This window comes from Bacillus sp. VT 712 (assembly GCF_001614195.1).
GTDB classification, from domain to species: domain Bacteria; phylum Bacillota; class Bacilli; order Bacillales; family Bacillaceae_H; genus Priestia; species Priestia flexa.
Genome location: NZ_LWBK01000003.1, coordinates 1 through 115,343 on the forward strand (window position 1 = coordinate 1; position 115,343 = coordinate 115,343).

General features: G+C 38.1%; 116 protein-coding genes, 5 tRNA genes, 1 other RNA gene, 1 pseudogene and 2 other annotated features (1 of these 125 running past the window's edge). Of the genes and pseudogenes, 105 read left to right on the plus strand and 18 right to left on the minus strand.

The genetic code is table 11. The annotated features are described in order from the left end of the window. Positions 1 to 928 (minus strand): annotated as a pseudogene (locus tag A2U94_RS20515) (IS1182 family transposase); the annotation flags it as partial. Between the two features lie 225 nt (positions 929 to 1,153). Between A2U94_RS20515 and A2U94_RS01645 the strand changes: the two are divergent. The 5 genes from A2U94_RS01645 to dtd all read left to right on the plus strand — a co-directional run bounded on the left by A2U94_RS01645 (position 1,154) and on the right by dtd (position 8,138). Beyond that, complete coding sequence (locus A2U94_RS01645) at positions 1,154 to 2,047, plus strand: cation diffusion facilitator family transporter (RefSeq protein WP_025911738.1); 894 nt, start codon at positions 1,154 to 1,156, stop codon at positions 2,045 to 2,047. Between the two features lie 71 nt (positions 2,048 to 2,118). Then, a complete protein-coding gene (recJ, locus tag A2U94_RS01650; protein WP_025911737.1) occupies positions 2,119 to 4,461 on the plus strand; it encodes a single-stranded-DNA-specific exonuclease RecJ in 2,343 nt (780 codons plus the stop codon). A gap of 15 nt (positions 4,462 to 4,476) precedes the next feature. Beyond that, positions 4,477 to 4,989: an adenine phosphoribosyltransferase gene (locus A2U94_RS01655; RefSeq protein ID WP_025911735.1), complete on the plus strand. Its 513-nt coding sequence runs from the start codon at positions 4,477 to 4,479 to the stop codon at positions 4,987 to 4,989. 487 nt (positions 4,990 to 5,476) lie between these two features. Further along, entirely contained in the window at positions 5,477 to 7,675 is a 2,199-nt protein-coding gene (locus A2U94_RS01660; RefSeq protein ID WP_025911733.1) for a RelA/SpoT family protein, read from the plus strand. Positions 7,676 to 7,691: 16 nt separating this feature from the next. Further along, positions 7,692 to 8,138: a D-aminoacyl-tRNA deacylase gene (dtd, locus tag A2U94_RS01665; protein WP_025911732.1), complete on the plus strand. Its 447-nt coding sequence runs from the start codon at positions 7,692 to 7,694 to the stop codon at positions 8,136 to 8,138. A 47-nt stretch (positions 8,139 to 8,185) separates the two neighbouring features. Here the strand turns inward: dtd and A2U94_RS01670 are convergent, their stop codons facing one another. Further along, a complete protein-coding gene (locus tag A2U94_RS01670) occupies positions 8,186 to 9,139 on the minus strand; it encodes an N-acetylmuramoyl-L-alanine amidase family protein (RefSeq protein WP_082636388.1) in 954 nt (317 codons plus the stop codon). A gap of 81 nt (positions 9,140 to 9,220) precedes the next feature. Here A2U94_RS01670 and A2U94_RS01675 point away from each other — a divergent pair, with 81 nt between their 5' ends. From A2U94_RS01675 to A2U94_RS01695, 5 genes are all read left to right on the plus strand, one after another. Further along, entirely contained in the window at positions 9,221 to 9,397 is a 177-nt protein-coding gene (locus tag A2U94_RS01675) for a hypothetical protein (protein WP_035321387.1), read from the plus strand. A 130-nt stretch (positions 9,398 to 9,527) separates the two neighbouring features. After that, positions 9,528 to 9,760, plus strand: a binding site (T-box leader). A gap of 67 nt (positions 9,761 to 9,827) precedes the next feature. Then, positions 9,828 to 11,096, plus strand: a complete 1,269-nt coding sequence (gene hisS / locus A2U94_RS01680; protein WP_061784990.1) for a histidine--tRNA ligase — start codon at positions 9,828 to 9,830, stop codon at positions 11,094 to 11,096. 12 nt (positions 11,097 to 11,108) lie between these two features. Next, on the plus strand, positions 11,109 to 12,887 hold the full coding sequence (gene aspS, locus A2U94_RS01685) for an aspartate--tRNA ligase (protein WP_025911729.1): 1,779 nt from the start codon (positions 11,109 to 11,111) through the stop codon (positions 12,885 to 12,887). Positions 12,888 to 12,933: 46 nt separating this feature from the next. Then, positions 12,934 to 13,113: non-coding RNA, 6S RNA (ssrS, locus tag A2U94_RS01690), on the plus strand. Between the two features lie 205 nt (positions 13,114 to 13,318). Continuing rightward, on the plus strand, positions 13,319 to 14,086 hold the full coding sequence (locus A2U94_RS01695) for a tRNA threonylcarbamoyladenosine dehydratase (protein ID WP_025911728.1): 768 nt from the start codon (positions 13,319 to 13,321) through the stop codon (positions 14,084 to 14,086). Between the two features lie 81 nt (positions 14,087 to 14,167). Here the strand turns inward: A2U94_RS01695 and A2U94_RS01700 are convergent, their stop codons facing one another. Further along, a complete protein-coding gene (locus A2U94_RS01700; RefSeq protein ID WP_062686954.1) occupies positions 14,168 to 15,433 on the minus strand; it encodes a replication-associated recombination protein A in 1,266 nt (421 codons plus the stop codon). Between the two features lie 201 nt (positions 15,434 to 15,634). On the opposite strand from A2U94_RS01700, the gene cymR reads away from it, so the two are divergent. From cymR to A2U94_RS01795, 20 genes are all read left to right on the plus strand, one after another. Then, entirely contained in the window at positions 15,635 to 16,051 is a 417-nt protein-coding gene (gene cymR / locus A2U94_RS01705; protein ID WP_025911725.1) for a cysteine metabolism transcriptional regulator CymR, read from the plus strand. A 26-nt stretch (positions 16,052 to 16,077) separates the two neighbouring features. Continuing rightward, positions 16,078 to 17,220, plus strand: coding sequence for a cysteine desulfurase family protein (locus A2U94_RS01710; RefSeq protein WP_025911724.1), 1,143 nt, complete (start codon positions 16,078 to 16,080; stop codon positions 17,218 to 17,220). 28 nt (positions 17,221 to 17,248) lie between these two features. Beyond that, complete coding sequence (gene mnmA, locus A2U94_RS01715) at positions 17,249 to 18,361, plus strand: tRNA 2-thiouridine(34) synthase MnmA (protein WP_025911723.1); 1,113 nt, start codon at positions 17,249 to 17,251, stop codon at positions 18,359 to 18,361. Between the two features lie 111 nt (positions 18,362 to 18,472). Further along, positions 18,473 to 19,132: a tetratricopeptide repeat protein gene (locus tag A2U94_RS01720; RefSeq protein ID WP_025911721.1), complete on the plus strand. Its 660-nt coding sequence runs from the start codon at positions 18,473 to 18,475 to the stop codon at positions 19,130 to 19,132. 28 nt (positions 19,133 to 19,160) lie between these two features. Further along, entirely contained in the window at positions 19,161 to 21,524 is a 2,364-nt protein-coding gene (gene recD2, locus A2U94_RS01725; protein WP_062686953.1) for an SF1B family DNA helicase RecD2, read from the plus strand. A gap of 129 nt (positions 21,525 to 21,653) precedes the next feature. Further along, positions 21,654 to 21,845 carry a YrzR-like zinc ribbon domain gene (locus A2U94_RS01730; protein ID WP_025911719.1) on the plus strand — a complete coding sequence of 64 codons (192 nt, stop codon included), beginning with the start codon at positions 21,654 to 21,656 and terminating at the stop codon, positions 21,843 to 21,845. Between the two features lie 22 nt (positions 21,846 to 21,867). After that, positions 21,868 to 22,002, plus strand: a complete 135-nt coding sequence (locus tag A2U94_RS20520) for a YrzQ family protein (protein WP_076512682.1) — start codon at positions 21,868 to 21,870, stop codon at positions 22,000 to 22,002. 127 nt (positions 22,003 to 22,129) lie between these two features. Then, positions 22,130 to 23,194, plus strand: a complete 1,065-nt coding sequence (locus tag A2U94_RS01735; RefSeq protein WP_373688727.1) for an AI-2E family transporter — start codon at positions 22,130 to 22,132, stop codon at positions 23,192 to 23,194. 51 nt (positions 23,195 to 23,245) lie between these two features. Next, positions 23,246 to 23,459, plus strand: a binding site (T-box leader). Positions 23,460 to 23,592: 133 nt separating this feature from the next. After that, positions 23,593 to 26,226 carry an alanine--tRNA ligase gene (gene alaS / locus A2U94_RS01740; protein WP_025911715.1) on the plus strand — a complete coding sequence of 878 codons (2,634 nt, stop codon included), beginning with the start codon at positions 23,593 to 23,595 and terminating at the stop codon, positions 26,224 to 26,226. An 84-nt stretch (positions 26,227 to 26,310) separates the two neighbouring features. After that, entirely contained in the window at positions 26,311 to 26,580 is a 270-nt protein-coding gene (locus A2U94_RS01745; protein WP_025911714.1) for an IreB family regulatory phosphoprotein, read from the plus strand. Next, positions 26,581 to 26,997: a Holliday junction resolvase RuvX gene (ruvX, locus tag A2U94_RS01750; RefSeq protein ID WP_025911713.1), complete on the plus strand. Its 417-nt coding sequence runs from the start codon at positions 26,581 to 26,583 to the stop codon at positions 26,995 to 26,997. It abuts the gene before it with no gap. A gap of 115 nt (positions 26,998 to 27,112) precedes the next feature. Further along, the gene (locus tag A2U94_RS01755) at positions 27,113 to 27,406 is read left to right on the plus strand and encodes a DUF1292 domain-containing protein (protein WP_256993314.1); all 294 of its coding nucleotides are present in this window, start codon (positions 27,113 to 27,115) and stop codon (positions 27,404 to 27,406) included. A 168-nt stretch (positions 27,407 to 27,574) separates the two neighbouring features. Beyond that, positions 27,575 to 28,693, plus strand: a complete 1,119-nt coding sequence (gene mltG, locus A2U94_RS01760; RefSeq protein ID WP_062954397.1) for an endolytic transglycosylase MltG — start codon at positions 27,575 to 27,577, stop codon at positions 28,691 to 28,693. A gap of 335 nt (positions 28,694 to 29,028) precedes the next feature. Next, the gene (locus A2U94_RS01765; RefSeq protein WP_025911709.1) at positions 29,029 to 29,679 is read left to right on the plus strand and encodes an O-methyltransferase; all 651 of its coding nucleotides are present in this window, start codon (positions 29,029 to 29,031) and stop codon (positions 29,677 to 29,679) included. Positions 29,680 to 29,681: 2 nt separating this feature from the next. Continuing rightward, complete coding sequence (locus A2U94_RS01770) at positions 29,682 to 30,611, plus strand: peptidase U32 family protein (RefSeq protein ID WP_025911708.1); 930 nt, start codon at positions 29,682 to 29,684, stop codon at positions 30,609 to 30,611. A gap of 56 nt (positions 30,612 to 30,667) precedes the next feature. Next, positions 30,668 to 31,930 (plus strand): peptidase U32 family protein, encoded by a 1,263-nt coding sequence (locus A2U94_RS01775; protein ID WP_035321382.1) that lies wholly within the window; start codon positions 30,668 to 30,670, stop codon positions 31,928 to 31,930. Between the two features lie 7 nt (positions 31,931 to 31,937). Next, positions 31,938 to 32,573 carry a uridine kinase gene (udk, locus tag A2U94_RS01780; protein WP_025911705.1) on the plus strand — a complete coding sequence of 212 codons (636 nt, stop codon included), beginning with the start codon at positions 31,938 to 31,940 and terminating at the stop codon, positions 32,571 to 32,573. 213 nt (positions 32,574 to 32,786) lie between these two features. Further along, positions 32,787 to 33,263 (plus strand): transcription elongation factor GreA, encoded by a 477-nt coding sequence (gene greA, locus A2U94_RS01785; protein WP_062686950.1) that lies wholly within the window; start codon positions 32,787 to 32,789, stop codon positions 33,261 to 33,263. Between the two features lie 455 nt (positions 33,264 to 33,718). After that, the gene (locus tag A2U94_RS01790; RefSeq protein WP_061784999.1) at positions 33,719 to 35,476 is read left to right on the plus strand and encodes a peptidoglycan D,D-transpeptidase FtsI family protein; all 1,758 of its coding nucleotides are present in this window, start codon (positions 33,719 to 33,721) and stop codon (positions 35,474 to 35,476) included. A gap of 114 nt (positions 35,477 to 35,590) precedes the next feature. Further along, positions 35,591 to 36,220, plus strand: a complete 630-nt coding sequence (locus A2U94_RS01795) for a YrrS family protein (RefSeq protein WP_062687311.1) — start codon at positions 35,591 to 35,593, stop codon at positions 36,218 to 36,220. 20 nt (positions 36,221 to 36,240) lie between these two features. Here the strand turns inward: A2U94_RS01795 and A2U94_RS01800 are convergent, their stop codons facing one another. After that, complete coding sequence (locus A2U94_RS01800; RefSeq protein ID WP_025911695.1) at positions 36,241 to 36,456, minus strand: YrzA family protein; 216 nt, start codon at positions 36,454 to 36,456, stop codon at positions 36,241 to 36,243. A gap of 222 nt (positions 36,457 to 36,678) precedes the next feature. On the opposite strand from A2U94_RS01800, the gene A2U94_RS01805 reads away from it, so the two are divergent. The 5 genes from A2U94_RS01805 (at position 36,679) to A2U94_RS01825 (ending at position 40,892) form a co-directional block, all read left to right on the plus strand. Continuing rightward, positions 36,679 to 37,320, plus strand: a complete 642-nt coding sequence (locus tag A2U94_RS01805; RefSeq protein WP_062954398.1) for a class I SAM-dependent DNA methyltransferase — start codon at positions 36,679 to 36,681, stop codon at positions 37,318 to 37,320. A gap of 18 nt (positions 37,321 to 37,338) precedes the next feature. Then, positions 37,339 to 38,034, plus strand: coding sequence for a 5'-methylthioadenosine/S-adenosylhomocysteine nucleosidase (mtnN, locus tag A2U94_RS01810; protein WP_025911693.1), 696 nt, complete (start codon positions 37,339 to 37,341; stop codon positions 38,032 to 38,034). A 117-nt stretch (positions 38,035 to 38,151) separates the two neighbouring features. After that, positions 38,152 to 39,075 carry a PLP-dependent cysteine synthase family protein gene (locus tag A2U94_RS01815; protein WP_025911691.1) on the plus strand — a complete coding sequence of 308 codons (924 nt, stop codon included), beginning with the start codon at positions 38,152 to 38,154 and terminating at the stop codon, positions 39,073 to 39,075. Positions 39,076 to 39,078: 3 nt separating this feature from the next. Beyond that, a complete protein-coding gene (locus tag A2U94_RS01820; RefSeq protein WP_025911690.1) occupies positions 39,079 to 40,212 on the plus strand; it encodes a bifunctional cystathionine gamma-lyase/homocysteine desulfhydrase in 1,134 nt (377 codons plus the stop codon). Between the two features lie 437 nt (positions 40,213 to 40,649). Continuing rightward, positions 40,650 to 40,892 (plus strand): YrhC family protein, encoded by a 243-nt coding sequence (locus tag A2U94_RS01825; RefSeq protein WP_025911689.1) that lies wholly within the window; start codon positions 40,650 to 40,652, stop codon positions 40,890 to 40,892. 45 nt (positions 40,893 to 40,937) lie between these two features. Here the strand turns inward: A2U94_RS01825 and sigK are convergent, their stop codons facing one another. Beyond that, complete coding sequence (sigK, locus tag A2U94_RS01830) at positions 40,938 to 41,645, minus strand: RNA polymerase sporulation sigma factor SigK (protein ID WP_035321368.1); 708 nt, start codon at positions 41,643 to 41,645, stop codon at positions 40,938 to 40,940. Positions 41,646 to 41,859: 214 nt separating this feature from the next. On the opposite strand from sigK, the gene A2U94_RS21425 reads away from it, so the two are divergent. Next, positions 41,860 to 42,021, plus strand: a complete 162-nt coding sequence (locus A2U94_RS21425) for a hypothetical protein (RefSeq protein WP_175384220.1) — start codon at positions 41,860 to 41,862, stop codon at positions 42,019 to 42,021. Between the two features lie 30 nt (positions 42,022 to 42,051). Here A2U94_RS21425 and pssA read toward each other — a convergent pair whose 3' ends face one another. Then, positions 42,052 to 42,591, minus strand: coding sequence for a CDP-diacylglycerol--serine O-phosphatidyltransferase (gene pssA / locus A2U94_RS01835; protein ID WP_062954399.1), 540 nt, complete (start codon positions 42,589 to 42,591; stop codon positions 42,052 to 42,054). A 251-nt stretch (positions 42,592 to 42,842) separates the two neighbouring features. Further along, complete coding sequence (locus tag A2U94_RS01840; RefSeq protein WP_025911687.1) at positions 42,843 to 42,983, minus strand: sporulation histidine kinase inhibitor Sda; 141 nt, start codon at positions 42,981 to 42,983, stop codon at positions 42,843 to 42,845. A 491-nt stretch (positions 42,984 to 43,474) separates the two neighbouring features. On the opposite strand from A2U94_RS01840, the gene A2U94_RS01845 reads away from it, so the two are divergent. From A2U94_RS01845 to A2U94_RS01880, 8 genes are all read left to right on the plus strand, one after another. Continuing rightward, entirely contained in the window at positions 43,475 to 43,990 is a 516-nt protein-coding gene (locus tag A2U94_RS01845) for a YqeG family HAD IIIA-type phosphatase (RefSeq protein WP_025911685.1), read from the plus strand. A 2-nt stretch (positions 43,991 to 43,992) separates the two neighbouring features. After that, entirely contained in the window at positions 43,993 to 45,099 is a 1,107-nt protein-coding gene (gene yqeH, locus A2U94_RS01850; RefSeq protein WP_025911683.1) for a ribosome biogenesis GTPase YqeH, read from the plus strand. 23 nt (positions 45,100 to 45,122) lie between these two features. Beyond that, entirely contained in the window at positions 45,123 to 45,965 is an 843-nt protein-coding gene (gene aroE / locus A2U94_RS01855) for a shikimate dehydrogenase (RefSeq protein WP_025911681.1), read from the plus strand. A gap of 19 nt (positions 45,966 to 45,984) precedes the next feature. Further along, complete coding sequence (yhbY, locus tag A2U94_RS01860; protein WP_025911680.1) at positions 45,985 to 46,278, plus strand: ribosome assembly RNA-binding protein YhbY; 294 nt, start codon at positions 45,985 to 45,987, stop codon at positions 46,276 to 46,278. Between the two features lie 85 nt (positions 46,279 to 46,363). Continuing rightward, a complete protein-coding gene (locus A2U94_RS01865) occupies positions 46,364 to 46,936 on the plus strand; it encodes a nicotinate-nucleotide adenylyltransferase (protein ID WP_025911679.1) in 573 nt (190 codons plus the stop codon). Next, positions 46,923 to 47,495 (plus strand): bis(5'-nucleosyl)-tetraphosphatase (symmetrical) YqeK, encoded by a 573-nt coding sequence (gene yqeK / locus A2U94_RS01870; RefSeq protein ID WP_025911677.1) that lies wholly within the window; start codon positions 46,923 to 46,925, stop codon positions 47,493 to 47,495. The genes A2U94_RS01865 and yqeK overlap by 14 nt, the downstream gene beginning before the upstream one ends. Then, the gene (gene rsfS / locus A2U94_RS01875) at positions 47,488 to 47,844 is read left to right on the plus strand and encodes a ribosome silencing factor (protein WP_025911675.1); all 357 of its coding nucleotides are present in this window, start codon (positions 47,488 to 47,490) and stop codon (positions 47,842 to 47,844) included. Before yqeK ends, rsfS begins: the two co-directional genes overlap by 8 nt. Next, positions 47,841 to 48,581 carry a class I SAM-dependent DNA methyltransferase gene (locus A2U94_RS01880; protein ID WP_062687312.1) on the plus strand — a complete coding sequence of 247 codons (741 nt, stop codon included), beginning with the start codon at positions 47,841 to 47,843 and terminating at the stop codon, positions 48,579 to 48,581. The genes rsfS and A2U94_RS01880 overlap by 4 nt, the downstream gene beginning before the upstream one ends. 368 nt (positions 48,582 to 48,949) lie before the next feature. Here A2U94_RS01880 and comER read toward each other — a convergent pair whose 3' ends face one another. Beyond that, positions 48,950 to 49,774: a late competence protein ComER gene (gene comER, locus A2U94_RS01885; RefSeq protein WP_025911672.1), complete on the minus strand. Its 825-nt coding sequence runs from the start codon at positions 49,772 to 49,774 to the stop codon at positions 48,950 to 48,952. A 95-nt stretch (positions 49,775 to 49,869) separates the two neighbouring features. Here comER and A2U94_RS01890 point away from each other — a divergent pair, with 95 nt between their 5' ends. From A2U94_RS01890 to A2U94_RS01900, 3 genes are all read left to right on the plus strand, one after another. Continuing rightward, positions 49,870 to 50,496, plus strand: a complete 627-nt coding sequence (locus A2U94_RS01890) for a helix-hairpin-helix domain-containing protein (RefSeq protein ID WP_061784768.1) — start codon at positions 49,870 to 49,872, stop codon at positions 50,494 to 50,496. Between the two features lie 77 nt (positions 50,497 to 50,573). Continuing rightward, positions 50,574 to 51,140, plus strand: coding sequence for a ComE operon protein 2 (locus A2U94_RS01895; protein ID WP_025911670.1), 567 nt, complete (start codon positions 50,574 to 50,576; stop codon positions 51,138 to 51,140). 48 nt (positions 51,141 to 51,188) lie between these two features. After that, positions 51,189 to 53,489: a DNA internalization-related competence protein ComEC/Rec2 gene (locus tag A2U94_RS01900; protein WP_062954400.1), complete on the plus strand. Its 2,301-nt coding sequence runs from the start codon at positions 51,189 to 51,191 to the stop codon at positions 53,487 to 53,489. 112 nt (positions 53,490 to 53,601) lie between these two features. Here A2U94_RS01900 and A2U94_RS20380 read toward each other — a convergent pair whose 3' ends face one another. Next, positions 53,602 to 53,736, minus strand: coding sequence for a YqzM family protein (locus A2U94_RS20380; RefSeq protein ID WP_025911668.1), 135 nt, complete (start codon positions 53,734 to 53,736; stop codon positions 53,602 to 53,604). 273 nt (positions 53,737 to 54,009) lie between these two features. Between A2U94_RS20380 and holA the strand changes: the two genes are divergently transcribed. Then, positions 54,010 to 55,044: a DNA polymerase III subunit delta gene (gene holA / locus A2U94_RS01905; RefSeq protein WP_224839995.1), complete on the plus strand. Its 1,035-nt coding sequence runs from the start codon at positions 54,010 to 54,012 to the stop codon at positions 55,042 to 55,044. A 45-nt stretch (positions 55,045 to 55,089) separates the two neighbouring features. Here the strand turns inward: holA and rpsT are convergent, their stop codons facing one another. Next, a complete protein-coding gene (gene rpsT, locus A2U94_RS01910; protein ID WP_025911665.1) occupies positions 55,090 to 55,356 on the minus strand; it encodes a 30S ribosomal protein S20 in 267 nt (88 codons plus the stop codon). Positions 55,357 to 55,552: 196 nt separating this feature from the next. Between rpsT and gpr the strand changes: the two genes are divergently transcribed. The 34 genes from gpr (at position 55,553) to A2U94_RS02075 (ending at position 89,479) form a co-directional block, all read left to right on the plus strand. Continuing rightward, the gene (gene gpr, locus A2U94_RS01915; RefSeq protein WP_062954402.1) at positions 55,553 to 56,665 is read left to right on the plus strand and encodes a GPR endopeptidase; all 1,113 of its coding nucleotides are present in this window, start codon (positions 55,553 to 55,555) and stop codon (positions 56,663 to 56,665) included. Positions 56,666 to 56,746: 81 nt separating this feature from the next. Further along, positions 56,747 to 57,082, plus strand: a complete 336-nt coding sequence (locus A2U94_RS01920) for a DUF3679 domain-containing protein (RefSeq protein WP_025911662.1) — start codon at positions 56,747 to 56,749, stop codon at positions 57,080 to 57,082. A 166-nt stretch (positions 57,083 to 57,248) separates the two neighbouring features. Then, a complete protein-coding gene (lepA, locus tag A2U94_RS01925) occupies positions 57,249 to 59,075 on the plus strand; it encodes a translation elongation factor 4 (protein ID WP_025911660.1) in 1,827 nt (608 codons plus the stop codon). 155 nt (positions 59,076 to 59,230) lie between these two features. After that, positions 59,231 to 60,370, plus strand: a complete 1,140-nt coding sequence (gene hemW / locus A2U94_RS01930) for a radical SAM family heme chaperone HemW (RefSeq protein ID WP_062954403.1) — start codon at positions 59,231 to 59,233, stop codon at positions 60,368 to 60,370. 85 nt (positions 60,371 to 60,455) lie between these two features. Then, entirely contained in the window at positions 60,456 to 61,484 is a 1,029-nt protein-coding gene (hrcA, locus tag A2U94_RS01935; protein ID WP_025911656.1) for a heat-inducible transcriptional repressor HrcA, read from the plus strand. 99 nt (positions 61,485 to 61,583) lie between these two features. After that, entirely contained in the window at positions 61,584 to 62,168 is a 585-nt protein-coding gene (gene grpE / locus A2U94_RS01940; RefSeq protein ID WP_062954404.1) for a nucleotide exchange factor GrpE, read from the plus strand. Between the two features lie 32 nt (positions 62,169 to 62,200). Next, positions 62,201 to 64,012 carry a molecular chaperone DnaK gene (gene dnaK / locus A2U94_RS01945; protein ID WP_025911652.1) on the plus strand — a complete coding sequence of 604 codons (1,812 nt, stop codon included), beginning with the start codon at positions 62,201 to 62,203 and terminating at the stop codon, positions 64,010 to 64,012. A gap of 211 nt (positions 64,013 to 64,223) precedes the next feature. Next, the gene (gene dnaJ, locus A2U94_RS01950) at positions 64,224 to 65,351 is read left to right on the plus strand and encodes a molecular chaperone DnaJ (RefSeq protein WP_025911650.1); all 1,128 of its coding nucleotides are present in this window, start codon (positions 64,224 to 64,226) and stop codon (positions 65,349 to 65,351) included. A 94-nt stretch (positions 65,352 to 65,445) separates the two neighbouring features. Then, complete coding sequence (gene prmA, locus A2U94_RS01955; protein ID WP_061784773.1) at positions 65,446 to 66,387, plus strand: 50S ribosomal protein L11 methyltransferase; 942 nt, start codon at positions 65,446 to 65,448, stop codon at positions 66,385 to 66,387. Between the two features lie 19 nt (positions 66,388 to 66,406). Then, the gene (locus A2U94_RS01960) at positions 66,407 to 67,156 is read left to right on the plus strand and encodes a 16S rRNA (uracil(1498)-N(3))-methyltransferase (RefSeq protein WP_061784763.1); all 750 of its coding nucleotides are present in this window, start codon (positions 66,407 to 66,409) and stop codon (positions 67,154 to 67,156) included. Between the two features lie 5 nt (positions 67,157 to 67,161). Further along, entirely contained in the window at positions 67,162 to 68,523 is a 1,362-nt protein-coding gene (mtaB, locus tag A2U94_RS01965) for a tRNA (N(6)-L-threonylcarbamoyladenosine(37)-C(2))-methylthiotransferase MtaB (protein WP_025911646.1), read from the plus strand. A 236-nt stretch (positions 68,524 to 68,759) separates the two neighbouring features. Next, a complete protein-coding gene (rpsU, locus tag A2U94_RS01970; protein WP_003152957.1) occupies positions 68,760 to 68,933 on the plus strand; it encodes a 30S ribosomal protein S21 in 174 nt (57 codons plus the stop codon). Positions 68,934 to 68,951: 18 nt separating this feature from the next. Further along, positions 68,952 to 69,395 carry a GatB/YqeY domain-containing protein gene (locus A2U94_RS01975; protein ID WP_025911644.1) on the plus strand — a complete coding sequence of 148 codons (444 nt, stop codon included), beginning with the start codon at positions 68,952 to 68,954 and terminating at the stop codon, positions 69,393 to 69,395. A gap of 175 nt (positions 69,396 to 69,570) precedes the next feature. Then, positions 69,571 to 70,881, plus strand: coding sequence for an NfeD family protein (locus A2U94_RS01980; RefSeq protein WP_502686065.1), 1,311 nt, complete (start codon positions 69,571 to 69,573; stop codon positions 70,879 to 70,881). Continuing rightward, positions 70,881 to 71,864, plus strand: coding sequence for a flotillin-like protein FloA (floA, locus tag A2U94_RS01985; RefSeq protein ID WP_025911641.1), 984 nt, complete (start codon positions 70,881 to 70,883; stop codon positions 71,862 to 71,864). The genes A2U94_RS01980 and floA overlap by 1 nt, the downstream gene beginning before the upstream one ends. A 14-nt stretch (positions 71,865 to 71,878) precedes the next feature. Beyond that, a complete protein-coding gene (locus A2U94_RS01990; RefSeq protein ID WP_062954406.1) occupies positions 71,879 to 72,370 on the plus strand; it encodes a YqfB family membrane protein in 492 nt (163 codons plus the stop codon). A gap of 60 nt (positions 72,371 to 72,430) precedes the next feature. Then, complete coding sequence (yqfC, locus tag A2U94_RS01995; RefSeq protein ID WP_025911638.1) at positions 72,431 to 72,715, plus strand: sporulation protein YqfC; 285 nt, start codon at positions 72,431 to 72,433, stop codon at positions 72,713 to 72,715. A 16-nt stretch (positions 72,716 to 72,731) separates the two neighbouring features. Further along, a complete protein-coding gene (gene yqfD / locus A2U94_RS02000) occupies positions 72,732 to 73,919 on the plus strand; it encodes a sporulation protein YqfD (RefSeq protein ID WP_062954407.1) in 1,188 nt (395 codons plus the stop codon). 3 nt (positions 73,920 to 73,922) lie between these two features. Beyond that, positions 73,923 to 74,894, plus strand: coding sequence for a PhoH family protein (locus A2U94_RS02005; protein ID WP_025911635.1), 972 nt, complete (start codon positions 73,923 to 73,925; stop codon positions 74,892 to 74,894). Between the two features lie 66 nt (positions 74,895 to 74,960). Next, the gene (locus A2U94_RS02010; RefSeq protein WP_035321374.1) at positions 74,961 to 77,054 is read left to right on the plus strand and encodes an HD family phosphohydrolase; all 2,094 of its coding nucleotides are present in this window, start codon (positions 74,961 to 74,963) and stop codon (positions 77,052 to 77,054) included. Beyond that, on the plus strand, positions 77,051 to 77,521 hold the full coding sequence (ybeY, locus tag A2U94_RS02015; protein WP_025911633.1) for an rRNA maturation RNase YbeY: 471 nt from the start codon (positions 77,051 to 77,053) through the stop codon (positions 77,519 to 77,521). The genes A2U94_RS02010 and ybeY overlap by 4 nt, the downstream gene beginning before the upstream one ends. Then, positions 77,499 to 77,882, plus strand: a complete 384-nt coding sequence (locus tag A2U94_RS02020; protein ID WP_025911632.1) for a diacylglycerol kinase family protein — start codon at positions 77,499 to 77,501, stop codon at positions 77,880 to 77,882. The genes ybeY and A2U94_RS02020 overlap by 23 nt, the downstream gene beginning before the upstream one ends. 142 nt (positions 77,883 to 78,024) lie before the next feature. Next, positions 78,025 to 78,930 carry a GTPase Era gene (gene era / locus A2U94_RS02025; protein WP_025911630.1) on the plus strand — a complete coding sequence of 302 codons (906 nt, stop codon included), beginning with the start codon at positions 78,025 to 78,027 and terminating at the stop codon, positions 78,928 to 78,930. A 117-nt stretch (positions 78,931 to 79,047) separates the two neighbouring features. Beyond that, positions 79,048 to 79,191 (plus strand): YqzL family protein, encoded by a 144-nt coding sequence (locus A2U94_RS20385; RefSeq protein WP_064484023.1) that lies wholly within the window; start codon positions 79,048 to 79,050, stop codon positions 79,189 to 79,191. Positions 79,192 to 79,216: 25 nt separating this feature from the next. Beyond that, positions 79,217 to 79,984: a DNA repair protein RecO gene (gene recO / locus A2U94_RS02030; protein WP_025911629.1), complete on the plus strand. Its 768-nt coding sequence runs from the start codon at positions 79,217 to 79,219 to the stop codon at positions 79,982 to 79,984. A 253-nt stretch (positions 79,985 to 80,237) separates the two neighbouring features. Continuing rightward, positions 80,238 to 80,876, plus strand: a complete 639-nt coding sequence (gene ccpN / locus A2U94_RS02035; protein ID WP_090752854.1) for a transcriptional regulator CcpN — start codon at positions 80,238 to 80,240, stop codon at positions 80,874 to 80,876. Positions 80,877 to 80,912: 36 nt separating this feature from the next. Then, positions 80,913 to 81,719: a pyruvate, water dikinase regulatory protein gene (locus A2U94_RS02040; protein WP_025911626.1), complete on the plus strand. Its 807-nt coding sequence runs from the start codon at positions 80,913 to 80,915 to the stop codon at positions 81,717 to 81,719. Between the two features lie 282 nt (positions 81,720 to 82,001). Then, on the plus strand, positions 82,002 to 82,487 hold the full coding sequence (locus tag A2U94_RS02045) for a YaiI/YqxD family protein (RefSeq protein WP_025911624.1): 486 nt from the start codon (positions 82,002 to 82,004) through the stop codon (positions 82,485 to 82,487). A 41-nt stretch (positions 82,488 to 82,528) separates the two neighbouring features. Next, positions 82,529 to 84,331, plus strand: coding sequence for a DNA primase (gene dnaG / locus A2U94_RS02050; RefSeq protein ID WP_025911622.1), 1,803 nt, complete (start codon positions 82,529 to 82,531; stop codon positions 84,329 to 84,331). A gap of 63 nt (positions 84,332 to 84,394) precedes the next feature. Further along, positions 84,395 to 85,525, plus strand: a complete 1,131-nt coding sequence (gene rpoD / locus A2U94_RS02055) for an RNA polymerase sigma factor RpoD (protein WP_025911620.1) — start codon at positions 84,395 to 84,397, stop codon at positions 85,523 to 85,525. A gap of 309 nt (positions 85,526 to 85,834) precedes the next feature. Further along, positions 85,835 to 86,974, plus strand: coding sequence for an acyl-CoA dehydrogenase family protein (locus tag A2U94_RS02060; protein ID WP_025911619.1), 1,140 nt, complete (start codon positions 85,835 to 85,837; stop codon positions 86,972 to 86,974). Between the two features lie 170 nt (positions 86,975 to 87,144). After that, positions 87,145 to 87,504, plus strand: a complete 360-nt coding sequence (gene cccA / locus A2U94_RS02065; RefSeq protein ID WP_025911618.1) for a cytochrome c550 — start codon at positions 87,145 to 87,147, stop codon at positions 87,502 to 87,504. Between the two features lie 149 nt (positions 87,505 to 87,653). Continuing rightward, positions 87,654 to 88,361: a tRNA (adenine(22)-N(1))-methyltransferase gene (locus A2U94_RS02070; RefSeq protein ID WP_025911616.1), complete on the plus strand. Its 708-nt coding sequence runs from the start codon at positions 87,654 to 87,656 to the stop codon at positions 88,359 to 88,361. Then, complete coding sequence (locus A2U94_RS02075) at positions 88,358 to 89,479, plus strand: Nif3-like dinuclear metal center hexameric protein (RefSeq protein ID WP_025911615.1); 1,122 nt, start codon at positions 88,358 to 88,360, stop codon at positions 89,477 to 89,479. The genes A2U94_RS02070 and A2U94_RS02075 overlap by 4 nt, the downstream gene beginning before the upstream one ends. A 27-nt stretch (positions 89,480 to 89,506) precedes the next feature. Here A2U94_RS02075 and A2U94_RS02080 read toward each other — a convergent pair whose 3' ends face one another. Then, positions 89,507 to 90,457 (minus strand): 4-hydroxy-3-methylbut-2-enyl diphosphate reductase, encoded by a 951-nt coding sequence (locus A2U94_RS02080; RefSeq protein WP_025911614.1) that lies wholly within the window; start codon positions 90,455 to 90,457, stop codon positions 89,507 to 89,509. A gap of 184 nt (positions 90,458 to 90,641) precedes the next feature. Next, complete coding sequence (gene vrrA, locus A2U94_RS02085; protein ID WP_025911613.1) at positions 90,642 to 91,292, minus strand: VrrA/YqfQ family protein; 651 nt, start codon at positions 91,290 to 91,292, stop codon at positions 90,642 to 90,644. Positions 91,293 to 91,475: 183 nt separating this feature from the next. Here vrrA and A2U94_RS02090 point away from each other — a divergent pair, with 183 nt between their 5' ends. Both A2U94_RS02090 and A2U94_RS02095 read left to right on the plus strand, forming a co-directional pair. Continuing rightward, the gene (locus A2U94_RS02090; RefSeq protein WP_025911611.1) at positions 91,476 to 92,795 is read left to right on the plus strand and encodes a DEAD/DEAH box helicase; all 1,320 of its coding nucleotides are present in this window, start codon (positions 91,476 to 91,478) and stop codon (positions 92,793 to 92,795) included. Between the two features lie 18 nt (positions 92,796 to 92,813). Continuing rightward, the gene (locus A2U94_RS02095) at positions 92,814 to 93,704 is read left to right on the plus strand and encodes a deoxyribonuclease IV (protein ID WP_025911609.1); all 891 of its coding nucleotides are present in this window, start codon (positions 92,814 to 92,816) and stop codon (positions 93,702 to 93,704) included. Between the two features lie 336 nt (positions 93,705 to 94,040). On the opposite strand, the gene A2U94_RS02100 is transcribed toward A2U94_RS02095, so the two are convergent. Then, entirely contained in the window at positions 94,041 to 94,292 is a 252-nt protein-coding gene (locus tag A2U94_RS02100; protein WP_025911607.1) for a DUF2624 domain-containing protein, read from the minus strand. Between the two features lie 210 nt (positions 94,293 to 94,502). Between A2U94_RS02100 and A2U94_RS02105 the strand changes: the two genes are divergently transcribed. From A2U94_RS02105 to A2U94_RS02115, 3 genes are read left to right on the plus strand one after another with little or no spacing between them, the layout of a single operon-like run. After that, on the plus strand, positions 94,503 to 95,282 hold the full coding sequence (locus A2U94_RS02105) for a metal ABC transporter ATP-binding protein (RefSeq protein ID WP_025911605.1): 780 nt from the start codon (positions 94,503 to 94,505) through the stop codon (positions 95,280 to 95,282). Continuing rightward, the gene (locus tag A2U94_RS02110) at positions 95,279 to 96,121 is read left to right on the plus strand and encodes a metal ABC transporter permease (protein ID WP_025911604.1); all 843 of its coding nucleotides are present in this window, start codon (positions 95,279 to 95,281) and stop codon (positions 96,119 to 96,121) included. The genes A2U94_RS02105 and A2U94_RS02110 overlap by 4 nt, the downstream gene beginning before the upstream one ends. Further along, positions 96,118 to 96,543, plus strand: a complete 426-nt coding sequence (locus A2U94_RS02115; RefSeq protein WP_025911602.1) for a Fur family transcriptional regulator — start codon at positions 96,118 to 96,120, stop codon at positions 96,541 to 96,543. Before A2U94_RS02110 ends, A2U94_RS02115 begins: the two co-directional genes overlap by 4 nt. Before the next feature lie 343 nt (positions 96,544 to 96,886). Here A2U94_RS02115 and A2U94_RS02125 read toward each other — a convergent pair whose 3' ends face one another. Beyond that, on the minus strand, positions 96,887 to 97,459 hold the full coding sequence (locus tag A2U94_RS02125; protein ID WP_025911601.1) for a 5' nucleotidase, NT5C type: 573 nt from the start codon (positions 97,457 to 97,459) through the stop codon (positions 96,887 to 96,889). A gap of 143 nt (positions 97,460 to 97,602) precedes the next feature. Here A2U94_RS02125 and A2U94_RS02130 point away from each other — a divergent pair, with 143 nt between their 5' ends. Beyond that, positions 97,603 to 97,950, plus strand: a complete 348-nt coding sequence (locus A2U94_RS02130; RefSeq protein ID WP_025911599.1) for a DUF4190 domain-containing protein — start codon at positions 97,603 to 97,605, stop codon at positions 97,948 to 97,950. Between the two features lie 36 nt (positions 97,951 to 97,986). Here the strand turns inward: A2U94_RS02130 and ispG are convergent, their stop codons facing one another. Both ispG and yqfZ read right to left on the minus strand, forming a co-directional pair. Then, positions 97,987 to 99,090: a flavodoxin-dependent (E)-4-hydroxy-3-methylbut-2-enyl-diphosphate synthase gene (ispG, locus tag A2U94_RS02135; RefSeq protein WP_025911598.1), complete on the minus strand. Its 1,104-nt coding sequence runs from the start codon at positions 99,088 to 99,090 to the stop codon at positions 97,987 to 97,989. A gap of 141 nt (positions 99,091 to 99,231) precedes the next feature. Beyond that, the gene (yqfZ, locus tag A2U94_RS02140; protein WP_025911597.1) at positions 99,232 to 99,561 is read right to left on the minus strand and encodes a protein YqfZ; all 330 of its coding nucleotides are present in this window, start codon (positions 99,559 to 99,561) and stop codon (positions 99,232 to 99,234) included. Positions 99,562 to 99,646: 85 nt separating this feature from the next. On the opposite strand from yqfZ, the gene A2U94_RS02145 reads away from it, so the two are divergent. Together A2U94_RS02145 and A2U94_RS02150 are read left to right on the plus strand one after the other, a co-directional pair. Further along, positions 99,647 to 100,864 carry an MFS transporter gene (locus tag A2U94_RS02145; RefSeq protein WP_025911595.1) on the plus strand — a complete coding sequence of 406 codons (1,218 nt, stop codon included), beginning with the start codon at positions 99,647 to 99,649 and terminating at the stop codon, positions 100,862 to 100,864. 89 nt (positions 100,865 to 100,953) lie between these two features. Beyond that, a complete protein-coding gene (locus A2U94_RS02150) occupies positions 100,954 to 101,547 on the plus strand; it encodes a hypothetical protein (RefSeq protein ID WP_025911594.1) in 594 nt (197 codons plus the stop codon). A gap of 321 nt (positions 101,548 to 101,868) precedes the next feature. On the opposite strand, the gene A2U94_RS02155 is transcribed toward A2U94_RS02150, so the two are convergent. After that, positions 101,869 to 102,645, minus strand: a complete 777-nt coding sequence (locus A2U94_RS02155) for a DUF1189 domain-containing protein (RefSeq protein ID WP_025911592.1) — start codon at positions 102,643 to 102,645, stop codon at positions 101,869 to 101,871. Between the two features lie 235 nt (positions 102,646 to 102,880). Between A2U94_RS02155 and A2U94_RS02160 the strand changes: the two genes are divergently transcribed. The 15 genes from A2U94_RS02160 to phoU all read left to right on the plus strand — a co-directional run bounded on the left by A2U94_RS02160 (position 102,881) and on the right by phoU (position 114,890). Continuing rightward, positions 102,881 to 104,536 (plus strand): Na/Pi cotransporter family protein, encoded by a 1,656-nt coding sequence (locus A2U94_RS02160; RefSeq protein WP_025911591.1) that lies wholly within the window; start codon positions 102,881 to 102,883, stop codon positions 104,534 to 104,536. Positions 104,537 to 104,664: 128 nt separating this feature from the next. After that, complete coding sequence (locus A2U94_RS02165; protein WP_025911590.1) at positions 104,665 to 105,147, plus strand: DUF456 domain-containing protein; 483 nt, start codon at positions 104,665 to 104,667, stop codon at positions 105,145 to 105,147. Between the two features lie 65 nt (positions 105,148 to 105,212). Continuing rightward, a tRNA-Asn gene (locus A2U94_RS02170) sits at positions 105,213 to 105,287 on the plus strand. Between the two features lies 1 nt (position 105,288). Then, positions 105,289 to 105,362: transfer RNA gene (locus A2U94_RS02175), tRNA-Met, on the plus strand. 33 nt (positions 105,363 to 105,395) lie between these two features. Beyond that, a tRNA-Asn gene (locus A2U94_RS02180) sits at positions 105,396 to 105,470 on the plus strand. 1 nt (position 105,471) lies between these two features. Beyond that, a tRNA-Ile gene (locus A2U94_RS02185) sits at positions 105,472 to 105,548 on the plus strand. A gap of 10 nt (positions 105,549 to 105,558) precedes the next feature. Continuing rightward, a tRNA-Ser gene (locus A2U94_RS02190) sits at positions 105,559 to 105,651 on the plus strand. A 226-nt stretch (positions 105,652 to 105,877) separates the two neighbouring features. Next, the gene (gene sodA / locus A2U94_RS02195; protein ID WP_025911589.1) at positions 105,878 to 106,486 is read left to right on the plus strand and encodes a superoxide dismutase SodA; all 609 of its coding nucleotides are present in this window, start codon (positions 105,878 to 105,880) and stop codon (positions 106,484 to 106,486) included. A gap of 120 nt (positions 106,487 to 106,606) precedes the next feature. Next, positions 106,607 to 107,887, plus strand: coding sequence for an MFS transporter (locus A2U94_RS02200; RefSeq protein WP_025911588.1), 1,281 nt, complete (start codon positions 106,607 to 106,609; stop codon positions 107,885 to 107,887). Between the two features lie 156 nt (positions 107,888 to 108,043). Continuing rightward, complete coding sequence (locus A2U94_RS02205) at positions 108,044 to 110,224, plus strand: peptidoglycan D,D-transpeptidase FtsI family protein (protein ID WP_025911587.1); 2,181 nt, start codon at positions 108,044 to 108,046, stop codon at positions 110,222 to 110,224. A 261-nt stretch (positions 110,225 to 110,485) separates the two neighbouring features. Further along, on the plus strand, positions 110,486 to 111,436 hold the full coding sequence (locus tag A2U94_RS02210; RefSeq protein WP_025911586.1) for a PstS family phosphate ABC transporter substrate-binding protein: 951 nt from the start codon (positions 110,486 to 110,488) through the stop codon (positions 111,434 to 111,436). A 71-nt stretch (positions 111,437 to 111,507) separates the two neighbouring features. Then, positions 111,508 to 112,464, plus strand: coding sequence for a phosphate ABC transporter permease subunit PstC (pstC, locus tag A2U94_RS02215; RefSeq protein ID WP_051567222.1), 957 nt, complete (start codon positions 111,508 to 111,510; stop codon positions 112,462 to 112,464). A gap of 2 nt (positions 112,465 to 112,466) precedes the next feature. After that, entirely contained in the window at positions 112,467 to 113,342 is an 876-nt protein-coding gene (pstA, locus tag A2U94_RS02220) for a phosphate ABC transporter permease PstA (RefSeq protein WP_174521191.1), read from the plus strand. 66 nt (positions 113,343 to 113,408) lie between these two features. Further along, on the plus strand, positions 113,409 to 114,200 hold the full coding sequence (pstB, locus tag A2U94_RS02225; RefSeq protein WP_231882729.1) for a phosphate ABC transporter ATP-binding protein PstB: 792 nt from the start codon (positions 113,409 to 113,411) through the stop codon (positions 114,198 to 114,200). A 30-nt stretch (positions 114,201 to 114,230) separates the two neighbouring features. Then, positions 114,231 to 114,890: a phosphate signaling complex protein PhoU gene (gene phoU / locus A2U94_RS02230; protein WP_025911582.1), complete on the plus strand. Its 660-nt coding sequence runs from the start codon at positions 114,231 to 114,233 to the stop codon at positions 114,888 to 114,890. A 36-nt stretch (positions 114,891 to 114,926) separates the two neighbouring features. Here the strand turns inward: phoU and A2U94_RS02235 are convergent, their stop codons facing one another. Next, on the minus strand, positions 114,927 to 115,343 hold the 3' portion of the coding sequence (locus A2U94_RS02235; protein WP_025911580.1) for an endolytic transglycosylase MltG. It continues 12 nt past the right edge of the window; only the last 417 of its 429 coding nucleotides appear in the window; its start codon lies off the right edge, out of view — the gene reads right to left on this strand; the stop codon is at positions 114,927 to 114,929.

The window sequence follows — 115,343 nt, forward strand, 5'->3', positions numbered from 1 at the left end:
ACGTCTTTGTTTGACGATCCAAAACGCCGATAGCCCATCACCATAAAAATCCCTTTTTCAGAAAGGCGTTTACAAATATGGCTTGTAAAATACCCGGCATCTAATGCAACAGCTTCAACAGAAAAGCGAAACTTTTTTATTTGTATGTCAAGGCGGTCAAGATAAGGAACAGAGTCAGCCACATTGCCAGCTGTAATACAGGTGTCTGTAATAATATTATGTTTGACATCCACCGTTCGATGATCTAAATAATGAAAGCCATCTGGCTTTCCATCTCTCATCATAAAACCACTATCGGGATCCGTTGTACTGATGCGGGTTTGTTTTTGTAAGGCAACGCCTTCCTTTCGAGGACTTAGTTCTTTTTTCCGTTTTCAAGACGATCTTCGTTGACGGCTGCTTCTAACTCTTCCATATACGCTTGTCGGCGGGACTTCTTTGGTTGTTTTTCATATTTATGTTTATTCGCATTCGCTTTGATATGAGTCGAGTCTGTCATTAAAGCACGTCCACCAACCATGCGATGTTCTATCGCCTGGCGAACAATTTCATCAAAAATGTCTTCAAAAATCGTCGTATCTAAAAAGCGTGTTCGGCGATTAAAACTAATCGTCGAATGGTGAGGAACGGCATCCGTTAACGATAAGCCTAAGAACCATCGATACGCCACATTCGTTTGAATTTCTTTGGCAAGTTGACGTTCGGAACGAACGCCATAAAAGTAGCCAATAAACATCATTTTGAATAGCGTAATGGGATGAATGGAAGGACGTCCATTGTCTTCACAATAATAAGGAAGAAGCTTTTCTTCAATAAAGCTAAAATCAATTGTCGCTTCAATTGTACGCAAAAAGTGATTGGCAGGAACTAAATCTTCTACAGAAACCATCACTTGTTCATCTCGATGATTTTTAAGTGCACCCATCATGTTTCATCAACTCCAGTCTTTTTTTATCAGTGTTACCACTGATAAAAAAAGACAGACATAAAAAAGCTGTTGAGAACAAAGTTTCTCAACAGCCTGAAAAAGTGCACGGATTATTCCGTGCACTTTTTCTGTGTCTGCCCTTTCAATTCACATCATAAGCTTAGTAGTACAAGAGAATTTTGGGTACGCTAATGAATAATGCCTTTCTAGAAAGGGTGTGAAAAAATGGACAATGAACAGCGGTTTAAAGAAGCACAAACTGCTGCGATGGTAGGGATGGTTGGTAATATTGTCTTGGCTATCATGAAATCGATTGTAGGCGTCATGGCAAACAGTCGAGCACTCATAGCGGACGCCGCCAATTCTGTTTCAGATGTTGCAGGCTCACTTGTGGTTTTTATTGGTGTGAAAATTGCAAAGCAGCCACCTGATGAAGATCATCCTTATGGACATGGAAAAGCTGAATCAATCGCTGCTATTATCGTAGCCGTTCTTTTAGCCATTGTAGGAATTGAAATTTTAACTTCTTCTTTCCAAGCATTTTTTAATCGGATAGAGCCTCCTAAAATTTTTGCTGTCTATGCTCTAGTTGCGGCTATCATTATTAAAGAAGGATTGTACCGCTACACATACCGTATTGGAAAGAAAATAAAAAGTGACGCTGTTATGATTAATGCTCATGATCATCGAGTGGACGTGTTCTCTTCTTTTGCAGCGCTTGTAGGTATTGGAGCTTCTCTTATTGGCGATGAAATTGGGATAGAGTGGTTAGTGTATGCGGATCCTCTCGCAGGATTAATTGTTTCTGTACTTGTGTTAAAAACAGCTTGGACACTAGGAGCAGAGGCTTTTCACAATACGTTGGATCATGTTCTTCATGAGGAAGATATCGCACATTTAAAAGAGATCGTGTTAGGCGTTGAAGGTGTTGAACGAATTGACACGCTTCATGCAAGAGAGCATGGTTACTATGTTATTGTTGATTTGCGTATTTCAGTCGATCCGTTTATCACGGTGAAAAAGGGCCATCAAATTGGAAAAGTAGTAAAAGAGAAGTTACTGGAAGAACCGAATATTCAAGGTGTATTTGTTCATATTAACCCATATTCAGAAAGTTAAGATTAAGCTCACTCATTGCCCGTTTGGGTTGCCTTTAGTATAATTATGTGGGTTAAGGGGTGAGATGAGATATGCTACAGTCAAAGAAGCGTTGGAATGTAAAACATATAGATGATCCACTTGTTGATGAATTTGCAAAGAAACTCAATATTACACCTCTTGTTGCTTCACTGCTTATTAATCGAGGAATTCAAACAGTAGAAGAAGCCTCACAGTTTTTACATATTGAGGATGAATCTTTTCATGACCCATTTCTTTTAGAAGGTATGGAAGAAACGGTTGCGCGCATTCGTCAAGCGATTGAAAACAATGAACGTATTATGATATATGGGGATTATGATGCTGACGGTGTAAGCAGTACGTCCGTTATGCTTTCTGTTTTAGGTCAACTCGGAGCGCAAGTTGATTTTTATATACCCAATCGTTTTACAGAAGGCTACGGCCCAAACGAACAGGCATTTAGACAGATTGGTGATGAAGGATATGGATTAGTTATTACAGTAGATACTGGAATTTCCGCTGTTAAAGAGGCAAAGCTAGCAGCTGAGATAGGGTTTGATTTAATCATTACAGACCACCATGAACCAGGTCCAGAAATTCCGGAAGCCTATGCGATTATCCATCCTAAACTTCCAGGTGGAGGCTATCCATTCAAAGAGCTAGCTGGAGTTGGAGTAGCGTTTAAATTAGCTCACGCTTTGCTCGGTGAAGCTCCTGAACATTTATTGGAGCTAGCTGTCATTGGTACAATTGCTGATTTGGTGCCGCTAGTAGGAGAAAATCGACTAATAGCGAAAAAGGGCTTACGCTATTTAAAAAGTTCAACTCGACCTGGAGTTGAAGCGCTATTAAAAGTGTGCAGTGTGAAGAAAGAAGACATTACGGAAGACACAATTGGTTTTGCCCTTGCTCCAAGAATTAATGCTGTAGGTCGTCTTCAAGATGCGAACCCGGCAGTCGATTTACTTATGTCTGCTCATTATGAAGAAGCAATCGAGTTAGCAAAAGAAATTGATGCTTTAAATAAAGAGCGCCAACAGATTGTAAATGAAATTACGCAAGAAGCAATCGATACTGTAGAAAGCCTATATCCGCCTAGTGAAAATGCAGTCTTAATTATTGAAGGTGAAGGGTGGAACGCAGGAGTTGTTGGAATCGTAGCTTCTCGGTTGGTTGAAAAGTTCTATCGTCCAACTATTGTGTTAAGTCTGGATCACGAAACCGGCTTAGCAAAAGGATCGGCAAGAAGCATTGCTGGATTTGATTTATTTGCAAACTTATCAAAGAGTCGTGATATTTTACCGCATTTCGGGGGCCACCCGATGGCTGCAGGGATGACGCTTGAAGCGAAGAATGTTGAGCTACTGCGCCAGCGTTTAAATGAACAAGCGCGAGAAGTGCTAACTGAACAAGACTTCATTCCGATTACCTCGATTGATACGATATGCAAAGTTGAGGATATTACAATCGCTGGTATTGAAGAGCTCCAAACACTCGCTCCTTTTGGCATGCATAACCCCAAGCCGAAGGTGCTTGTTGAGCGTGTTACGCCAACATCAATGCGTAAAATCGGCAGTGATAAAAACCATTTAAAGCTTGTTGTAGAAGATAATGGGCTATCAATTGACGTCGTAGGGTTTGGTTTAGGACATGTATTAGATGAAGTCTCTCCGTTAGCCAAAGTATCGTTAGTCGGTGAGCTTTCAATTAACGAATGGAATAATATACGCAAGCCACAGCTCATGATTGAAGATGTAGCAGTGAGTGAATGGCAGCTTTTTGATTATCGTAATTCATTTGATATGAAGAGATTCTTTCAAGAAATTTTCACGAAAGAAATGGATATCGTGACGTTTAATCAACAAACCGTTCAAAAGCATGCAGCGATTTTGCCGATGGATCAAGTCGTTGAGATTTCGACAGATGAACAAGCTAGTCTATATAATTCAGCTGATAAACAAATGATTCTTTTAGATTTACCAGATTCAAAAGAGAGGTTAAATCTCTTATTTGCTGAAGGAAAGCCGGCTCGAATTTATGCGATGTTCGTAACGGAAAATGATAGTTATTTTGATACGATTCCGACTCGTGAACATTTTAAGTGGTTTTATGGACTGCTGGCTAAAAGAAGCCCGTTTGATTTAAAACACTATAAAGAAGAGATTGCCATTCATAAAGGCTGGACAAAAGATACAATTGATTTTATCTGCCAGGTGTTTTTCGAACTAGAATTTGTTACAATAAACAATGGTCTAATTTCGCTAGTGAAAAATAGTCCTAAACGTGATTTAATAGAGTCTGTGACTTATCGCAAGAAACAGCAACAAATTGAAATGGAAAAAAACTTTATTTATAGTTCATATGCACAGTTAAAAAGTGAGTTTGAGAAGCTTCTTGCAAGTGCGGATGAATGAGGAGGCAACATTAGAATGAATTTTAAAGATTATATTACAATTGTACCTGACTGGCCAAAACCAGGTATTAAGTTTAAAGATATCTCAACATTAATGGATAATGGTGAAGCGTATCGTGCAGCGACAGATGAAATCATGAAGTATGCAAAAGATAAAGAAATTGATATCATCGTTGGGCCTGAAGCACGTGGGTTTATCGTTGGTTGTCCAGTTGCGTATGCGCTAGGTGTAGGCTTTGCACCAGTTCGTAAAGAAGGTAAATTACCTCGTGAGGTAATTAAAGTTGATTATGGCTTAGAATATGGAAAAGACGTATTAACAATCCATAAAGATGCAATTAAGCCAGGGCAACGCGTATTAATTACAGACGACTTATTAGCAACAGGTGGAACAATTGAAGCAACAATTAAACTAGTTGAAGAACTAGGCGGAGTAGTTGCTGGCATTGCGTTCCTTATTGAGTTATCATACTTAGATGGACGCGAAAAGCTAGAAGGATACGACGTATTTACATTAATGACGTACTAATGAACGGATTTATAATCAAACAGAGAAGAGACTGAGACATAAGTAGTTCTGCCTCTACTGTACCTGAACGATTGAGAGTTTCTCACTTTTAATCGTTCAGGTTTTTTGTTGATTGTGAAAACAATGTTGGAAACAGGGTGGAATGGAGCGTTGGACACTCGACTCCTGCGGGAAAGAGAGGGAAACCTGAGATCCCGCAGCGCAGCGAGGAAGCTCAGGTTCCTCCCCGCGGAAAGCGAGTGGCCGTAGCGCAATGGAACGAACGTGTTCAGACAAACCAAAGAGATTGGAACAGCTATTGTTCGTCTCTTAGAAGCAATCATTTTGTTATGTCCCAAACTCTTTTTTGTTTAATACGAAGAAAGCAAAAGATTGAAATGTGACTTTATTTGATAAATTATTACCAAAGGCTTTACATCTCTATTAATTTTCATGATAATAGTTACAATATGAATTAATAAAAATGCTAGTTGATAAAGGTGATTTCATGGCAAATGAGCAAGTCCTAACAGCAGAACAGGTCATTGATAATTCGAGACGGTATTTGGATGAAGAGGATGTTGCGTTTGTTCAAGCAGCATATGATTTTGCAAAAGAAGCACATAAAGAGCAATATCGTAAATCAGGAGAACCGTATATCATTCATCCTATACAGGTTGCAGGGATTTTAGTTGATCTTGACATGGATCCAGCCACAATTGCAGCTGGATTCTTACACGATGTCGTTGAAGATACAGAGATAACGCTAAAAGATTTAGAGAAAGCTTTCAACTCAGAAGTTTCAATGTTAGTAGACGGTGTTACAAAACTTGGGAAAATTAAATATAAATCAAAAGAAGAGCAGCAGGCAGAAAACCATCGCAAAATGTTTGTTGCAATGGCACAAGATATTCGCGTTATTTTAATTAAGTTAGCCGACCGTTTGCATAATATGCGTACATTAAAGCATTTACCACAAGAGAAACAGCGCCGCATTTCAAACGAAACGCTGGAGATTTTTGCACCGCTTGCTCATCGCTTGGGGATTTCAAAGATTAAGTGGGAGCTTGAAGACACAGCTCTGCGCTATTTAAATCCGCAGCAGTATTATCGAATTGTAAACTTGATGAAGAAAAAGCGAGCAGAGCGCGAACAGTACTTAGAAGAAGTTATTGATGAAGTACGCGAGAACGTTGATGATGTGTCGATTAAAGTTGAGATTTCAGGTAGACCAAAGCATATCTATTCAATCTATCGCAAAATGGCCCTTCAAAATAAGCAGTTTAATGAAATCTATGATTTGCTTGCAGTGCGTATTATTGTAGACAGCATTAAAGATTGCTATGCGGTACTTGGTATTATCCACACCTGTTGGAAACCAATGCCTGGCCGCTTTAAAGATTATATTGCAATGCCAAAGCAAAATATGTATCAGTCTCTTCATACAACTGTTATTGGGCCAAAAGGCGATCCCTTGGAAGTTCAGATTCGTACTTTTGATATGCATCAAATTGCAGAGTATGGAATTGCTGCACATTGGGCTTATAAAGAAGGCAAGTCAACGGAACATGCATCTTTCGAAGAGAAGTTGACTTGGTTCCGCGAAATTTTAGAGTTCCAAAATGACGCTAATGATGCAGAAGAGTTCATGGAATCATTGAAAATTGACTTATTTTCGGACATGGTCTATATTTTTACGCCAAAAGGCGATGTGATTGAATTACCGTCTGGTTCAGTTCCGATTGACTTTGCATATCGCATTCACTCAGAAATTGGGAATAAAACAATCGGTGCGAAAGTCAATGGAAAGATGGTCACGCTGGATTATCGTCTAAAAACGGGAGATATCATTGAAATTTTAACATCTAAGCATTCCTATGGACCAAGTAAAGATTGGCTGAAGCTTGCTCAAACATCTCAGGCAAAAAACAAGATACGTCAGTTCTTTAAGAAGCAAAGCCGAGATGAAAATATTGAAAAAGGCAAAGAGCTTGTTGAAAAAGAAATTCGTCAAATGGAATTTGACGTAAAAGAAGTATTAACAACCGATAATATTAAACGAGTAGCCGAAAAGTTTAACTTCTCAAATGAAGATGATATGTATGCAGCAATTGGATATAACGGTTTAACTGCTGCTCAGGTTGCGAATCGTTTGACAGAGAAATGGCGAAAGCAGCGTGATCAAGAGCAGGAAGTGCAGGTAGATGATCTGGCTCGAGATACGGCAGCGAAGCGTGTACGTCAGCATAAGCGCAAAGACTCTGGTGTTATTGTACCAGGTGTTGAAAATATGCTTATTCGTTTATCGAAATGCTGTAATCCAGTTCCTGGTGATGAGATTGTAGGATTCATTACAAAGGGTCGGGGAGTATCTGTTCACCGCGCAGACTGTTTAAATGTCCATACGGAGGATTCGGAAAATCGTTTAATTCCAGTTGAGTGGGAAACGCATATTAAAGAAGGTAAAGAATTTAACGTCGAGATTGAGATATCTGGTTATGATCGTCGCGGCTTGTTAAACGAAGTGCTTCAAGCTGTCAATGAAACAAAAACCAATATTTCAGCCGTCTCTGGTCGATCGGATCGAAATAAAATGGCAACCATTAATATGTCAATCTCTATTCATAACATTAGTCATCTTCATAAAGTTGTTGAACGAATTAAGCAAATTCGTGATATCTATTCGGTTCGTCGTATTATGCATTAAGAAAGGTACGTGAAGAATGAAAGTTGTAGTGCAGCGTGCAAAAGAAGCAAATGTTACCGTTGAAGGTGAAGTCGTTGGTGAAATTAGCAAAGGCTTTATGCTCTTAGTAGGAGTTACGCATGAAGATGAAATGAAAGATGCGGATTACCTTGCAGATAAAATAGTCAACCTACGAGTGTTTGAAGATGAAACAGGAAAAATGAATCACTCATTGCTCGATATTGAAGGTGAAATTCTATCTGTTTCGCAGTTTACGTTGTATGGTGATTGTCGAAAAGGAAGACGCCCAAATTTTATGGGAGCGGCAAAGCCAGACAAAGCGCTTACGCTGTATAATTATTTTAACGAGCAGCTAGAAAAAAAGGGAGTTCGTGTTCAAACCGGCTCGTTTGGAGCAATGATGGACGTTAGCTTCACCAATGATGGGCCTGTTACGTTAATTATTGAAAGCAAAGATAAATAAATGATTAAAAAAGCGTCTGTTGCATCATGTGCAAACAGGCGCTTTTTCTATTGTTGCTTGAAGTATTGCTGAATTCCTACGGCTACTTGGTGAGCGACTCTTCGCTGATACCCAACGGAATTAATGTAGGTTTCCTCACGCTTATTACTTAAAAAACCTAGCTCTAATAAAATGCTTGGGCGCTTATTTTCACGCAGCACGTAGTAGTCTCCAAAACGCACTCCTTTGTCCTTTAAGTCACTGTGATGGACAAGTGAAGCGTGGATAGAGCCAGCTAGAATAGAGTCTTGGTTATCATGGTAAAAGTACGTGATGAGTCCTGTTAAGTCAGGGTTAGCAACGCTGTTATAATGAATGCTAATATATAAATCAGCGCTGTTTGAAGCTAGAATACGATTGGACAGCTCTACATATGAATCGTCTGTTCTTGTTAATTTTACGGTGGCACCATCGTTTTGAAGCTCTTCTTGTACGAAACGAGCAGTTCGGAGCGTTAAGTCCTTTTCATACGTACCTTGTGTACCTATGGCCCCTTTATCTTTCCCACCGTGTCCGGGATCTAAAATGATGGTTTTCCCTTTTAAATAATCTGTAGGTGCGTTTTCGATAACAGGTGTAGATTTTAGCTCAATTTGCTGCTGTGGAGAGAGGTTGTTAAAGTCTAATAACGCTGTATGTGGTTTAGAAATCCAGCCTTCAAGGTCTTGAAATTGTACAAAAAGCCAATTTCCCTGCTGATCTATAACGCTAACCCGATCATTTTGCTTAAGTGTTGCTGAAATGGAAAAAGCTAAACCTGGTCCTGTTCGAACATGTAAGGTATCGGCTGTAACGATTCTAGGTGAAAAACTCGGAGATTCTGGCTCATCGAAGGAAGAGAGACAAACGAGTATGATAACAGACAACAAGAAATAAAGTTTAGATGAACGAAAAAAAGCGATACGTATCCCTCCTTTATCACAGACTAAGTAATTCGAGGTTGTGAAAAAAAATCCTTTCATTTATGAAAGATGTCGACTTTTTTGGCAATGCTATAAAGAGCATATTTAGTGTGAAAGCACTTAGAAAGAAGGGATACGTACATGAAATTTAGTGATAAAGGAGAGCATTCCTTTCAACAAAATCAGTCGCTTTTCGGCATGCAGTTCCACGACTTCGTAGATAAAGAAAAGGATGCTTCGTCAATTGAATTAGCGTCTGAATTTGGTTTGTCGCTTCGAGATGTGCAAAAGCTTAGGAAACAGCTAAACCGCTCATAATTCATTTCGTTTCCAACTTACCAATAATTTATGGCCGTGAAGTTCTTGACAACTGTTCATTTCATTCGTAATATAGTAAACAATTGCTATATTTTAACGAACGGCTATTACATAGCTTAATTTTATATGAATAGAACCTATGATGAAGAAAAGTAATTGAGATGACACATGGAGAGAGAAAAAATGCCTTGGGCTGAAAGCATTTTACATGATGACTCAATGAATGAACACTTCGGAGGTTTCGCTCTGAAAGCACGGTTAGTAGGAGCTGAACGGTTTCGTACGTTAACGAATGAGTGGAAGTGTACAGCATGTATGCTTCAATTAGGGTGGTACCACGTGATTTAAACTCTCGTCCCTACTAGTTGCTAGTAGAGATGAGAGTTTTTTTGTTATAGAAAATGAAGTTATAGGAGGCATATGACGCTTTATGTCAGTTCAAATACCAAGAGGAACTCAAGATATCTTACCAGGAAAAGTAGAATACTGGCAGTTTGTGGAGCAAAAAGCTCGTGAAATCTGTCGTGCATTTAACTACAAAGAAATTCGTACACCAATGTTTGAGCATACGGAGTTATTTCAGCGTGGTGTGGGAGAAACAACTGATATTGTTCAAAAAGAAATGTATACCTTCAAAGACCGAGGGGATAGAAGCTTAACGCTTCGTCCGGAAGGAACTGCTGCTGTTGGACGTTCTTACGTAACGCATAAAATGTTTGGAAATCCAAATCAACCAACGAAGCTTTTCTATATTGGTCCCATGTTCCGATATGAAAGACCGCAAGCAGGGCGCTTCCGCCAATTCGTTCAGTTTGGTGTTGAAGCTCTTGGAGTAAACGATCCAGCTATTGATGCAGAAGTGTTAGCGTTATTAATGAATTTTTACCAATCGCTAGGTTTAAAAAAGCTAAAGCTAGTTGTAAACAGCCTGGGAGATACGGAAAGTCGTCAAGCGCATCGCCAAGCGCTAATTGATCATTTCTCTCCGCGTATCGGTGAGTTTTGTAGCGATTGTCAAAATCGTTTGCACAAAAACCCACTTCGCATTTTAGATTGTAAGAAAGATCGTGACCATGAGCTTATGAACACAGCGCCGTCTATCTTAGAGTATTTAAATGACTATTCAAAAGAGTACTTCGAAAGCGTACAGCAATACTTAACAGATTTAGATATTGAGTATGTCGTTGACCCAACGTTAGTTCGCGGATTAGATTACTACAATCACACAGCGTTTGAGTTAATGAGTGAAGCAGATGGATTTGGTGCTATCACTACGCTATGTGGCGGAGGACGTTATAACGGACTTATTCAAGAAATTGGTGGACCTGAAACGCCAGGAATTGGGTTTGCTTTAAGTATTGAGCGCTTATTGTCAGCATTAGAAGCTGAAAACATTGAGCTTCCAGTTGAAAAAGGCATTGATTGCTATGTTGTAACACTTGGTGATGCAGCAAAAGCAAAATCAGTCGCGCTTGTTAATAAACTACGAAAAGCAGGATTTGTAGCAGAAAAAGATTATCAAGATAAAAAAGTAAAAGGTCAATTCAAATCAGCAGATCGTTTGGAAGCAAAATACGTAGTGGTCCTTGGTGATGATGAATTAGCTAAAGGCGTAGCCAACGTCAAAGATATGGCACTAGGCGAGCAAGAAGAAGTGAAGTTAGAAGAGCTAGTAGCTTACTTAGAGAACAAAGCTTAAGGAGGAACAGTCATGACAAAACGTTCATATTACTGTGGTGACGTAACGGAAACGGCCATTGGTGAAAAAGTATTGTTAAAAGGTTGGGTGCAAAAACGCCGTGATTTAGGAGGGTTAATCTTTATCGATTTACGTGATCGAGGAGGCTTAGTACAAGTCGTATTTAACCCTGAGGTATCACAAGAAGCGCTTGAAATTGCAGAAAACGTTCGTAACGAGTATGTATTACAAGTTGAGGGGAAAGTAGTCGGCAGACAAGAAGGAACGATTAACCCGAACTTAAAAACAGGTAAAATCGAAATTCACGCTGAGCGTATTACGGTATTAAATGAAGCAAAGACGCCTCCGTTTGCTCTTAATGATCAAACGGATGTATCAGAAGATGTTCGTTTAAAATATCGTTATTTAGATCTTCGTCGTCCAGAAATGTTTTCAACGTTAAAGATGAGAAGTGACGTTACAAAAACAATTCGTAATTTCTTAGATGATAACGACTTCTTAGATGTAGAAACACCAATTCTAACAAAAAGTACGCCAGAAGGTGCTCGTGATTATCTTGTACCAAGCCGCGTGCACCCAGGTGAATTTTACGCGCTTCCGCAGTCGCCACAAATCTTTAAACAGCTGTTAATGGTAAGCGGCGTAGAGCGCTACTATCAGATTGCGCGATGCTTCCGTGATGAAGATTTACGTGCTGATCGTCAACCTGAATTTACGCAAGTCGATATTGAAACTTCTTTCTTAACGCAAGAAGAAATCATGACATTGACAGAAGAAATGATGTCAAAAGTGATGAAAAATGTAAAAGGATTAGATATTCAAACACCTTTTCCACGCATTTCTTATGATGAAGCAATGAGTCGCTTTGGTTCTGATAAGCCAGATACGCGCTTTGCTATGGAGCTTGTCGATTTATCTGAGCTTGTAAAAGATTGCGGGTTTAAAGTGTTCAGTGCCGCGGTAGAAAGCGGTGGGCAAGTTAAAGCAATTAACGTTAAAGGAGCTGCGGGGAATTATTCTCGTAAAGATATCGATGCGTTAACAGATTTTGTGAAGATTTACGGTGCGAAAGGTCTTGCATGGCTAAAAGTTGAAGCTGAAGGACTGAAAGGACCAATTAGTAAATTCTTTAACGAAGAAGAACAAGCGCAGTTTATGAGCACGCTACAGGTTGAAGAAGGCGATTTATTATTATTTGTTGCAGATAAAAAATCAGTAGTGGCAGATGCATTAGGTGCGCTCCGATTAAAGCTGGCTAAAGAGCTTGGCCTAATTGATGAGTCACTATTTAACTTCCTGTGGGTAACAGATTGGCCACTTCTTGAGCATGATGAAGAAGAAGGTCGTTACTATGCAGCTCACCATCCGTTTACAATGCCGGTTCGTGAAGACTTACCGCAGTTAGAAACGAATCCAGGTGCCGTTCGCGCTCAAGCGTATGATCTTGTTCTAAACGGCTATGAGCTTGGTGGTGGATCACTGCGTATTTATGAGCGTGACATTCAAGAACAAATGTTTAAAACGCTTGGCTTTACGCTTGAAGAAGCGCATGAACAATTTGGTTTCTTACTTGAAGCATTTGAATACGGTACACCTCCTCACGGTGGAATTGCATTAGGACTTGATCGTCTTGTTATGCTGCTTGCTGGACGTACGAACCTTCGTGATACGATTGCATTCCCGAAAACAGCAAGTGCAAGCTGTCTACTAACAAACGCACCGGGTGAAGTAAGCGAAGCTCAGCTTGAGGAACTAAATCTAGATATTCGAAAAGCAAAAACAGAAGCATAATATTGCAAAACAAAATCTTCTGTGATAAGATACTTTCAAGAACAATAGAGTCCTGATATGTTCGTCTTTACAACAGTTTTGACCGAACAATTTGTTGCTTGGGAACTCGGAGTTTTTATACAGCGTACATGCCTTCTCTAAGGACTTACAGTGTGTAAAACAGAGTACCCACCTGCCGAGAGCGGGTTCAAAACGAAAGCATTAAGACGGCATTATTGGGACTAGCCTACATAAAAACCTTCTCTGTCGTATAGAGAAGGTTTTTTTATGAGTTTTAATACGTAAACCGATAGACATGCTTGCTTTTGAAGAAAAGTGTGTTATAGTCTAATTCGTATAAAATCATTATGCAAGCATTTGCGATGATAGAAAAACTTGAAAAGTATACACTACTGAAAAGTGTTGAAATAGAAAGGCGGAGTGTTGAAACAATGTTGCATCAATTTTCACGTAATGAACTAGCGATTGGGAAAGATGGCTTAGCAACTTTAAAAGGGAGTACAGTAGCTATTTTAGGAATTGGAGGCGTTGGTTCGTTTTCGGCAGAGGCGCTTGCTCGTTCAGGTGTTGGACGATTAATTTTGGTTGATAAAGACGATGTGGATATCACAAACGTAAATCGTCAAATTCATGCTTTATTATCAACAGTAGGTAAACCTAAGGCAGATTTAATGCGCGATCGAATTCTTGATATTAATCCTGAGTGTGAAGTCATCTCGTTAAAAATGTTTTATACAGAAGAAACATATGAGCAGTTTTTTAGCTATGAACCTGATTTTGTGGTTGATGCTTCTGATACTATTTCGTATAAAATTCATTTAATGAAAGAGTGTTTAAAGCGAAATATCCCGATAATCTCAAGCATGGGCGCTGCTAATAAAATGGATCCAACGCGCTTTAAAATTGCTGATATTTCAAAAACTCATACGGACCCAATTGCGAAAGTCGTGCGTACGCGACTTCGTAAAGAAGGAGTTCGCAAAGGAATTAACGTTGTCTTTTCTGATGAAAGACCAATCGTCATTCGTGAAGAAATCCGTAAAGAAGTAGGAAACGATGCAGCGGAAATTCGCAAAGCCAAAATGCCACCATCATCAAATGCATTTGTTCCCTCTGTTGCAGGTTTAATCATGGCTGGACACGTCATTAATGAACTGCTAGCAGACGTAACAATTAAGCGTGTTGGCGACGATAAGTAATAAAAAGCCCCAGTAGGCAGTGCCTTAAAAAATAAAGTTTACCTTTATCTTTTTTAAGGAACTGCCTCTTTGGGGCTTTTTTCATGGAGATAAATTTTTATAAACCTGTGCCAATGCTTGTTCGAATTTTCCTGTTCTCTTTGGCTCATAATAGCGTTTATTCTTTATTTTATCAGGAAGGTATTGCTGTTTAACCCAGCCGTTTTCAAAGTCGTGAGGGTATTGATAATTCTGTGCTCTCCCTAGCTTAGCTGCTCCTTTATAATGACCGTCTTTTAAATGGTTTGGGACGTCCCCGGATAAGCCTTTTTTTATATCAGCAATAGCAGCGTCAAGCGCTTTGTAAGCTGAGTTGGACTTTGGAGATAAACAAAGTTCAATAACAGCGTTGGCTAATGGTATACGAGCTTCTGGAAAGCCTAGCCTCTCAGCTGATTCAATGGCAGACAGTGTTCTTGCACCGGCTTGAGGGCTTGCTAGTCCAACATCTTCGTACGCAATGACTAAAAGTCGTCTGTTAATACTCACTAAATCACCAGCTTCAATCAGTCTCCCTAAATAATGAAGCGCAGCGTTTACGTCGCTTCCACGAATGGATTTTTGAAATGCTGAAAGTACGTCGTAATGAGCATCTCCATCTTTATCGTGTGAAAAATATTTTTGTTGCAAGCACTGCTCGGCAATGTCAAGCGTGATATGGATGACGCCTTCCTCATTTTCGTCCGTAGATAAAATAGCAAGCTCAAGGGCATTTAGCGCGGAACGAACATCACCGTTACAGCTTGTTGTAAAATGAAGCATTGCATCACGATCAACCTGAACATTTTGATTTCCATATCCGCGTTCTTTATCATGCAGTGCTCGGTTCAGCGCTTGTTCAATATCATCTGGCTCTAACGATTTTAGTTCAAAGATTTGACACCGGCTTCGAATTGCGGGGTTAATAACGTGATAAGGGTTGCTTGTTGTAGCACCAATTAACGTAATGAGTCCGTTTTCTAGATAAGGAAGTAAAAAGTCTTGTTTTCCTTTATCTAGTCGATGTACTTCGTCTAGTAATAAAATTACTTTCCCGGACATTTTTGCTTCCTCGGCGACAATTTCCATATCTTTTTTATTATTCACAACCGCATTTAGCTGTCGAAAAGCTGTTTTGGTTGTTTTAGCAATAGCTGTAGCAATAGATGTTTTCCCTACACCGGGCGGACCGTATAGAATCATTGAGCTTAGGTGGTTGGCTTTGACCATTCGATAAATCATTTTGTCTTTTCCAACAAGATGCTGCTGTCCAATAATTTCATTGATATCTTTAGGACGCATGCGAAATGCAAGCGGGTTATTATTCATGCAGTGACCTCCTTTTAGAATTAAATATATAGTTTGATTTTACTGTATCATATCTAAAAAAGTGTTGAAATTTCTCTCATAGGGATAGTATGATATAATGTCAACAGTATAACGTTTTTTAATGGACTATTTAAATTTGAAATAATGAATAATGAACGACCTATTATAAACACCTTATGGATATGAGAAGGAGTGGAGAAAATGAAAATCTCGACAAAAGGACGCTACGGTTTAACAATTATGATTGCACTGGCAAAACGCTTTGGTGAAGGTCCCATTTCATTAAAAACAATCGCTCAAAACCATGACCTATCGGAACATTATCTTGAGCAATTAATTTCGCCTCTTCGTAATGCAGGTCTTGTAAAAAGCGTCAGAGGTGCGTACGGTGGCTATATTTTAGCACATGAACCTACCAATATTACAGCAGGAGACATTATTTCGGTACTGGAAGGACCAATTAGTCCAGTAGAAGGATTGGAAGACGAAGAGCCAGCTAAAAGAGAGCTGTGGATTCGCATTCGTGATGCAGTTAAAGAAGTGTTAGATAGCACAACGCTTGAAGATTTAGCGAATCATTCAGGTGATGAAGAAGAATCATATATGTTTTATATTTAATTGGTTGAGTTAGGAGGAGTTTTTAGTTGGAGCGTATTTATGTAGACCATGCAGCAACGTCTCCTGTACACCCAGCAGTTGTTGAAAAAATGACGACGTTTATGCATGAGCATTTTGGGAATCCGTCAAGCATTCATCACTACGGACGAGAAAGTCGCAGATATTTGGATGAAGCGCGTCAAACAATTGCCAGCAGTATTGGAGCACGTGAAAATGACATTATCTTCACGAGCGGTGGAACGGAAGCAGACAACATGGCGCTGATTGGTGTTGCGCTTGCGAATAAACATCGTGGCAATCATATTATTACGACATCTATTGAGCATCATGCTGTGTTGCATACTTGTCAGTTTCTAGAAGAACAAGGTTTTGAAGTGACGTATCTACCGGTTGATGAAACTGGACGTGTGTCGGTTGAAGATATTAAGAGGTCCTTAACGGATAGAACGATTTTAGTTTCAGTTATGTACGGCAACAATGAGGTTGGCACAATCCAGCCAATTTCAGAAATTGGTGCTTTGTTAAAAGAATATGGTGCTTATTTCCATACGGATGCAGTGCAAGTTTATGGATTAATTTCATTAAATGTGCAACAATTAGGTGTCGATCTTCTCTCCGTTTCTTCTCATAAAGTTAACGGACCAAAAGGGATTGGCTTTTTATATGCTGCTCCACACGTTACGCTTTCGCCACTTTTATTTGGAGGAGAGCAAGAGAGAAAGCGCAGAGCAGGTACAGAGAACATGGCAAGCATTGTCGGATTTGAACAAGCTGTTCGCATTGCGCAAGAATCATTAAAAGAACGTGCAGCTCAATATAAGCAGTTTAAAGAACGAATGATACAGGTATTGGAAGAAGAGCAAGTATCGTTTGATATAAACGGAAATGTCGAGTATTCTTTACCACATATACTAAATCTTTCTTTCAAAGGTGTAAACGTTGAATCTATGCTTGTGAATTTGGATTTAGCAGGTATTGCTGCATCAAGCGGATCAGCTTGTACAGCAGGAGCTGTAGATCCGTCTCACGTACTTGTTGCCATGTTTGGCAAGGACTCTAACCGTATTACTTCATCAATTCGCTTCAGTTTTGGGTTGGGTAATACAATGGATCAAATAGAAGAATTAGCTCGTAAAACAGCAACAATCGTAAAGCGATTGGCAAAATAAAAGAACACGTTTATTGGAGGTGACTAAGTTGACGAAAGCACCAAAAGATACGCGTGTTGTTGTTGGAATGAGTGGAGGAGTAGACTCTTCAGTCGCTGCTCTGTTATTAAAACAACAAGGTTATGATGTAGTTGGAATCTTCATGAAAAACTGGGATGATACGGATGAAAATGGCGTATGTACAGCAACAGAAGATTACAATGACGTCATTCGCGTATGTAATCAAATCGGTATACCTTACTATGCAGTCAACTTTGAAAAACAATATTGGGATAAAGTATTTACGTATTTCCTTGATGAGTACAAAGCAGGGCGTACGCCAAATCCTGATGTTATGTGTAATAAAGAAATTAAATTTAAAGCATTTTTAGAACATGCGATGACGCTTGGTGCAGACTATTTAGCAACAGGGCACTACGCGCAAGTGGTGTATCGTGATGGCGAGTACAAAATGCTTCGAGGAGTAGACAATAATAAAGACCAAACGTATTTCTTAAACCAGCTTGGTCAAGAACAGCTATCAAAAGTTATGTTCCCACTTGGAGGAATTGAAAAATCCAAAGTGCGTGAGATTGCGAAAGAAGCGGGACTTGCGACAGCTACTAAGAAAGATAGCACAGGCATTTGTTTTATTGGAGAACGTAATTTTAAACAGTTTTTAAGTCAGTACCTTCCAGCTCAGCCTGGTCTTATGCAAACGTTAGATGGTGAAGTAAAAGGAAACCATGACGGCCTGATGTATTATACAATCGGCCAACGTCACGGACTTGGAATTGGTGGAAGCGGAGAACCTTGGTTTGCTGTTGGTAAAGATCTAGAGAAAAACGTTCTTTATGTCGACCAAGGATTTCATAATGAGCTGTTATACTCAACTTCTATTACGGCAACTAACGTTAGCTGGGTAAGCGATCGTGAATGGAACGAACCGCTTTCTTGCACAGCTAAATTCCGTTACCGCCAAGAAGATAATGAAGTAACAGTTGAGAAGCTAGATGAAAATACGGTTAAAGTTCTTTTTAAGAACCCAGTTCGTGCCGTAACGCCAGGACAAGCTGTCGTATTCTATAACGGTGAAGAGTGTCTAGGTGGAGCTACAATTGATAATGTATATAAAGATGAAGAGCAGCTTTGGTACGTATAATACGAATTCAAGGGCTTTTTAACAAAACCTCGGCTCTGTAGAGCGGGGGTTTTGTTATGATATACTACTAGTAATCGGATAAACTAATAAAAAACAACGGTGGAGTGAAAAATGACAGATAAAAATCAATTAGGTATTCAATATATGCAAGATGGAAAATTTGAAGAAGCAGCAAAAACATTTTCAGAAGCAATCGAAGAAAATCCCAAAGACCCGGTTGTATACGTGAACTTTGGTAACCTTTTAGCCGCGGTTAGCGAAACAGATCGTGCACTAAAATTTTATGAACGTGCCATTGAAATTGATGAGGAAACAGCAACGGCTTACTACGGTGCTGGCAACGTATATTTTAACCTTGAACAGTTAGAACAAGCGAAGCATTATTTTGATTTAGCTATTAAAAAGGGCTTAAATTCGTCAGATGTGCATTTTATGCTCGGTTTAACACTATTTCATTTAGAACAAATAACGTATGCTCTACCATATTTAAAACGAGCAGTAGAGCTTAATGAACACGATACAGAAGCAAGATTTCAGCTTGGACTTTGTTTAGCTCAGCTGGAAATGGTAGATGAAGCGGTAGAGGAGTTACTGCGCGTTGTCCAAGAAGACGAGGAGCATGCTGATGCTTACTACAATTTAGGAGTAGCTTATGCGATGAAAGATGATAAGGATAAGGCTATCTCAATGTTTGATCAAGCGCTACAAATCCAGCCAGATCATCATATGGCAGCAAATGGTAAAAACGTTCTTTCAATGATGGAACACTAAGAAGTGAATGTAAAAATGGGGGAATAGTATGAGTGAGGCAGTTCTAAACCCTTTACAACCCGATGAAGAAAAAACGTACATAAAAGGCACGGCAATTGTCACGGTCTTTCATAATGAAGAAAATTTGTATAACGTAACAAGAATTAGAATAAAAGAAACAAATGTATCCATGGACGATAAAGAAGCGATTGTTACGGGATATTTCCCCCGTTTGAACGAAGATGAACTTTACACTTTTATTGGAAACTTTAAAGAGCATCCGAAATTTGGCCTTCAGTTTCAAGTAGAGCAATTTAAAAAAGAGCTTCCCCAGTCAAAACAAGGGGTCATTCAGTACTTATCAAGTGATCTCTTTAACGGTATTGGTAAAAAAACCGCAGAAAATATTGTAGAAGCACTTGGTGAACGTGCAATTTATCGAATGCTACAAGACCCTGCGGTATTGAAAAAGGTGTCTAGGCTATCTGCTGATAAAGCAGAAAAGCTAATCGTTCAGCTGCGAGAGCACCAGGGGTTAGAAGAAGTAATGGTTAAGCTGACAGATTTGGGATTTGGTCCGCAGCTTTCCATGAAAATTTTCCAAGCTTATAAACAAGAGGCGCTAGAAGTGATTCAAACAAACCCCTATCAGCTTGTTGAAGATGTTCAAGGAATCGGCTTTAACCGAGCGGATGAATTAGGAAGGAAGCTAGGGTTAGCAACCAACCATCCTAACCGGCTTCGAGCTGGAATTTTATACGTTATCGAGCATGAATGCAATCAAATGGGACACGTCTACGTGAAAGCAGAGCAATTGTATCAGAAAACGGGAGAGCTGTTACAAAAAAGTCGTCAAGAACCGTTATCAGAAATGGATATTATACGAGAGATTGATGCACTAAAAGAAGAGAAAAAAATTATTATTGATGACGATAAAATGTACTTCCCACCGCTTTTTTATGCTGAAAAAGGAGTCGTTAAAGCGATTGGTAAGCTAATGGCTCAAACAGAGTATGAAGAGCAATTTCCTGAATCAGAATTTCTTCTAGCTCTAGGGGAGTTAGAAGAGCGTCTAGGCGTGCAGTATGCACCTTCGCAAAGAGAAGGAATTCAAAAAGCGCTTTTATCCCCAATGCTTTTGCTTACAGGAGGACCAGGTACCGGTAAAACAACAGTTATAAAGGGAATTGTTGAACTTTATGCAGAGCTTCATGGCTGTTCGCTAAATCCAGGGGATTATAAAAAAGACGAAGGATTTCCAGTGCTGCTTGTCGCTCCTACAGGTCGAGCTGCTAAACGGATGAGCGAGGCTACTGGACTGCCAGCGGTGACAATCCACAGACTTTTAAAGTGGAATGGACAAGAAGGGTTTGACCACAATGAAGAAAATCCAATCAATGGTAAGTTACTGATTGTGGACGAGGTCTCTATGGTAGATTTATGGCTTGCTCACCAGCTCTTTAAATCACTTCCAGCTAGCATCCAAGTAGTGCTTGTAGGTGATGAAGATCAATTACCTTCAGTTGGTCCTGGTCAGGTGTTGAAAGATTTATTACATTCTGAAGCTGTTCCTACCGTACGATTAACAGATGTATATCGCCAAGAAGAAGGCTCATCTATCATTGATTTGGCTCATGAAATTAAAAAAGGACGTCTTCCATCCGATTTGACTAATCAGCAAGGCGATCGTTCCTTTATTCGTTGTTACGGAGCGCAAATTACAGATGTTGTCAAACAAGTGTGCGGCAATGCTGTAAAAAAAGGCTATACGGCTAAAGATATTCAAGTGCTGGCTCCAATGTATAAAGGTCCAGCGGGGATTGATAAAATGAATGAAGTACTGCAAGAATTATTTAATCCAGCCTCTCAACAGCGGAGAGAGTTAAAGCACGGAGATGTAACATATCGTGTAGGCGATAAGGTACTTCAGCTTGTAAATCAACCTGATAGTAATGTTTTTAATGGAGATATGGGTGAGATTGTGTCTGTTTTTTTCGCAAAGGAAAACACGGAAAAGCAGGATATGCTTGTTATTTCATTCGAAGGAAATGAAGTAACCTATACGAAACAAGACTTTAATCAGATTACGCATGCGTACTGCTGCTCTATTCATAAATCACAAGGAAGCGAGTTTCCGATTGTGGTGTTGCCTATTGTGAAAAGTTATTATCGCATGCTCCGACGGAACCTGCTTTATACTGCCGTTACGCGGAGCAAGCAGTTCTTAATCTTATGTGGTGAAGAAGAAGCGTTTCAAATTGGCGTAAATCGTAACGAAGACAGCATTCGACAGACCAATCTACAAGCCCTTCTCAAAGAGCAATTAGTTGATGAGTTAGAAGATCCTGAGGTGCCATTTATGAAAGATGCAAATATTGGCATGGAAAACCTTACACCGTATGATTTTATGTAAGATATCGCAACCTACAAAAGAATTAAGCATTGCTTAATTCCCTCCTACTAGCCTGGTGTTTAGGTATGGACATGGTAAAAAGTGGACATAATACGTTTTATAAACGAACGTATAAAAGAGGTGTTCACTTTGTTAAAGTGTCCAAACTGTAAAAGTATTGATGTTGGTAAAATTGGGGTTAATCAATATTATTGCTGGAATTGTTTTATTGAGATGACGATTTCAAAAGGACAAATTAATACCCACCAAGTGGAAGAGGATGGCACGTTAAGCTCATTGGATGATTTGTTTTCAGAGGATGAGCGTACAATGAATTTTTAACTCATTTAGGGGGGGCTTTGCGATGAATCGAATTATTCCGTCAGTAGTTGCTTTTGGTCTAGGGGCATATGCGTTCAAAATGGCAGGTGACCGAGAGATGTTCACAAAGCGCAATATGAAAAAAATGCGCAAGCGTGTTATGAAAGCAATGCACTAAAATCATTGTTGGTCTCTTTACAAAAAAGCTCTTGCTTAGCAAGGGCTTTTTCTCATGGGAAGTTATCTAAAAAAACATCATGAATAAACTCTTTTCTTTGTTGAAAAATAAAGATGAGGAGGAGTTTATTGTGAAAGAGGTACCGATTAAATGGTTTTATCGTTTGGGGATTTTTTTGCTAGCACTGCTTTGTATTTTACTTTTATTTAAAATAAAGTTTGTTTGGCTACCATTTCTTGAGATGTTTTTTAAAGCAATGCTGCCTTTTTTTATTGCTGCCTTTATTACATATTTACTTCATCCAATTGTAGAGAAAACGCATGAAAAAGGTGTTCCACGACCTCTTGCCATTTTACTAATTTATCTCATTTTCTTTGGTGGAATAGGTTATGGTATTTATAAAGGGTTTCCTCTTTTCGTTATTCAGCTAAAAGAATTAAATGAACAGCTGCCTGAGCTTACAGAGATGTATAAGGGATGGGTGCATGAAATTCATGATCGTACCTCAACGCTACCAAACGGAGTTCATGAAAAAATTGAGCAGAGTATCGTTGATTTAGAGCAAACTGTTAACACATGGTTATTGCGAGTGATGGAGGGGGTTAAGTCCATTGTCAATTCATTTTTAATTCTCATTATTATTCCGTTTATTGTGTTTTACTTGCTAAAAGACTTCGGACTCGTTCGAAAAGCTGTCGCATATATTGTGCCAAAGAAATGGCATGAAGAAGGGAAGCATTTTTTACATGATGTAAACTTGTCATTGGGAAGCTACCTTAGAGGACAATTTTTTGTTTGTCTCATCATAGGCGCTATTGCTACGACTGCATTTTGGTTTTTTAACGTACCGTATGCGCTTTTGCTTGGGATAATCATAGGCATTACGAATATTATTCCGTATTTCGGTCCCATTATTGGAGCAGTACCAGCGGCAATTCTCTCCATGACAGTTTCTGTGAAGCTCGTATTAATTGTTGTCGTCATTATCTTTGTACTTCAATTTCTAGAAGGGAATATTCTATCTCCTCTAATCGTAGGGAAAAGCTTGCATATCCACCCTCTTTTTATTATCTTAGCGCTTTTGCTTGGGGGAGAATTTGGAGGGGTGTTTGGGCTAATTATTGCTGTTCCTATTTTAGCTATTGTAAAAATTTCGATTTTACATGTGCGAGGGCATACCTTGAAACATTGACAAAGCAACCTGAATTTGTCATAATATCGCCATAGAAAACGTTACATAGTAAACAATACAATGAAGGAACCAAGTAAGCTGTACACTGGTATATAAGAGAAGCACTTCCAAGGCTGAAAGAGGTGCGATACAAAGAATAGCTGAATGCTAGTCCTGAGTGCAGGAAAACCCTGCCGTTTTAGCAGCGTTAATGCGATGAAGGTGATGAACATTCTAACATGTTCATAATCAGGGTGGTACCGCGAGCTAAACTCTCGTCCCTGCTTTTTGGGATGAGAGTTTTTTTGTGTGCAAATTTCTAAAACTCCCTATTGTATTGTGCGTAATGAAGCAAGCTGCTTTTAGGTCATTATGTTTTTGTCTATAAATAATGAAGAGTTCTAAAGGAGGAACCAATCATGAAAAAGTTAACATCTGCACAAGTGCGTCAAATGTACTTAGATTTCTTTAAAGAAAAAGGTCATGATGTAGAGCCGAGCGCTTCTCTTGTACCTCATGAAGATCCATCTCTTTTATGGATTAACAGTGGTGTTGCGACGCTAAAGAAATACTTTGACGGACGCGTTATTCCACAAAACCCACGTATTTGTAATGCTCAAAAATCAATTCGTACAAATGATATTGAAAACGTTGGTAAAACAGCGCGTCACCATACGTTCTTTGAAATGTTAGGTAACTTTTCAATCGGTGAATATTTTAAAGAAGAAGCAATCGACTGGGCTTGGGAGTTCTTAACGAGCGATAAATGGATTGGCTTTGATCCTGAAAAGTTATCTGTCACTATTCACCCAGAAGATGAAGAAGCATTCAAGCTTTGGAACGAAAAAATTGGAGTTCCAAAAGAGCGCATTATTCGTTTAGAAGGTAACTTCTGGGATATTGGTGAAGGGCCAAGTGGACCGAATACAGAGATTTTTTATGACCGTGGTGAAGCTTATGGAAACGACTTAACTGACCCTGAGCTATACCCTGGTGGAGAAAACGAGCGCTATTTAGAAATCTGGAATTTAGTATTTTCTCAATTTAACCATAACCCTGATCATACCTATACACCACTACCAAAGAAGAACATTGATACAGGAATGGGACTAGAGCGTATGGTGTCGGTTATTCAAGATGTACCGACAAACTTTGATACAGACTTATTCATGCCAATTATTGAAGCAACTGAAAACATCTCAGGTGCTAAATACCGCACAGAAGATGAAAAAGACGTTGCATTTAAAGTAATTGCTGACCATATTCGTACGGTGACATTTGCTGTTGGAGACGGAGCTCTTCCATCCAATGAAGGTCGTGGATATGTACTGCGCCGTTTATTACGTCGTGCTGTACGCTATGCAAAAAAACTAGGCATCAATCGTCCGTTTATGTACGAGCTAGTACCTGTTGTGGGTGAGATTATGGTTGATTTCTACCCAGAAGTGAAAGACAAAACAGACTTCATTCAGCGCGTTGTGAAAAACGAGGAAGAGCGTTTTCACGAAACGTTAAACGAGGGTCTTGCTATTTTAGCAACAATGATTAAAAAAGCAAAAGACCAAGGCAGTGATACAATTTCTGGTGAAGATGTATTCCGATTATATGATACATATGGCTTCCCAGTTGAGTTAACGGAAGAATATGCAGAAGATGAAAAGATGAAAATAGATCATGACGGATTTGAAAGCGAGATGGAAGGTCAACGTGAGCGTGCAAGAGCAGCTCGCCAAGATTCTAGCTCTATGCAAGTTCAAGGTGGGGTATTAGGCGAGTTAACAGTTGAAAGTGAGTTTGTCGGCTACGATAAAGACGAAGTGGAAACGTTCATTGAAGCTATTATCTTACATGGAGAACTTGTTGATAAAGTAACGGAAGGTCAAGAAGCACAGGTTATTTTAAAGCAAACGCCATTCTATGCTGAGAGCGGTGGACAAATTGCTGACCAAGGTGAAATCTCAAATGCCACATCTGTTGCAGCAGTTAAAGATGTGCAAAAGGCACCGAATGGCCAGCACGTGCACACTGTAGAAGTAAGAAGCGGAGAGCTTGTAAAGGGCGAAACTTACACAGCGACAATTAACGGGAAAAAGCGGGATGCAATCGTGAAAAACCATACGGCAACTCACCTGCTTCACCAAGCATTAAAAGATACGTTAGGAATGCATGTTAACCAAGCTGGTTCATTAGTAACTCCAGATCGCTTACGTTTTGATTTCTCTCATTTTGGACAAATAACAGCGGAAGAAATTGAAAAGATTGAAACGATTGTAAACGAAAAAATTTGGGAAAACATTTCCGTAAATATTGAAAATAAAGCAATTGATGAAGCAAAAGCAATGGGTGCAATGGCGCTGTTTGGTGAGAAGTATGGCGATATCGTTCGCGTTGTTCAGGTTGGAAGCTATAGCTTAGAGCTTTGTGGTGGTTGCCACGTTGCTAATACGTCTGAAATCGGCTTATTTAAGATTGTATCAGAATCAGGAATTGGAGCTGGAACACGCCGTATTGAAGCCGTAACTGGAAAAGCAGCTTATCAGTTGATGAATGACCAAGTAACACTGTTAAAAGAAGCAGCAGCAAAAGCAAAAGCGAACCCTCGAGATCTTGTTAGTCGTGTGGAAGGCTTACTAGAAGAAATTCGCCAACTTCATCGTGAAAATGAGTCATTAGCAACGAAGCTAGGGAATATTGAGGCAGGCAATCTAATCGACCGCGTGAAAGACGTAAACGGTGTGAGCGTCTTAGCAGAAAAAGTAAACGCAACGGATATGAACAACCTTCGTTCAATGGTAGATGACTTAAAGCAAAAGCTTGACTCAGCAGTTATTGTACTAGCTGCACCTCAAGGTGAAAAAGTAAATATCGTTGCAGGAGTGACAAAAGATTTAATTGCAAACGGTCATCATGCAGGTAAGATTGTAAAAGAAGTGGCAACAATTTGTGGCGGTGGCGGCGGTGGTCGTCCAGATATGGCTCAAGCAGGTGGAAAAGATCCGAACCAAATTGAAAATGCATTGAAGATTGTAGAAGAATGGGTTAAATCCGTTTAATTCTCCTCTTTCTTGGTGTACAATAGAAGTAAGACTTAACATGATTCATAATGTGCTCACAAATTAAACGAGTGAGGTGGGAAAATGAGTTCATTTGATAAAACAATGCAATTCAATTTTCAAGATGAGCCAGCTGAAACAAGCGTCCATGAGGTTTTATTTACGGTTTATGAGGCATTGAAAGAAAAAGGATATAACCCGATTAACCAAATCGTTGGATATTTGCTATCAGGAGATCCTGCTTACATTCCTCGTCATAATGATGCGCGAAACACAATTCGCCAATTAGAGAGAGACGAGCTCATTGAAGAACTTGTGAAATCTTATTTACAACAGCATCGAAAGGATTCATAAATGCGCGTATTAGGATTAGATGTTGGCACGAAGACAATTGGCGTAGCTGTAAGCGACGAAATGGGCTGGACAGCCCAAGGGATTGAGACGATTAAAATTGCCGATGAGCAAATGAAGGAGTCTTATCCTCGATTACAGCAATTAATTGATGAGTATTCAGTTGAAAAAGTCATTGTTGGCCTACCAAAAAATATGAATGGCACAATTGGTCCTCGCGGTGAAGCTTGTCTTCAATTTGCAGAGGAACTAAAGAAGGATCTAAACATCGAAACGATGATGTGGGATGAACGCTTATCGACAATGGCTGCAGAGCGTGTTTTACTTTCAGCTGATGTTAGTCGTAAAAAGCGTAAAAAAGTCATTGATAAGATGGCGGCTGTTATGATTCTTCAAGGATACTTAGACAGCAAACAATAAGGTTGATTGTAGCTTAGCTTCTGCACGGTTATCCTCGATAAAAAGAGTCTAATTTGATAAGAAGCTAGGGCTTTCAACTTGCCATAAAATCGCTAGTAAATAGCTGGAAAATGAGGTGTCGAACATGACAGAAGAAGGAAAAATTACAATCGTAGACGAAAGTGGTAACGAGCAATTATGTGAGATTTTATTCACATTTGATTCTGAAGAATATGGTAAATCTTATGTAATTTATTATCCAATTGGTGCAGATGAAAATGACGATGAAGAAATTGAAATTCATGCGTCTGCTTTCACACCAAGCGAAAATGGTGAAGATGGTGAACTTCAACCAATCGAGACAGAAGAAGAATGGGATATGGTTGAGGAAATGGTTAACACATTCCTTGACGAAGAAGAAGGCGAATAAAAAAGTTGGTGGCGAGAGCTACCAACTTTTTTTATGGTTTATTTTTCAAATAATTTACATCTTTACTGTCTATCCTAATGAGGACATGTCTTTTCACTTGCTTTTATAGGCGGTCTTGTATGATAATGACGAAAAATGAGATAAATTGTAGTATAATAGTGCGTGCGTATGAGAGGAGGATGCAACTTGTCGCACCAATCTTTTTTTACACCTAAAAAAAATAAACGAAAAAAAATTATCATTGTGACAATAATTCTTTTAGCTGTACTTATTGGTGGAGGCGTTTTTTATGCTCAATCATTTGTACAACCCGTTGATAAAAACAGTAGTAAAAAAGTAAATATAACGATTCCGCAAGGTTCTTCAGTCCGGTCGATTGGAACGTTGTTAAAAGAAGAAAAGCTAATTAAAAGTGAAAGTGCTTTTCGATACTATATTAAAATGTCTAGCGTATCAGGATTTCAGGCTGGAACATACACTTTTTCTCCTTCCATGAGCTTAAGTGAGATGGTCGATATGATGGAAACAGGAGATGTCTCGAAGAATCCGGATGTTCGCTTAGCAATTCCAGAAGGCCGTCAGCTTGATGAAATTGCTACAATTATTGCAAATCGAACAAACTACACGGAAGAAGAAGTAATGAATACTTTAGATGACCCTGCTTTTATTGAGAAGATGAAGAAGAAATACCCAGATCTTGTGACGGATGAAGTGTTTAATAAGGACATTAAGCATCCTTTAGAAGGGTATTTATATCCTGCTACTTACGATCACTATGATTCAAATGTTTCGCTTGAAGTCATTTTAGATAAAATGATTGGTAAAACGAACGGTGTTTTAGCTCAATATCAAAAGGAAATGAAGAGCAAAAAATATACGGCTCACAAGCTTTTAACGATGGCTTCTTTAATTGAAGAAGAAGCAACGGAACAGGTGGATCGTGAGAAAATCGCAAGCGTGTTTTATAATCGTCTTGAAGAGGATATGCCATTACAGACGGATCCAACGGTGTTATATGCTTTAGGTGAGCATCGTGAGCGAGTCTACTATAAAGATTTAGAAGTAGACTCGCCTTACAATACGTATCGAGAGAAAGGACTTACACCAGGACCGATTGCAAACTCAGGCTTAATGTCTATTAAAGCAGCTTTGGAACCCGCTGATACCAATTACCTCTATTTCTTAGCGAATAAAGATGGAGAAGTCATCTTTACCAAAACACTTGATGAGCATAACAAAGAAAAAGCGACTCATATCACAGGGCCTCGTGAAGAAGATAAGAAATAAAAGCAATAGTAACCGTTAATTAAGCGTTTAAAACCCCCTTTACTTTTAAAGATAAAGGGGGTTTTAGTTATAAAATTGTGTGGATAGCTTTAAAAAATTGATTCGACTTTTTGGCATCTGCTCTACTTTTATGTTAAAATATATCGGGTTTACGTTCAGAAAAAAACCAATTATAATGGACTAGTTGTATATTTTTATTGCGGTATATTTTGTGCGTTAGTACATGTTAGCTAAGGCTTTTTTTTGAGCTTTAGTCACGTTTATTTAGTGAGTCAAACTATATATAACCGCTTTTGACTAACGTCAAACATACTTCTTTGAACGGAGGAAGTGTTTTGCTTTTACAAAATGTTGAACAGTATGTAGAAAACCTTATTCCTAAGCGTACAGAGCTTGTTGAAGAGATGGAGAACTATGCAAAAGAACATGTAGTACCAATTATGGAACTCATCGGAATTGAAGCATTGCTTCAAATTCTTCGCCTTCATCAGCCAGCACATATATTAGAAATTGGGACAGCCATCGGCTATTCGGCTATTCGTATGGCTGAAGCATTACCAAATGCTAAAATCGTTACGGTGGAGCGTAATGAAGATCGGTATAAACAAGCTCAGTTATTCATTAATCGAGCTGAAAAGAAAGAGCAGATTAAAACCTTGTTTGGAGATGCTTTAGAACTTCAAGCAGACATTGAACAAAATGGCCCTTACGATGCCGTATTTATTGATGCTGCCAAAGGGCAATATCAGCGCTTCTTTGAGCATTATGCACCATTAGTAAATAAAAAAGGTATTATCATTTCAGATAATATTTTATTCAAAGGGCACGTAGGAACCGATTTATCGCAGATTGAAACGCGCCGTAAGCGAAGTTTAATTAAAAAAATTGATGCATACAACGTATGGCTAATGAAACATCCAGATTTCCAAACCACCATTTTACCAATTGGGGATGGAATTGCAATTAGTATAAAAAGAGGTGATTGACAATGAAAAAACCTGAACTATTAGTAACACCAACTGCTGTTTCAAATATTAAACCATTAATAGAAGCCGGTGCAAACGCATTTGTAATTGGTGAACAGCGATATGGGTTACGACTTGCAGGAGACTTTAAGCGTGAGGATATCGTAGAGGCAGTTAATATTGCACACGCTCATCATACAAAAGTTTATGTAGCTATGAACGCGCTATTTCATAATGATACAGTAGCAGAATTAGATGAATATATCTTGTTTTTACAAGAAGCAGGCGTAGATGCCATTGTCTTTGGAGACCCAGCAGTATTAATGGCTGCTCGCGCAGTTGCTCCGAAAATGAAGCTTCACTGGAATACAGAGACGACTGCAACCAACTGGTATACATGTAATTACTGGGGACGAAAAGGTGCTAAGCGTGCGGTGTTAGCTCGTGAACTTAGCATGGACAGTATCATTGATATTAAAGAGAATGCAGAAGTAGAAGTGGAAGTACAGGTTCATGGAATGACATGTATGTTTCAATCGAAGCGCTCTTTATTAGGTAACTATTTTGAATATCAAGGTAAAGTAATGGAAGTTGGAAATCGAAAGCTTGAACAAGACATGTTTTTATTTGATAAAGAACGCGATAACAAATATCCAATTTACGAAGATGAGAACGGTACACATATCATGAGTCCAAACGATATTTGTATTATCGACGAGCTTGCAGAAATGATTGATGCACAAGTTGACGTTTTTAAAATTGATGGTGTGCTAAAGAGCGCAGAATACATTATTGAAGTAACGAAGAAGTATCGCAAAGCCATTGATTTATGCGTAGAAAATCGTGAAGAGTATGAAGAGATAAAAGACGAGCTTTTAGAAGAAATTGAAGCAATGCAACCAGCAAATCGTCCTCTTGATACAGGATTCTTCTTTAAAGAAACTGTTTACTAAGTGTCATGAGAATGGAAAGAAAAATCGAAAAAGTAGACAATTAGGAGGTACTAACTATGGCTGTGCAAATTGATACGGTTGTTAATGGGAAACGTGTTATTACGAAAAAGCCCGAGTTGTTAGCTCCAGCAGGCAATCTTGAAAAGTTAAAAGTAGCAGTACATTATGGTGCTGATGCGGTCTTTATCGGTGGAAAAGAGTTCGGTCTTCGCTCAAATGCAGGTAACTTTTCATTAGAAGAAATGGCTGAGGGAGTAGAATTTGCAAAAAAATATGGAGCACGTATTTATGTAACAACAAATATCTTTGCTCATAATGAAAACATGGATGGCTTAGATGAATATTTAATGGGATTACAGACGGCTGGCGTAGCTGGAATCATTGTAGCAGATCCGTTAATTATTGAAACATGCCGCCGAGTTGCCCCAAAGCTAGAAGTACATTTAAGTACTCAGCAGTCGCTTTCAAACTGGCGTGCTGTTCAGTTCTGGAAAGAAGAAGGCTTAGAACGTGTGGTATTGGCGCGTGAAACGAGTGCTGAAGAAATCCGTGAAATGAAAGAAAAAGTAGATATTGAAATTGAAACATTTATTCACGGAGCTATGTGTATTGCTTACTCTGGTCGATGCACGTTGAGTAATCATATGACAGCTCGGGATTCAAACCGCGGTGGCTGCTGTCAGTCATGTCGCTGGGACTATGACTTATTTAAATTAGAAGGCGAATCAACAGAAGTTCCTTTATTCAATGAGTCAGATAGTCCGTTTGCAATGAGCCCAAAAGATTTAAACTTAATTCAATCAATTCCAAAAATGATTGAGCTAGGTATCGACAGCTTAAAAATTGAAGGCCGCATGAAATCAATCCACTATATCGCAACCGTTGTAAGCGTCTATCGCAAAGTCATTGATGCCTATTGTGCAGATCCAGAAAACTTTGTGATTCAAAAAGAGTGGTTAGATGAGCTTGATAAATGTGCTAATCGTGATACTGCTCCTGCTTTCTTTGAAGGTGTGCCAGGAGTAGATGAGCAAATGTTTGGCATTCATGGTAAGAAAACAACATTTGATTTTGCTGGATTAGTGTTAGACTATGATGAGGAAACAAGCATGGTAACACTTCAGCAGCGAAACCACTTTAAGCCTGGAGATGAAGTGGAGTTCTTTGGACCAGGAATCGAAAACTTTACACAAGTAGTCGGCACAATTTGGGATGAAAAAGGCAATGAGCTAGACGCTGCTCGTCATCCGCTACAAATTGTAACGTTTAAGGTAGACAAACCATTGTTTTCTTACAACATGATGCGAAAGGGGATTTAATAAGAAGATGGGGAAAAAGCCCGTTGTAATCGGTATTGCTGGTGGATCTGGCTCTGGAAAAACAACTGTTACAAAAGCAATTTATGAATATTTTAAAGGTCATTCAATTATGCTTCTAGAGCAAGATTATTATTATAAAGATCAAAGTAACCTGCCATTTGAACAACGCTTACAGACGAACTATGATCATCCTTTAGCGTTTGATAATGACCTTTTAATTGAGCACTTGCAGAAATTATTAAATTATGAGAGCATTGAAAAACCTGTATATGATTATACTATTCATACTCGCTCTCAAGAAGTTATTGTAGAAGACCCAAAGGATGTTATTATCTTAGAGGGTATCTTAGTGCTTGAGGACAAGCGTCTGCGTAACTTAATGGATATTAAACTATATGTTGATACCGATGCTGATTTGCGTATTATCCGCAGAATGTTGCGAGATATTAACGAGCGTGAGCGTACGCTAGAATCCGTAGTCGATCAATATATTTCAGTGGTACGTCCAATGCATAATCAGTTTATTGAACCAACTAAGCGATACGCTGATATTATTATCCCAGAAGGCGGTCAAAATCACGTAGCAATTGATTTGATGGTAACGAAAATCCAAACAATTCTTGAACAAAATGCGATTTTATAATAACATAGCATAGATACAGGGATTTTTTTGAAAATAAAATCGTCATATTCTATAAACAAGGTCTTCACATATAGTAGAGAAACGAGCAGCTTCTAATTTGAAGCTGTCATTTCTCTATTCACTGAGATTTTAGAATATGAAACCTTTTAGTACATACAGAAAACACTGTATAAGGCACTAATGTATTTCGATTTTATAAAGGAGTGAAGGGTTATGGCACAAGAAAAAGTGTTTCCAATGACGGAAGAAGGAAAGCTAAAATTAGAACAAGAATTAGAATATCTGAAGACGGTAAAGCGTAAAGAAGTAGTAGAGCGCATTAAGATTGCTCGTAGTTTTGGTGACTTATCAGAGAACTCTGAGTATGATTCAGCAAAGGATGAACAGGCTTTCGTTGAAGGGCGCATTACAACGCTAGAAAACATGATTCGCAATGCGAAAATTATTGAAGAAGATGTAGAGAACTCTTCAATTGTATCTCTAGGTAAATCTGTGACGTTTATTGAACTACCAGACGGAGACGAGGAAACGTATACAATTGTAGGTAGTGCAGAAGCAGATCCATTTGAAGGTAAAATTTCAAATGACTCTCCAATTGCTAAAAGCCTAATAGGCAAACAGGTTGGAGATGAAGTAACAGTTCAAACTCCAGGTGGAGAAATGGCTGTTAAAATCGTTACTGTAAAATAAATGTAAATGAATTAGCTCGTTAGAAAGAAGAGGCTGGGACATAAGTAATTCAGCCAATGATAAACCTGAACGATTGAGAGTTTCTCACTTTTAATCGTTCAGGTTTTTTGTTGATTGTGAAAACAATGTTGGAAACAGGGTGGAATGGAGCGTAGGACACTCGACTCCTGCGGGAAAGAGAGGGAAAACTGAGATCCCGCAGCGCAGCGAGGAAGCTCAGGTTCCTCCCCGCGGAAAGCGAGTGACCGTAGCGCAATGGAACGAACATGTTGAGACATATCAAAGAGATGGGAACAGCTAGTGTTCGTTTTTTAGAAGCCATCATTTTGTTATGTCCCAAACTCTTCTTTTTTCTATTTTTAGAAAAAAGAAGTTTAATTCTGAATTTTATCTGTTGTATTCGTTTGAAAAAAAGCTACGTCGGCGACAATGATACAGAGTGAGGTGTATCGACATTGAGAGTAGTTCGAAAACGAATGCAATCGATTTTGATTATTATTATGTTGTTAATTTTTTTACTTATTGGCAGACTCGTTCAAATACAGCTTATTAGTACAGAATCATTTTCAAATCATAATGTTAATTTAATTGAAGAAAGCGTTCATCAGCGCACACAAGAAATGGTGGTAGATGATGGAAGAGGTAAATTTATAGACCGCAACGGTCAATCACTTACATCCGTTACGAATAATCGCCTTGTGCTGTTTCCGTTTTTAAATGAAATGCAATGGCCCATGCAACAGGTGTCTACTATTACGGGGATTTCGACAGTAGAGATGGTTACAAAGCTAAAAGATACGAAGTCTCCGGTAGCTGTTGGAGATCATCTAACAATTGATCAGTTAAAGCAAGTGAATGAATTAAAGATACCTGGAGTTTTTGGTGTACCGTTAAAGGATGAGCGTCCTGTACCTATTGCAGAGCATGTAATTGGATTAGTAAGACAAAGTCAGGAGAAAATCGTAGCACAATATGAAGATAAATTGAAAAGTGGGGAATTAAAGGCAACTACGCCCATTGGCATTACGGGCATGCAAAAAACATTTGACGAATTTCTTCTACCACAGCAAGAGTCGAAGTTGTTATATCACGTCGATCGGTTTGGAGGTCCGATGTTTGGAATTGATGTTAAGTATACGGGAGATGCTAATCCTTTTTATCCTGTAAATGTGAAAACGACTCTGGATTTGACAATTCAAGAAAAGGTAGAAGAGCTATTAGAAAAATATAACTTAAAAGAAGGCGGCGTAGTACTATTAGATATCGAAAAGAGCAACATATTAGCCATGGCTAGTAGACCTAATATCAATCAAACTCATCCGTACGAAGAAAAGAACAAGGGGCTCTATAACCGTATGCTAATGCCACAAGTCCCTGGATCTGTGTTTAAAACCGTCACAGCAGCAGCTGCAGTAGAAGAAGGGATTCTTACTCCGAATATGACGTTTAATTGCAATCAAAGCATATATGACGAATCGTTAGAGAATGATCATCAAAAAGGAATGTTATCCTTTGAAGAGAGCTTTGCACAAAGCTGTAATAAGACGTTTGCACAGCTAGCTAAGCAAATGAGTGAGAAAAAACCTGATTCATTGGACCAATATGCCCGAAAATTAGGCGTAACGGACCCGGTAGGGTGGAGCGGAGATGTGTTTCACTTTGATCATTTTACACAGCTTCAAGAAGGAAAGGGAACAGTGTGGAAGAAGGATGCCAATAAACGCGTTCCCAACGCCATTTCTCAAACTGCTATCGGTCAGCTAGATGTGAAGCTTACTCCTCTAGCAGTTGCCAATATGATGGCTACGATTGCTAGAGGTGGAGAAAAGCGACAAGTAAAAGTAGTGGATGAAATTCAGTATAAAAACAATACTTCGCTTTACACGTTTAAAAACAAAAAGTTGTCTGGTGAAAGTATAAAAAAGCCAACGGTTAAAGAACTTCAAAAGTTACTAAGCCAAGTTGTCCAAAGTGAGGATGGCACGGGAAGACGTTTTCAAGATCTTCCTTATTCAGTAGCAGGAAAGTCTGGTACTGCTGAAATTGATGTAGAAAATGAAATCGTTAATAAGTGGTTCGCTGGATACTTTCCTGCTGATAAACCTAAGTATGCCCTAGTAGTTGTTGATTTGAATACAAAAAGTACAATATCGTCTACAAATCAGATTTTTTATGATATTGTTAAAGAGATGTATGATTTAAATCATCAATAACTAAAAAGTATGTAAAAAATATTACAAAAATGCTTCAAATGAAGGTATGTGCTTCATGAATTTCCAAACACATGGTAAAATAGAACATTATAAAAGTTGGAGGAAGTTGTAGCAATGAATAACAATCGTTCTTCAAGACATCAAAACAAAGAAAAAAAGGTTAACCGATTATATAATGTGTTAATTGCCGTAGTTGCGGTATTGATTGTCTTTATCGGTGGCTCACTTATTCTTGGAGAAGGATCAGACGAGACATCTCCAGAACAAAACACAGAGCAAACACCAAAGTCAGAAAACAATAATGATACGGAGAAAAATACTCCTGAAGAAAACACAGAGGAACCTGCAAGTGATGAAGAAGCAGATGAAAACGCAACAGATGATGAAGCAACAGAGCAAGAGGAGTCTTCTGATGTAGAAGTGGAAGAAAATCCTGAGCCAGGTGTTGAAAGCCGAACTGTAGACCCATCCTGGGAGCCTGTAGGTACAGAGCAAGGTGAAAAGCCAGCAGCTACGTATGAAAAAGGTTCAACTGATTGGAATGAAATGCTTGCAGCAGTTGGAGCTGGAGTAGGCGTTAATCCAAACGATATGACAGTATGGCGTTTAGGCAACAATGGTGCTCCTGAAAAAGCAGTGGCAACAGTTAGTCCTAAAGGTGAAGGCTCGGTAAAGTATCGAGTGGAAATTGAATGGGTAGAAAACGAAGGTTGGAAACCAACTGTTGTTGAAAAATTATCTTAATAAAAAAAGCGGCGCTTTCATTAGCGCTGCTTTTTTAGTTTGAAATGAACAACCGCAGAATAAAGCTTCTTACCTTGTTCATAGTCTACTGCCATTTGATGAGAAACGCTTTGAACTCCTAATAAGATGGCTTTATTTTGTTCAACTTTATCATTAATTTGTTTCTCTAAATCTTTTAAGTCATGTGATTCGAAAAACTCAATTTTGTCTTCAATCATATCAAACTGAAAATTCATCGTCTCGCTTCACCTTCTTCATCCCATATTTACCAAACTTTATTTTAGCAGGAATTCTTGCCGAAATAAATTTATTATGATAACTTAAGAACAATTAATACTTTAAATCATACTATATCTATAAGAATTATAAGAAAAGATAAAATTGTTAAATAACAACAATTTTTTATTGTGAAAAAATAACTTAGATAGTAACAAAATTAAACATGAGGGTGAGATAAGATGGGTAGAGAGTTTTTAAACATCTTTGAAAAGTGGGCAGAAAACTATGATTTGACTGTTGAAGGACATGATCAAGAATATGAAGAAGTTTTTCGAAACTATGAAGGTATTTTACAAGCAGTTGCAAATCGTTCATCGGGAAGCGTAATTGAGTTCGGTGTAGGAACCGGAAACTTAACGAAAAAGCTACTGGAAAAGAGTCTAGCAGTGACAGGAATTGAGCCTTCAAGTCCAATGCGAAAGCTTGCGGCAGGAAAGCTAGGTGAATCGGTTACTTTATCTGATGGCGACTTCTTAGCGTTTCCTGCCCCAAAAGAGAAGGTTGATACAATTGTTAGTACCTATGCTTTTCATCACTTAACAGATAAAGAAAAAGAGCTTGCGATTAGAAACTATAGCAACCTTCTACAAACAGATGGTAAAATAGTGTTTGCTGACACGATGTTTGAAACAAACGAGTCGTTTCAAGAAACAATTGAATATGCTAAGCAACATAAATTCTTTAACTTAGCGGAAGACTTAGAAAGAGAGTATTATACAACGATTCCAGTCTTAAAAAATCTTTTTGAACAAAATGGATTTGAAGCAACTTTTGAACGCTTCAATCATTTCGTTTGGATTGTGGAGGCAACGAAACAATAACAGAAAGAGGTTCGTATAATGAAAGTAGCAATCATTGGTGCTATGGAGGAAGAAGTAACGATTCTCCGAGACAAGGTAGAAAACAGAGAAGAAACAGTCATTGCAGGCTGCGAATATTCAACTGGTACAATCAATGAAATTGATGTAGTACTGTTAAAGTCAGGTATTGGAAAAGTAAATGCTGCATTATCAACAGCAATCTTACTGGAAAGATTTCAGCCTGACTATGTGATTAATACAGGGTCTGCTGGCGGCTTTCATCCAGATCTAAATGTTGGAGATGCAATTATTTCATCGGAAGTACGTCATCATGATGTTGATGTAACAGCATTTGGCTATGAGTACGGTCAAGTTCCAAATTTACCTGCTGCATATCAAGCTGATAAAAAACTTGTTGAGATTGCAGAACAAAGTGCACAAGAAGTAACGGATATGAAAGTAGCCAAAGGTTTAATTGCAACGGGTGACTCATTTATGAATGATCCAGTTCGCGTTGAGTTTGTAAGAAGCAAATTCCCAGAACTAATGGCAGCTGAAATGGAAGCTGCTGCAGTAGCTCAGGTTTGTCACCAGTTTAAAGTTCCTTTCGTTATCATTCGTGCATTATCTGATATTGCGGGTAAAGAATCAGATGTATCGTTTGATCAGTTCCTTGAAAAGGCAGCCGTAAACTCTACAAACTTAGTATTAAACTTTTTATCAAAATTAAAATAATAAATCTGTCCAATAGTACCAATACTATTTTATAGTATTGGTACTATTGGGATTTAATTCACACTAAACAGATGAGTTAACTATAGATGGAACTTTTACTAAAGAGGTGTTGGCATCATGGAAGTCGTAAAAAGTATCCATGAGTTAATTGGAAAAACTCCCATCGTTGAAATTACAAAATTCGCGCTTCCTAAAGATGTACGATTGTTTGCGAAGCTTGAATACTTTAACCCGGGAGGAAGTATTAAAGATCGTCTTGGAAAAGAGCTGATTGAAAGAGCCCTAGCTACAGGAAAAGTTACTGATGGTGGGACAATAGTTGAACCAACTGCAGGAAATACGGGAATCGGGCTTGCTTTAGCAGCTATTCCATACAATTTAAACGTTGTTGTATGTATTCCTGAAAAGTTTAGCATTGAAAAACAAGAGCTTATGAAAGCCCTTGGTGCAAAGGTTGTTCACACGCCTACGAGTGAGGGAATGAAAGGAGCTATTCAAAAAGCGAAGGAGCTTATCGAAACTATTCCAAACGCATATTGCCCGCAGCAGTTTGCAAACGCTGATAATCCGTTAACGTATTACAAAACGCTAGGTCCAGAGGTATATGAACAGCTGGATGGTCATATCGATATATTTGTGGCAGGAGCAGGCACAGGTGGTACATTCATGGGAACTGCTCAATATTTAAAAGAACAAAATCCATTAATAAAAACAGTGATTGTTGAGCCTGAAGGTTCAATTTTGAATGGCGGTCAAGCAGGTCCTCACAAAACAGAAGGCATTGGGATGGAATTTGTACCGGATTATATCAATACAAGCTACTTTGATGACATTCACACCATTGAAGATGATTTAGCATTTAAAGCTGTCCAAGAGTTAGCGGCAAAGGAAGGGCTTTTAGTAGGGAGTTCATCAGGAGCTGCTTTTATGGCTGCATTAAAAGAAGCACAAAAAGCTAAGCCTGGTACAAATATCCTTACTATTTTTCCAGACAGCAGTGAACGATATTTAAGTAAAAAAATTTATGATGGAGGTATTTAGATAATGAAGCGTAAAACACAGCTTATTCATGGTGGAATTGCGGGAGATCAACATACTGGAGCAGTCTCAGTTCCCATTTATCAAGTGAGCACGTACAAGCAAGAAGAAGTTGGGAAACACAAAGGTTATGAATACTCACGTACAGGGAATCCAACAAGGCATGCTCTAGAAGAACTAATTAAAGACCTCGAAGGAGGAGAAGCGGGATTTGCTTTTGGGTCGGGGATGGCTGCAGTTACAGCGGTTATGATGTTGTTTAACAGCGGTGACCATGTTATTTTAACGGATGATGTATATGGCGGTACGTATCGCGTGATTACGAAAGTGTTAAATCGCATTGGCATTGAAGCGACATTTGTTGATACAAGTGATGTTACAAACATCGAAAAAGAAATCAAAGAAAATACAAAAGCACTGTACATTGAAACACCAACAAACCCGCTATTGAAAATCACCGATATTTCGGAAGCTGCACAAGTAGCGAAAAAACATGATTTAGTAACGATTGTCGATAACACATTTAGCACGCCATACTGGCAAAATCCAATTGAGCAAGGAGCGGATATTGTTCTCCATAGCGCAACGAAATATTTAGGAGGCCACAGTGATGTTGTGGCAGGATTGGCAGTTGTAAATTCGAAAGAACTTGCAGAAGAGCTTCATTTTATTCAAAATTCAACTGGAGGTATCTTAGGCCCACAAGATTCATGGTTACTCATGAGAGGAATGAAAACGTTAGGGATTCGTATGGAGGAGCATGAAGCAAATACAAAGAAAATTGTCGACTATTTAAGCAATCATCCAGCGGTACAAAAAATTTACTATCCAGGCCTTGAAAATCATCCGAACCACGCAGTTGCCAAACAGCAAGGAAGAGGATTTGGTGGTATGGTATCGTTTGATGTAGGTAGTGAGGAGCAGGCTAATAAGCTATTAACCACGGTAAAATACTTCACATTAGCTGAAAGTTTAGGAGCGGTGGAAAGCTTAATTTCTTTACCTGCTAAAATGACGCATGCTTCTATTCCAGCTGATCGTCGCAGAGAATTAGGAATAACGGATGGACTAGTACGTATATCAGTAGGTCTTGAAGATGTAGAAGATTTAATTGAAGATTTGTCAAATGGTTTAAAATAAAAGAGACTGAGACATAAGTAGTTCAGCCTCTACTATACCTGAACAATTGAGAGTTCATAACTTTTAATCGTTCAGGTTTTTTGGTTGATTGTGAAAACAATGTTGGAAACAGGGTGGAATGGAGCGTAGGACACTCCACTCCTGCGGGAAAGAGAGGGGAGACTGAGATCCCAAAGTGCAGCGAGGAAGCCCAGGTTCCTCCCCGCGGAAAGCGAGTGGCCGTAGCGCAATGGAACGAACGTGTTAAGACAAACTAAAGAGATGGGAACAGCTAGTGTTCGTCTTTTAGAAGCAATCATTTTGTTATGTCCCAAACTCTTTTGTTTACATAAATTGTCATCCTTGTGCTGGTGTTCTTTATGTTACGATAAAGATAGCGTTTCTAGTCACCACACGTACTAAGAAAAGTGCAAAGGCTTAAGGGAAGGGTGAAGCTTATGAATCAAAAAGAATTAAAATTAATTAAACAAAAAATAGAAGATTATCGACGATTTATTTATGTATTGTTAGCTACAGGTACATTTTTATATATTGGTGTATTAATTGGGCAAGGTGAAAAAACGTTTGTTCAATTAATGTTCATGTCCGGAGTAGATGTTGTTTTATTATTAGTAGCATTTTACTTTGCTTATCGAGCTAAAAAGTTAAAGAAGAAAATAAAAGATGAGCTATCATCATAACGGTGTATAAAGAAAAGTGGAAGAGAATTAATTGTTCTTTCCATTTTACTTTTTTTCTTTTTCAGCGCGATAAAACTCGTGAAACATTTTCATTAATGCGCGTTTTTCGATGCGGGAAACGTAGCTTCTAGATATATTGAGTTCCTTAGCTATTTCACGCTGTGTTTTTTCTTTCTGTAAATCAAGCCCGAATCGTCCAACAATTACCTCTTTCTCACGCTCATCAAGAATATCAATGTACTCTTTGATTTTTTCTAATTCCATATTTAGCTGAATCATATCAATAACATCATCTGATTCAGATTTTAAAATGTCAATAAGGCTAATTTCATTTCCTTCTTTGTCTTGGCCGATTGGATCGTGCAACGACACGTCCTTCTTTGTTTTCTTTAAAGCGCGTAGGTGCATTAAAATCTCATTCTCAATACATCTTGCCGCGTACGTTGCGAGCTTTGTACCTTTTCCTTGAGAATAGCTTTCAATCGCTTTGATTAAACCAATTGTTCCAATTGAGATAAGATCTTCAGCGTCTTCCCCCGTGTTTTCAAATTTTTTCACGATGTGTGCTACGAGTCGAAGGTTATGTTCAATTAATAAGTTTCTCGCTTCTTGGTCTCCTTGAGCCATTAAAGTTAAATAGCGTTTTTCTTCTGCAGCTGATAGCGGCTGGGGAAAAGCGTTATTTTTAACATACGACACAAGAAATATTAACTCTTTAAAAAAGTATCCGAGCGCTGTAATAATAGCTGACATTTTCACACCTCCAGTTAGTGTAAGCGATAAAGCCGTGACATTAAATTATATGTTAGGCGGGCTTACTATGTGCCTGTACGGTTAAAAATAACGGCAAGACAAGCGAGTTTCATAGAATTCTTTTTGAGAAGTACAGACACAATGGACACCTGCCCATACATAAGCTATCTTTTTGAATAAATTATGAGTAATACGTATGTGAGGAGTGACAACTATGTCATATGGATATGGCGGATATGGATGTTATCCAAGCTATCCATGTTATCCATCTTGTGGCGGTGGAGGATATGGATGGGGAATAGGGTTACTGGTTGTTTTATTTGTACTACTACTTGTTTTCGGCGGTTTTTACTGGTTTGGATGCTATTGGGATTAACAAAAACCTCATGCGAGCATGAGGTTTTTGTTATACTTTCTTTAGTTTAAATGTGCTCACCATTAGGAAAGATAAAATAATGGTTAAAAACATAAAAACGTAGGATGGTAAGTACGGTACAGATAAGTAGCTTAAGGTTAATAAACATCCCGCAGCTGTAATGGGCAATCCTGTAAAGTAACCGTTGTTCTCTGTAATATTAAAGCGTGCTAGTCTTAGAGCACCGCATGCGATATATACAATGGCGAATACAGCCCCTGAAGCTCCGTAGCTAAATAGAATGCTTTGATATAGTAGTAGAGCAGGGGCAATACCAAATGATATAATATCGCACATGGAATCTAGCTGCTTGCCAAGTTCTGATTCAATATTTAACTTCCGGGCAACCATCCCATCAAAGCGATCAGCTAGCGCTGCAAGAAAAATAAGCAGTAGGCTGAGCTTTAACTCATCACGTAGAATGAATAAAATGGCAAAGCTACCAAGGCTTAAATTTAGTAATGTTAAAGCATTTGCTGATTGGGATTTTATCTTTTTAATTGTATGATCAAGATAATCTAATAACAACAAGTTCCTCACTCCTTTTAGAGGATGACCTCATACAGCATAATGATAGAAAAGGTCGTAATTTCATTTTAGACGTAAACGAGAGGCTAGTAAAGAACTATTCAACTTTGGTATCTTAAAATTACAGGAACGTATGTAAAGCTTGTTAACGCTATCTAAGCAAAAAATAGAACCTATTTAAGGAAGAGGGAAGCTTGTCAAGTAGGAACGGTACCAGACAAGCTTTACTGCTCTTAAATAGGCTCTTCTATTAGTTAAGATGGAATTTGAATTGTTATTTTTAATGACCGACGTTGGATTTCTTTTTCAATCAGCTGAATGAACTCCGGGCTTAATTGCAACTGTGTAGCTTTATAATATGATTCGATAAGCAGTTCATCTGATAATTTTCGCATGATAATGCCGCCACCTCCTATAAAAAAGATAGGTGCTTTAATTCTAAGAAGTATCTCGTGTCCCAATAGAATTCTTATTCATAATGTATCATGAATTGAAATATAGAACAATCGTTCTGTTATCCACAACTATAAGTGGATAAGCTGTGAGTATTTTGTTTATAATTACCAATAATGCATAATCTATTGAAAGGGATAATGTGAATAAAATTATCCACAGAATACCAGTTAGCATAATTTGTCGAAAAGTTTCTTGAGAAAATATCGAAGATTTTAAGGTTTTTTCATTTGTTTTTAATCATTTTATTCTTTTTTTGGTGAAATTAAGATATGATTATAGTTTGACTGCAGAAATTTCAACAAAAGCAACAGCTGATGAAAAAAGTAGTATTTAAATATAAATAACTGGTGGAAAAATGAATATCCCCCGTTATAATGATAGGCAGAAATCGTTCTTAGAACGTTATTAATATAGTTGAGGTGCATAATACGTGTTAAAACTTTTTTTACCAAACCAACATGTGAAAAGTGTATTGCAAATTAAGCCTGAGGAGTTAATCGAGCGAGGAGTAAAGGGGATTATCACAGATTTAGATAATACGCTAGTTGAGTGGGACAGACCTGACGCAACTCCTGAGCTTATCGAATGGTTTAAGTTAATGCAAGAACATGGTATTAAGATTACTATTGTATCGAATAATGTGGAAAAGAGAGTTAAGCTCTTTTCAAATCCTGTAGGGTTACCATTTGTTCATCAAGCAAGAAAGCCGATGAGAAAAGCATTTAGACGAGCACTGCGTGATATGGAGCTACAAAAGGATGAAGTAGTTGTCATCGGAGATCAGCTTTTAACAGACGTGCTAGGCGGAAACCGCTTAGGTGTATACACCATTTTAGTTGTGCCCGTTGCGCAAACGGATGGATTTATTACAAAATTCAATCGTAAAATGGAGCGACGTATTTTAGCTTGGATGAAAAGAAAAGGTATGATTAACTGGGAGGAATAAAAGTGAGTGAAGAAAAGCTACAGTGCATGGGTTGTGGGGTAGAAATTCAAACAGAGCGTCCAAATGATATTGGTTATGCCCCTAAGTCTGCACTTGAAAAAGAGTTTATTATTTGTCAAAGATGTTTTCGTTTAAAGCACTACAATGAAATTCAAGACGTATCGCTAACAGATGACGACTTCTTGAAAATCCTAAATGGAATTGGCCAAACGGATGGTTTAGTCGTAAAGGTCGTAGATATCTTTGATTTTAACGGTAGTTGGCTCCCTGGTCTACATCGCTTTGCAGGCGGAAATAACGTCATTCTTGTTGGAAATAAAGCGGATTTACTTCCTAAATCTGTGAAGAAAAATAAATTGATTCACTGGATGAAGAAATCTGCAAAAGATCTTGGGTTAAAGCCTGTAGATGTCTTTTTAATGAGTGCGCATAAAGGACAAGGCATTAAGGAAGTTGCTGAAGCTATTGAGCACTACCGATTTGGAAAAGATGTTTATGTTGTTGGCTGTACAAATGTTGGGAAATCAACGTTTATCAACGCAATTATTAAAGAATTCACAGGTGAAAAAGATGTGATTACAACATCTCAATATCCTGGCACAACGCTTGATATGATTGATGTACCGCTTGATAATGGCGCATCGTTATATGATACACCTGGTATTATCAATCATCATCAAATGGCACATTACGTAGATAAGCGCGATTTGAAGCTTATTTCTCCAAAGAAAGAGATTAAGCCTAAAATTTATCAGCTAAATGAAGGACAGACGCTGTTCTTTGGAGGATTGGCACGATTAGATTATGTAAGTGGCGGTCGTAAATCATTGACGTGCTATGTATCAAACGAGTTACTTATTCATCGTACAAAGCTCGAAAAAGCAGATGCGCTGTATGAAAATCAGTTGGGAGAGTTGCTTCAACCTCCAAGACCAGAGCAGCTAAGTGAGTTTCCTGAGCTTGTTGCCCACGAATTTACAATCAAGCATGACAAGACGGACATTGTGTTCTCTGGGCTTGGTTGGGTGACGGTAAACGAACCTGGTACAAAAGTAGTTGCATACGCACCAAAAGGTGTTGGGGTATTTGTACGTGAATCACTAATTTAAATATAAAGAAGAGGGGAAATAGGTTGAAGCAGTTATATGGACTAATAGGTTATCCAGTAGGGCATTCACTTTCACCGCTTATGCATAATGATGCGTTTGAAAATTTAGGAATAGACGCTCATTATGAGGCGATTCAAATTGAGCCAGACTCCTTTAAAGTTGAAGTTGAAAAGCTAAAAAAGCAGCAGATTAAAGGGTTTAACGTGACGATTCCGTATAAAGTTGATATCATGGACCTTTTAGATGAGGTGGACCCTTTAGCTAGAGCAATTGGTGCCGTTAATACAGTTGTGAATCAAAATGGACGCTATGTTGGATATAATACAGACGGTGATGGATATGTGGCATCTCTACTGCAGCATGTAGGGGGCACATTAAAAGATAAAGCTGTTGCAATTATTGGTGCGGGAGGAGCGGCTAAAGCAATTTTTTACACGCTAGCATCTCATAAAGATAGCCCTTCCTCTTTCTATATATGTAACCGAACGGTTGAAAAAGCACAGAGCCTAATTGATCAGTTGCCATTTCAAGCTAATGCGTCAGCCATCACATTAGACGAAGCAGAAAAAAAAGTAGACACATTTGATGTCATTATTAACACAACATCTGTGGGAATGCATCCTCATGTGGAGGATGCGCCAATCGACATTCAACATATTCGCCCAGAAACAATTGTTAGTGATATTATTTACAATCCGTTAGAAACTAAGTTATTAAAAGAAGCAAAACAAAAGCAAGCATATTGTCATAATGGCGTAGGTATGTTTGTATTACAAGGCGCGCTTGCTTTTGAAAAGTGGACAGGTATCGTTCCTGACCAAAAAAAGATGGAACAAATTGTGTTAAAGAAACTTACTGAAAAGTAAAAGCATCATGGAGGTTTTTATGTTAAAAGGAAAACAAAAGCGATTTTTACGCTCAAAAGCACATCATTTATCACCAATCTTCCAAGTAGGTAAAGGTGGAGTGAATGAAAATATGATTCAACAAATTTCAGATGCACTTGAAGCGAGAGAATTATTAAAAGTTAGCATTTTACAAAACTGTGAAGAAGATCGTAATACGGTAGCAGAGCAGTTGGCTAAAGGTGCTAGAGCTCAAGTTGTACAAGTAATTGGTAACACTATCATTCTTTATAAAGAGTCACGCGAAAATAAACAAATCGTATTACCTCGATAAGAAAAGGATACCCTATCATACGCGTATGATAGGGTATATGTACATGTTGAGAGAAGCTTAATATGATAAAAGGAGCTATGATTTTTTGAAACGTATTGGTATTTTTGGTGGAACGTTTAACCCTCCCCATATCGGACATTTAATTATGGCAAATGAAGTATTGTTTTCATTAAAGTTAGATGAAATTTGGTTTATGCCTTCGCATATTCCGCCTCATAAAACCTTGAAACAAGAAATAGATCCCAATCATCGCTTAAATATGCTTAGTTTAGCGACTGACGGTTATTCTAAATTCCGCGTTCAGTCGATTGAATTCGAACGTAACGATATATCATATACATTTGATACGATGTGCATCTTAAAAGAAACATACCCAGATAATCAGTTTTATTTTATCATCGGGGCAGACATGGTAGAATATTTACCAAAATGGTATAACATTGAGGAGCTGCAAAAGCTTGTGACATTCGTAGGGGTGAAGAGGCCTGGATATGAAATGAAATCTCCATATTCAATACTGGAAGTAGAAGCACCTCAAATGGATATCTCTTCATCATTTATACGAGAACGTATTAAAGTGCAAGGTCCTATTGACTTTTATGTGCCTTTATCAGTAAAACACTATATTGAGGAGAATCAGCTATATGAATCAGAGTGAAGCGTTAGCTGTTGTGAGAGAGCAGTTAACAGAACGAAGATATATTCATACGTTGGGAGTCATGGAAACAGCCGTAAAATTAGCCGAGCGATATGATGTGGATATAAAAAAAGCCGAATTAGCTGCAATCTTTCATGATTATGCAAAATTTCGACCAAAAGAAGAAATGAAAGCGATTATTATAAATGAAAGCATGTCTGTTCACCTTCTTGAGGCCAATACAGAGCTCTGGCATGCTCCAGTTGGTGCATTCTTAGTTGAAAAAGAAGTGGGGCTAACGGATGAGGACATATTAAATGCTATTCGCTATCACACATCAGGGAGACCAGGGATGTCGTCTTTAGAGAAAGTGATTTATGTGGCCGATTATATTGAGCCAGGTCGCAAGTTTCCTGGAGTTGAAGAAGTAAGAGAGCTTGCAGAGCAAGACTTAGATAAAGCGCTACTTCAAGCATTAAAAAATACGATTAGCTTTTTGATTAGCAAAAATCAAAGAGTTTTCCCAGATACGCTGTATACTTATAACGAATTAGTTCTAGGAGGAAACATAAATGAATGAACGCGATTTATTATCACTTGTGGTAAAAGCAGCAGACGATAAAAAAGCAGTGGATTTAGTTGCATTGAATATGCAAGGGATTTCACTCGTAGCAGATTACTTTGTCATTTGTCATGGTAATTCTGATAAGCAGGTTCAGGCTATTGCAAGGGAAGTGAAAGAGCAAGCGCATGAACATGAAATTACGGTAAAGCGTATGGAAGGGTACGATGAAGCACGTTGGGTACTTGTGGATTTAGGTGATGTTGTTGTTCATATTTTCCACAAAGACGATCGTGGCTACTATAATTTAGAGCGCTTGTGGGGAGACGCGCCTTCTGTTGACTTACAAGAAGAATTACAATCATGAGCAGCTATAAGCAATTCGCCTACGTATACGACCATCTCATGACGGACATTCCATATGACCAATGGATTCAGTTTGTATCCCGTAAAGTTAAGCCGGGTGAAGAGCTGTCTATTCTTGATGTAGGGTGCGGAACTGGTGAGATGTCAATTCGTTTAGCCAAACAAGGCTATGAGGTAACTGGGATTGACCTATCGGATGATATGTTGGTGATTGCGCAAGAGAAAGCGCAAAACGAAGGTATCGCGTTAAAGCTATATGAACAAGATATGTCAAAACTTGAGCTGATGCAGGAGTTTGATTGTATCGTTATCTTTTGTGATTCACTTAATTATCTACAAACTGATGAACAAGTTAAAGAAACGTTTATGCGTGTCTATGAACATTTAGCTCCAGGTGGCTTTTTGTTATTTGATGTCCATTCAACGCATAAACTTAAGAATATTTTTGGGGATAATTCATTTTCATATGTAGATGATGATGTATCGTATATTTGGAACTGTGAGTATAATGAGGCTAATCAAAGCGTTCAGCATGATATGACATTTTTTGTGTATGACGAAGAAATTGAAGCGTACGACCGATTTGATGAGGTTCATATTCAGCGAACGTTATCAGAGTCTACTTATAAAGAGTGGTTAACAGAAGCTGGGTTTTCAGCTGTTGAAGTGAGCGCTGATTTTAAAGACGAGTTTCCTCATCAAAGTAGTGAAAGAATATTCTTCTCTGCAAAAAAATGAGTTTGGGACATAACAAAATGATTGCTTCTAAAAGACGAACACTAGCTGTTCCCATCTCTTTAGTTTGTCTGAACACGTTCGTTCCATTGCGCTACGGCCACTCGCTTTCCGCGGGGAGGAACCTGAGCTTCCTCGCTGCGCTGCGGGATCTCCGTTTTCCCTCTCTTTCCCGCAGGAGTCGAGTGTCCTACGCTCCATTCCACCCTGTTTTCAACATTGTTTTCATAATCAACCAAAAAACCTGAACGATTAAAAGTTATGAACTCTCAATCGTTCAGGTATAGTAGAGGCTGAACTACTTATGTCTCAGTCTCATTTTTTTTTATAAAAAAGCAGGAATTTTGTTGAATGAAGGTGAATAATGTTGATTACGTAAAATTAAACTGCTTTTCAACGAGCTCGATATCCTCATCAAACTTCTCATGTGTTTTTTGAAACAAACGAACAAACATATCTCCAAGTTCCTCTTCTAATACTTTAATTCCTTCTCCTGTAACACCGCCCTTTACGCTTACTTTCTCTTGTAAAGTAGGGAGCGTAAAAATTTCTTTTTCAAGTAATTTACCCATTCCAATAATCATATCACTAGCCATAATGGTTGCTTCTTCTTTTGAAATCTCCGTTTCTTGAACAGCAGCATCAATAAATTTCTGTAACAAGAAGCTGAAAAAAGCAGGTCCACAGCTAACAATATCCGACGATACCCTTGTAATGTTTTGTGGAATTGATACGGTTTTAGACATGCTGCTAAATAAATTTGTTAAGTAATTTTGATAAAAAGATGAACAATGATCGCCATATGTCATAAGTGATACGCCTGACAACGCAAGATTTGTAATGCTTGGAATGATTCGTGCTACTTGGGTAGGCACGATGCTTTCCAGCTGCTCCACGCTTATTGGACTTGTAATCGATACAATGCAATGTTCTTTCGTTAACAGCGGTTTTATTTTTATTAAAAGGGGGTGAATATCCAATGGTTTTACACATATAAAAATAAGTTGTGAAGAACGGACAACTTCTTCCGCACAATCTCCCAGCTGAATTTCTTGGTGCTGCTTTTGAATCGTTTTTGCTTTGCCTTTTGTTCGATTTGTGATAGTTAGTTGTGAAGGATGTACGGCTTTTGACTCAATAAAGGCATCAATTAATATTCTCCCCATATTACCTGTTCCAATAAATCCTATATTCACTTGTACTTCCCTCCTTCAAAAGCCTATTCTTCTAAACAGTATGAGATTATTAATCAATTTATGACGTTAGTTCATAATCCCTTAAGGAGGAAACCATGACTTTATCGAAAAAACATTGGATTATTTTGGGTTTTATTTCGGTAGCTGTATGTGGGTTTTTAATTTATACAAATGTTTTATTTCCCCAGGTAGAAACGAGTGCTCAGGTTGGAGATGACTTTCCATTTGCTGAAAAACAAGAAAGTAGTTCTTCAACAAGAGACGTGCCTCAAAAAGATTCTACAAGTACTCAAATCGTTGTTGATGTGAAAGGTGAAGTTCAAAAACCAGGCGTATACGAGCTTGAGGCTGGCCTTAGGGTTCAGGATGCTGTCGAGAGAGCGAGTGGAATTACGAAAGAAGCGGACATGAATCAGGTAAATTTAGCAACAAAAGTAGCTGATGAAATGGTCATCTATATTCCAGCTATTGGTCAAGAGCCTCAAGTACCTGTTGCTAGTGGAGGAAGCGTTGAAAAAAGTGACAGCGGTGTAGTGAATCTTAACACAGCAACGTTAGAAGACCTGCAAACTTTAAATGGAATCGGTCCGTCAAAAGCGCAAGCGATTCTCACATATCGTGAAGAAAATGGTCCTTTTAAAACAGTGGAAGATCTGCTACAAGTCTCAGGAATTGGCGAAAAATCATTGGAGAAAATAAAAGCAGAGATAGCAATAAATTAGTGAATGCGTTGACGTCATCTCCTTTTAACCGATACACTATGTACTAGATAGCGAGACAAGAAAGTAGGGAGTAGAAGATGACAAGAATTTCGTGGGATCAATACTTTATGGCACAAAGTCATTTATTAGCATTACGCAGCACGTGTGAACGTTTAGCTGTAGGTGCCACAATTGTAAGAGATAAACGTATTATTGCAGGCGGATACAACGGATCAATAAGCGGCGGGGTGCATTGTGCAGACGAAGGCTGTTACGTCATTGATAACCATTGTGTCAGAACCATTCATGCAGAGGTAAATGCTCTGTTACAGTGTGCTAAATTTGGTGTTAAAACAGAAGATGCAGAAGTTTATGTCACGCATTTTCCTTGCTTAAACTGTTGCAAAGCACTTATTCAAGCTGGGATTAAGACCGTTTATTATGCCAACGACTACAAAAATCACCCATATGCTATTGAATTATTTGAGCAATCAGGGGTAAGATTTGAAAAAGTCGAGCTAAACGAAGCTGTCATTGATTTAAACAGTCAAGAAAAATGGAGCTTTGTAAACAGTATTTTAGAGAAGCTTCACCAGAGTAATCTTTCCAAAAAAGAAATTGCTCGCTTAGAAGACCAAGCCTTTTCGTTGTTTCAACCTTCATAAGCTAGGCACTTGGTGTCTAGCTATCTTTTTTGAATGGGAGGTGCTTTCTTGAAAGGTTTCTATTTATATATAGCAGTTAGCTCCATGTTAACCATGTTTTTAGCTTATCATCTATCATGGATTACATTCGTATTTGCACTAAGCTACGCGGTTTTTTTATACCTGAAGTGCCCACCGTATGTTTTCGTCCTTTGTGTTCTTGTTGGCGGTTTTTCTTTTGGGTTGTTTTATCTTTTTTCACTTCATCATCAAACATCTATCTCTTCCAATCAAACAATATTTACCGGTCAAATCGCTTCTATTCCTGATATTGACGGAAGCCAAGTGCGCTTTTTCTTTAGCACTCAAGGTGAGGACATATCCGTTACGTATTATATGAAAAATGAAAGTGAAGTTAAACAGATTCAAAACCTAACGATTTATGACCAATGTATGCTAAAAGGCAAACTTTCTTCTTTTGAAGAAGGGCGAAATCCAAATGCATTTAACTACAAAGCATACATGAATACTCAGCGTATTCACTGGAATCTTAAAGCATCTACTTTTACAACCTCTTTATGCCAACCTCCTAAACGATTATCTCTCATTCAGTCCCTTTCTACCTATCGACAAAAAGGAATTGACTACCTTAAACAGACTGTTCCTCAGCCAGCTTCTTCTTTTATGCAAGCGCTCATTTACGGAGAGAGAAACCAAATCGATTCTGATTTACTTCAGCTTTACCAAAGTTTCGGGCTTATTCATTTGCTAGCTATTTCAGGACTTCACGTTGGTTTAATGACCTTTATGTTTTTTTATATACTGATTCGAGTGGGGGTGACGCGCCAGTTAGCCATAAACATTTTATTAGTAACTCTTCCTTTGTATGCTATTATCGCGGGTGGGGCGCCTTCGGTTATTCGTGCAGTGTTAATGAGCATGTTAGCATTAATTAGCATGCAGTATCAAAAAAAGATTAGTCTAACCGACAGCATAGCAATAGCATTTTTGTTAATGGTAGTTGTTAATCCATTTTATATTTTACAAGTGGGATTTCAATTATCTTTTGTGGTGACCCTTTTTATTGCGCTTAGTACACAGATTATTCTAAAGCGAATTACCTCAACTATAGCTCAGTTACTGATGGTATCGTTGGTTGCGCAGCTCGGATCGCTACCGCTGTTATTGTTTTATTTTTATGAAATTTCGCTACTAAGCCTTCCTCTTAATATGATTTATGTTCCCTTTTTTTCAACAGTCATTCTTCCACTTTGTTTGTTCACATTTATTGCTTCATTTTTCTTTTCACCCATCGGAACTATAGGTCAATGGCTACTAAATAATATATTATTACTGAGCGAATGGTTCTTGAAGCTACTACACGATGTATCTCCTGTGTTCTTAATAACAACCGGCAAGCTTTCTCTATGGGTTGTTGGACTTTTTTACATAGGTATTTACGGCGTTTTATGGTCTATGGAAAACAAGAAATATACGTCTTTTTTTAGCATAGTCACTGTCCTAATGTTCGTGGTTCAATGTCTTTTTCCGTATGTAAATCCATATGGGAAAGTGACAATGATTGACGTGGGTCAAGGAGATAGCTTGTTAATTGAGCTTCCCTATAGGCAAGGGATTTATTTAATTGATACGGGAGGTAGCGTTCCGTTTTTCAGTGAAGATTGGCAAGTACGTCGCGATTTGTTTGATGTGGGAAGGGATGTTATCATGCCAGTTTTAAAATCAAAAGGAATTCGAAAGGTAGATAAGTTATTGATTACGCACGGCGACTATGACCATGGTGGAAGTGCCAGCACGTTACTGAATCAAGTCAAAATTGAACAGGTGGTGCTGGGGAAAAAGAAGCAGTTTACAGATTTAGAACAAGATATTATCAAGCAAGCAAGGAAAGCGAATAGCGAGATTTCTTATGTTCAGAAAGGAGATCACTGGAAACAAGGAGACATTTCTTTTTATATTCTTTCACCAACAGGCTCAGAAACAACAAGCAATAATTCATCTATTGTTTTGTTTACAGAGTTTGGAGGACTCAACTGGCTTTTTACAGGTGATTTAGAAGAAGCGGGAGAAAATGAGATTCTTCGCACTATTCCTTCGCTGCAAGCTGATGTGTTAAAGATTGCACATCATGGAAGTAAATCGTCTACATCACCTGCGTTTCTTCGTGCACTTAACCCCAAAATTGCTCTCATATCAGCAGGTAAAAAGAACCGTTACGGTCATCCTCATGAGGAAGTGGTTGAAAGGTTACAAGAAGCCGATGTTTTGATTTACCGAACAGATGAAAACGGTGCAATCACGTATACATTTCGAAAAAACAAAGGAACCTTTTACCCCCAACTTCCATAGTCTATATCAAGTTAAAAAAACGACTGTAGATGACAGTCGCTAAGTGTTGCTGATTTTCTATCTCGTTTACCGATTCAACTAATGAATAAAGGTTGTATTCATTAGCAGCTACTTATGAACCAAAGTAGTGAATGACCGTTGCGATAATAAATAAGGTAGTAAAAAATCCAAATGATGCGATAAATCCTACAGCCGAATCGACTGCGTCGTTTCGTTTACTTTGAACGCTTTCTTCAAATTGATTCATTGCCACCCCTCCTATTTACAGTATAATCCATGTTTTTTAAAAAATCTATAAAATATAAAGCGTTTTCCTAACATGACAACAGTTAACAATCATTGTTTGTGGCAAAAAAGTAAACGATAATTATATGGGTTTACTCATTAACAAATAAGTAACCTAGGGCTTAATTTGTTAGTGTTTATTATAAACTGAGGAGTTGCTGCTTTTAGCAATTCCTTTTTGTATTCTTGCCAAACCGTTGTCGCACCTATACCATAGAAGGTGAAGAACTATAGAATGGAGCGTAAAAAATTGGCAATAGATTCGTTGAAAACTATCAATTCTAAGGACATAAAACCCGTCTATTTATTACATGGTTTAAATGCTTTTATTATGAAAAAAGCAAGAGATAAAATTATTCAACATTCCTTATCAGATGAGGAAAAAGAGTTTAATTTATCGATATATGACTTAGAGGAAACGCCGATTGAACAAGTAATTGAAGATGCTGAAACGCTGCCTTTTTTAGGTGATAAGCGAGTGGTAATTGCCAAGAATGCTTTTTTTCTAACGGCAGAAAAATCAAAATCTAAGGTAGAACACGATGTTAGTAAATTGCAGGACTATCTTGAGCAACCCGCACCTTTTTCAACTTTAATCGTGCAAGCTCCTTATGAAAAATTAGATGAGCGTAAAAAGATAACAAAAGCGTTAAAAAAGCAGGCTACATATGTGGAAGCAAATGAATTTAATGAGCATGACTTAGTGCAGTGGATAAAAGACGTATTGCATAAAAGAAACGTGGAAATGGATGAAGATGCTAAGCAGCTCTTGCTGCAGCTTGTCGGATTAAACGTTACGATCATCACAAATGAAGTGGAGAAAATGATGCTTTATGTAGGAGATAATGGTGTCATTACGCGGGAAGTTGTACACGAGCTTGTAGCCAAAACGTTAGAACAAAATGTCTTTACACTTATTGAAGCAGTTATGAATAAAAACCTAAAAGAAGCGTTAAATATTTATCAAGATTTGCTTCGGAACAATGAGGAGCCAATCAAAATTCTATCGTTACTAGCTTCACAATTTCGCTTAATTTATCATACAAAGCAGCTTTCTGGTCAAGGGTATAGTCAACAGCAAATTGCACAAACGTTAAAAGTGCATCCTTTTCGAGTGAAAATTGCTCTTCAACAAAGTCGAAAATTTGAAGAGCCGTTGCTGCGTAGCATTATCAAAGAGCTAGCAGAAGCAGATTATGAAATGAAGACGGGAAAAATAGACAAAGAATTGCTTTTACAATTGTTTTTCTTAAAGCAAGCTGGTGTCTAGCAAAACATAAAAAAAACGATCCTATAGGGATCGTTTTTTCGCTTATTATGCAGATAAACCGTTAAGTTTTTGCGCTAAGCGAGATTTTTGACGAGCTGCAGCGTTTTTGTGGATAAGACCTTTTTGTGCAGCCTTGTCTAATTTTTTAGAAGCAACAGAGTATGCTGCTTTTGCATTATCTACATCGTTGTTTTCAACTAAAGCTTCAAAGTTTTTGATAGCAGTACGCATAGCAGATTTTACTTGGATGTTATGTGCACGACGAGCTTCAGCAGTTTTTACACGTTTGATAGCTGATTTAATGTTTGGCATTCGTTTCACCTCCCGAAATTATAACAATCGAGATTATATAGAACTCGACATTTCTTACAATAAGAACAAAGGATATTTTATCAAACCCACGGCTATAATGCAATAGCACTTAAAAGGAATTTTATCGCTCTCGTGCATGAATTAATTAGCAAGAGGTGAAACTAACTTCTATGATAATAGCTGAGGAGGGTCTGCAATGAATGAAAACTTAGACTTAAGTCAATATAGTATTCGCACTGATTTAGCCGTGGAAGCAAGAACGATGGCTGTTGAAGACAATGAAAAGCAAGCCAAGCAGTCTGAGCTTGAAGGCGTTATTTTTAAAGAGAAAGATGTCGATGGAGTAAAGGTATCTTTAGTCGAAATAACTGAACAAGGTGCCCAAACGATTGGAAAGAAAAAAGGTCGCTATCTTACTCTAGAATCTGTTGGAATTCGCGAGCAGGATACCGAAAAGCAGGAAAAGATGGAAGAAGTATTTGCCGAAGAACTAAATCATTTTATAAAAGGCTTGAATATCCCAGATGATGCAAGTTGTTTAGTAGTCGGTCTTGGAAACAGCAGCGTTACTCCGGATGCACTTGGACCAAAGACGGTCGAAAATTTATTAATCACTCGTCATTTATTTGCTCTACAGCCTGAAAGCGTAGAAGAAGGGTTCCGTCCGGTAAGTGCTATTATACCTGGTGTAATGGGGATTACGGGAATTGAAACGAGCGATATTATCTTTGGTGTTGTCCAAAAAGTAAAACCTGACTTTATTATTGCGGTTGATGCTTTAGCAGCTCGTTCAATCGAACGTGTGAACGCAACGATTCAAATTTCAGATTCAGGTATTCATCCCGGCTCTGGAGTTGGAAATAAACGAAAAGAAATTAGCTATGAAACGCTAGGTATTCCAGTAATTGCAATCGGTATACCCACAGTTGTTGATGCGGTATCAATTACAAGCGATACCATTGATTTTATTTTAAAGCATTTTGGACGTGAGATGAATGAACAAGACAAGCCTTCGAAGTCTCTTATCCCTTCCGGAATGACGTTTGGAGAAAAAAAACAGTTAACTGACGAAGATTTACCAAGCGAAGAACATCGTCAAACGTATTTAGGAATGATTGGTACGTTACCTGATGAAGAAAAGCGTCGTTTAATTCATGAGGTGTTAGCGCCGTTAGGTCATAATTTGATGGTTACACCAAAAGAAGTTGACTTATTTATAGAAGAGATGGCCAACGTGGTAGCTGGAGGGCTGAACGCAGCTCTTCACCATGAAGTGGATCAAGGAAACTTTGGATCTTATACTCATTAAAAGTGAATGAAACAAGAAGAAGTATCCCATAATGAATACTACGAAAATGAATAGGTATGTTTAGATGAAAGGAGCATTCTCATGGCGAAATTCATGATGAAGTCGCTGCTGCTAAGCGTTGTGTTATTGTTCGGTGTACTATTAGGGATGCAGACTGCCCAGCAAGGGCTAATTAAGATGAAAGGGTATGATGACCCTAGTATTCAGCAAGTTTTTACAGTTTCTAAAACGAGCGAGGGCGAAGTAGAAGCAGATGTAATGGGCAACAAGCGAGTTGTGGACCTTGAAGAAAAACAAAAGCTACTGGAAGAGCGAAAGGCATTTAACTTTTTTTCTTCAATCGGAAAAAGCTTAGCTAACGGCATACAGGCTGTTATGCAAAAAGCAGTCGAAGCTTTTCATAACCTGTTTGTATAAAACAACAAAGCAGAGCAGCCTTAATGTTTCGCTATACATTAAAGCTGCTCTGCTTTACTATTGAGCTCATCTCTCTCCTTCCTTTGAGAAGTTTATTGAATGTTGACTGATGTGTTGTTATAATTTACTTTAGTGTATTTTGCCGATTTTCAGTAGGAGTGAAAAAATGATGGATAGAGAAGCGAAGTTAAACCGACAGTCGAAAATTAGAAACTTTTCGATTATTGCTCATATAGATCACGGAAAGTCAACATTAGCTGACCGTATTTTAGAAAAGACAAATGCGCTTACGCAGCGCGAAATGAAAGCTCAGCTTTTGGATTCTATGGATTTAGAACGTGAGCGTGGAATTACTATTAAGCTAAATGCTGTTCAGCTTAAGTATAAAGCAAAAGATGGGGAAGAATATATTTTCCATTTAATTGATACTCCAGGGCACGTCGATTTTACATATGAAGTGTCTCGTAGTCTTGCAGCTTGTGAAGGAGCAATTCTTGTAGTGGATGCAGCTCAGGGAATTGAAGCGCAAACATTAGCAAACGTATACTTAGCGCTAGATAATGATTTGGAAATCTTACCGGTTATTAATAAAATTGACCTTCCAAGTGCTGAGCCTGAACGCGTACGTCAAGAAGTGGAAGATGTAATTGGCTTAGATGCTTCAGAAGCAGTGCTCGCTTCTGCAAAAGCAGGTATTGGAATTGAAGAGATTTTAGAGCAAATTGTAGAAAAGGTACCTGCTCCTGAAGGCGATCCTGAAGGGCCTTTAAAAGCCTTAATTTTTGATTCATTCTATGATGCGTATCGTGGTGTTGTTGCATCTATTCGTATTGTAGAAGGGTCGGTCAAAACAGGCGATAAAATTCGCATGATGGCAACGGGCAAAGAGTTTGAAGTAACAGAAATTGGTGTATTAACACCAAAAGCAGTTCCACAAGACCAACTATCTGTTGGAGATGTAGGATATTTAACAGCTGCTATTAAAAACGTAGGAGATACACGCGTAGGGGATACGATTACGCTTGCTAAAAATGGTGCAACTGAACCATTACCAGGTTACCGTCGTTTAAATCCAATGGTATATTGCGGCTTGTATCCAATTGATACAGCAAAATATAATGACTTACGTGAAGCCTTAGAAAAACTGGAGCTGAATGATTCTGCCCTTCAATTTGAACCAGAGACATCTCAAGCATTAGGATTCGGCTTCCGCTGTGGATTCTTAGGCCTGCTTCACATGGAAATTATCCAAGAGCGTATCGAGCGTGAGTTTAAGATTGACTTGATTACAACAGCACCAAGTGTTATCTACGATGTTTACATGACGGATGGCGAGAAAGTATCTGTTGATAACCCGTCTAATATGCCAGACGCTCAAAAGATTGAAAAAGTGGAAGAGCCGTATGTAAAAGCAACGATGATGGTTCCTAATGATTATGTAGGAGCTGTTATGGAGCTTTGTCAGAAGAAGCGCGGTAACTTCATCGACATGCAGTATTTAGATGCGAATCGAGTGAGCATTGTGTATGAGATTCCGCTAGCTGAAATCGTGTATGATTTCTTTGATCAATTAAAATCAAACACAAAAGGGTATGCATCCTTCGATTACGAATTAATTGGTTACAAAGAATCTAAGCTTGTGAAAATGGATATCTTATTAAATGCAGAAAAAGTCGATGCACTGTCCTTCATCGTGCACCGTGACTCAGCGTACGACCGCGGTAAGATTATCGTAGAGAAGCTTAGAGAGCTGATTCCACGTCAGCAGTTTGAAGTCCCTATTCAGGCAGCTATTGGTCAAAAGATTGTAGCACGTTCAACAATCAAAGCCATTCGTAAAAATGTATTAGCAAAATGTTACGGTGGAGATATTTCTCGTAAGCGTAAGCTTCTTGAGAAACAAAAAGAAGGTAAAAAACGAATGAAGCAAGTCGGATCAGTAGAAGTTCCACAAGAAGCATTCATGGCTGTACTGCGTATGGATGAAGAGTGAGAAATCATTTAATATAAGCAGTTTAGTGTTTTATAACTGATTGATTTGTTACACTATAGCGTAGAGCGATTAAAGACGCGTTACGATAAAAAATACCGCAGAGAGCATCTGCGGTATTTTTATCATTTACTTTAACTATTTTGAGGTGGAAGACGATGATTGAAGCAGCTTACCTGCACATTCCTTTTTGTCATCATATTTGTCACTATTGTGACTTTAATAAAGTATTTTTCAAAAATCAGCCCGTTATGCCCTATCTAGAAAAAATGAGAGATGAGATGAAGCAGACGGTAGAAAGGTATCCAGCTAATGATTTAAAGACGATTTTTGTCGGTGGAGGAACTCCGACAGCCCTTGATGAAAAGCAACTGACGTACTTTTTAGAATCCATTCATGAATCGTTTCCAGTTCATGATGTAAAAGAGTTTACGTTTGAAGCAAATCCTAATGAGCTAACAGAAGAGAAGTTACGAATTTTACATGCGTACGGTGTGGATCGATTGAGCATTGGTGTTCAAACGTTCAATGAACAGCTTCTTGAAAAAATTGGACGTGTTCATAGCAACCAGCAAGCATTTCAAGCTGTTGACGAAGCGAGAAAAATAGGGTTTAGAAATATTAGCTTAGATTTAATGTACAGCTTGCCTGGACAAATGATTTCTGATTTCAAAGAAACGCTTGATATTGCATTTTCACTGGATGTCGAGCATATATCTGCTTATTCTCTTATCATTGAGCCTAAAACCGTATTTTATAACTTAATGAATAAAGGAAAGCTTCGTGTGCCTTCTCAAGAAGATGAAGCGTTTATGTACGAGATGTTAATGGATGAGATGGATAAGCATGGATATTCTCAGTATGAAATTAGCAATTTTGCTCGTTCAGGCTACGAAAGCCTCCATAACCTGACGTATTGGGATAATAATGATTACTACGGGATAGGAGCGGGAGCTCATAGCTACATTGATGGAATTAGACGATCGAATATTGCACCGTTAAAAAAATATATGCAGGCCGTTACTGAAACGAATCATGCTTATTTAGATGAAATTTCTGTTTCAAAAGTGGAAAGAATGGAAGAAGAGATGTTTCTAGGATTGCGTAAAACAAATGGTGTTAACAAAGCTAGCTTTTACGAAAAGTATAAAGTTGAAATGAATGATGTTTTTTCTGAGCCAATAAAAGAATATACAAACAAAGGATTGTTGGAACAAACCGAAAGTTCGCTGCGACTAACAAAAAAAGGGCGCTTTTTAGGAAATGAGGTATTCCAGGCATTTATTGGTGGAATCTAATCGTTGACATGACCCATAATGATTTGGTAATTTATTATTAGATTTAGCACTCAAGCTTTTAGAGTGCTAACAGAGGTGATGAAACGTGCTTACTGATCGACAACTATTAATTTTACAAGTCATAATTGATGATTTTATTCGATCTGCACAGCCTGTTGGCTCTCGTACACTTTCTAAAAAAAGTGAAATTAACTTTAGTTCAGCAACAATTCGCAATGAAATGTCTGATTTAGAAGAGCTGGGCTTTATTGAAAAAACTCATACATCTTCAGGGCGCGTTCCATCCGAAAAAGGATATCGCTATTATGTGGATCATTTGTTATCTCCGCAGCTATTAACGAATGAAGATATTTCAACAGTTAAGTCTCTCTTTGCTGAACGAGTTGTTGAACTGGAAGAGATTGTGCAAAAATCTGCTCAAATTTTATCAGACTTAACAAGCTTAACGTCCATTGTGCTTGGCCCTAAAGCAGTAACGAATAAGCTCAAGCAGCTGCAGATTTTGCCGTTAACTGAGGAGTCAGCCGTTGCTATTATTGTTACAGATACAGGTCACGTACAGCATCGTACCATTACTTTACCTACTGGTATTGGCGCATCAGATATTGAGAAGATGGTCAATATTTTAAACGATAAGCTAGTAGGCGTTCGGATTACTGAGCTACATGATAAGATGTATAAAGAAGTAGCTTTATTGTTAAAAAATCATATTCGAGGGTATAAAGAAACGATGACGATTTTAAGCGATACGTTAAAGCTGAATACAAGCGGTAAAATGGTTATCGGTGGAAAAACGAATATGTTTGCTCAGCCTGAGTTTCATAACATTGATAAAATTCGTGATTTATTCACTATTATTGAACATGAAAAAGAGTTTTCACAGCTTTTAACGTCTAGTGAATCTGGTATTCACGTTAAAATTGGCCGTGAGAATGAAGTAAACGAAATGGCTGATTGTAGTTTAATTACTGCTACGTATTCGTTTGGTGAAGAACAAATTGGTACCATTGCTTTATTAGGACCGACTCGTATGGAATATGCGCGAGCTATTAGCTTAATGACATTGTTATCTTCTGACATGTCTCGTTTATTAACGAATTTATACAAGCAATAAAAAATAAAAGGAAAGTGCTGGAAGTCATTGCTTCCTGTCTTTCCTATGATAAAATAGACAGCGGCATGAACGTGCTCTAACTTTAAGGAGGTGAAGGAATTGTCAAACGAAAAGCAAGTAGAGGATGTAGTAGAAGAAACTGTAGATACAGAAGTTCAGCAAGAAGAGCCTGTTGAAGAATCTGTAGAAGAATCTGTAGAAGAATCTGTAGAAGAATCTGTAGAAGCTACTCTTCAAACAGAAATTGACCAATTAAAGCAACAGCTTGAAGAACAGGAAAATAGATATGTACGTCTACAAGCTGATTTCGATAATTTCCGTCGTCGTTCTCGTCTTGATGCAGAAGCAGCACAGAAATATCGTGCTCAATCTTTAGTGACAGATATCTTACCAGCACTAGATAACTTTGATCGTGCTCTACAGGTGAACACAGAAGATGAGAATACGAAGTCTGTGATGAAAGGTGTAGAGATGGTCTACCGTCAATTAGTTGAGGCACTTCAAAAAGAAGGTGTTGAGGCAATTGAATCTGTAGGGAAACCATTCGATCCTTATGAACATCAGGCTGTTATGCAAGTAGAAGATGAGGCGTATGAACCAAATACAGTCGTAGAAGAACTTCAAAAAGGGTATAAACTAAAGGATAAAATTATTCGCCCTGCAATGGTAAAAGTAAACCAATAAAACTATTACATAAAACAAGGAGGTTATTTTACATGAGTAAAATCATTGGTATCGATTTAGGTACAACGAACTCTTGTGTCGCTGTTTTAGAAGGCGGCGAGCCAAAAGTAATCCCAAATCCAGAAGGAAATCGTACAACACCATCTGTTGTTGCGTTTAAAAACGGTGAGCGTCAAGTTGGGGAAGTAGCAAAGCGTCAAGCAATTACAAACCCAAACACAATCATCTCAATTAAACGTCATATGGGTACAGATTACAAAGTAGAAGCTGAAGGGAAAGAGTATACACCTCAAGAAATGTCAGCAATTATTCTTCAACATTTAAAAGGATATGCAGAAGAATACTTAGGTGAGCCTGTAACAAAAGCGGTTATTACAGTTCCTGCATACTTTAACGATGCTGAGCGTCAAGCAACAAAAGATGCTGGTAAAATTGCTGGTTTAGAAGTTGAGCGTATCATCAACGAACCAACAGCAGCTGCTCTTGCATACGGATTAGAAAAAACAGACGAAGATCAAACTGTACTAGTATATGACTTAGGTGGAGGTACGTTTGACGTATCGATTCTAGAACTAGGCGATGGTGTATTCGAAGTACGCTCAACTGCTGGTGACAACCGTCTTGGTGGAGATGATTTTGACCAAGTAATCATCGACTACTTAGTAGCTGAGTTTAAAAAAGAAAATGGCATTGATTTAGCTAAAGATAAAATGGCGCTTCAACGTCTAAAAGATGCTGCTGAAAAAGCGAAGAAAGATTTATCTGGTGTAACTTCTACACAAGTTTCATTACCATTTATCACAGCTGGCGAAGCTGGACCACTTCACTTAGAAGTAACGCTATCACGCGCGAAGTTTGAAGAGTTATCTGCAGACCTAGTAGAGCGTACAATGGCTCCAGTACGTCAAGCATTACAAGATGCTGGTCTTTCTGCAAGTGAACTAGATAAAGTTATTTTAGTTGGTGGTTCTACTCGTATTCCAGCTGTACAAGAAGCAATTAAAAAAGAAACTGGTAAAGAGCCTCATAAAGGCGTAAATCCTGATGAAGTTGTTGCTTTAGGTGCAGCAATTCAAGGTGGCGTATTAACTGGTGATGTAAAAGACGTAGTATTACTAGATGTAACGCCATTATCTCTAGGAATTGAAACAATGGGTGGCGTATTTACAAAGCTAATTGAGCGAAACACAACAATTCCTACAAGTAAATCACAAGTATTCTCAACGGCAGCTGATAACCAAACGGCTGTAGACATTCATGTGCTTCAAGGTGAACGTCCAATGTCAGCTGACAACAAAACGTTAGGTCGTTTCCAATTAACGGACATTCCACCAGCTCCACGTGGTGTACCTCAAATTGAAGTAAGTTTTGATATTGATAAAAACGGTATCGTAAACGTACGTGCAAAAGATTTAGGTACAAATAAAGAGCAAGCAATTACAATCAAGTCTTCTACTGGTTTATCAGATGATGAAATCGAACGCATGGTAAAAGAAGCAGAAGATAATGCGGATGCAGATAAAAAGCGTAAAGAAGAAGTTGAATTACGCAATGAAGCAGATCAACTTGTATTTACAACTGAAAAAACGTTGAAAGACCTTGAAGGTAAGGTTGAAGAAGCGGAAGTAACAAAAGCTAACGAAGCAAAAGATGCGTTAAAAGCTGCAATTGAAAAGAATGACCTTGAAGAAATCAAAGCGAAAAAAGATGAACTTCAAGAGGTTGTTCAAACTCTAACGGTGAAAATGTACGAGCAAGCTCAACAAGCAGCTGGTGGCGAAGGCGCTCAAAACGATGATGTTGTAGATGCAGAGTTTGAAGAAGTAAACGACGATAAAAAATAATGCATCTTGACGACTAATGTGAAGGACGCCACGGTGCAATTCACAGGATTTCAAAAGTCAAAGTCAAGCTATCTCTTGGCTTTGACTTTTTTAACGTACAAAAATAGCAATTCACAATAGGTTCGGTGTGTCGCTTAACTTTTCTGTTGCGATGGAAAGATTAATGATGATACAATTACGTTTATGTGAAACGATTCGGGAGTGAGTATTGATGAGTAAGCGAGATTACTATGAAGTACTCGGCATCAGCAAAGGCGCTACAAAAGATGAAATTAAAAAAGCGTACCGTAAGCTTTCAAAAAAATATCATCCAGATATTAATAAAGCCGAGGATGCTGCAGAGCAATTTAAAGAAGTCAAAGAAGCATATGAAGTATTGAGTGATGATCAAAAGAAAGCACACTATGATCAATTTGGTCATACTGATCCAAATCAAGGCTTTGGTGGTTTTGGCGGCGGATCAGACTTTGGCGGCTTTGGCTTTGAAGATATTTTTAGTTCAATCTTTGGTGGTGGAGGTCGTAGAAGAGACCCTAATGCGCCAAGACAAGGTGCCGATTTACAATATACGATGACGTTATCGTTTGAAGAAGCGGTATTTGGGAAAGAAACAACAATTGAAATTCCTCGTGAAGAAACATGTGACACATGTAATGGGTCAGGTGCAAAGCCAGGTACAAAAGTAAGCACATGTTCACACTGTAACGGTTCTGGGCAATTAAATGTGGAACAAAACACGCCGTTTGGTCGTGTAGTAAACCGTCGTGCTTGCCATCATTGTAATGGAACTGGTAAGAAAATTGAGCAGAAATGTTCAACATGTCACGGAGAAGGAAAAGTAACAAAACGTCGCAAAATTAATGTGAAAATTCCAGCTGGTGTGGATGATGGTCAACAGCTTCGCGTGAGTGGCCAAGGAGAACCTGGTGCAAATGGCGGTCCATCTGGAGACTTATACGTTGTGTTTAACGTTCGATCACATGAACTCTTTGAGCGTGACGGTGATGATATTTATTGTGAAATGCCGTTAACCTTTGCACAAGCCGCACTGGGAGATGAAGTGGAAGTACCGACGCTGCATGGAAAAGTAAAGTTGAAAATTCCTGCAGGTACGCAAACGGGTACGAGGTTCCGACTAAAAGGGAAAGGTGTAGCAAACGTTCGAGGATATGGTCAGGGTGACCAGCATATTCACGTGCGCGTTGTTACACCAACAAAGCTTTCTGAGAAACAAAAACAATTGATCCGAGAATTCGCAGAATTAAGCGGACAAGAAGCAGTTGATGAGCAGCACGATTCTTTCTTTGCAAAAGTAAAGAGAGCAATTAAAGGCGAATAGTAAACACTGACAGGTTGGTAAAATGCTTTACCAACCTGTCAGCTGTCATAAAACAAAATGAAGTGAAAAAATAGAAGGGATGAAGTTGGTAGAGATGAAATGGTCTGAAATTTGTATTCATACGACACAGGAAGCGATTGAACCAATCTCACATATTTTACATGAATCAGGAGCGAGCGGTGTTGTAATCGAAGATCCTGCAGATTTAATAAAAGAAAGGGATACAACTTTTGGGGAAATCTACCAGCTCAATGCCGATGATTACCCTGAAGAAGGCGTAATTGTAAAAGCATACCTTCCTGTAAATAGCTTCTTAGGTGAGACGGTTGAAGGTATTAAAGAGGCTATTAACGGCCTGTTAGTTTATGACTTTGATTTAGGTGCAAACAAGGTGACAATCAGTGAGGTAAATGAAGAAGAGTGGGCAACTGCATGGAAGAAATATTATCATCCTGTAAAAATATCTGAGCGTTTTACAATTGTCCCTACTTGGGAAAACTATGAAAAAGTCAACACAGATGAATTAATTATTGAATTAGATCCAGGGATGGCGTTTGGAACAGGGACCCACCCAACAACGGTCATGTCTTTGCAAGGACTTGAACGAACGGTTAAAGAAAATGATACGGTTATCGATGTTGGAACAGGTTCTGGCGTTTTAAGTATTGGTGCAGCAATGCTTGGAGCAAAATCTGTAAGAGCACTTGATCTTGATGAAGTAGCCGTTCGTTCTGCTCGTTTAAACGTAAAGCTAAACAAAGTGCAAGATGCTGTAACGGTTGCTCAAAATAACCTTTTAAATAATATTGAAGGTCCTGTAGACGTTGTTGTTGCAAATATTTTAGCGGAAATTATTGTTCGTTTTGTTGACGATGCATATGCGGTTCTGAAGCCAGGCGGTTCATTTATTACATCAGGCATAATTAGTGCCAAGAAAGAAGAAGTAAAAGAAGCGCTTGTGAAGGCTGGATTTGTTATTGAAGAAGTAACAATGATGGAAGATTGGGTAGCTATTATTGCGACTAAACAAGCTTGATAAGTGAGAAGGTGTAGCTGTGCAACGTTATTTTCTAAAAAATGATCAATTTGTTGATAAAACGGTGAGAATTACTGAATCAGATGCTCACCACATTCAGCGAGTGATGAGAATGTCAGAAGGAGAACGTATTATTTGTTGCAATGAAAATGGACAAGCGGCTCTCTGTGAGATTGAAATGATTTCCACTGACGAAATCCAAGGATCTATTATAGAATGGCTAAGTGAAGAAAAAGAAATGCCTGTGACAGTTACGATTGTGAGCGGGTTGCCTAAAGGGGATAAGCTTGAGCTTATTATTCAAAAAGGGACAGAACTTGGCGCAACGAGGTTTATCCCTTTTATTGCGGATCGCTCCATTGTGAAATGGGACGAGAAAAAAGGTAAAAAGAAATTAGAGCGATGGAACAAAATTGCAAAGGAAGCTGCAGAGCAATCTCATCGTACCATAGTGCCAGCTGTTGACAGTCCGATGACTTTAAAACAGCTCGTTGCAGCAAGCGACTGTACGCATAAAATTGTAGCGTATGAAGAAGTAGCTAAGCAAGGTGAGTCTTCTAATTTGCATCATGTTTTATCTAATCTACAGCCAGGTGATTCGCTTTTGGTTGTTATTGGACCAGAAGGTGGACTCACAGAACAAGAAGTTGCGTTTTTAGAAGAACATCAATTTATTAAATGTGGATTCGGTCCTCGAATTTTACGTGCAGAAACAGCACCGCTATACGTGCTATCTGCTATTTCATATCAAACTGAGTTAATGGGGTGAACACAATGCCAACAGTTGCTTTCCACACGTTAGGGTGTAAAGTGAATCACTATGAAACAGAAGCTATTTGGCAGTTGTTTAAAGGAGCTAACTACGATCGCGTAGAATATGAACAAACTGCTGATGTATATGTTATCAATACCTGTACGGTAACGAACACAGGTGATAAAAAAAGTCGCCAAGTAATTCGTCGTGCAATTCGTAAAAATCCAGATGCTGTTATTTGTGTAACAGGATGTTACGCACAAACATCACCAGCAGAAATAATGGCGATTCCTGGCGTTGATATCGTTGTAGGTACACAAGATCGCGTGAAGATGCTAGATTACATTGAACAATTTAAACAAGAGCGCCAGCCGATTAACGGCGTAGGAAATATCATGAAAACACGCGTATATGAAGAATTAGACGTACCAGCTTTCACGGACCGTACGCGTGCATCCTTGAAAATCCAAGAAGGCTGTAACAATTTCTGTACGTTTTGTATCATTCCTTGGGCAAGAGGTTTAATGCGTTCACGCGATCCAAAAGAAGTTGTAGCGCAAGCTCAACAATTAGTAGATGCTGGTTATAAAGAGATTGTTTTAACGGGAATTCATACGGGTGGCTACGGTGAAGATATGAAAGATTATAATCTTGCACAGCTATTACGTGATTTAGAGTCTCAAGTAAAAGGATTAAAACGCATCCGTATTTCATCAATTGAAGCTAGTCAGATTACAGACGAAGTTATCGACGTGTTGGATAAATCTGAAATGGTTGTTCGTCATTTACACGTGCCCCTTCAGTCCGGGTCAAATACGGTGTTAAAGCGCATGCGTCGTAAGTACACAATGGAATTCTTTGGAGAGCGTTTGACACGCTTAAAAGAAGCGTTACCTGGACTTGCGATTACATCTGATGTAATTGTAGGATTCCCTGGTGAAACAGAAGAAGAGTTTATGGAAACATACAACTTCATTAAAGAGCATAAATTCTCAGAGCTTCACGTGTTCCCATACTCTAAGCGTACAGGTACACCTGCTGCTCGCATGGACGACCAAATTGATGAAGAAGTGAAAAACGAGCGCGTACATCGCTTAATCGAGCTTTCAAATCAACTGGCGAAAGAGTATGCTTCAGAATTTGAAGGTGAAGTATTGGAAGTTATTCCGGAAGAACGTTACAAAGAAGAATCAAATAGCAATCTGTACGTTGGTTACACGGATAACTATTTGAAAGTAGTGTTCCCAGCAACGGAAGAAATGGTTGGAAAGCTTGTGAAAGTAAAAATTTCTAAAGCTGGTTACCCATATAACGAAGGTGAGTTTGTACGTGTGATGGACGATGTAGAAATGCCAGCAGATCGCGTTAAACTAAGTTCTTAATTTCAAAAAGCACACGCAGGTTTGGAAGATAAAGAAAGCCTGCGTGTGCAAGTTTTATAATTGATTGAGAAAATGGGTATGGTTTAATAAGTGAATTCATAAAATACAATTGAATGGGTTTATTACTTTATTTAAACTGGTTGACCTTAAGAGTTCATTATATTATAATGGCAAAAGACATGTCTAACACATGTCATTATGATGTTAGTGGTTTTGTTCGGAGGGAGGGAATTAGAATGTCAAAAACAGTTGTTCGTAAAAACGAATCGCTTGAAGATGCTCTTCGTCGCTTCAAACGTTCAGTTTCAAAAACTGGTACGTTACAAGAAGCAAGAAAGCGCGAATTCTATGAAAAGCCTAGCGTAAAGCGTAAGAAGAAATCTGAAGCTGCTAGAAAGCGCAAGTTTTAATAAGAGGGTGGATTTATTATGAGTCTTCTCGAGCGTTTAAATAGTGATATGAAGCAAGCGATGAAAAACAAAGAGAAAGAGAAGCTAACTGTGATTCGCATGGTAAAAGCATCTCTTCAAAATGAAGCCATTAAGTTGGGCCACGATCTAACTGAAGCAGACGAGTTGACGGTTATTTCTCGCGAATTCAAACAACGTAAAGACTCCCTCCATGAATTTGAGAAAGCAGGTCGTCAAGATCTTGTTGATAAAATTCATTCTGAATTAGTTATATTAGAAGCTTATGCGCCTAAGCAACTAAGTGAAGAAGAGTTAAGCGAATTGATTAAAGCAACGATTGAAGAAACGCAGTCTTCCTCTAAAGCTGATATGGGGAAAGTTATGGGAGCGCTTATGCCTAAAGTGAAAGGTAAAGCTGATGGCTCTCTTGTAAATAAGCTTGTTCTTCAACACTTATCGTAAAAAACACCTTACACACGTAAGGTGTTTTTTATATGTTATAGGTTCATATTCATACATAAAAAGTTTCAAAAACTTGAAACTATTTGTAAAGTTAATCGTATAAGAAGATAAGCACTCATATGATGCAAAGAGAGGAGGGGTGATAGAATAAGTGAAAAAAATAACTGTAAGCATCATTGTCGCTACGTTTATCATACTTTGTTTCTTGCTACAAGCCTTCACTGCTAGTTCAGAGAAAGTATATGTCATTCCAGTTGAGGATACAGTTGAAAAAGGACTTCTCGCTTTTTTAAACCGTAGTATTAAAGAAGCAGAAACCGAAAAGGCAGATTTAATTGTGTTAGATATTAATACGCCTGGTGGGGCCGTAGATGCTGCTTCTGATATTGGAAAAAGTATTACAAAAACGGATATTCCCATTGTTGCGCTCGTCAATAAAAAAGCATTATCCGCAGGAGCATACATTGCCTTAAATGCGGATGAAATTTATATGACTCCTGGATCAACAATGGGTTCTGCAGCTGTTATTGATGGGTCAGGTAACGCAGCGGACGACAAAGCACAGTCTTATTGGCTATCAGCGATGAAAAGCGCCGCTGAGCAAAATGGACGCGACCCAAAATATGCAATGGCAATGGCAGATAAATCGATTGAGCTGCCAGAGCTGGACATAACGAATAAAGAACTGCTAACGCTGACTCCTAAACAAGCGGAAGACGTACAATATTCTGAAGGAACAGTTGCTAATTTAAATGAGCTATTAGATAAATTAGGCTATGAAAATTCGGATGTGATTACAACAAAGGTTAGCTGGGCAGAGCATATCGCTCGCTTCGTTACCAATCCAGTAGTCGTACCAATTTTGCTGTCGATAGGAGGACTAGGTTTAGTGATTGAGCTTTATACGCCAACGTTTGGTTTAGCTGGTTCCATGGGAATTGGTGCGCTACTTCTATTCTTTTATGGTCATCTGGTAGCGGGATTAGCAGGAATGGAAGCAATTATTGTATTTATTATTGGAATTGTTCTTCTGCTTTTAGAGCTTTTCTTACCAGGTGGAATATTAGGAATAATTGGGTTAGGGGCTATTTTTGTTAGTTTCTTTCTCACTACGGATAACTACGTGCAAATGGGAGTGTCGTTAATCATTGCTTGTGCTGTTGCTTTGGGAGGAGCGTTTGTTATGATGAAATTTTTTGGTAAGAGAATGAAAACGTTGAGAAAGATGGTATTAAGTGACTCACTTAATACAGAGTCGGGTTATGTTTCTAACCAAAATCGTTATGAATTGATCGGTAAAGAAGGGGTAACAATTACACCACTTCGACCATCTGGTACAGTTTCAATCAATGATGAATACATCGACGTAGTATCAGAGGGGAATTATTTAGCAAAAGATGTTAAAGTGAAAGTGATGAAAGTAGAAGGATCACGAGTTGTGGTACGAAAAGTGAAAGACTTACCAACCGAGGAGGAAGTTAAATAATGGAACCAGGTAGCTTATTATTTTTTGTTGCAATTGGCTTAGGCATTATACTATTAGCCGTATTCTTTACGTTTGTACCGGTAATGCTGTGGATTTCAGCATTAGCAGCAGGTGTACGTATTAGTATCTTTACACTAGTCGGAATGAGATTACGTCGCGTTATCCCGTCTCGCGTTGTAAATCCATTGATTAAAGCAAGTAAAGCTGGATTGGATGTTTCGACAAATCAGCTAGAGAGCCACTACTTAGCAGGTGGTAACGTTGACCGCGTGGTTAATGCGTTAATTGCTGCTCAGCGTGCAAACATTGAACTATCATTTGAACGTGGAGCTGCGATTGACTTAGCGGGTCGTAATGTGTTAGAAGCTGTTCAAATGAGCGTTAATCCAAAAGTAATTGAAACACCTTTTATTTCAGGTGTGGCGATGGATGGTATTGAAGTAAAAGCAAAAGCTCGTATTACAGTACGTGCAAACATTGACCGTTTAGTAGGGGGAGCTGGAGAAGAAACAGTTATTGCCCGTGTCGGTGAAGGGATTGTTTCTACAATTGGTTCTCAGCAAGATCATAAAAAGGTATTAGAAAACCCAGATATGATTTCACAAACTGTTTTAACAAAAGGGTTGGATTCAGGAACAGCCTTTGAAATTCTATCAATTGATATTGCAGATATCGATATCGGTAAAAACATTGGTGCAGTCCTTCAAATTGACCAAGCGGAAGCTGACAAAAACATTGCACAAGCAAAAGCGGAAGAGCGCCGTGCAATGGCTGTAGCACAAGAACAAGAAATGCGTGCAAAAGTAGAAGAGATGCGTGCAAAAGTAGTAGAAGCCGAAGCGGAAGTTCCGTTAGCGATGGCAGAAGCACTGCGCTCTGGTAACCTTGGCGTGATGGATTATATGAATATCCGAAACATTGATGCAGACACGGACATGAGAGATTCTATCGGCAAAATGGGACAGGATGACGAAGAGAAATAAGGAGGGCTCTCCTCATGAACATAATTCAAGGCATATTTGAATTTATTATCGGAAATCTCTTTCTTGTTATCATCGTCGGAGGCTTTATTTTAAACGTTATTCAACGTTATATTGGTTCAGGGGCAGAAGAGGAAGAAAAACGCCCACAGCGCCAGCCAATGCCTCCTGTTGGTAATCCTACTTCTAGAGAAGAGAGAAATCGACCAAAACGAATACCCTATCGTCCTTCTGAGCGCAACAAAAAAGAAACGGTAGTAGAAGCTAAGAAAGATATGAAAGAAGAGGCTCAAGCCGTTCGGAATGAGCTTCAGGAAAAGCTTGAACAATTAAAGACTCAAAGAGAAATACCAAAGCGAGCTGAAACGAGCTCAGTTTCATCTATCAACAAAAAGCAGGATACATCTACTCGTCCCGTTGTGTTTTCGAAGAAAGCAGCAATTCAAGGTGTTATTTGGTCGGAAGTACTAGGACCGCCAAAGTCGAAAAGACGAAGTTATAAAAGATAAATAGATGTGATACATTAACCCCCTTTCTCATAAACATGAGATGAAAGGGGGTTCTTTTTTATGAGCAAAACATGGAGACAGCAAATGAAAAGATGGATGACGAAAACGATGGAACTACCCGCTGATGTGTTAATGGATCTTCCTCGGATTACGTTAGTTGGACAAATACACATATATATTGAAAATCACAAAGGTTTATTAGCCTTTTCTGATACTGAAATACGAGTGTTGTTGAAGCAGGGACAAATGCTAGTCCGCGGTGAAGGACTCGTGATAAAGGTGATTTTACCTGAAGAATTAGTGTTAGAAGGGAAAATTAATCAAGTTCTTTATTTAGAACAGTAAGGGTAGGAGGAACATAATGAAGAATGGATGGACAAACTTTATTATTGGAACCGTTCGAATTCGAATTGTTGGAAAAGGTATTGAACGTTTTGTGAATTTATGCGTGCGCCAAGGAATTATGATCTCTCATGTCAAAAAAGTAGAAGAGGGTTGTATTACAGCCACTATTTTGTTGAAAGACGTCAAAAAAATTCGTATACTGATTCGAAAAGCTGACTGCAAAATTTATTTTGTACGTCGGCAAGGGTTTCCTTTTTTTACAAAAACAATGTGGAGAAACAGCGGGTTTGTATTAGGCGTTCTTTCTTTTTTTCTTTTGCTTACGCTGCTATCTAATATGATATGGAAAGTTGAGATAACTGGAGCTTCTCCAGAAACAGAATATGAAATGACCAAGAAGCTAAAGGAAGTTGGCGTTAAGAGAGGAGAATTTCAATTTTCATTAGGTAGTCCTGAGCAAATACAGCGTTACTTAACCGACTCCATGAATAATATCACATGGGTCGGTGTAGAGGTTAAGGGAACTTCTTATCACTTTCAAGTTGTTGAGAAGAATGAACCAAAGCAGCAGGAGAAATCATCTCATCAGCATTTAGTTGCAGCTAAAAAAGCAACGATTACAAAAATGTTTGTTGAGAAAGGACAACCTTTGGTAAAAGTAAACGACGTGGTAAATGAAGGTGAAGTACTGGTTTCTGGTATTATTGGTAACGAGAAAAATAAGAAGGTTGTATCAGCAAAAGGAGAAGTTTATGGGGAGACATGGTACAGGTCTGAAGTAGAAGTTCCACTGGAAACTAATTTTCATGTGCTGACTGGAGAATCCTATAATAAGCACTACTTAGATTTAAGCGCATTTAAAATGCCGCTTTGGGCGTTTTCAAAAGAAAAGTATAGAACGACAAAAGTTGAAAAAGAAGTGAAGCCGCTGTACTTTTTCAAGTGGAAAACACCCCTTTCTTATGAAAAAGTGATTATAAGAGAAGATCAAACTACAAAACGGGTATACTCTAAACAAGAAGCCGTTGCGAAAGGGCTTGAAACGGGTCGAAAACAATTAAAAGCATTTTTAAGTGAAGATGCTGAAATAAAAGGTGAAAAAGTTTTGCACCAGCAACTTGAGAATGGTAAAGTAAAATTATCAATACATTACCAGGTTATAGAAAATATTGCGAGTACCCAACCAATTATTCAAGGAGATTGAGGAATGTCAGAACAGCTAGTAACAATTAACGTACAACTTGACGATTCAAACGAAGCAATTTCTTTATTCGGTGTTCAGGATGTTAACTTGAAAAGAATTGAAGAAGAAATGAATGTAAACATCATCTCTCGAGGTGAAACAGTCATTGTTTCAGGTAACCCTGAAGATGTACAAACCGTTGAAGAAATGTTAAAGAAGCTAGTAACAATTATTCGTAAAAACATTACAATTTCAGAACGAGATGTTGTCTATGCAATTCAGCTTGCTAAAAAAGGTACGCTGGAGTTTTTTGAAGATGTATATGAAGAAGAGATTGCCAAAAATGTACAGGGTAAGTCAATTCGTGTTAAGACATTAGGGCAAAGTCACTATATTTCTGCTATTAAAAAGAATGACCTTGTATTTGGTATTGGACCAGCGGGAACGGGAAAAACGTATTTAGCCGTAGTAATGGCCGTTAACGCCTTAAAAAATGGTTTTGTAAAGCGTATTATTTTAACGCGCCCAGCTGTTGAAGCAGGGGAAAGCTTAGGTTTTTTACCAGGAGATTTAAAAGAAAAGGTAGATCCTTATTTACGACCACTATATGATGCGCTGCATGATGTGTTAGGAACGGAGCATACGCAGCGACTAATAGAAAGAGGAGTAATTGAGATTGCTCCACTTGCTTATATGCGTGGCCGTACATTAGACGATGCTTTTGTCATTTTAGACGAGGCGCAAAATACAACATTAGCACAGATGAAAATGTTTTTAACTCGATTGGGTTTCGGGTCAAAAATGATTATTACAGGTGACGTATCACAGGTGGACTTGCCTAGAGGTGTGAAGTCTGGATTAGGGTCAGTTACAAAAATATTAAATAATGTAACAGGCATTTCGTTTATCCATTTAGATCAATCAGATGTCGTTCGTCATCCATTGGTTGGTCGAATCATTCAAGCGTATGACCAATTTGACAAAGAGACCCTTTAATTTAGGGTCTATTTTTTGTAAAAGGGGGAAATTGGTGTGTCAAAGTTTCGGTTTTTTAAACAAACAATGGCACAGATCGAAAAGCTGCGGTTAATTCAACTAGGGTTATATGCTTTAATTGGTCTCATTATGTTTGCGTCTATGTACAGCAATGTAAAGCCAGAAGAATTGGACTTGAGGCTTTTATCGATTTCACCGGAGACGATTTACTCACCTGTGACAATTGAAGATAAAGAAAGTACAGAAAAGAAGAAGGCAGAGGCAAAAGAAGCAGTTGAAGATGTGTATACACAAAAAACAGAATATGCACAAAACCAGGTCGATCTTGTTGCATCTATTTTTGATGCTATTATTGAAGTGAATAAAGAGTACGATCAGTTAGAAAATAAAAGCGAAACAAGCAAGCAAGAAATGTTGCAGGACAAGCTTCCAGATAATATTCGTAAGGGTCTATCTGACAAGGCAATTAGCGAGCTTTTACAGACGAACAAAGAAGAATTATCGGTTGCAAAAGATGCGGTTGTTACAGCAGTCCACCACGTAATGAAAAACCAAGTTATGATTAGTGACTTAGAAGAAATGAAAGACCAAGCTGAGGGGCAGCTGGTGTATACAACTAATGTAAGTTCTAGCTTAAAGGCTGCGATGAATGAAATCGCAAGATCTTCTATTATTCCAAATGTCATTTACGATCCACAAAAAACATCTGAAAATCGCCAAGCAGCAGTTGAAAAAATAGAGCCTGTGCGGATTAAGCAAGGTCAAATTATTGTGGAAGAAAATCAGCTCATCAATGCGGATATCTACCGTCAGCTTCAGCTTGCTGGGCTGTTAAACAATAAAGGAATGCTGCAACCGTTTATTGGCTTAAGTTTGCTAATTATTATTATGATTGGCGGAGCAGCTTTTTATTTGCGAGGCCTTCATGCAAATACATATAAGCCACTCCTTTTATATGCAATTATCACAAGTATTACGATTGCTTTAATGAAAATCTTAAGCTTTTTTCAACGAATTGATTTATCTGAAATTGGCTACTTAGCCCCTGTGGCTGTTGGTGGTATTTTGCTGCGAGTGTTAATGAATGAGAAGATTGCCATTATTTCCAGCATCATTTTTGCCATTTGCGGTAGCATTATTTTTAACGGTGAATTGACAACAGTGTTTAATATGAATATAGGGATTTACTTTTTGATTAGTAATATTACAGCTATCTTGTTTTTAATGGACAAACAGCGCAAGGCAAGAGTGCTTCAAGCAGGACTCGTTGTCGCGCTAATGAATGTGATTGTTAGTCTATCAATTATTTTTATTAAAAATGGTCAGTTAGATACAATGGAGCTTGGTTATTATAGCTTAATGGCAATGGCATCTGGCATTATCTCTTCAGTATTAGCCATTGGTTTGCTTCCTTTCTTTGAAAGTGGCTTTGGTATTTTATCAACAATGAAGCTAATTGAGCTATCTAGTCCAAATCATCCTTTACTGAGAAAAATCTTAACGGAAACGCCGGGTACGTATCATCATAGCGTAATGGTAGCTAACCTTTCAGAAGCTGCTTGTGAAACAATTGGAGCGAACGGTTTGCTCGCACGCGTAGGGGCTTATTATCACGATATTGGTAAAACGAAGCGTCCTCAATATTTTATTGAGAACCAAATGAATATTCGTAATCCACATGATACGTTATCTCCAAAAGTCAGCAAAAATATCATTACATCTCATACAACAGACGGAGCGGCTATTTTGCGCAAGCATAAGCTACCAAAAGAGATTGTTGATATTGCCGAGCAGCATCATGGAACGTCTTTATTAAAGTTCTTCTATCATAAAGCATTGGAACAAACAGAAGAAGAAATAAAAGAAGAAGACTATCGTTACGAGGGGCCTAAGCCACAAACAAAAGAAGCAGCCGTCATCTGCATTGCAGACAGCGTAGAGGCTGCTGTGCGTTCGATGCCCAATCCAACCCCAGAAAAGATTGAGAAGCTAGTGCGAAGCATCATTAATGACAGAGTTGAAGATGAGCAGTTTATTGAATGTGATATTACATTAAAAGAATTGGAATTGATTAGACAAGCTCTTTGTGAGACGCTAAATGGTATATTCCATTCTCGTATTGAGTATCCTGAATTAAAAAAACAGAAGGTGAAAGCATGAGTTTATTAATTGACTTTATTGATGAAACAAATGAAATAACAAATGAACAAAAAGAAACATTAGAAGCCTTATTAGCAGTAGCTGCTGCTAAAGAAGGTGTAGAAGACGGAACAGAAGTATCAATTACGTTTGTAAACAATGAACGTATTCAAGAAATCAACCGTGAATATCGTGACAAGGACAAGCCGACGGACGTTATTTCTTTTGCTTTAGAGGAAATGGGCGAAGGGGAGATTGAAATCTTTGGAGAGGAAATGCCGCGAGTTTTAGGCGATATTATTATTTCCGTTCCAAGAACAGTTGAGCAAGCTGAAGAATATGGCCACTCCTTTATGCGCGAACTAGGTTTTTTAACCGTACATGGTTTCTTACATTTGCTTGGTTATGATCACGAAACGGTTGAAGATGAGAAGCAAATGTTTACACGTCAAAAGGATATTTTAGATGAGCATGGACTCACGCGATAAAAGAGGAATAAGACGATTAGTTCGTAGCTTTGGCTATGCAATAGAAGGATTTAAGTATGTAGTTACAAAGGAAGCAAACATGAAAATTCATGTTTTCGCTTCCTTTGTAGTTATCTTAGCAAGCTTGTGGTTTCGTATCTCATTAACAGAATGGCTGGTTGTTCTGCTGTTAATTGCAGGTATGTTTAGCTTAGAACTTATGAATACGGCTGTTGAAAAAACAGTGGATTTAATTACAACTAAACGTCATCCTTTAGCAAAGCACGCAAAAGATGCTGCCGCTGCGGCAGTGTTGGTTTATGCGTGTTTTGCTGTTGTTATTGGCATCCTTATCTTTTGGAAATACATCTTCTTTTCATGAGTTGTTTGTATTCTCTATATAGCGTTGTGCTATAATGATGCTATAGTAAGATTTGCTCTTTTTTACAGCATGCTAAACTGATTACGTGTTGTAGAAAAGGTGATAAGAATATTATGAATGGATCAATCATCGGAGGCTTTACATGAGTAATCATACATTTAAATCAGGTTTTGTTTCAATTATTGGTAGACCTAATGTTGGGAAGTCTACCTTTTTAAATCGAGTAATTGGGCAGAAAATCGCCATTATGAGTGACAAGCCACAGACAACTCGTAATAAAATTCAAGGCGTTTATACAGAAGATGAGGCACAGATTGTGTTCATTGATACACCTGGGATTCATAAGCCTAAGCATAAGCTTGGGGACTTTATGATGAAAGTTGCGCAAAATACCTTAAAAGAAGTAGATCTTGTGCTGTTTATGGTAAACGCAGCTGAAGGGTTAGGTCGTGGTGATGAGTTTATCATTGAGCGTTTAAAAGAGACAAAGACACCCGTGTTTTTAGTCATTAACAAAATTGATGAAATTCACCCAGATGAGTTGTTTACAATTATCACAACGTATAAGGATCTATATCCTTTCGCTGAAATTATCCCAATTTCTGCTTTGCAAGGAAACAATGTAGAGCGTTTGTTAGAGCAAATTAAAAAAGTGCTTCCAGAAGGTCCGCAATACTATCCTGCTGATCAAGTAACGGACCATCCAGAGCGTTTTATCATTACAGAATTAATTCGTGAAAAGGTATTGCATTCAACGCGCGAAGAAATTCCTCACTCCATTGCAGTTGTCATGGACTCCATGCAAAAGCGAGATAACGGTGCTATATACGTCGGAGCAACAATTATTGTTGAACGCGATTCTCAAAAAGGCATCGTCATCGGAAAGCAAGGGAAAATGCTAAAAGAAGTAGGTAGAAAAGCGCGTGCTGATATTGAAGCTTTACTAGGTTCAAGAGTATTCTTAGAGCTTTGGGTGAAGGTGCAAAAAGATTGGCGCAACCGTTCATCACACTTAAGAGACTATGGTTTTAGAGAAGATGAATATTAAATTAACACATCACAAATTGTAAAAAATTGTGTTACATGATTTTAGCTAGGAAGGCTATTCTAAACGTAAGGAATTGAAATTGTATCTGAGCTATACGATTAGAAAGGTGGGAGTTCTATGTTGAATTTTACTTGGAACGTCTTTTCACAAACAGGTAGTATCGATACATACCTTCTTTTCAAAGAACTTGAAAAAGAGGTAATAGAAGGGCCTGAAGCACACGAAGATGATACTGATGGTCTCAATTCTCCAGTTTCGTAGCCTTCCCAACAGTAGGTGATAAAGTTTGTTTAAAAAATGTGAAGGTATTGTTATTCGAACGAATGACTATGGTGAATCAAATAAAATTGTAACCATCTATTCACGTGAATTGGGCAAGGTAGGCTTAATGGCCAGGGGCGCGAAGAAGCCGAGTAGCCGTTTAGCTTCTGTGACACAGTTATTTACGTATGGCTATTTCTTTATACAAGCAGGTTCAGGAATGGGAACTCTTCAGCAAGGTGAAGTGATTTCTTCTATGAGAAGCATACGCGAAGATATTTTTACAACCGCGTATGCTTCTTATATTCTTGAATTAACGGATAAGGGAACAGATAACAACAAGCCAAATCCGTTTCTGTTTGAGCTACTTTACCAAACGATTCATTATATGAATGAAGGATACGATACTGAAATTTTAATGTATATTTATGAAATGAAGATGTTGAATGTACTAGGTTTATATCCAATTCTTGATGAATGCGCGGTCTGTCATGCAAAAGAAGGAACTTTCCACTTTTCTGTACGCGAAGGGGGCTTTATTTGTCACCGTTGCCTAGAAAAAGATCCGTATCATTTTAAACTGACGCCCATGACCGTTAAATTACTGCGCTTATTTTATTATATGGATTTAAAAAGACTAGGCTCTATTTCAGTTAAGCCGGAAACGAAAAAACAATTGCACTTTATTATTGATCAATATTATGATGAGTATTCAGGCTTGTATTTAAAAACAAAGCGATTTTTAACTCAGATGGAATCTTTGAAAGCGGCACTGCCAACTAAAAGCGAATAAAGGTTACGTATGAGTTTTATAACATAACGTGAGGGTGCCTCAAAGGATAAAGTAATATTTGAGACGCCCTTTTTACTATTGATTTAAAAAAGCGAATAGTCATTAAAAAAGTTACAGGCATCTTTCATGTTTTTTTGGCCGTAACATGATAGAATAAAAAATCCTTTTAAAAATATATCTTTTCATCTTTTACTTTTGAATAAAAAGTATATAATGTTTCTATAAATAGTATGTCACATTTAACAGTTAGGTGGTGATTAAAATCGAACTAAATAAAAGACAAGAGCACATCTTACAGATTGTAAAAGATCAAGGTCCCATTACTGGAGAGCATATTGCAGATAAGCTAAACTTAACGCGTGCAACGCTGCGACCGGACTTAGCGATTTTAACAATGGCAGGTTATTTAGAAGCACGACCTCGTGTGGGTTATTTCTATACAGGAAAAACAGGGGCGCAGCTGCTAACGGATAAAATCAAAAAAATCCAAGTTCAGGACTATCAATCTATTCCTGTTGTAGTCAATGAGAATGTGTCCGTATACGATGCGATTTGTACGATGTTTCTAGAAGATGTAGGAACGTTGTTTGTTGTGGATGAACAGTCGTTATTAGTAGGAGTTCTATCTCGAAAAGACTTGCTGCGTGCCAGCATCGGGAAACAAGAGCTTACATCAATTCCTGTTCATATTATTATGACTAGGATGCCTAACATTACATATTGTCATCGTGAAGAGCTTCTCATTGATATTGCACAAGTGCTGATTGAGAAACAAATTGATGCCATTCCCGTGGTGAAAAAAGTAGACGCAGGACTTGAGGTAGTAGGAAGAGTGACCAAAACAAATATCACAAAATTACTAGTAGCACTGGCTCATGATGAAGTATTATAATCGAAGTGATTAAAATGATTAAGGGGATGTGCCAAAATGAACAACCCATGCTTATATGTAATTTCAGATTCGGTTGGGGAAACAGCAGAATTAGTTGTCAAAGCAGCTTCCAGTCAATTTAATATGACGGAGTTTATTATTAAACGAGTTCCTTATGTAGAAGATACTGCTACGTTAGCAGAAGTGGTATCTTTGGCTAAGTTGAATAATGGAATTATTGGATTTACGCTTGTGAAACCAGAAATGCGAAACTTTTTGCTGAACGAAGCGGCTAAAAAAGGCGTGGAAGTTTTTGATATTATTGGACCGCTTATTGATAAAATTCAATCATCCTATCAGCTATCGCCAAGATATGAACCAGGAACGGTTCGCAAGCTAGATGATGATTATTTCAAAAAAGTGGAAGCGATTGAATTTGCAGTTAAATATGATGATGGACGAGATCCAAGAGGCATTCTGCGAGCAGATATTGTGCTCATTGGAGTATCACGAACGTCTAAAACGCCGCTGTCTCAGTTTTTAGCTCATAAACGTTTAAAGGTGGCTAACGTTCCAATCGTACCGGAAGTAGATCCACCAGAAGAACTCTTTCACGTGTCGCCTAAAAAATGCATTGGCCTGATGATTAGTCCTGATAAATTGAATGATATTCGCAAAGAACGTTTAAAATCATTAGGACTAAATGACCAAGCTATTTACGCAAACATTGAAAGAATTAAAGAGGAGTTAGATTTCTTCCAAGGAATTGTTGATAAAATTGGATGTGAAGTAGTGGACGTCTCAAATCGAGCTGTAGAAGAGACTGCTGGAATTATTGCGAAAATCATTCAACAAAAGAAATAAAGCAGTTGTCAGTTGCACGAAGAAATGACGTGACAACACTGTGTTGCTTTATGAGCCATCATTCCTGAATGATGGCCCTTTGCGTAAAGGGCTACTCTTTAACTTTATGGTAGAAAATATTGCGTAGTTATATTATAATTAAAAATTGTGATAAAAAAGAATAGTTTTAGGTTTAGACTCTGTGAAGAACGAATAAACTATTTATATAAATGTCAAGGATTGAGTCTAAAAAGTATTCGACAAACGCAATCTACATGAAATTACAAATGGTAGAAGGAATCTGTGGAGGGATGTAGAATACAGAGTTATAGCAAAAGAAACTATACGATTTTTGTCGATGCTGATGCGTGTCCTGTAAAAAAAGAGATTGTAGAACTGGCACATACATACTGCGTTGAGGTTGTTTTTGTTGCTTCATATGCTCACATGCAAACAAACCCTTCAGCTGGTAAGTGGGTTTACGTAGATAGTGAGAAGGAAGCAGTAGACTTATACATTTTAAATCATGTTCAGCAAGGAGATGTCGCTGTAACACAGGATACAGGGTTAGCGAGCATGCTTCTTAGTCGACGTGTTTATGTATTGTCTCCACGTGGAAAAGTATATAGTGAGAACGATATGGATACGGTTCTTTTTTTTCGATATGTTTCAGCAAAGGAAAGAAAAGCAGGTCGCTATTCAAAAGGTCCTAAAGCTTTTAACGATGAAGACAGAGAAAAATTCAGCACAGCACTCGAAAAAATATTGTCGAAACGTGAAGGAATTTAGCTTTTGATGAAGAATTACTATAGAAATACGGAGCTGTTAACATGGCAAATCGAATTCCTGATGAAGTGATTGATCGTATTCGGCGTTCAGTAGATATTGTCGATGTCATAAGCGACTATGTGCAGCTAACGAAACAGGGCCGAAACTATTTTGGGCTGTGTCCGTTTCATGGGGAAAATACACCATCGTTTTCCGTATCGCCAGATAAGCAAATTTATCATTGCTTTGGCTGTGGAGCTGGAGGAAACGCATTTTCATTTGTTATGGATTTAGAGGGGCTTTCATTTACCGAAGCTGCTCAACACCTTGCTGATAAAGGAAACATTCCATTTGAATATGAAGTGCAACAGCCGAGCTCTGAGGGTTCAAAGTCAGAAAATGCCCTTGTTGATGCACATGAGCTTTTAAAGAAATTTTATCATCATTTATTGGTAAATACAAAAGAAGGCCAGGAAGCCTATGACTATTTAATCAACCGTGGTTTCACAAGAGAAATTATAGACGAGTTTGAAATTGGATATGCGCTAGATTCCTGGGATTTCGTTACTAAGTTTTTAACAAAGCGTGGATTTAAGCCAGATGAAATGGAAGCTGCAGGTCTTATTATTAAACGAAATCAAGAAGAAAGCTATTTCGATCGGTTTCGAGATCGAGTTATGTTTCCTATTGCAGACTTACAAGGAAGAACCATTGCTTTTTCAGGTCGCCTATTAAAAGAGATAAAAGGGCAGCCTAAGTATCTAAATAGTCCCGAAACTTCAATCTTTAATAAAAGTCGTACACTCTACAATTTTCACCGTGCAAAAAAACACATCAGAAAAAATCAACAAGTCATTTTATTTGAAGGATTCGCAGACGTTATTTCATCGGTTACTGCTGAGTGTCAACAGTCAATTGCAACGATGGGTACTGCGCTTACAGAAGAGCAGGCAAAAATTATTCGCCGAAACGTTGAATCCGTTATTGTATGCTATGATGCAGACTCGGCAGGTATTGAAGCTGCGTATAAAGCTGTGAATATTTTAACAGATGCAGGCTGCTCAGTAAAAGTCGCCACGATGCCGGATGGATATGACCCTGACGATTATATAAAAGAGTTTGGAGCAGCAAAATTTCGAAACGAAGTCATTGAAAACAGCTTGACGCTTATGGCGTTTAAAATGCGATACTTGCGACGTGGTAAGAACTTGCAGATTGAAGCTGATCGCATGAAGTACATTGATGAAGTGTTAAAAGCAGTTAGTCAATTAACAAAAGCGGTCGAAAAAGACTATTACCTCAGGCAACTGTCTCAAGAGTTTTCAATTTCATTAGATGCTTTAAAGGAACAGCAACAACAAGTTCGCCATGAAGTGAAAAAGGATAATGATTCTTGGAATAGAAATACTATATCAAGACATCCTGTCACCAAAAAAAAACTTCTTCCTGCACATGAAAATGCAGAGAGGCATTTAATTGCATATATGCTAAAAGACAGGGATATAGCGTTTCGGATTCAAGATCTGCTTCAAGCACAGTTTAATATAGAAGAACATAGGGCTCTTGTGACATACTTGTATGGTTACTACGAAGAAGGGTATAGTCCTAACCCAAGCAACTTTATCGAACGTATTCCTGATTCAAATCTGACAGGTTTAGCTTCGGAACTAGCGATGATGTCAATTAACGAAGAATTGTCGGAGCAAGCGTTGCATGATTACATTCAACAAGTGTTGAATTATGAAAAGAAGTCCATAATAAAAGAAAAAGAGCAGCAAAGGCAAGAAGCGGAGCGTCAAAAGGATTATGTAAAGGCTGCGACGATTGCAATGGAAATTTTGGAATTAAAAAAGGCGTTAAAATAAAACGTGTTTATTAGTCCCACTTTTAAAAAAGGTGTCCTCAAAATTTTGGAAGGAGGGGATTTGATGGCTGAAAAATCAGCACATTCAAAGCAACTTGATTCAGATTTAACAATAGAGCAAGTCAAAGAACAATTGACTGAAATTGGTAAAAAACGTGGTGTTCTCACATATGAAGAAATTGCTGAGCGCATGGCAAATTTTGAAATTGAGTCCGACCAAATGGATGAATACTATGAATTCCTTGGTGAACAAGGTGTTGAAGTGATGAGTGAAGCAGAAGCAAATGAAGATGCGGATCCAGATATTCAACAATTGTCTAAGGAAGAAGAGTTTGATTTGAATGATCTTAGCGTGCCACCAGGAGTAAAAATCAATGACCCTGTTCGTATGTATTTGAAAGAAATTGGTCGTGTAGATCTTCTATCTGCTGAAGAAGAAATTAACTTGGCAAAACGTATTGAAGAAGGCGATGAAGAAGCTAAGCGCCGTTTAGCAGAAGCAAACTTACGTCTAGTTGTAAGTATTGCTAAGAGATATGTAGGACGCGGCATGCTTTTCTTAGATTTAATTCAAGAAGGAAATATGGGCCTAATTAAAGCAGTTGAAAAGTTTGATTACCGTAAAGGTTACAAATTTAGTACGTATGCAACATGGTGGATTCGTCAAGCCATCACACGTGCGATTGCAGACCAAGCAAGAACAATTCGTATTCCTGTACACATGGTAGAAACAATTAACAAGTTAATTCGTGTTCAACGTCAATTACTGCAAGACTTAGGTCGTGAGCCATCTCCAGAAGAAATTGCAGAGGATATGGATTTAATGCCAGAAAAAGTACGTGAAATCTTAAAAATTGCGCAAGAGCCTGTTTCACTTGAAACGCCTATTGGTGAAGAAGATGATTCTCATTTAGGTGACTTCATTGAAGATCAAGATGCAACATCGCCTTCTGAGCACGCTGCTTATGAACTATTAAAAGAGCAATTAGAAGACGTCTTAGATACGTTAACAGATCGTGAAGAAAATGTGCTGCGTCTTCGTTTTGGCTTAGATGATGGTCGTACACGTACACTTGAAGAAGTTGGAAAAGTGTTTGGCGTAACACGTGAACGTATTCGTCAAATTGAAGCAAAAGCGCTACGTAAGTTAAGACATCCAAGCCGCAGCAAGCGCTTAAAGGATTTCTTAGAATAGAATTTGTGATGAATTAATAGTTTACTTCTATATAGGAGTAAACTATTTTTTTGCTTCTTTTTTTTACCAATCACTACCCTTTGAATATATTTTACTGAAATGAGTTTTGTTTTGCAAATGCTCTTTTAAAAAAAATCCACTAATTTATCCAGTCACGCCCTTAAATGCAATCGCTGTCATTTTTTAAAAGAAACTTTCGTTTATTATATCATGAAATAGATTCTCTTATTTTAAAAGTTGAGAAAATTTACAAAAATGACTTATAATTAATTATTGTAAGCGTATACATTTTGTTTGGGGGGATTTGAGATGAATTTTGAATTAACGGCAGAACAGAAAATGATTCAAAAAACACTTCGAGAGTTTTCTGAAGCTGAGGTTGCACCAGGAGCATTGGAACGAGACAAGACGAAAGAATTTCCGTTAGATGTGTTTAAAAAGTTATCTGATTTAGGCGTTATGGGACTTCCTTTCCCAGAAGAGTATGGTGGGGGCGGTGCTGATACGGTCAGCTTTGCAATTGTAGTAGAAGAGCTAAGCAGAGCGTGTGGCTCAACGGGAATTACATATTCTGCTCATGTATCGTTAGGGGGTGCGCCTATTCACCTATTTGGAACACCGGAGCAAAAAGAAAAATACTTAGTTCCAATCTGCACAGGAGAATCGTTTGGAGCATTTGGGTTAACTGAGCCTAATGCGGGAAGTGATGCTGGAGGAACTGAAACAAGTGCAGAGTTAGAAAATGGTGAATATACGATTAACGGTAGTAAATGCTACATTACCAATGCAAGCTATGCAAAATTTTTAGCTTTGACAGCTGTAACGGCAAGACATGAAGGAAAAAAAGAGATTTCTGCGTTAATTGTGCCGACTGATGCAGCTGGTTTCTCAGTCATCGATAATTATGAAAAGATGGGACTTCATGCTTCAAATACAACGGAACTAATTCTAGAAGACGTAAAAGTGCCAGAAGAAAATCTACTTGGCAAAAAAGGAGAGGGATTTAAGCAATTCTTAAAAACGCTCGACGGAGGACGAATTGGAATTGGAGCAATGGGAGTTGGAATTGCTCAAGCGGCTTATGAAAAAGCTCTTGCTTATGCACAAGAAAGAAAGCAGTTTGGAAAAACACTTTCGTCTTTTCAAGCAATCCAATTTAAACTAGCAGATATGGCCATGAAAGTGGAACTGGCAAGAACAATGGTTTATAAGGCAGCATGGCTGAAAGATCAAGGCAAACCTTTTACTAAGGAAGCAGCCATGTGTAAACTATATGCCTCTGAAATATGTATGGAAGTAGCGAGCCAAGCGATTCAAATCCACGGTGGATATGGTTATATGAAAGAGTATCAGGTTGAGCGCTTTTTACGTGATGCCAAGCTGTTGGAGATTGGCGAAGGGACATCTGAAATTCAGCGTTCCGTTATTGCTAGGCAAATTGGGTGCTAATTAACTACTTGAAAAGTGTAAACGCTTCGAAAAATAGTAGATTTTATGGATAGGTTAGATAATTCTGTAAATAAAACCCTTTCACTTGTCCTCGTTTTACAGTAAAATAAAGATGCTTATACTATTTTTGCTATTTCACGGGATGGGAATACATAAAGGGGGTATAGTTAATGAATCGAAATCCACTGATACCATTTTTGCTTATTGCACTTATTGGAATTGGATTAATGGTAACCTTCTCATTTAATGGTCTCAACAACGCAGAAGAAATAGCCGCTGAAAAAGAAGGTGGAGGCGAAGAAGATCAAGCCTCAGCAAAGCCTGAAGATCTCTATCAACAAAACTGTATTGGATGTCACGGCGATCAGTATCAAGGAGGCGTAGGGCCAGCTTTAAAAGGAGTGGGCGACAAGCTTTCTGAAGAAGAAATTGCTGATATCCTAGTGAACGGAAAGGGATCAATGCCACCAGGGTTAATATCTGCTGAAAAAGCTCCTGAGATGGCGAAATGGGTTTCAGAAATTAAATAAATAGGATTTTTATGGTAGCCTCTTACAAACGAAGAGGCTTTTTTTTATGGGATATAGGAAATAATAGAAGCGGAGTCACAGTATGATTCGCAACAGTGTTTGTGATAAAATAAGGAACAGTAATTACATAAAGAATAGGTGACAAGACAATGAATGAGCTAAAATTATCCAAGCGACTAGAAGAAGTCGCAAAATCAATTCCAAAAGGAGCTATGCTTGCTGATATTGGATCAGATCATGCTTATCTACCTTGCTATGCATATTTACAAGGGTATATAAAAGGAGCAATTGCAGGTGAAATTACAGAAGGTCCTTTTCAATCAGCTGTTAAGCAGGTAGAAAAAACAAACTTAACAGACGTTATTGAAGTAAGAAAAGGAGATGGGTTATCTGTTATTAAACCGGGTGAAGTAGACTGCATTACAATTGCAGGAATGGGTGGAACTTTAATTCAAACCATTTTAGAAGACGGGAAAGAAAAGCTACAGGGCGTTACAAGACTTGTGCTTCAGCCTAATATTGGGGCTCATCATATCAGACAGTGGTTAATTGAACATAAATGGTCTTTAATTGACGAAAAAATCATGGAAGATGACGGTCGAATCTATGAAATTCTTGTTGCTGAACAAGGAGAGCCGTTAGAGTCTTATGATGAAAAAGTTGAAGCGGGAATTTTAGTAGGTCCAATCTTAGCAAAAGAGAAAAACGATGCTTTTAAAAAGAAATGGAATCATGAGCTAGCTCATACAAAAAAGATCGTCGAGCAAATGGAGAAATCAGCTACAACAAAAGAAGGGCAAGAAAAAAAGAAAAAGCTAGAAAATGAAATTCGAATCATTGAGGAGGTTTTATCATGAATAAAGTACCAAACGGTTATCAAGTTATTGAACTGTTTGAGTCTTTTTCCCCGAAGCACTTAGCTATGGAAGGGGATAAAATTGGTTTGCAAATCGGGACATTAAACAAGCCGGTTCATAAAGTGATGATTACCTTAGATGTATTAGAAACGGTTGTTGATGAAGCGATTGAAAAACATGTTGATCTCATTATCGCTCATCATCCTCCTATCTTTCGACCATTACAACAAATTCAAACGGACCAACCCGCTGGCCGTATTGTTGAAAAGTGCATTAAACATGATATTGCGGTATACGCTGCTCATACGAACTTAGATATTACTGAGGGTGGGGTTAACGATTTGTTAGCTGATGCATTAGGTTTGCAAAATACCGAAGTGCTTGTTCCAACGGGTGCTGAAGAACTAAATAAACTTGTAGTCTATGTGCCAAAAACTCACTATGAAGCCGTTCACCAAGCTATCTCAGAAGCCGGTGCAGGTGAGATAGGGCTATATAGTGGCTGTGCTTTCTTTACAGAAGGGATTGGAACCTTCACTCCATCTGAGCAGGCAAACCCTTATATCGGCTCACAGGGTACTGCAGAACGCGTGAACGAAGTGAAAATTGAAACGATCTTTCCAGCAAAGCTTCAAAAAAAAGTTGTACAAGCTGTGCTGCGTGCTCACCCATATGAAGAAGTAGCGTATGACATTTATAAGCTTAAGCAAAAAGGAAAAGAGTACGGTCTTGGGAAGATTGGAAAGCTTCCTCGTGAGATGACTTTAAAAGAATTTGCTCATCATGTAAAAGAAGCGTTAGATGTAGAAGGGCTAAGAGTTGTTGGTGACTTACATGATACGGTGAAAAAGGTAGCCGTATTAGGTGGAGATGGTAACAAATACATCTCTAATGCAAAGTTTAAAGGTGCGGACGTTTACGTTACAGGAGACTTATATTTTCACGTAGCTCATGACGCGATGATGATGGGATTGAACGTTATCGATCCTGGTCATCATGTGGAAAAGGTAATGCGTCAAGGGGTTGAAAAGAAAATGCAAGAGCTATGTAAAGACAAAAAGTTTGAGTGCACGATCTTTTCTTCTCAAGTTGATACAAATCCATTTACGTTTCTATAAAAAAGATGCTCATCAGAGCATCTTTTTTTAGGATGATTTTTTTGTACGTACTTTTGGTAAGATTTTTGATAAAGGAACAGCTTTTTCGCGCGCCCAAGTCGTTTCATCAGCAGGGTCAAACTGCTCTAGATACTTAATGACTTCTTTTGTAATTGGCGTAGGAGTTGATGCACCAGCCGTTACAGCAACAGAAGTAGCATCTTTAAGCCAATCCACTTCAAGCTCAGAAATATCGCTAATACGATAAGCTTTTGTTCCAGCAATCTCTTCAGAAACCTGCGCTAGGCGGTTAGAGTTATTACTTTTTGGATCACCGACAACAATTGTCACGTCGGCTTCTCCGGCTTGTTCCGCTACCGCTTCTTGACGTACTTGTGTTGCTAGGCAAATTTCTTTATGAACTTCAGCATGAGGGTACTTCTCCTGAACTTTTTCAATCACATCGGCTACGTCCCATTGGCTCATTGTTGTTTGATTAGTCACAATGATTTTATCTCTTGTAATCGCAAGGGATTCCACATCTTCTTCTTTTTCAATTAGATGAACGATGTGAGGTGCAATTCCAACTGCACCTTCTGGCTCAGGATGGCCTTTTTTGCCGATATAGACAACCTCATAGCCTTCTTTTTCTTTTGCAAGAATAAGGTCATGGGTTTTTGTTACGTCTGGACACGTTGCGTCAATGGTAACAAGTCCTTTTTCCTTTGCGCGTTCTTTTACTTCTGGTGATACACCATGAGCTGTAAAAATGACCGTACCTTCATTAATTTTATCTAAAATCTCTAAACGGTTTGCACCGTCTAGGGTAATGATTCCATCTTCTTCAAACGCGTCTGTTACGTGCTTGTTATGCACAATCATGCCTAATATATAAATTGGGCGTGGAAGTGATGTATCCAAAGCTGCGTTGCGTGCAATAACCATTGCATCAACAACTCCATAGCAATAGCCGCGTGGAGCAATCTTTATAACCTTCATTAGTATCCTCCTCATCATAAGGTGACGAGTATTTGTAAACTCCTTTCTATTATATAAAAGCATGAAGAATAATACAAAGAATATATTGGTGCTGTAATGGTTCATCTCAATAACTGGAATTAGCCCTTAGTTTCGATGCAAGTATGTATAAAAGGTAGATGTTAACCTCTCTACCTTTTTTATCTTAAATGTAAAGCTTTGGTGTTGATTGGCGTACCTTTTTAACAGATTTAATTTCTTGATTATCAAAATCAAACTCGTCACTTTCTGATTTTTTTTCTTTTTCGTCCTCTTTTAAACCATCAACCTGCTTACTTACTTCATTTTCTTTTTCTTCGCTATCGTTATTTGCGTCATTCTCTTCTCCTTCATCTGTATCCGCCGTTCGTAATAGCTGATACATTTTTAGGAGAGATGGAGCGTTTTTAACGAGTGGTCCGTATTGTTGTACCATTGGCCCCATGGTTTCAGCTACTTTAATAACCTTTTGAATATTGGTCATCATAGAGCTAAGCGTAGCAGGGTTCGTTAAGTTCTGCAAGTTACTTAATAATGAAGCAGACGATGCTGGTGTAGCTGCACTTTGAACCGTATTAAATAGAGAAGTAGGTGGAATCATCCTTTGAGCTCCAGCAGCTCCAGAACCTCCAATGGCTTCAGGACCTCTGGCACCAGAACGACCTCTTCCAAATATACGAGCTAGTAAATTCCCTGGACCACGAGACGTTCCTTGAGGGTTGATTCCCTGTGTATTCGGGAAGAATGTTTGTTGAGTATTAGTAGGTCCAAAAGGACTCTGCATACGAGGGGGAAAGGATGGTCTTCTTGGAATCAAAGAGCGCACCTCCTTTAGGTTAGTAAACTTCTTCTTTATCCTATGCATTTGTACCGAAAATGTTTGCAAAACCCAACATAAGTTTTTAGAATCGAAATGATCAGTAGTCAGCGAGAGCAAAATGGATTATAATCATATATTGTGTTTAAAATTGAACGTGACAGTAAAAAAAGGAGATTTAATATGGAAAAAACTAACTTTGAACGTTTTGAGCTACAGCCATTTTTAATAGAAGCAATCAAGCAATTAGGGTTTTATAACCCAACGGAAATTCAAGAACGCTTAATTCCATCAGTTTTAAAGGGAGACAGCGTTATTGGTCAGTCGCAAACTGGAACAGGTAAAACACATGCATATTTACTTCCTCTTTTAGAAAAAGTAAATCCAGCAAAACAAGAAGTACAGGTTGTTATTGCGGCACCAACACGTGAGTTAGCTTCACAAATTTATAAAGAAGTACTAAAGATTACGAAGTACTGTGAAGAAGGCAAAGAAATTACGGCAAAATGTTTTATTGGTGGAACAGACAAGCAGCGTACGATTGAAAAGCTAAAAAAACAGCCGCAAATTGTCGTTGGAACACCTTCACGTTTATTTGACTTAGTGAATGAAAAAGCGTTATTTGTTCATACAACTGCAGCAATCGTTGTGGATGAAGCAGATTTAATGCTTGATATGGGCTTTTTAGAAGATGTAGATCGCTTAGCGAGTAGCATGCCTGAAAAGCTTCAAATGCTTGTATTCTCAGCTACAATTCCAGAGAAATTAAAGCCATTCTTGAAAAAATATATGGATAACCCTAAGTATTCTCACGTATCACCAAACCAAGTAGCAGCAGCTAAGCTAGAGCATGTATTAGTACCACTTCGTCACCGTAACAAGTTTAAACTTTTACATGATATGCTTTTGTCGTATAACCCATATTTAGCTATTGTGTTTACCAACACGAAGAAGATGGCTGATGAAGTAGCGGATGATTTAATGGCAAAAGGTCTTCGCGTAGGTCGTATTCACGGGGATTTAACGCCGCGTGATCGTAAGAAAATGATGAAACAAATCTCAAATTTAGAGTTTCAATACGTTGTTGCAACAGATTTAGCAGCTCGCGGTATTGATATTGAAGGAATTAGCCACGTAATTAACTTTGAGCTTCCTTCAGACCTGGATTTTTATATTCATCGCGTAGGACGTACAGCACGTGCTGGATATTCAGGAATTGCTGCTACAATGTATGATGTAGAAGATGAAGATGCAGTGATTCGACTTGAGAAAATGGGAATTGAGTTTGTGAACAAAGACTTAAAAAACGGTGAGTGGATTTCAATTGATGACCGCAACCGTCGTAAAAAACGTCAAAAGAAAACGGATGACGTTGATAAAGAAGCAAGTCGCTTAATTCAAAAGCCGAAGAAAGTAAAACCTGGTTATAAGAAAAAACGTGCTCGAGAAATTCAAAAATTTGTTCAGAAGAAAAAAAGAAGCGAGCGCCGGAATAATCGCTAAAACAGAGGTGGTAACAACATGTTAAAAATCGGTTCACACGTATCAATGAGTGGGAAAAAGATGTTACTTGGTGCTAGTGAAGAAGCTGTTTCATATGGAGCGAATACGTTTATGATTTATACGGGTGCTCCTCAAAATACAAGACGCAAAAAAATTGAAGAGCTAAACATTGAAGCTGGTCTACAGCATATGAAAGAAAACGGTATTGATAATATCGTTGTGCATGCTCCATATATCATTAATATTGGGAATACAACAAATCCAGCCACGTTTGAGCTTGGAGTAGAGTTTTTAACTTCAGAAATTCAGCGCACGCATGCTCTTGGGGCTCGCCAAATTGTGCTTCATCCAGGAGCTCATGTAGGAGCAGGGGCAGAAACAGGAATCAAGCAGATTATTAGTGGGTTAAACGAAGTGCTTCGTCCAGACCAAGAAGTACAAATTGCTTTAGAAACTATGGCTGGAAAAGGTTCTGAATGTGGAAGAAGTTTTGAAGAAATCGCTATGATTATTGATGGAGTGACGCATAACGAAAAGCTGTCGGTTTGCTTTGATACATGTCACGTTCACGATGCAGGCTATGATATTGTGAATGATTTTGACGGTGTGCTAAACGAATTCGACAAAACAGTAGGTATCGACCGTATTAAAGTACTGCACGTTAACGATAGTAAAAATAGCTGTGGGGCTAAAAAAGACCGACATGAAAATATTGGATTTGGCCATATTGGATTTGACGCGTTAAATTACATTGTCCATCATCCAGCATTTGTGGATGTACCTAAAATTTTAGAAACGCCGTACGTTGGTATTGACAAAAAGACGAAAAAAGCACCGTATAAGCTTGAAATTGATATGCTAAAAGCAAAAACGTTTGATCCCGAGTTACAAAATAAGCTGATGAGCTAACAGCTAAAATAAGCTGGGACATAAGTATTTGAGCTAACGAGATATCCGAACTAGTGGAAGTTAACGACTTTTGATAGTTTGGGTATCTTTTTGTTTGTTTTGAAAATAAGTTAAAAAGCCTAGTGGAATGGAGCGTAAGACATATGACTCCTGCGGGAACAGAGGAAAGGCTGAGACCCCGCAGCGCAGCGAGGAGGCTCAGATTCCTCCCCGCGGAAAGCGAGTGTCTGCAGCGCAATGGAACGAACTGGTTATTACAGCCTAAAGACTTTAGAAAAGGCATACGTGGTCTTTGAGAAAAAATCGTTTCGTTTTTTCTTAGACTCTTTGTTTATGTTACATCAGTTTTTGGAACAGCTCATTAACCTTTTTAGCCGTTTCACGATCTGTTACTTGAGCAATTTGTTTAATTAAATAACGCCGCTCAGATTCATTGTAAATATTTACAGGTTTTTGCTTAATGACGTTTACAAGAGTATGAGCCTGTTCAGGTGTAATGAATACATTATACTGCTTACTATAGCTAAGCAGCTCTTTGGGTGTTAAGTTATTTATTTTTTTGTTAACGATTTGTTGAACAATTTTCATGTCAATCCCTCCTCGTTATATATATTGTATGAGGGAAAGTGCCACATGTGCCAATTTTCTTTATGTGTTAAAGTTTACAACAAAGTAGGATTGAGGTATACTACTAGAATGATTAAATCGTAACGATTCTGACATGAATGGGGTAACGGCTAAGACAATAAACCGTGCCCTGTTCGTCGTGCTTAAATATAGAAAAGAATGGTGATGGATATGAGTGTAGCGAATGCTATTGAAGTTGAACAATTATCGTTCCAATACGATGGGAGATATGTTTTAGAAGACATTAGCTTTTCAATTCCAAAAGGGTCTTTTTTAGGGCTTGTGGGTCCAAATGGCTCTGGAAAATCAACGCTTATTAAATGTATTCTAGGATTGCAGAAGCCTTCAAAAGGATTAATTCGCTTATTTGGGACAGAACAAAGAAAATTTAAAGAGCGAAGCAAAATTGGCTATGTGTCACAAAAAGCAAATAGTTTTAACAGTGGTTTTCCCGCAACTGTATTTGAAGTTGTATCAACAGGGCTAACGTCTAAGATTGGCTTGTTTAAGTTTATGACACCAGCACATCGAAAAAAAGTCAAAGAAGCAATAGCGGCAGTTGGTATGAGTGAGTTTATAAATCGAAATATAGGTGAGTTATCCGGTGGACAGCAACAGCGTATTTTTATTGCACGTGCTCTTGTGAGTGATCCGGAGCTGCTTATATTAGATGAGCCAACGGTTGGTGTGGATGCTCAAAATGTTCAAAATTTTTATCAATTATTAGAAAAGCTAAATAAGGAACACGGAATTACGCTGTTACTTGTTACGCATGATATTGGAACGATCACTGATAAAGTAACGCACGTTGCGTGTTTAAATAAATTTTTACATTTTCACGGGGAATCAAAGGACTTTGAAACGTTTTGTGAGCATGATGTATCCATGTTTTATGGACATGACATTCATATGTTAACTCATCACCATGACCATGGAGGGCAGCACGCATGATTGCAAGTTTATTTGAATTTGAATTTTTACGCAATGCATTTGCAACGGGAATGATCATTGGAATCCTAGCTCCGCTTTTGGGCGCTTTTATCGTTGTGCGCCGCCTTTCTCTTATTGCAGATGCGCTTAGCCATGTAACTCTTGCCGGAATTTCTTTCAGCTTGTTATTGAGTCAGAAAGTAGGGTTTATGCAAGGGGTAAATCCACTATATCTAGGAATGGTTGCTTCAGTTGGAGGATCGCTTTTCATTGAAAAGCTACGTGCGGTTTACAAGCATTACCAAGAATTAGCCATTCCCATTATTTTATCGGGCGGAATAGGAATTAGTGCCATTTGTATTTCATTAGCAGATGGCTTTAACAATGACCTAATGAATTATTTGTTTGGTAGCGTGAGTGCTGTAAGCCGATCGGATTTATGGACGGTTATTGGTATTGCGGTAGTAGTTATTACGCTCGTTTTCGTATTTTATAAAGAATTATTTATTTTATCCTTTGATGAAGAGCATGCGTCAGCATCTGGCATTAAAGCGAAATGGGTGCATTTTTTATTTATCGTAATGGTTGCTTTAGTTATTGCGGTTTCCATGCGAATTGTTGGAATTTTATTAGTGTCATCCTTAATGACGCTTCCGGTAGCAGCGAGCATTCGCTTAGCTAATGGTTTCAAACAAACCATTTTATTATCGGTCATGTTTGGAGAAGTATCCGTACTAGGTGGGTTGTTTTCAGCTTACTATTTAGATTTAGCTCCCGGAGGTACAATTGTTGTCATTGCTGTTATAATTTTAATTATATCAATTATGATTAACAAAGGGCGAAAGGGGAAAAGAACATGAATTTGTCAGAAGCAATTAATTTGTTAAAAGATGAAGGATATAAGCATACTGGAAAACGAGAAGAAATGCTTACGTTGTTTTCAAAAACGGATAAGTACTTAACGGCTAAAGATGTGTTAGAGCATATGCGATTGGATTATCCAGGTCTTAGCTTTGATACTATTTATCGTAACTTATCACTATTTGCAGACCTTGGCATATTAGAGATGACGGAGCTTTCAAGTGAAAAGCACTTCCGCTTTAAATGTGCAACTAAACACCACCATCATCACTTTATTTGCTTAGAATGCGGCAAAACAAAAGAAATTGATGCTTGTCCAATGAAGTATGTAAACGAAGACTTAAAGGGATTCGATGTAACGGGACATAAATTTGAAATCTACGGCAAATGTACGGATTGTAACGAGCAAGTGGTAAACTAAATTTTATAAACAAAGAGGCTGGGATATAAGTAATTCAGCCAATGATAAACCTGAACGATCGAGAGTTTCTCACTTTTAATCGTTCAGGTTTTTTGGTTGATTGTGAAAACAATGTTGGAAACAGGGTGGAATGGAGCGTAGGACACTCGACTCCTGCGGGAAAGAGAGGGAAAACTGAGATCCCGCAGCGCAGCGAGGAAGCTCAGGTTCCTCCCCGCGGAAAGCGAGTGGCCGTAGCGCAATGGAACGAACGTGTTGAGACAAATCAAAGAGATGGGAACAGCTAGTGTTCGTCTTTTAGAACCAATCATTTTGTTATGTCCCAAACTCTTTATTGTTGCAATTATGATTGTATTTTTAACCAATTGTTTACCCATTCATTTGCTTCTATCCAATTATGAACCCGTACCACTTTTGACGGCACTGGAAGGCGGTTATAAGGTGTATCAAAAAGAATGACGGGTATATCGCACTCTTCGCTTATATCACAAGCATTATCGTGTTTGTCCTCAAAAAAGATATCCACTTTGTGCTTTTTCGCTGCTTCTACTTTAAAGTGCGTTCCAATTAGTTCAATATGATGAAAGGATACATCATGTTCATTAAACCAATTTTCTGTCACATCCAATAGCTTATCTGAGCGAGCGCTGATAAAAAAGAGCTCATGCTGCTTATGCCATTGCTGCAAAATTTCCTTTGCATGTGGAGCAAGAGGGGATGTTTTGTAAATGGCAGCTTCGTTGTCTGTAAACCATTGTGCTAATTCTTCGCGAGTAGCATTTACAAAAGGTAAAAAATCATACTCCGTAATATCTTCGTAAGTTAAATTTGCATTAAATGCTTTATTCAAATGAGAAACAAATGTTTCGGGTGAAGTGACTGTTCCATCAATGTCAATTCCAAATCGTTTAGACAACCAATTGCACTCCAATCTGTAAAATCTTCTCTAGCGGCTTGTTATGTTAAGTGTACTAAAGTAAGAAAACATTAACAACTATAATTTTAAGATGACATCACATACTATAAATGCTCCTTTATTTCAGAAAGTGAGGGATAGACATGGAGAATGAGCAGCATGAACGACGTAAGGATATAGATTATGACGCGTACGAAGCAGACTTTATGGAAGAAACGGCTGCTGAGATAGCAGTTCCAGCTTCAGCACGTGAAGAGCATATTCATCGTGAACATGAAGTAGTTGATCGAGATGAAGGGAAAGGGTATGGGCGTTTTGCGCTAATCCTATCCATTCTTTCGTTATTCTTCTTGCCAATTATCCTTGGCGCAGCTGGGATTATTTTAGGGTTTATCGCACGAAGAAAAGGAGCATATACGTTAGGAGCATGGGCAATAGGAATTGGGATTGTATCCATTATTGTGGGAACCTTTGTCCTCCCGTTCTTTTAACAAAGAAAACAGGGTACCGAAACGGTACCCTGTTTTTTAAGCATTTTGTTCTGCTTTTTGTTTTTCATAATATTCTTCAGCAATTTTATCTACTTCTTTTTTCAACTCTTCAACCATTGTTTCCTCTGGAACCTTACGAACGATTTCACCCTTGCGGAAGAGCAATCCTTCACCTCGAGCGCCAGCAATTCCGATATCGGCTTCACGAGCTTCACCAGGTCCGTTTACTGCACAACCTAATACGGCAACTTTAATTGGTGCCTTAATGTGTGAAATATACTCTTCGACTTCGTTTGCAATGCTAATGAGGTCAATTTCAATGCGTCCGCATGTAGGACAAGAAATTAAAGTCGCTGCGTTAGCTGCTAAACCGAATGATTTTAATAATTCGCGAGCTACCTTTACTTCTTCAACTGGATCGGCACTTAAAGATACACGAACGGTATTTCCAATACCTTTAGATAAAATAGCACCTAATCCAGCAGCGCTTTTTACTGTTCCAGCAAATAATGTACCAGACTCTGTGATACCTAAGTGTAGAGGATAATCAAAAGCTTTTGCTGCCTTTTCATATGCTTCAATGGCTAGGTTTACATCAGAAGCTTTCATGGATACGATGATATCGTGGAAGTCTAAATCCTCTAGAATTTTAATGTGATGTAATGCACTTTCCACCATGCCATCAGCCGTTGGATATCCGTATTTATCTAGAATACGCTTTTCAAGTGACCCTGCGTTAACTCCAATACGAATTGGAATACCCTTAGCTTTCGCAGCGTTCACAACAGCTTCAACTTTTTCACGGCGTCCAATGTTTCCTGGGTTAATTCGAATTTTATCAGCTCCGCCTTCAATTGCTTTTAAAGCAAGACGGTAATCGAAATGAATGTCAACAACTAAAGGGATATTGATTTGTTTTTTAATATCTGCAATAGCATTTGCTGCGCGCTCATCTGGGCAAGCTACGCGAACAACTTGACACCCTGCTTCTTCTAGGCGCTTGATTTCAGCAACCGTTGCTTCAACATCATGTGTCTTTGTTGTTGTCATGCTTTGGATAACTACTTCATTATTACCACCGATTGTTAAATTTCCAACTTTAACAGGGCGTGTTTTTGTACGATGTATAATTTCACTCACGTGATAATCTCTCCTTCAAAAAGAAATCAAGAATTTAGATTCATTAATAGAATAACTCTTTATAGATAAAATAACTAGTATAAAGTGTCGCTTGTTTATTTTAACAATGACAATCTTTGTTTGACAAGAAGTATGCTGTAATTACTTGTAAGTAGGAAATTTATATGTTTTTCCAACTTGAATTTCATGTGGAGAAAGCCCGTTGTTTAAGCTTGTAAAGTCCTTTGATAGCTGATTGATTGAAACGGGAATAGAGCCTTTTAGTGCTTTTTCTATAATGGACAATACTGTATCACCAGCTTTTACTCTTACTTCTATAAAGTGTGTTGTTGTTTGTGTTGGTTTTTCTTTCTCAACATTTGCTATGACAGGAGCAGCTTCAGTTGAGGAAGGGATCGTACCATATTTAATATCATAATGACAAATATAACCAACAAATGCGAGAGCGGCAAGGGCAGATAGTCTTTTCATAAGCTCCTCCTGAAAGCAAATTTTAAATAAACAGGGTGTTATAGCTTATGCTTGCCCAACTTTAACTATGAATGGAGAATTTATTTTGAAAGAAAAATTAATGATGATCTCACTAGGATTATTACCGCTCATTATGGTGTTAGGAAATTCTACTTTGATTCCTCTGTTACCAAATATTCAGCAGTCCTTAGGTTTAAACGAATTGCAAACAGGCTTTATCTTAAGCGCTTTTACAATCCCGGCAGCCATTTTAATTCCAATTGCAGGCATCCTATCCGATCGTTACGGTAGAAAAAAGCTTATTTTAATTTCGTTAACCTTTATTATGGTTGGAAGTGTTATTTCATTTTTAAGCATGGCCATACCAAATGAGGCATTTTCAATTCTAATTGGGGGGCGAGTGATACAGGGAATGGGAGCAGCAGGCACGACAACCCTTGCAATGGCCTTAGTAGGCGATGTGTTTCATAATGATAAGCGAGCGACGGCATTAGGATTATTAGAAGTTTATAACGGAGTAGGGAAGGTAATTGCTCCTATTATAGGTGCAACTGTTGGGCTCGTAATATGGTCTGCTGTTTTTATTGTCTATCCTTTAGTTGCATTGATGGCTTTTTTAGGTATTAGCCGATATGTGGAAAATGTAAAGGGCAGTGAAAATGTGTTAGGAATTAGAGCTTATTTTCAACAAGCTTTTCGAATTGTTTACCAAAGAAAAAAAGAATTGTTTCCTCTTTTTTTTATAGGAGGGGTAGGATTGTTTATTGTGTTTGGTGTTCTGTATTTTCTATCCTTTTTAATTCAGGAAACGTATCATATCGATGGTTTTTTTAAGGGAACAGCTTTTTTCTTCCCTCTCAGTGCGATGACCCTTGCTTCTTACTGGAGCGGAAAAAGAATTAAAAACGATGAGGCACTAATGAAGAAATTAATGCTTCTAGGTACGAGTTTATTATTTGTAACGTTCGGCTTGCTTATTTTTGTTCATTCTCTGTCTGTTTTAATGTTTAGCTTGACGCTTGCTTTTGGTGGGCTTGGCTTTGTATTACCATGCGTCAACATGATGATTACGTCTACAGCTTCAGATGCAGAAAGAGGATTTGTTGTGTCATTATACGGGACAACGCGATTTCTAGGTGTTGCTTTAGGACCCATTGTATATGGAATTTGGATGATGAATGAAAAAAGCATGTACGTGTATAGCTTTCTGACTTTGCTGATAGCGGGTGGCTGGTTGATTTTACGAATCTTCAGTTCAGTTGATATTGGAAAGAGAAAAGTCGTAAAAATGAAATCGAAGTAGTTCTTTTTACCTAAAGAGAACAATTTTTTTACATAGAATTTACAACCTTCTGTCATACTTTTGACTAGTAGTTACAGGGGGGAACAAAATTGAGTATGAACAAACAGAGAAAAAAGAAAAAATCCCAGCAATTTTCACTTTCAGTAAGGTTGTTAGCAGTTGTCATCTTGTTATTGATCTTTGCAATCTCTGCAGTTGGAGCCTTATCTTATATTAAATCCAAAGAAGGTATTGTTTCAGTGATTGAAAATCGTTTGAAAAGAGAAATCAATACTTCGTTTGAAATAACAAGAAATTTAATGACAATGTATATAAATGAGCCGGACGAACTGCAGCGTAAAATGAACCAAAGTATAAAACAACAAATGGCTGAGCTGCAAAGAGAAGGAATAGCAGGTGAAGTAATTCTTTTGCAGAAGGAAAAAGCTGTGACGCTTGTAGAAAATCGTAACGTAACAGTAGATATTTCAAAACCTCTAGAGAAAAAGGTGGAAAGAATAGGGGAGGGTGTTGTCCATTTTCAAGTTAAGGACCAAGGTTACACAGTAGCCTTTAAACAAATTCCTGAAGTTAAATCTTTAATTACGTCTTTTCAGTTAATGTTAGAGCATATGCAATCAATGTTTTTACAACTAAAAGAAACAACTGCTGCTCTTGATAATACGGGTTATATGCTAAAATAAGCCTCGACTAATTCACTTGACCATAATAGACAGTTAGTAGAGATGACAGATCTTTTACAAATAGGCGCTTCTCAAACGGCTACTAGTTCAGAACAAAATATTAATTTTTTTCAAAACATGAATCAATATATAGATAGTATGATTTCTCAAATGAAACAATTATCAATAAATACAAGAGAAATGGATGAATGAGCTAAAATGGGGCAGCTGTCTGTTTAACAAATGTTGAAAACACTGATAAAATAGGACAGGAGTTAGCCACACTTTCCAAAAAACTGCAGCAAGTCGCTCATTTCTTTTAATTACTATAAAGCGTACCTCTTAAGCGTTTAAAGAGGTACGCTTTTCCTTTTTAATCGGAAGCCTAGATAAAATAAATACATATGCAAATAGCACTCCAACTAAATAAAGGCTTGTTGAATAAGGCGCAGAATAAGAGAGCAAATCAATTACCATAAATAGAACAGTCATGGGAGTACTGCTGTAAGCACTCAACACCCAAGCTTGTTTGAACGTCAATATTCTTTTGGTGAAGCGACTCGCGTACAGACCAATCACAGCAAACAGTGTAATTTGAATAAACTTTAATCCTGCTGTTAAACAAAATAATAACAAGACAGAGAGAGGAATGAAGATAAAAAGTGTATTTTTAATATCTTTTAAGTGATGTAAAAGATTTTCTTTACTTAAAGAATTCCATCCTAAAAGTTCGTATGAATAGACCTGTACTTGGCCCTTAATGGCAAGAAAGACACCATCTTTTAGCAACCCTATTCCATATAAAGGCGGTGCACTTGAAATCTCCTCAGTTGTAATGGTGGAATCTAGAGTAAACGAAGAACTAGAAACATTTCTTTTTTCTTTTTCATACAGTTTGAAATCCTCAAGGTAAACAGCGGTGGATGGGGTTTCAATATGCTGAACGGCGTTTTGATAACCGCTTACAATTGTGGGTATCATAAAAAGCAAAGCTGGTAGTAATGAAAAAGCAGTTAGCAATAAAACATACCCAATGGTTTTATTTGGATGTTCAAACCGAAGCATCACTGCTTTTTTTGGAAGGTATGTACTTATTAAAAAGCGGCGAAACATTTCCATGGGCAAAGCTCCTTATTTTAGTAACATTTGCTTTTTATTTTACCATTATATTCATAATGAAAGTGTGAAAAAATGACTTTTTTTATGTGGATGCTGTGTTATGTAAATGAAATGTTAAGATAATGTAAATTTTTTAGAATCAGCGTTTACACAACATTTATTTTACGTTAATAATTATGTGGGACTTGTAGATGTCTGTCGAAAAATGAGACTGTAGAGATAGGAGTGAAATTCTTTGGAACTAGATGTTCAGAAGATGATATTTGAATTTATCGGTGGCCTCGGGATTTTCCTGTTTGGGATTAAATTCATGGGTGATGGCTTACAAAAGTCAGCTGGAGATAAATTACGCGATATACTAGATCGTTTTACAACCAACCCATTTATGGGTGTGTTAGCAGGGATTTTAGTTACCATACTTATTCAAAGTAGTTCCGGAACGACTGTTATTACCGTAGGGTTAGTAAGTGCTGGTTTTATGAACTTACGCCAAGCCATTGGCGTTATCATGGGAGCGAATATCGGGACAACCGTTACAGCTTTCATTATCGGTATTAAAATTTCAGACTATGCGCTACCGATTTTAGCTGTAGGTGCTCTCATGCTATTCTTCTTTAAAAGCAAGCCAGTTCAAAACTTTGGTCAAATCGTATTTGGCTTTGGGATGTTATTCTTTGGTTTAGAGCTAATGGGCGATGGCATGAAGCCACTTCGTTCCCTTCAAGCGTTTCAAGACTTAACAGTAAGTATGAGTGATAACCCAATTTTAGGTGTTGTCATCGGTACAGTATTTACGGTTATCGTTCAAAGCTCAAGTGCAACAATTGGTATCTTACAGGAGCTATTTGGCCAAGGAGCAATCGATATTTATGCAGCGTTACCGGTATTGTTTGGTGATAATATTGGTACAACTATTACGGCAATTTTAGCATCCATTGGTGCAAGCGTTGCTGCAAGACGCGCAGCGTTAACTCATGTTGTATTTAATATTGTGGGTACAGTAATTTTCTTAATTATTTTACCGTTATTTACTAAAATTATCATCTATCTGCAAGGGGCACTAAGTTTAAATCCAGAAATGACAATTGCATTTGCGCACGGTGCATTTAATATTTCTAACACAATTATTCAGTTCCCATTAATCGGGTTCTTGGCTTATATCGTAACAAAAGTAATTCCTGGAGACGATGCGCTAGTTGACTTTAAACCGAAACATCTAGATCCAGTTTTTATTGAACAATCACCATCAATTGCGTTAGGACAAGCAAAAGAAGAGCTCGTTCGTATGGGGCAATTCTCAACAATTGGATTAGAAGAAGCAAACAATTATTTGAAAACGAAGCAACATAAGCATTCTGATATGGCTTTACAAATTGAAGATGCCATTAACAATTTAGATAAAAAAATTACTAACTATTTAATTTTACTTTCTTCTTCTTCTATGTCAGCTTCAGAAAGTGAAGAGCATTCAATGCTGTTAGACACGGCTCGTGATATTGAACGTATTGGAGATCATTTTGAAAATATCGTAGAGCTTGTTGATTATCAAATTACTAACAAAGTAAAGGTAACATCTGAAGCTAATAAAGATTTAGCAGAAATGTTTGAACTAACAATTTCAACAGTTAAAGAAGCTGTTGCAGCACTAGAGAACAACGATCGTGAAAAAGCTGTTCACGTAATGCAACAAGAAAATCAAATCGACAGCATGGAGCGTTCACTTCGTAAAAAGCATATTTTACGCTTAAACGAAGGTGCTTGCACAGGCTCAGCTGGTATTGTATTTGTTGACATTATTAGTAACTTAGAGCGTATTGGAGATCACGCAGTTAATATTGCAGAAGCAGTGTTAGGAGAAAATCAAAAGAGTGTGACTCAAAAATCTCAATAAGCTAAAAAGAGCGACTCGTTAACGAGTTGCTCTTTTTTATGGAATATTATTATCAAAAAAGTTGTTACAGTGTATACTGTTTGATAATAATAGTAAATAGAGATTGAGATGAAAGGAAACGTGTTAAGTTGGACTTTTTATATTGGACACTCATTGCAATTTGTTTTGTTGTATCATTTATTGGATTAGTCTATCCTATTATTCCAAGCGTACTGTTTGTAGCACTTGGATTTTTATTGTACGGGTTTTTCTATAGTTTTGAACCATATACTTTCTTGTTTGTGCTTATTCAAGGTCTGCTTGTGGCAGCACTTTTTGCCGCTGATTATTTGGCAAATCTAATTGGTGTTAAAAAGTTCGGTGGAACAAAAGCGGGTATTTGGGGAAGCACCATTGGATTGTTGGTTGGTCCATTCTTAATTCCTGGGCTTGGTATATTAATTGGCCCATTTTTAGGGGCGGTGATTGGTGAGTTAGTTGTACACCGTACGAATTTTCAAAATGCTATAAAGATTGGTTTTGGATCGTTAGTTGGCTTTTTCAGCGGTGCTATTTCAAAAGGAATTATACAGGCGGCAATGATTATTTACTTTCTTATCGTTGTTTTATAATAATTTGTTGACTTTTAATTAAAAACATGTTAAATTTTTAATGTCGCTAATAAATGTTATATCGTTCCACAGTAGCTCAGTGGTAGAGCAATCGGCTGTTAACCGATCGGTCGTAGGTTCGAGTCCTACCTGTGGAGCCATGGCGGTGTAGCTCAGCTGGCTAGAGCGTACGGTTCATACCCGTGAGGTCGGGGGTTCGATCCCCTCCGCCGCTATTCCTTTAAGTGACAAAGCATACATACTATTATTCCACAGTAGCTCAGTGGTAGAGCAATCGGCTGTTAACCGATCGGTCGTAGGTTCGAGTCCTACCTGTGGAGCCAAGGACCCTTAGCTCAGCTGGTTAGAGCAGACGGCTCATAACCGTCCGGTCGCAGGTTCGAGTCCTGCAGGGTCCACCATGAAAAGGTTGGAGGAATACCCAAGTCCGGCTGAAGGGATCGGTCTTGAAAACCGACAGGGGTGTTAAAGCCCGCGGGGGTTCGAATCCCTCTTCCTCCGCCATACATATTGTTGATTAATCTTTCTTTACAATTGTGAAGAAAGATTTTTTATTTTGTTTTCAAATAAAATTTTACGTTTAAATAGGATAGACAGTGGGAAACAGGTAAATATAAGTGATGATTAAATGCTTTTTCATTGAAAGCGTAGGTTAAATTTGCTAATCTAAAAACATGAGGTGAGTTTTCTTTCACCAAATTAGGTATATATTTTAAAGGAGGAATTACCCATGGCTTACGAATTACCACAATTACCTTATGCATATGATGCACTTGAACCACACATCGACAAAGAAACGATGAACATTCACCATACGAAACACCATAACACTTACGTTACAAACTTAAACGCAGCAGTAGAAGGAAAAGCTGATTTAGCTTCTAAAAGTGTTGAAGAGTTAATCTCAAATATGGATGCTGTACCAGAAGATATCCGTACAGCAGTACGTAACAATGGTGGTGGACATGCTAACCACTCATTATTCTGGACAATTCTTTGCCCTAACGGTGGCGGCGAGCCAACAGGCGAGTTAGCAGACGCAATTAGCAGTAAGTTTGGAAGCTTTGACGCATTCAAAGATGCATTCGCTAAAGCAGCAACTACACGCTTCGGTTCTGGCTGGGCTTGGTTAGTTGTAAACAACGGTGAATTAGAAGTAACAAGTACACCAAACCAAGATAGCCCACTAATGGAAGGTAAAACACCAATCCTAGGACTAGACGTTTGGGAGCATGCTTACTACTTAAACTACCAAAACCGTCGTCCAGATTACATTTCAGCATTCTTTAATGTAATTAAATGGGACGAAGTTGCAAAACGCTACGCAGCAGCAAAATAATGAGAGAAAAAACCAGTAAAGCAATTATTGCCTTTACTGGTTTTTTTGTTTTCCAATTCTTTTACATATCTCCTTTTCTTTTTCACACACTAGGGGTAGAAGAGAAAAGGAGTTTTTTATATGCCTTTATTAAAAAAAGTTGTTGGAGATGTAGAAGTTAATAAAGATTTATTGTTATTACTTATCATTGGAGGGCTATATGCTTTAGCCATTTCAATTTCAAATTCATTTGTAAACGTGTATTTATGGAAACAAACAGGAGAGTTTTCTGCTTTAGCGATTTATAATTTAGTCATTGTTATCTTTCAGCCATTAACCTTTATTTTAGCAGGAAGGTGGGCTAAAAAAATTGATCGAGTCGTTGTGCTTCGATTAGGTGTTTCGTTTCTATCTGTTTTCTATATCGTGGTGTTGATGGTAGGTGACCGTGCCGATGAATTTTTAATTCTTCTCGGTGCTCTTTTAGGAATAGGGTATGGATTTTATTGGTTAGCATTTAACGTGTTAACGTTTGAAATTACAGAACCTGATACACGGGACTTTTTCAATGGTTTTCTAGGAGTATTAAATTCGTTTGCTGGAATGATTGGACCTCTAGGAGCGGGCTTTATTATTGCTAGCTTATACGAATACATTGGTTATCGTGTGGTCTTTGGCGTTTCACTCCTAATGTTTGTTTGTGCAGTTGTCCTTAGCTTCTTTTTACAAAGACGTCCAGCTGAGGGCGTATATAAATTTAGAGAAGTACTAAGAGAAAGGAAATACAATCGAGACTGGCGCAGAATCTTATATGCACACGTATTTCAAGGAATTAGAGAAGGGACATTCATTTTCGTGGTGTCAGTATTGGTTTTTATTACAACTGACAGTGAACTCGCACTTGGTACGTTTGGATTGGTAAATTCAGCTGTAGCTTTTGTTGCGTACTATGTTGCTTCTAGGTTTATTAAACAAAAAGACCGCTTAAAGTTTATTTTGGCAGGTGGAATCCTTCTGTATGGTTCAGTCTTTCTATTGTTGTTTAACTTATCATATACAAACCTCATTTTATATGCGATTTGTATCGCAATCGGCTACCCTATTTTGCTGGTACCGTATATGTCCTTAACGTATGATGTGATTGGTCGAGCTAAAGACATTGTTTCTAAACGTATTGAGTATATTGTTGTTCGAGATGTATTCTTAAATATTGGACGCATTATTTCAATTGGCTCTTTTCTCATTGCTGTGGTCTTTTTTAATGAACAGCAAAGTTTACCCATACTGTTAGCTGTTATCGGCGCAGGACACTGTTGTATTTACTTCTGTGTTCGCAACATTTCTCAACCTACGAACAAACACACCCCTAAGTCGGTTACACAGCCAGCTTTAAATGAAGGAGACGGTGAATCTCCAGCATAATGGGGATAGATAATTACTTTGTACTATAGAAATTAGCACAAAATTCTTTTACAATAGACACAGCATAAATAGACACCTTTAAGGTGTCTATTTATTTGCCAAAATGAAAAAATTATGATGAGATTATATATATGTTGATAAATTGTAGGTGAAGAAATGAAAAAGAAAAATAAACGTAAAAGTCATGTCTCGTTTCGGATGAACATTTTATTTCTAGGCATCTTTGCGCTGTTTTCGGTACTGATATTACGTTTAGGTTTAGTACAAATTGTACATGGGGAAAGTTACCAACGTGAAGTTGAGCGTACCGAGGACGTAACCGTTAATACTCCGGTTCCGCGAGGTAGAATGTACGATCGTTATAATCGTGTGATTGTCGACAATACACCTCTAAATGCGATTACATATACGCGCTTCCAAGGTAACACTGCGGAAGAGCGATTGAAAATCGCTCGACAATTAGCAAAGTTAATTGATGTTCCTTACTCAACGGATGCAATTGATGTACCAGAAAAAACAGTGGATGAAAATGCTGAGGACATTGTAAAAATCACAGAGCGTGATTTAAAAGATTATTGGATTATGCTCAATCCAAAAGAAGCTGAAAAGAAAATCAGTGATAGTGACCGAAGTAAAGTAGAAGCGGGAGAAATGACGGATGAAGAGCTTTATAACCGTCAATTAAGCCGCATTACAAAGCGAGATTTACAAACATTAGCTGATGACTTAGAAGTTTTGGTAATTAAAAGACAAATGGAAGCGGGTTATGCCCAAACTCCTCAAATTATTAAGAAAAACGTAACGCCGGCTGAATTTGCTATTGTTAGTGAAAATTTATCGCAGCTTCCAGGTGTTGATACAACCACTTACTGGGAACGCTATTACCCACAAGGCGGTACGCTTCGTACACTTTTAGGGAATGTATCATCAGCCAATGAAGGTCTTCCAAGAGATAAAGTGGACTACTATCTGTCCAGAGGATACAGTCGTAATGATCAAGTCGGTACGAGCTATCTTGAAAAAGAATACGAATCACAGCTTAAAGGTCAAAAAGAGCAGGTTCAATATATAACGGATCGAAGCGGAAATCTTATCGATACCTTACAATTAACTGAAGGGCAGCGCGGAAGTGATTTAGTGTTAACTATTGATATAGAGCTTCAACAAGCAGTAGAAGAAGCTATTACAAAACAATTAATTGAGAAGAAACAAATGTCTGGTACAAGATTTTTAGACCGAGCGTTTGTTGTTATGATGGATCCGAATACGGGTGAAATCCTAACAATGGCAGGTAAGAGATATACAACGGATTCCAAAACAGGTGCTGCTAAAATTGAAGATTTTGCATTAGGGAATTTATCAACTTCATACACGATGGGCTCTGTAGTAAAAGGGGCTACTGTATTAGCAGGGTTAGATTCTGGTGCAATTACAACTAATACAATCTTTGTCGACGAGCCAATTAAGTTTGCGGGAACGAAAGAAAAGAAATCCTTTAAAAATATGGGACCAATCAATTACTCTACAGCACTAAAACAATCGTCAAACGTATTTATGTTTAAAACGGTTATGGCGATGGCTGATGTGCAGTATCGATATAATGGTTCTTTACCAATTAAAGCAAATACGTTTGCGCAGCTTCGCTCGTACTACAGTCAATTTGGTCTTGGCGTGTCTACTGGTATTGAGCTTGATAATGAAGCGACGGGCTTCCAAGGTGGAAGCAGCATCCCGGGTACAGCTCTTGACTTAGCTATTGGTCAATATGATACGTATACGCCTCTTCAAGTTGTTCAATACGCATCAACAATTGCAAACGGTGGCTATCGTATTAAGCCTCAGATTGTAAAAGAAATTCGGAAACCAACAATTAAAGAAGAAGAAATTGGCGGTGTTGAATACTCGTTCGAAACGCAAGTATTAAACCGAATTACTATGAAGCAGGAATATATTAAAGCTGTACAAAGTGGACTTAAGAGGGTAACTCAAGAGCAAGGTGGAAGTGGATATGCAGCATTTGCAAGCGCTCCTTATAATCCAGCTGGAAAATCTGGTACGGCACAGGCTTATGAGAAAAACCCGAATGGCGGGGATCCAATTGCAGTTAATAATTCTACATTTATCGCTTATGCTCCGGCAGATAACCCAGAAGTAGCAATGGCAGTAGTTGTTCCTTCAGCATTCACACCAAGTAGCCCGAATAATATTACAAAAGAACTTGCTCGTGAATCAATGGATTTATACTTTGATTTAAAGCAAAAGGGTGAAAAGGAAGTAGATGAGCAAGAACAACAGCAACAAGTAATTGATGTAGAAGCTACAAATGCAGAAGAATAGCAAAGAAAAAAGGCGCTGAAACCTCAGCGTCTTTTTTTATATGCTCTTTTTTCTTAAGGGAATAATATTTCTAAATATAAGTAGTAAGAACATAGAATAAAATCCAAAAATAAGAAAAAAGACTGTTGTTTTTCCATTGGTTTAAGTAAAAAGACCTTGATTTACAAAAGCTTTACATTTGCTTAAAACGGAATTAATAGTTGGGCTTTAATGTATAGCTTGTAGGACAAAACAACGAAATGTCGTAGGAGGAATTTGAGAATGAAAAGCTTTAAATTTCTAGCAATGTCAGCAGTAATCGGATCATCAGTTGTGCTAGCAGCATGTGGCGGCGGTCAAGGAAGTGACGCTGGTGACTCAGGTGAACAATTAAAAGGAAATGTGGCAATTGACGGTTCATCTACTGTGTATCCAATTATGGAGGCAGTTGGCGAAGAATATATGGCAACTCAACCTAGAGTTCAAGTATCCGTTGGTTTGTCTGGAACGGGCGGTGGATTTGAAAAATTCACAAAAGGTGAAACGGATTTAAGTAACGCATCTCGTCCAATTAAAGATGAAGAAAAGAAAGCAGCTGAAGAAGGCGGCGTAGACGTTCAAGAGTTTGAACTAGCTTACGACGGACTATCAGTTGTTATCAATAAAGAAAATGATTGGGTTGATCATTTAACAGTTGAAGAACTAGAAAAAATGTGGGTTAACGATGGAAAAGCAAAAAAATGGTCTGATATTCGTGAAGGCTGGCCAGATGAAGAAATTAAATTCTATTCTCCAGGACATGACTCTGGGACATTTGATTACTTTGATGAAGTAATTTTAGATGGAAAAGAAATTACAGAGTCTGCAACATTATCAGAGGATGATAACGTGTTGGTAAACGGTGTAACGGGTGATAAAAACGCAATTGGTTACTTCGGTTACGCGTATTACTCTGAAAACAAAGATAAGTTAAAAGTTGTACCAATTGATGGTGGAAACGGTCCAGTGGAACCAACAAAAGAGACGGTTATGAGCGGTGAATACGCACCATTATCTCGTCCGCTATTTACTTATGCAAGTGTTGGAGCACTAAAAGATAAAGAGCAAGTATATGACTATGTTAAATTTACGCTTGAAAATGCAGGAGAGCTTGCTGAAGAAGTAGGTTATGTGAGCTTAAAAGATGAAGAATATGACGAGCAGTTAAAAACGCTTGAAGGTTTAAAGAAATAGACAAATGAAGATGAGGAGCAGCGCAACGCTTGCTTCTCATCTTTCCATGCGATGGAAGGGAGTTTACTACATTGGCTTTAGCGAATAATGGCAACACTAAGAAGGGTTCGATTCGAGAATTAATAAAGCAAAATAAATCAAAAAAAGGCGCATCAATGATTATAGAGAAAGTGATGCCAATTTTGCTTTTCTGTACGGCTGCTGTATCCGCATTAACAACCGTGGGGATTTTGTTCACATTAATTTTTGAAACAATTATGTTCTTTGAAAGAGTATCTTTTGTTGAGTTTATTACAGGTCAAAAATGGCTTCCGTTTATTGAGAAAGCAGGTAACTTTGGAGTTTTACCACTTGTTACGGGAACGCTATTGATTACTGTAATTGCAATGGTCGTTGCTATTCCAGTTGGATTAGCAGCAGCAATTTTTTTGAGTGAGTACGCGTCGGATCGAACAAGACGTATTATTAAACCGATTTTAGAAGTATTAGCAGGTATCCCAACAATTGTATATGGATTCTTTGCTTTAACATTTGTTACACCGCTTTTAAAAGATGTTATTCCAGATTTAGGGTTATTTAATGCTTTAAGTCCAGGTATTGTAGTTGGTGTCATGATTATTCCTATGATTGCTTCTCTATCAGAAGATGCAATGAGTTCTGTACCTCAATCAATGAGAGAAGGAGCTTTAGCTTTAGGAGCAACACGTTTAGAGGTGGCATTAAAAGTGGTGTTACCAGCAGCTCTGTCGGGAATTATCGCATCGTTTGTACTCGGTATTTCGCGTGCAATTGGTGAAACGATGATTGTTACAGTAGCTGGTGGAGCTACGCCGACAATGGCACTAGACGTAACGGGTTCAATTCAAACGATGACTGCGTATATCGTTCAGGTTGCAACGGGAGATGCAGGGTATGGAACGACTGTTTATTACAGTATCTATGCTGTGGGAATGACGTTATTCGTCTTTACACTCATTATGAACCTACTAGCTCAGTTTATTACAAAGCGCTTTAGGGAGGAGTACTAATTATGTACGTGGATCGCGAGCAAGTACAACAACGTATGCATGGGCGGTTATTAAAAAATAGTATTTTAAGGTTCATTTTTTTCTGTGCAACGATTTTTGGATTAGCAGTTCTGGGTATGCTTTTATATCGGGTATTGACTCAAGGATTAGGCTGGCTTGATGCAGGTTTTTTACAAAACTTTGCATCGAGAAGACCAGAAGATGCTGGAATTAAAGCGGCACTAGTTGGCTCCTTATGGCTGATGGCTGTCATTGCACCAGTATCATTGATTTTAGGAGTAGGAACAGCGCTTTATTTGGAAGAGTACGCAAAGAAAAATAAATTTAATGATTTCATTAAATTAAACATTTCTAACTTAGCAGGTGTACCTTCAATTGTGTTTGGATTATTGGGATTAACCATTTTTGTTCGTGAGTTATCGTTAGGAAGAAGTATTTTAGCAGCTGGATTAACAATGAGTTTGTTAATCTTACCGGTTATTGTAGTAGCGGCACAGGAAGCCATTAGGTCAGTGCCAACTCATTTACGTGAAGCTTCGTTTGGAATGGGAGCAACTAAGTGGCAAACGATTTACCGTGTGGTACTGCCGGCAGCAATCCCTGGTATTTTAACAGGAAGCATTTTAGCTTTATCAAGAGCGGTAGGGGAAACAGCACCGCTTGTAGTAGTTGGCTTGCCTACATTCATTGCCTTCTTGCCAGCTGGTGTATTAGATACCGCAACGGCTTTACCGATGCAAATTTATAACTGGACGAGTCGACCGCAAGCAGACTTCCAAAGCGTAGCAGCAGCAGGAATTATCGTGTTATTAGTGTTCTTAATTGTAATGAACTCCATTGCTGTATTTATTCGTAACAAATTTCAAAAGCGTTATTAAGCTTAATTGAATGATGATAGTAGGATGAAGGAGGAGCTTTCCATGACAATCACAATCGATCAAAAAATGACAGGGGAAAATATAAATCCCATTAACAAACCAAAAGAAATTGTTTATAAAACAAAAGGTTTAAACTTATGGTACGGAGAAAATCAAGCGTTAAAAAACATTGATTTAGATATTCATGAAAATGAAGTAACAGCCATTATTGGTCCATCAGGATGCGGGAAATCTACGTATATTAAAACGTTAAATCGAATGGTTGAAATGAGTCCAATTGTAAAAACGTCTGGTGAAATTGAATATCGTGGACAAAATATCTTTAATAAGTCATATCGAGTAGAAGAGCTTCGTACACAAGTAGGAATGGTTTTTCAAAAGCCAAACCCATTCCCAAAATCAATTTATGATAATATAGCTTATGGACCACGTATTCACGGCATTCGCAATAAAAAAATTTTAGATGAAATTGTGGAAAAAAGCCTACGCGGTGCGGCAATTTGGGACGAAGTAAAGGACCGCTTAAATCAAAATGCTTATGGGTTATCAGGTGGTCAACAGCAGCGTTTATGCATTGCTAGATGTTTGGCAATTGAACCAGACGTAATCTTAATGGATGAACCAACGTCTGCTCTTGATCCAATCTCAACGTTAAAAGTGGAAGAGCTTGTTCAAGAACTGAAGAAGGAATTCAGTATCATTATCGTAACGCATAATATGCAGCAGGCTGCACGTATTTCAGATAAAACAGCATTTTTCTTAAATGGAGAAGTTGTTGAGTTTGCAGAGACTGATCGAATTTTCTCAAACCCATCTGATAGACGAACAGAAGACTATATTACAGGACGTTTTGGTTAATAGTTGATCAATTAAGAGGAGATGGACTACATGGTTGTACGTGAAAAGTTTCATGCTGATTTAAAAATTTTACGTGAAAAGCTTTTAGAGATTGGTCGGTTAACAGAAGAAGCGTTAGCAAAAGCTATTGAAGCTTTACAAACGCAAAATGTCGATTTAGCGCTAGAGATTATTGATGGTGACACGGAAATTGATCAACTTGAAGAAGAGATTAATGACTTAGCTATTCTATTGCTTGCAAAACAGCAGCCAGTTGCCACTGATTTAAGAAGAGTTATTGTAGCTATTAAGATTGCTTCTGACGTTGAGCGTATGGCAGATTTTGCAGTGAACATCGCTAAATCAGCAATTCGAATTGGAAAAGAAGACTTAATTAAGCCGCTAGAGCATGTGAAAAAGATGCATGCTATTTCAATTGAAATGCTTAGCTTGTCATTAAAGGCATATCATGAAGAGGACCTAACCCTTGCTAAAAAAGTTGCTGAAATGGATGATGAAGTAGATGAGCTTTACGGAATTACCATTAAAGAGCTGCTTAACCTTGCGAAAGAAAAGCAAGAAGCTATGAATCAAATTACGCAGCTGTTATTTATTGCTCGTTACTTGGAAAGAATGGCAGATCATACAACAAACGTAGCAGAAAGCGTATTTTACTTAGTAAAAGGAAAACGCTATGACTTAAATGAATAACAAAATAAGAAGCGCTCAGCTAATGCTGGGCGCTTCTTATTTTGTTAAAGTGTTAACAATTTGCTCTAAACTCATATTCGATGTAAGCGTATAGGTACCAACTTGGAATTTTGTGCTCGCATTTTTTTGAGCAACGAGATTCTCAAATTCATCAGTCGAATCAATAATATGATTGTTTACTAATGTATGTGCAATATCTAAACTAGACATTCCTGCTTTTATAGAGATTGATACTTCACTTGTTTTAGATTTAGTCTCTTGCTTCTCAAAAGCAGGTTTTAATGAATCTTCGTATTCTTTCTTTTTAATTAATACATACTGGTGGTCCTCTGCATAAGCATGTAGATCAGCATCGCTAATTTTCAAAGAAGTAGCGTTTTTCTCTTGAATAACATAAACGACAGCTAAAATTGAAGTGGCTGTTAATATCCCAATAGCAAATCCTCGTATCGT

Excerpts from the sequence above, each read along its gene's own strand:
- sigK (WP_035321368.1), bottom strand. The coding sequence starts at position 41,645 with ATGTCAGCTATTATTACAGCGCTCGGATACTTTTTTAAAGAGTTAATA.
- ybeY (WP_025911633.1), top strand. The coding sequence starts at position 77,051 with ATGAGTTTATTAATTGACTTTATTGATGAAACAAATGAAATAACAAAT.
- A2U94_RS20520 (WP_076512682.1), top strand. The coding sequence starts at position 21,868 with ATGAATCGAATTATTCCGTCAGTAGTTGCTTTTGGTCTAGGGGCATAT.
- A2U94_RS01795 (WP_062687311.1), top strand. The coding sequence starts at position 35,591 with ATGAATAACAATCGTTCTTCAAGACATCAAAACAAAGAAAAAAAGGTT.
- dnaJ (WP_025911650.1), top strand. The coding sequence starts at position 64,224 with ATGAGTAAGCGAGATTACTATGAAGTACTCGGCATCAGCAAAGGCGCT.
- A2U94_RS02210 (WP_025911586.1), top strand. The coding sequence starts at position 110,486 with ATGAAAAGCTTTAAATTTCTAGCAATGTCAGCAGTAATCGGATCATCA.
- dnaG (WP_025911622.1), top strand. The coding sequence starts at position 82,529 with ATGGCAAATCGAATTCCTGATGAAGTGATTGATCGTATTCGGCGTTCA.
- yqfD (WP_062954407.1), top strand. The coding sequence starts at position 72,732 with ATGAAGAATGGATGGACAAACTTTATTATTGGAACCGTTCGAATTCGA.
- A2U94_RS01745 (WP_025911714.1), top strand. The coding sequence starts at position 26,311 with ATGAGTTCATTTGATAAAACAATGCAATTCAATTTTCAAGATGAGCCA.
- A2U94_RS01720 (WP_025911721.1), top strand. The coding sequence starts at position 18,473 with ATGACAGATAAAAATCAATTAGGTATTCAATATATGCAAGATGGAAAA.
- A2U94_RS01895 (WP_025911670.1), top strand. The coding sequence starts at position 50,574 with ATGACAAGAATTTCGTGGGATCAATACTTTATGGCACAAAGTCATTTA.
- mltG (WP_062954397.1), top strand. The coding sequence starts at position 27,575 with ATGAGAGGAGGATGCAACTTGTCGCACCAATCTTTTTTTACACCTAAA.
- A2U94_RS02130 (WP_025911599.1), top strand. The coding sequence starts at position 97,603 with ATGGAGAATGAGCAGCATGAACGACGTAAGGATATAGATTATGACGCG.
- prmA (WP_061784773.1), top strand. The coding sequence starts at position 65,446 with ATGAAATGGTCTGAAATTTGTATTCATACGACACAGGAAGCGATTGAA.
- A2U94_RS01820 (WP_025911690.1), top strand. The coding sequence starts at position 39,079 with ATGAAGCGTAAAACACAGCTTATTCATGGTGGAATTGCGGGAGATCAA.
- dnaK (WP_025911652.1), top strand. The coding sequence starts at position 62,201 with ATGAGTAAAATCATTGGTATCGATTTAGGTACAACGAACTCTTGTGTC.
- greA (WP_062686950.1), top strand. The coding sequence starts at position 32,787 with ATGGCACAAGAAAAAGTGTTTCCAATGACGGAAGAAGGAAAGCTAAAA.
- A2U94_RS01675 (WP_035321387.1), top strand. The coding sequence starts at position 9,221 with ATGAAATTTAGTGATAAAGGAGAGCATTCCTTTCAACAAAATCAGTCG.
- A2U94_RS21425 (WP_175384220.1), top strand. The coding sequence starts at position 41,860 with ATGTCATATGGATATGGCGGATATGGATGTTATCCAAGCTATCCATGT.
- A2U94_RS01890 (WP_061784768.1), top strand. The coding sequence starts at position 49,870 with ATGACTTTATCGAAAAAACATTGGATTATTTTGGGTTTTATTTCGGTA.
- yqeK (WP_025911677.1), top strand. The coding sequence starts at position 46,923 with ATGAATCAGAGTGAAGCGTTAGCTGTTGTGAGAGAGCAGTTAACAGAA.
- A2U94_RS01825 (WP_025911689.1), top strand. The coding sequence starts at position 40,650 with ATGAATCAAAAAGAATTAAAATTAATTAAACAAAAAATAGAAGATTAT.
- A2U94_RS20380 (WP_025911668.1), bottom strand. The coding sequence starts at position 53,736 with ATGAATCAATTTGAAGAAAGCGTTCAAAGTAAACGAAACGACGCAGTC.
- yhbY (WP_025911680.1), top strand. The coding sequence starts at position 45,985 with ATGTTAAAAGGAAAACAAAAGCGATTTTTACGCTCAAAAGCACATCAT.
- A2U94_RS01645 (WP_025911738.1), top strand. The coding sequence starts at position 1,154 with ATGGACAATGAACAGCGGTTTAAAGAAGCACAAACTGCTGCGATGGTA.
- A2U94_RS02080 (WP_025911614.1), bottom strand. The coding sequence starts at position 90,457 with ATGAAGGTTATAAAGATTGCTCCACGCGGCTATTGCTATGGAGTTGTT.
- rpoD (WP_025911620.1), top strand. The coding sequence starts at position 84,395 with ATGGCTGAAAAATCAGCACATTCAAAGCAACTTGATTCAGATTTAACA.
- A2U94_RS01815 (WP_025911691.1), top strand. The coding sequence starts at position 38,152 with ATGGAAGTCGTAAAAAGTATCCATGAGTTAATTGGAAAAACTCCCATC.
- A2U94_RS02060 (WP_025911619.1), top strand. The coding sequence starts at position 85,835 with ATGAATTTTGAATTAACGGCAGAACAGAAAATGATTCAAAAAACACTT.
- A2U94_RS01880 (WP_062687312.1), top strand. The coding sequence starts at position 47,841 with ATGAGCAGCTATAAGCAATTCGCCTACGTATACGACCATCTCATGACG.
- A2U94_RS02005 (WP_025911635.1), top strand. The coding sequence starts at position 73,923 with ATGTCAGAACAGCTAGTAACAATTAACGTACAACTTGACGATTCAAAC.
- pstA (WP_174521191.1), top strand. The coding sequence starts at position 112,467 with ATGTACGTGGATCGCGAGCAAGTACAACAACGTATGCATGGGCGGTTA.
- A2U94_RS02095 (WP_025911609.1), top strand. The coding sequence starts at position 92,814 with ATGTTAAAAATCGGTTCACACGTATCAATGAGTGGGAAAAAGATGTTA.
- udk (WP_025911705.1), top strand. The coding sequence starts at position 31,938 with ATGGGGAAAAAGCCCGTTGTAATCGGTATTGCTGGTGGATCTGGCTCT.
- A2U94_RS02110 (WP_025911604.1), top strand. The coding sequence starts at position 95,279 with ATGATTGCAAGTTTATTTGAATTTGAATTTTTACGCAATGCATTTGCA.
- A2U94_RS02020 (WP_025911632.1), top strand. The coding sequence starts at position 77,499 with ATGAGCATGGACTCACGCGATAAAAGAGGAATAAGACGATTAGTTCGT.
- lepA (WP_025911660.1), top strand. The coding sequence starts at position 57,249 with ATGATGGATAGAGAAGCGAAGTTAAACCGACAGTCGAAAATTAGAAAC.
- rsfS (WP_025911675.1), top strand. The coding sequence starts at position 47,488 with ATGAATGAACGCGATTTATTATCACTTGTGGTAAAAGCAGCAGACGAT.
- A2U94_RS02205 (WP_025911587.1), top strand. The coding sequence starts at position 108,044 with ATGAAAAAGAAAAATAAACGTAAAAGTCATGTCTCGTTTCGGATGAAC.
- yqfZ (WP_025911597.1), bottom strand. The coding sequence starts at position 99,561 with ATGAAAAGACTATCTGCCCTTGCCGCTCTCGCATTTGTTGGTTATATT.
- A2U94_RS01770 (WP_025911708.1), top strand. The coding sequence starts at position 29,682 with ATGAAAAAACCTGAACTATTAGTAACACCAACTGCTGTTTCAAATATT.
- hemW (WP_062954403.1), top strand. The coding sequence starts at position 59,231 with ATGATTGAAGCAGCTTACCTGCACATTCCTTTTTGTCATCATATTTGT.
- A2U94_RS02010 (WP_035321374.1), top strand. The coding sequence starts at position 74,961 with ATGGCACAGATCGAAAAGCTGCGGTTAATTCAACTAGGGTTATATGCT.
- A2U94_RS01670 (WP_082636388.1), bottom strand. The coding sequence starts at position 9,139 with ATGAAAGGATTTTTTTTCACAACCTCGAATTACTTAGTCTGTGATAAA.
- mtnN (WP_025911693.1), top strand. The coding sequence starts at position 37,339 with ATGAAAGTAGCAATCATTGGTGCTATGGAGGAAGAAGTAACGATTCTC.
- recJ (WP_025911737.1), top strand. The coding sequence starts at position 2,119 with ATGCTACAGTCAAAGAAGCGTTGGAATGTAAAACATATAGATGATCCA.
- A2U94_RS01775 (WP_035321382.1), top strand. The coding sequence starts at position 30,668 with ATGGCTGTGCAAATTGATACGGTTGTTAATGGGAAACGTGTTATTACG.
- gpr (WP_062954402.1), top strand. The coding sequence starts at position 55,553 with ATGAATGAAAACTTAGACTTAAGTCAATATAGTATTCGCACTGATTTA.
- cymR (WP_025911725.1), top strand. The coding sequence starts at position 15,635 with ATGAAAATCTCGACAAAAGGACGCTACGGTTTAACAATTATGATTGCA.
- A2U94_RS02155 (WP_025911592.1), bottom strand. The coding sequence starts at position 102,645 with ATGGAAATGTTTCGCCGCTTTTTAATAAGTACATACCTTCCAAAAAAA.
- dtd (WP_025911732.1), top strand. The coding sequence starts at position 7,692 with ATGAAAGTTGTAGTGCAGCGTGCAAAAGAAGCAAATGTTACCGTTGAA.
- ruvX (WP_025911713.1), top strand. The coding sequence starts at position 26,581 with ATGCGCGTATTAGGATTAGATGTTGGCACGAAGACAATTGGCGTAGCT.
- A2U94_RS02040 (WP_025911626.1), top strand. The coding sequence starts at position 80,913 with ATGAACAACCCATGCTTATATGTAATTTCAGATTCGGTTGGGGAAACA.
- A2U94_RS02115 (WP_025911602.1), top strand. The coding sequence starts at position 96,118 with ATGAATTTGTCAGAAGCAATTAATTTGTTAAAAGATGAAGGATATAAG.
- era (WP_025911630.1), top strand. The coding sequence starts at position 78,025 with ATGAGTAATCATACATTTAAATCAGGTTTTGTTTCAATTATTGGTAGA.
- floA (WP_025911641.1), top strand. The coding sequence starts at position 70,881 with ATGGAACCAGGTAGCTTATTATTTTTTGTTGCAATTGGCTTAGGCATT.
- A2U94_RS01990 (WP_062954406.1), top strand. The coding sequence starts at position 71,879 with ATGAACATAATTCAAGGCATATTTGAATTTATTATCGGAAATCTCTTT.
- A2U94_RS01975 (WP_025911644.1), top strand. The coding sequence starts at position 68,952 with ATGAGTCTTCTCGAGCGTTTAAATAGTGATATGAAGCAAGCGATGAAA.
- A2U94_RS01695 (WP_025911728.1), top strand. The coding sequence starts at position 13,319 with ATGTTGCATCAATTTTCACGTAATGAACTAGCGATTGGGAAAGATGGC.
- A2U94_RS01800 (WP_025911695.1), bottom strand. The coding sequence starts at position 36,456 with ATGAATTTTCAGTTTGATATGATTGAAGACAAAATTGAGTTTTTCGAA.
- recD2 (WP_062686953.1), top strand. The coding sequence starts at position 19,161 with ATGAGTGAGGCAGTTCTAAACCCTTTACAACCCGATGAAGAAAAAACG.
- A2U94_RS01655 (WP_025911735.1), top strand. The coding sequence starts at position 4,477 with ATGAATTTTAAAGATTATATTACAATTGTACCTGACTGGCCAAAACCA.
- yqfC (WP_025911638.1), top strand. The coding sequence starts at position 72,431 with ATGAGCAAAACATGGAGACAGCAAATGAAAAGATGGATGACGAAAACG.
- A2U94_RS02100 (WP_025911607.1), bottom strand. The coding sequence starts at position 94,292 with ATGAAAATTGTTCAACAAATCGTTAACAAAAAAATAAATAACTTAACA.
- A2U94_RS02090 (WP_025911611.1), top strand. The coding sequence starts at position 91,476 with ATGGAAAAAACTAACTTTGAACGTTTTGAGCTACAGCCATTTTTAATA.
- cccA (WP_025911618.1), top strand. The coding sequence starts at position 87,145 with ATGAATCGAAATCCACTGATACCATTTTTGCTTATTGCACTTATTGGA.
- rpsT (WP_025911665.1), bottom strand. The coding sequence starts at position 55,356 with ATGCCAAACATTAAATCAGCTATCAAACGTGTAAAAACTGCTGAAGCT.
- rpsU (WP_003152957.1), top strand. The coding sequence starts at position 68,760 with ATGTCAAAAACAGTTGTTCGTAAAAACGAATCGCTTGAAGATGCTCTT.
- A2U94_RS02200 (WP_025911588.1), top strand. The coding sequence starts at position 106,607 with ATGCCTTTATTAAAAAAAGTTGTTGGAGATGTAGAAGTTAATAAAGAT.
- A2U94_RS01660 (WP_025911733.1), top strand. The coding sequence starts at position 5,477 with ATGGCAAATGAGCAAGTCCTAACAGCAGAACAGGTCATTGATAATTCG.
- A2U94_RS01700 (WP_062686954.1), bottom strand. The coding sequence starts at position 15,433 with ATGAATAATAACCCGCTTGCATTTCGCATGCGTCCTAAAGATATCAAT.
- A2U94_RS01920 (WP_025911662.1), top strand. The coding sequence starts at position 56,747 with ATGGCGAAATTCATGATGAAGTCGCTGCTGCTAAGCGTTGTGTTATTG.
- pstB (WP_231882729.1), top strand. The coding sequence starts at position 113,409 with ATGACAGGGGAAAATATAAATCCCATTAACAAACCAAAAGAAATTGTT.
- hisS (WP_061784990.1), top strand. The coding sequence starts at position 9,828 with ATGTCAGTTCAAATACCAAGAGGAACTCAAGATATCTTACCAGGAAAA.
- sodA (WP_025911589.1), top strand. The coding sequence starts at position 105,878 with ATGGCTTACGAATTACCACAATTACCTTATGCATATGATGCACTTGAA.
- phoU (WP_025911582.1), top strand. The coding sequence starts at position 114,231 with ATGGTTGTACGTGAAAAGTTTCATGCTGATTTAAAAATTTTACGTGAA.
- A2U94_RS02070 (WP_025911616.1), top strand. The coding sequence starts at position 87,654 with ATGAATGAGCTAAAATTATCCAAGCGACTAGAAGAAGTCGCAAAATCA.
- A2U94_RS02105 (WP_025911605.1), top strand. The coding sequence starts at position 94,503 with ATGAGTGTAGCGAATGCTATTGAAGTTGAACAATTATCGTTCCAATAC.
- holA (WP_224839995.1), top strand. The coding sequence starts at position 54,010 with ATGGAGCGTAAAAAATTGGCAATAGATTCGTTGAAAACTATCAATTCT.
- A2U94_RS02075 (WP_025911615.1), top strand. The coding sequence starts at position 88,358 with ATGAATAAAGTACCAAACGGTTATCAAGTTATTGAACTGTTTGAGTCT.
- A2U94_RS20385 (WP_064484023.1), top strand. The coding sequence starts at position 79,048 with ATGTTGAATTTTACTTGGAACGTCTTTTCACAAACAGGTAGTATCGAT.
- alaS (WP_025911715.1), top strand. The coding sequence starts at position 23,593 with ATGAAAAAGTTAACATCTGCACAAGTGCGTCAAATGTACTTAGATTTC.
- A2U94_RS01805 (WP_062954398.1), top strand. The coding sequence starts at position 36,679 with ATGGGTAGAGAGTTTTTAAACATCTTTGAAAAGTGGGCAGAAAACTAT.
- mtaB (WP_025911646.1), top strand. The coding sequence starts at position 67,162 with ATGCCAACAGTTGCTTTCCACACGTTAGGGTGTAAAGTGAATCACTAT.
- A2U94_RS01840 (WP_025911687.1), bottom strand. The coding sequence starts at position 42,983 with ATGCGAAAATTATCAGATGAACTGCTTATCGAATCATATTATAAAGCT.
- aspS (WP_025911729.1), top strand. The coding sequence starts at position 11,109 with ATGACAAAACGTTCATATTACTGTGGTGACGTAACGGAAACGGCCATT.